The 113,184-nt window shown below is 70.5% G+C and carries 102 protein-coding genes, 1 tRNA gene and 1 pseudogene (1 of these 104 cut by a window edge); 43 read left to right on the top strand and 61 right to left on the bottom strand.

The window, feature by feature from the left end; all coding sequences use genetic code 11:
* Positions 1-716 precede the first annotated feature (716 nt).
* From AB0K18_RS34335 to AB0K18_RS34325, 3 genes are read left to right on the top strand one after another with little or no spacing between them, the layout of a single operon-like run.
* Complete coding sequence (locus tag AB0K18_RS34335; protein ID WP_364922821.1) at positions 717-1,400, top strand: DUF998 domain-containing protein; 684 nt, start codon at positions 717-719, stop codon at positions 1,398-1,400.
* A gap of 56 nt (positions 1,401-1,456) precedes the next feature.
* Positions 1,457-3,709 (top strand): nitrate- and nitrite sensing domain-containing protein, encoded by a 2,253-nt coding sequence (locus tag AB0K18_RS34330; protein WP_364922820.1) that lies wholly within the window; start codon positions 1,457-1,459, stop codon positions 3,707-3,709.
* Positions 3,706-4,080, top strand: a complete 375-nt coding sequence (locus AB0K18_RS34325; RefSeq protein WP_364922818.1) for a DUF742 domain-containing protein — start codon at positions 3,706-3,708, stop codon at positions 4,078-4,080. The genes AB0K18_RS34330 and AB0K18_RS34325 overlap by 4 nt, the downstream gene beginning before the upstream one ends.
* 10 nt (positions 4,081-4,090) lie before the next feature.
* Here AB0K18_RS34325 and AB0K18_RS34320 read toward each other — a convergent pair whose 3' ends face one another.
* The 6 genes from AB0K18_RS34320 to AB0K18_RS34295 form a co-directional block, all read right to left on the bottom strand.
* Positions 4,091-4,663, bottom strand: coding sequence for an ATP/GTP-binding protein (locus tag AB0K18_RS34320; protein ID WP_355416247.1), 573 nt, complete (start codon positions 4,661-4,663; stop codon positions 4,091-4,093).
* Positions 4,644-5,018, bottom strand: a complete 375-nt coding sequence (locus AB0K18_RS34315; RefSeq protein WP_364922814.1) for a DUF742 domain-containing protein — start codon at positions 5,016-5,018, stop codon at positions 4,644-4,646. The genes AB0K18_RS34320 and AB0K18_RS34315 overlap by 20 nt, the downstream gene beginning before the upstream one ends.
* Positions 5,015-5,422, bottom strand: a complete 408-nt coding sequence (locus tag AB0K18_RS34310; RefSeq protein WP_364566460.1) for a roadblock/LC7 domain-containing protein — start codon at positions 5,420-5,422, stop codon at positions 5,015-5,017. Before AB0K18_RS34310 ends, AB0K18_RS34315 begins: the two co-directional genes overlap by 4 nt.
* A complete protein-coding gene (locus tag AB0K18_RS34305) occupies positions 5,419-7,530 on the bottom strand; it encodes a nitrate- and nitrite sensing domain-containing protein (RefSeq protein WP_364922813.1) in 2,112 nt (703 codons plus the stop codon). Before AB0K18_RS34305 ends, AB0K18_RS34310 begins: the two co-directional genes overlap by 4 nt.
* 163 nt (positions 7,531-7,693) lie before the next feature.
* Positions 7,694-8,554 carry a PrsW family glutamic-type intramembrane protease gene (locus AB0K18_RS34300; RefSeq protein ID WP_364922810.1) on the bottom strand — a complete coding sequence of 287 codons (861 nt, stop codon included), beginning with the start codon at positions 8,552-8,554 and terminating at the stop codon, positions 7,694-7,696.
* Positions 8,551-10,119, bottom strand: coding sequence for a hypothetical protein (locus tag AB0K18_RS34295; protein ID WP_364922806.1), 1,569 nt, complete (start codon positions 10,117-10,119; stop codon positions 8,551-8,553). Before AB0K18_RS34295 ends, AB0K18_RS34300 begins: the two co-directional genes overlap by 4 nt.
* Before the next feature lie 247 nt (positions 10,120-10,366).
* On the opposite strand from AB0K18_RS34295, the gene AB0K18_RS34290 reads away from it, so the two are divergent.
* The gene (locus AB0K18_RS34290; protein WP_364566471.1) at positions 10,367-11,044 is read left to right on the top strand and encodes a hypothetical protein; all 678 of its coding nucleotides are present in this window, start codon (positions 10,367-10,369) and stop codon (positions 11,042-11,044) included.
* 40 nt (positions 11,045-11,084) lie between these two features.
* Here the strand turns inward: AB0K18_RS34290 and AB0K18_RS34285 are convergent, their stop codons facing one another.
* Together AB0K18_RS34285 and wecB are read right to left on the bottom strand one after the other, a co-directional pair.
* Positions 11,085-13,121 carry a glycosyltransferase gene (locus AB0K18_RS34285; RefSeq protein WP_364922804.1) on the bottom strand — a complete coding sequence of 679 codons (2,037 nt, stop codon included), beginning with the start codon at positions 13,119-13,121 and terminating at the stop codon, positions 11,085-11,087.
* A gap of 54 nt (positions 13,122-13,175) precedes the next feature.
* A complete protein-coding gene (wecB, locus tag AB0K18_RS34280) occupies positions 13,176-14,306 on the bottom strand; it encodes a UDP-N-acetylglucosamine 2-epimerase (non-hydrolyzing) (protein ID WP_364922802.1) in 1,131 nt (376 codons plus the stop codon).
* Between the two features lie 56 nt (positions 14,307-14,362).
* Here wecB and AB0K18_RS34275 point away from each other — a divergent pair, with 56 nt between their 5' ends.
* From AB0K18_RS34275 to hisC, 6 genes are all read left to right on the top strand, one after another.
* Positions 14,363-16,048 (top strand): glycosyltransferase family 4 protein, encoded by a 1,686-nt coding sequence (locus AB0K18_RS34275; RefSeq protein WP_364922799.1) that lies wholly within the window; start codon positions 14,363-14,365, stop codon positions 16,046-16,048.
* Between the two features lie 124 nt (positions 16,049-16,172).
* Positions 16,173-17,426, top strand: coding sequence for a nucleotide sugar dehydrogenase (locus tag AB0K18_RS34270; protein ID WP_364922898.1), 1,254 nt, complete (start codon positions 16,173-16,175; stop codon positions 17,424-17,426).
* A gap of 19 nt (positions 17,427-17,445) precedes the next feature.
* Positions 17,446-18,534, top strand: a complete 1,089-nt coding sequence (locus AB0K18_RS34265) for a glycosyltransferase (protein WP_364922796.1) — start codon at positions 17,446-17,448, stop codon at positions 18,532-18,534.
* Positions 18,535-18,574: 40 nt separating this feature from the next.
* Entirely contained in the window at positions 18,575-20,368 is a 1,794-nt protein-coding gene (locus AB0K18_RS34260) for a DUF4434 domain-containing protein (protein ID WP_364922794.1), read from the top strand.
* A 59-nt stretch (positions 20,369-20,427) separates the two neighbouring features.
* Positions 20,428-21,093, top strand: a complete 666-nt coding sequence (locus AB0K18_RS34255) for an NUDIX domain-containing protein (protein WP_364922791.1) — start codon at positions 20,428-20,430, stop codon at positions 21,091-21,093.
* A gap of 48 nt (positions 21,094-21,141) precedes the next feature.
* Positions 21,142-22,200 carry a histidinol-phosphate transaminase gene (gene hisC, locus AB0K18_RS34250; RefSeq protein ID WP_364922788.1) on the top strand — a complete coding sequence of 353 codons (1,059 nt, stop codon included), beginning with the start codon at positions 21,142-21,144 and terminating at the stop codon, positions 22,198-22,200.
* Here hisC and AB0K18_RS34245 read toward each other — a convergent pair whose 3' ends face one another.
* The 5 genes from AB0K18_RS34245 to purD all read right to left on the bottom strand — a co-directional run bounded on the left by AB0K18_RS34245 (position 22,201) and on the right by purD (position 28,634).
* Positions 22,201-23,157: an EamA family transporter gene (locus tag AB0K18_RS34245; RefSeq protein ID WP_364922786.1), complete on the bottom strand. Its 957-nt coding sequence runs from the start codon at positions 23,155-23,157 to the stop codon at positions 22,201-22,203. It lies immediately after the preceding gene.
* Between the two features lie 464 nt (positions 23,158-23,621).
* Positions 23,622-24,911 carry a GTP cyclohydrolase IIa gene (locus AB0K18_RS34240; protein ID WP_345393805.1) on the bottom strand — a complete coding sequence of 430 codons (1,290 nt, stop codon included), beginning with the start codon at positions 24,909-24,911 and terminating at the stop codon, positions 23,622-23,624.
* Positions 24,912-25,112: 201 nt separating this feature from the next.
* The gene (murA, locus tag AB0K18_RS34235) at positions 25,113-26,378 is read right to left on the bottom strand and encodes a UDP-N-acetylglucosamine 1-carboxyvinyltransferase (protein ID WP_364922782.1); all 1,266 of its coding nucleotides are present in this window, start codon (positions 26,376-26,378) and stop codon (positions 25,113-25,115) included.
* A gap of 78 nt (positions 26,379-26,456) precedes the next feature.
* Entirely contained in the window at positions 26,457-27,293 is an 837-nt protein-coding gene (locus tag AB0K18_RS34230) for a phosphoribosylaminoimidazolesuccinocarboxamide synthase (RefSeq protein WP_364922779.1), read from the bottom strand.
* A gap of 120 nt (positions 27,294-27,413) precedes the next feature.
* Positions 27,414-28,634: a phosphoribosylamine--glycine ligase gene (purD, locus tag AB0K18_RS34225; RefSeq protein WP_364922777.1), complete on the bottom strand. Its 1,221-nt coding sequence runs from the start codon at positions 28,632-28,634 to the stop codon at positions 27,414-27,416.
* Positions 28,635-29,027: 393 nt separating this feature from the next.
* On the opposite strand from purD, the gene corA reads away from it, so the two are divergent.
* Positions 29,028-30,143 (top strand): magnesium/cobalt transporter CorA, encoded by a 1,116-nt coding sequence (gene corA, locus AB0K18_RS34220; protein WP_364922774.1) that lies wholly within the window; start codon positions 29,028-29,030, stop codon positions 30,141-30,143.
* Here the strand turns inward: corA and AB0K18_RS34215 are convergent, their stop codons facing one another.
* Positions 30,144-31,049 (bottom strand): glycerophosphodiester phosphodiesterase family protein, encoded by a 906-nt coding sequence (locus tag AB0K18_RS34215; RefSeq protein ID WP_364922772.1) that lies wholly within the window; start codon positions 31,047-31,049, stop codon positions 30,144-30,146. It lies immediately after the preceding gene.
* A 109-nt stretch (positions 31,050-31,158) separates the two neighbouring features.
* On the opposite strand from AB0K18_RS34215, the gene AB0K18_RS34210 reads away from it, so the two are divergent.
* Positions 31,159-31,806, top strand: a complete 648-nt coding sequence (locus AB0K18_RS34210; RefSeq protein ID WP_364922769.1) for a GNAT family N-acetyltransferase — start codon at positions 31,159-31,161, stop codon at positions 31,804-31,806.
* A 7-nt stretch (positions 31,807-31,813) separates the two neighbouring features.
* Here AB0K18_RS34210 and AB0K18_RS34205 read toward each other — a convergent pair whose 3' ends face one another.
* From AB0K18_RS34205 to fbaA, 3 genes are all read right to left on the bottom strand, one after another.
* Positions 31,814-33,097, bottom strand: coding sequence for an adenylosuccinate synthase (locus AB0K18_RS34205; RefSeq protein WP_355415233.1), 1,284 nt, complete (start codon positions 33,095-33,097; stop codon positions 31,814-31,816).
* Between the two features lie 99 nt (positions 33,098-33,196).
* On the bottom strand, positions 33,197-33,607 hold the full coding sequence (locus AB0K18_RS34200) for a DUF3151 domain-containing protein (RefSeq protein WP_345393820.1): 411 nt from the start codon (positions 33,605-33,607) through the stop codon (positions 33,197-33,199).
* Between the two features lie 34 nt (positions 33,608-33,641).
* Positions 33,642-34,664 carry a class II fructose-bisphosphate aldolase gene (gene fbaA / locus AB0K18_RS34195; RefSeq protein WP_364922767.1) on the bottom strand — a complete coding sequence of 341 codons (1,023 nt, stop codon included), beginning with the start codon at positions 34,662-34,664 and terminating at the stop codon, positions 33,642-33,644.
* A gap of 130 nt (positions 34,665-34,794) precedes the next feature.
* Between fbaA and AB0K18_RS34190 the strand changes: the two genes are divergently transcribed.
* Together AB0K18_RS34190 and AB0K18_RS34185 are read left to right on the top strand one after the other, a co-directional pair.
* Positions 34,795-35,508, top strand: coding sequence for a VTT domain-containing protein (locus AB0K18_RS34190; RefSeq protein ID WP_364922764.1), 714 nt, complete (start codon positions 34,795-34,797; stop codon positions 35,506-35,508).
* 89 nt (positions 35,509-35,597) lie between these two features.
* Positions 35,598-36,047, top strand: a complete 450-nt coding sequence (locus AB0K18_RS34185; RefSeq protein WP_364922761.1) for a hypothetical protein — start codon at positions 35,598-35,600, stop codon at positions 36,045-36,047.
* A gap of 73 nt (positions 36,048-36,120) precedes the next feature.
* Here the strand turns inward: AB0K18_RS34185 and pyrE are convergent, their stop codons facing one another.
* Positions 36,121-36,654, bottom strand: a complete 534-nt coding sequence (pyrE, locus tag AB0K18_RS34180; RefSeq protein ID WP_364922758.1) for an orotate phosphoribosyltransferase — start codon at positions 36,652-36,654, stop codon at positions 36,121-36,123.
* A gap of 180 nt (positions 36,655-36,834) precedes the next feature.
* On the opposite strand from pyrE, the gene AB0K18_RS34175 reads away from it, so the two are divergent.
* Entirely contained in the window at positions 36,835-39,210 is a 2,376-nt protein-coding gene (locus tag AB0K18_RS34175; RefSeq protein ID WP_364922756.1) for a sigma-70 family RNA polymerase sigma factor, read from the top strand.
* A gap of 186 nt (positions 39,211-39,396) precedes the next feature.
* On the top strand, positions 39,397-40,758 hold the full coding sequence (locus AB0K18_RS34170; protein WP_364922753.1) for an NYN domain-containing protein: 1,362 nt from the start codon (positions 39,397-39,399) through the stop codon (positions 40,756-40,758).
* A 43-nt stretch (positions 40,759-40,801) separates the two neighbouring features.
* On the opposite strand, the gene AB0K18_RS34165 is transcribed toward AB0K18_RS34170, so the two are convergent.
* The gene (locus AB0K18_RS34165; protein WP_364922751.1) at positions 40,802-41,431 is read right to left on the bottom strand and encodes a response regulator; all 630 of its coding nucleotides are present in this window, start codon (positions 41,429-41,431) and stop codon (positions 40,802-40,804) included.
* A gap of 3 nt (positions 41,432-41,434) precedes the next feature.
* Complete coding sequence (locus tag AB0K18_RS34160) at positions 41,435-45,628, bottom strand: HAMP domain-containing protein (RefSeq protein ID WP_364922748.1); 4,194 nt, start codon at positions 45,626-45,628, stop codon at positions 41,435-41,437.
* A gap of 471 nt (positions 45,629-46,099) precedes the next feature.
* Here AB0K18_RS34160 and AB0K18_RS34155 point away from each other — a divergent pair, with 471 nt between their 5' ends.
* On the top strand, positions 46,100-47,293 hold the full coding sequence (locus AB0K18_RS34155; RefSeq protein WP_364922745.1) for a GAF domain-containing SpoIIE family protein phosphatase: 1,194 nt from the start codon (positions 46,100-46,102) through the stop codon (positions 47,291-47,293).
* 114 nt (positions 47,294-47,407) lie between these two features.
* On the opposite strand, the gene AB0K18_RS34150 is transcribed toward AB0K18_RS34155, so the two are convergent.
* The 3 genes from AB0K18_RS34150 to rho form a co-directional block, all read right to left on the bottom strand.
* Positions 47,408-49,174, bottom strand: coding sequence for a prolyl oligopeptidase family serine peptidase (locus AB0K18_RS34150; protein WP_364922742.1), 1,767 nt, complete (start codon positions 49,172-49,174; stop codon positions 47,408-47,410).
* A gap of 144 nt (positions 49,175-49,318) precedes the next feature.
* Positions 49,319-50,347, bottom strand: a complete 1,029-nt coding sequence (locus AB0K18_RS34145; protein WP_364922739.1) for a putative RNA methyltransferase — start codon at positions 50,345-50,347, stop codon at positions 49,319-49,321.
* Positions 50,348-50,367: 20 nt separating this feature from the next.
* Complete coding sequence (rho, locus tag AB0K18_RS34140) at positions 50,368-51,468, bottom strand: transcription termination factor Rho (protein ID WP_364922895.1); 1,101 nt, start codon at positions 51,466-51,468, stop codon at positions 50,368-50,370.
* 429 nt (positions 51,469-51,897) lie between these two features.
* Between rho and AB0K18_RS34135 the strand changes: the two genes are divergently transcribed.
* Together AB0K18_RS34135 and AB0K18_RS34130 are read left to right on the top strand one after the other, a co-directional pair.
* Positions 51,898-52,041 carry a hypothetical protein gene (locus AB0K18_RS34135; RefSeq protein ID WP_355415261.1) on the top strand — a complete coding sequence of 48 codons (144 nt, stop codon included), beginning with the start codon at positions 51,898-51,900 and terminating at the stop codon, positions 52,039-52,041.
* A gap of 9 nt (positions 52,042-52,050) precedes the next feature.
* Positions 52,051-52,794 (top strand): MBL fold metallo-hydrolase, encoded by a 744-nt coding sequence (locus AB0K18_RS34130; RefSeq protein WP_364922736.1) that lies wholly within the window; start codon positions 52,051-52,053, stop codon positions 52,792-52,794.
* 140 nt (positions 52,795-52,934) lie between these two features.
* Here AB0K18_RS34130 and AB0K18_RS34125 read toward each other — a convergent pair whose 3' ends face one another.
* Complete coding sequence (locus tag AB0K18_RS34125) at positions 52,935-54,836, bottom strand: nitrate- and nitrite sensing domain-containing protein (RefSeq protein ID WP_364922734.1); 1,902 nt, start codon at positions 54,834-54,836, stop codon at positions 52,935-52,937.
* Positions 54,837-54,898: 62 nt separating this feature from the next.
* Here AB0K18_RS34125 and AB0K18_RS34120 point away from each other — a divergent pair, with 62 nt between their 5' ends.
* On the top strand, positions 54,899-55,336 hold the full coding sequence (locus AB0K18_RS34120) for a hypothetical protein (protein WP_364922732.1): 438 nt from the start codon (positions 54,899-54,901) through the stop codon (positions 55,334-55,336).
* On the opposite strand, the gene AB0K18_RS34115 is transcribed toward AB0K18_RS34120, so the two are convergent.
* Positions 55,337-55,696 (bottom strand): hypothetical protein, encoded by a 360-nt coding sequence (locus AB0K18_RS34115; RefSeq protein ID WP_364922729.1) that lies wholly within the window; start codon positions 55,694-55,696, stop codon positions 55,337-55,339. It lies immediately after the preceding gene.
* A gap of 75 nt (positions 55,697-55,771) precedes the next feature.
* Between AB0K18_RS34115 and AB0K18_RS34110 the strand changes: the two genes are divergently transcribed.
* The gene (locus tag AB0K18_RS34110; protein ID WP_355415269.1) at positions 55,772-56,299 is read left to right on the top strand and encodes a DUF6886 family protein; all 528 of its coding nucleotides are present in this window, start codon (positions 55,772-55,774) and stop codon (positions 56,297-56,299) included.
* On the opposite strand, the gene AB0K18_RS34105 is transcribed toward AB0K18_RS34110, so the two are convergent.
* The 9 genes from AB0K18_RS34105 to xylA form a co-directional block, all read right to left on the bottom strand.
* The gene (locus AB0K18_RS34105; protein WP_364922725.1) at positions 56,274-57,236 is read right to left on the bottom strand and encodes a 2-dehydropantoate 2-reductase N-terminal domain-containing protein; all 963 of its coding nucleotides are present in this window, start codon (positions 57,234-57,236) and stop codon (positions 56,274-56,276) included. The two genes, AB0K18_RS34110 and AB0K18_RS34105, sit on opposite strands and share 26 nt — an antisense overlap.
* A 19-nt stretch (positions 57,237-57,255) precedes the next feature.
* On the bottom strand, positions 57,256-57,984 hold the full coding sequence (locus AB0K18_RS34100) for a glycosyltransferase family 2 protein (protein WP_364922722.1): 729 nt from the start codon (positions 57,982-57,984) through the stop codon (positions 57,256-57,258).
* 60 nt (positions 57,985-58,044) lie between these two features.
* Complete coding sequence (locus AB0K18_RS34095) at positions 58,045-58,587, bottom strand: AAA family ATPase (protein ID WP_364922719.1); 543 nt, start codon at positions 58,585-58,587, stop codon at positions 58,045-58,047.
* Positions 58,584-60,200, bottom strand: a complete 1,617-nt coding sequence (gene lysS / locus AB0K18_RS34090; RefSeq protein WP_364922717.1) for a lysine--tRNA ligase — start codon at positions 60,198-60,200, stop codon at positions 58,584-58,586. Before lysS ends, AB0K18_RS34095 begins: the two co-directional genes overlap by 4 nt.
* 48 nt (positions 60,201-60,248) lie before the next feature.
* Positions 60,249-60,470, bottom strand: coding sequence for a hypothetical protein (locus tag AB0K18_RS34085; RefSeq protein WP_364566576.1), 222 nt, complete (start codon positions 60,468-60,470; stop codon positions 60,249-60,251).
* A 1-nt stretch (position 60,471) separates the two neighbouring features.
* Positions 60,472-61,809, bottom strand: coding sequence for a S8 family serine peptidase (locus AB0K18_RS34080; protein WP_364922714.1), 1,338 nt, complete (start codon positions 61,807-61,809; stop codon positions 60,472-60,474).
* Positions 61,810-61,884: 75 nt separating this feature from the next.
* On the bottom strand, positions 61,885-62,985 hold the full coding sequence (locus AB0K18_RS34075) for a Gfo/Idh/MocA family oxidoreductase (protein ID WP_364922711.1): 1,101 nt from the start codon (positions 62,983-62,985) through the stop codon (positions 61,885-61,887).
* The gene (locus AB0K18_RS34070) at positions 62,982-63,725 is read right to left on the bottom strand and encodes a sugar phosphate isomerase/epimerase (RefSeq protein WP_364922708.1); all 744 of its coding nucleotides are present in this window, start codon (positions 63,723-63,725) and stop codon (positions 62,982-62,984) included. Before AB0K18_RS34070 ends, AB0K18_RS34075 begins: the two co-directional genes overlap by 4 nt.
* Entirely contained in the window at positions 63,722-64,876 is a 1,155-nt protein-coding gene (gene xylA, locus AB0K18_RS34065; protein WP_364922705.1) for a xylose isomerase, read from the bottom strand. Before xylA ends, AB0K18_RS34070 begins: the two co-directional genes overlap by 4 nt.
* Positions 64,877-64,965: 89 nt before the next feature.
* Here xylA and AB0K18_RS34060 point away from each other — a divergent pair, with 89 nt between their 5' ends.
* A complete protein-coding gene (locus tag AB0K18_RS34060) occupies positions 64,966-66,078 on the top strand; it encodes an ROK family transcriptional regulator (RefSeq protein WP_364922702.1) in 1,113 nt (370 codons plus the stop codon).
* A 218-nt stretch (positions 66,079-66,296) separates the two neighbouring features.
* On the opposite strand, the gene AB0K18_RS34055 is transcribed toward AB0K18_RS34060, so the two are convergent.
* Positions 66,297-67,355: an AraC family transcriptional regulator gene (locus tag AB0K18_RS34055; RefSeq protein WP_364922699.1), complete on the bottom strand. Its 1,059-nt coding sequence runs from the start codon at positions 67,353-67,355 to the stop codon at positions 66,297-66,299.
* An 86-nt stretch (positions 67,356-67,441) separates the two neighbouring features.
* Here AB0K18_RS34055 and AB0K18_RS34050 point away from each other — a divergent pair, with 86 nt between their 5' ends.
* Positions 67,442-68,485 (top strand): acyl-CoA dehydrogenase family protein, encoded by a 1,044-nt coding sequence (locus AB0K18_RS34050; protein ID WP_364922696.1) that lies wholly within the window; start codon positions 67,442-67,444, stop codon positions 68,483-68,485.
* On the opposite strand, the gene AB0K18_RS34045 is transcribed toward AB0K18_RS34050, so the two are convergent.
* Together AB0K18_RS34045 and AB0K18_RS34040 are read right to left on the bottom strand one after the other, a co-directional pair.
* Positions 68,482-70,434, bottom strand: coding sequence for a protein kinase (locus AB0K18_RS34045; RefSeq protein ID WP_364922693.1), 1,953 nt, complete (start codon positions 70,432-70,434; stop codon positions 68,482-68,484). The genes AB0K18_RS34050 and AB0K18_RS34045 overlap by 4 nt on opposite strands.
* Before the next feature lie 108 nt (positions 70,435-70,542).
* Positions 70,543-70,917, bottom strand: coding sequence for a metalloregulator ArsR/SmtB family transcription factor (locus AB0K18_RS34040; protein WP_364922690.1), 375 nt, complete (start codon positions 70,915-70,917; stop codon positions 70,543-70,545).
* Positions 70,918-71,160: 243 nt separating this feature from the next.
* On the opposite strand from AB0K18_RS34040, the gene AB0K18_RS34035 reads away from it, so the two are divergent.
* Together AB0K18_RS34035 and AB0K18_RS34030 are read left to right on the top strand one after the other, a co-directional pair.
* Complete coding sequence (locus tag AB0K18_RS34035; protein WP_364922688.1) at positions 71,161-72,399, top strand: histidine kinase; 1,239 nt, start codon at positions 71,161-71,163, stop codon at positions 72,397-72,399.
* A gap of 8 nt (positions 72,400-72,407) precedes the next feature.
* Positions 72,408-73,061 (top strand): annotated as a pseudogene (locus tag AB0K18_RS34030) (response regulator transcription factor); the annotation flags it as partial.
* A 110-nt stretch (positions 73,062-73,171) separates the two neighbouring features.
* On the opposite strand, the gene AB0K18_RS34025 reads toward AB0K18_RS34030, so the two are convergent.
* From AB0K18_RS34025 to lanKC, 8 genes are all read right to left on the bottom strand, one after another.
* Entirely contained in the window at positions 73,172-74,857 is a 1,686-nt protein-coding gene (locus tag AB0K18_RS34025; RefSeq protein WP_364922685.1) for an ABC transporter ATP-binding protein, read from the bottom strand.
* Positions 74,850-76,562 carry an ABC transporter ATP-binding protein gene (locus AB0K18_RS34020; protein WP_364922683.1) on the bottom strand — a complete coding sequence of 571 codons (1,713 nt, stop codon included), beginning with the start codon at positions 76,560-76,562 and terminating at the stop codon, positions 74,850-74,852. The genes AB0K18_RS34025 and AB0K18_RS34020 overlap by 8 nt, the downstream gene beginning before the upstream one ends.
* Positions 76,563-76,636: 74 nt before the next feature.
* On the bottom strand, positions 76,637-76,804 hold the full coding sequence (locus AB0K18_RS34015; RefSeq protein WP_364922680.1) for a hypothetical protein: 168 nt from the start codon (positions 76,802-76,804) through the stop codon (positions 76,637-76,639).
* Positions 76,805-76,840: 36 nt separating this feature from the next.
* Positions 76,841-76,972, bottom strand: a complete 132-nt coding sequence (locus AB0K18_RS34010; protein ID WP_345393909.1) for a hypothetical protein — start codon at positions 76,970-76,972, stop codon at positions 76,841-76,843.
* Between the two features lie 37 nt (positions 76,973-77,009).
* Positions 77,010-77,147, bottom strand: coding sequence for a hypothetical protein (locus tag AB0K18_RS34005; RefSeq protein WP_345393912.1), 138 nt, complete (start codon positions 77,145-77,147; stop codon positions 77,010-77,012).
* A 31-nt stretch (positions 77,148-77,178) separates the two neighbouring features.
* Positions 77,179-77,301 carry a SapB/AmfS family lanthipeptide gene (locus AB0K18_RS34000; RefSeq protein WP_345393915.1) on the bottom strand — a complete coding sequence of 41 codons (123 nt, stop codon included), beginning with the start codon at positions 77,299-77,301 and terminating at the stop codon, positions 77,179-77,181.
* A 27-nt stretch (positions 77,302-77,328) separates the two neighbouring features.
* Positions 77,329-77,460, bottom strand: coding sequence for a hypothetical protein (locus AB0K18_RS33995; protein ID WP_345393918.1), 132 nt, complete (start codon positions 77,458-77,460; stop codon positions 77,329-77,331).
* Between the two features lie 82 nt (positions 77,461-77,542).
* A complete protein-coding gene (gene lanKC, locus AB0K18_RS33990; protein ID WP_364922675.1) occupies positions 77,543-80,155 on the bottom strand; it encodes a class III lanthionine synthetase LanKC in 2,613 nt (870 codons plus the stop codon).
* A gap of 470 nt (positions 80,156-80,625) precedes the next feature.
* Here lanKC and AB0K18_RS33985 point away from each other — a divergent pair, with 470 nt between their 5' ends.
* A complete protein-coding gene (locus AB0K18_RS33985) occupies positions 80,626-81,333 on the top strand; it encodes a hypothetical protein (protein WP_364922673.1) in 708 nt (235 codons plus the stop codon).
* Between the two features lie 178 nt (positions 81,334-81,511).
* On the opposite strand, the gene AB0K18_RS33980 is transcribed toward AB0K18_RS33985, so the two are convergent.
* From AB0K18_RS33980 to AB0K18_RS33965, 4 genes are all read right to left on the bottom strand, one after another.
* Positions 81,512-82,603: a hypothetical protein gene (locus tag AB0K18_RS33980; protein ID WP_364922670.1), complete on the bottom strand. Its 1,092-nt coding sequence runs from the start codon at positions 82,601-82,603 to the stop codon at positions 81,512-81,514.
* Between the two features lie 364 nt (positions 82,604-82,967).
* Positions 82,968-83,438 carry a lamin tail domain-containing protein gene (locus AB0K18_RS33975; protein WP_364922667.1) on the bottom strand — a complete coding sequence of 157 codons (471 nt, stop codon included), beginning with the start codon at positions 83,436-83,438 and terminating at the stop codon, positions 82,968-82,970.
* Between the two features lie 205 nt (positions 83,439-83,643).
* Positions 83,644-83,717, bottom strand: a tRNA-Pro gene (locus tag AB0K18_RS33970).
* 66 nt (positions 83,718-83,783) lie between these two features.
* The gene (locus tag AB0K18_RS33965) at positions 83,784-84,677 is read right to left on the bottom strand and encodes a metallophosphoesterase (protein ID WP_355415335.1); all 894 of its coding nucleotides are present in this window, start codon (positions 84,675-84,677) and stop codon (positions 83,784-83,786) included.
* Positions 84,678-84,756: 79 nt separating this feature from the next.
* Here AB0K18_RS33965 and AB0K18_RS33960 point away from each other — a divergent pair, with 79 nt between their 5' ends.
* Entirely contained in the window at positions 84,757-85,215 is a 459-nt protein-coding gene (locus AB0K18_RS33960; protein WP_364922664.1) for a GatB/YqeY domain-containing protein, read from the top strand.
* A 178-nt stretch (positions 85,216-85,393) separates the two neighbouring features.
* Here AB0K18_RS33960 and AB0K18_RS33955 read toward each other — a convergent pair whose 3' ends face one another.
* Positions 85,394-87,688 carry a transglycosylase domain-containing protein gene (locus AB0K18_RS33955; RefSeq protein WP_364922662.1) on the bottom strand — a complete coding sequence of 765 codons (2,295 nt, stop codon included), beginning with the start codon at positions 87,686-87,688 and terminating at the stop codon, positions 85,394-85,396.
* A 242-nt stretch (positions 87,689-87,930) separates the two neighbouring features.
* On the opposite strand from AB0K18_RS33955, the gene AB0K18_RS33950 reads away from it, so the two are divergent.
* Complete coding sequence (locus AB0K18_RS33950; RefSeq protein WP_020542548.1) at positions 87,931-88,227, top strand: WhiB family transcriptional regulator; 297 nt, start codon at positions 87,931-87,933, stop codon at positions 88,225-88,227.
* Between the two features lie 48 nt (positions 88,228-88,275).
* On the opposite strand, the gene AB0K18_RS33945 is transcribed toward AB0K18_RS33950, so the two are convergent.
* Both AB0K18_RS33945 and AB0K18_RS33940 read right to left on the bottom strand, forming a co-directional pair.
* Entirely contained in the window at positions 88,276-89,403 is a 1,128-nt protein-coding gene (locus AB0K18_RS33945; protein WP_364922659.1) for an ArsA family ATPase, read from the bottom strand.
* The gene (locus AB0K18_RS33940) at positions 89,400-90,401 is read right to left on the bottom strand and encodes an ArsA-related P-loop ATPase (protein WP_364922656.1); all 1,002 of its coding nucleotides are present in this window, start codon (positions 90,399-90,401) and stop codon (positions 89,400-89,402) included. Before AB0K18_RS33940 ends, AB0K18_RS33945 begins: the two co-directional genes overlap by 4 nt.
* A 76-nt stretch (positions 90,402-90,477) precedes the next feature.
* On the opposite strand from AB0K18_RS33940, the gene AB0K18_RS33935 reads away from it, so the two are divergent.
* The 4 genes from AB0K18_RS33935 to AB0K18_RS33920 are packed head-to-tail and all read left to right on the top strand — an operon-like array spanning position 90,478 to position 92,726.
* On the top strand, positions 90,478-90,633 hold the full coding sequence (locus tag AB0K18_RS33935; RefSeq protein WP_345393967.1) for a hypothetical protein: 156 nt from the start codon (positions 90,478-90,480) through the stop codon (positions 90,631-90,633).
* Positions 90,630-91,088 carry a RidA family protein gene (locus AB0K18_RS33930; protein ID WP_364922654.1) on the top strand — a complete coding sequence of 153 codons (459 nt, stop codon included), beginning with the start codon at positions 90,630-90,632 and terminating at the stop codon, positions 91,086-91,088. Before AB0K18_RS33935 ends, AB0K18_RS33930 begins: the two co-directional genes overlap by 4 nt.
* 55 nt (positions 91,089-91,143) lie before the next feature.
* Positions 91,144-91,938, top strand: a complete 795-nt coding sequence (locus AB0K18_RS33925) for an NUDIX hydrolase (protein ID WP_364922892.1) — start codon at positions 91,144-91,146, stop codon at positions 91,936-91,938.
* On the top strand, positions 91,935-92,726 hold the full coding sequence (locus AB0K18_RS33920) for an MBL fold metallo-hydrolase (RefSeq protein ID WP_364922652.1): 792 nt from the start codon (positions 91,935-91,937) through the stop codon (positions 92,724-92,726). Before AB0K18_RS33925 ends, AB0K18_RS33920 begins: the two co-directional genes overlap by 4 nt.
* On the opposite strand, the gene AB0K18_RS33915 is transcribed toward AB0K18_RS33920, so the two are convergent.
* Positions 92,708-93,388: a Crp/Fnr family transcriptional regulator gene (locus tag AB0K18_RS33915; RefSeq protein ID WP_364368145.1), complete on the bottom strand. Its 681-nt coding sequence runs from the start codon at positions 93,386-93,388 to the stop codon at positions 92,708-92,710. The genes AB0K18_RS33920 and AB0K18_RS33915 overlap by 19 nt on opposite strands.
* Before the next feature lie 171 nt (positions 93,389-93,559).
* Positions 93,560-94,003, bottom strand: coding sequence for a hypothetical protein (locus AB0K18_RS33910; protein ID WP_345393976.1), 444 nt, complete (start codon positions 94,001-94,003; stop codon positions 93,560-93,562).
* Positions 94,004-94,090: 87 nt separating this feature from the next.
* Here AB0K18_RS33910 and nth point away from each other — a divergent pair, with 87 nt between their 5' ends.
* Both nth and AB0K18_RS33900 read left to right on the top strand, forming a co-directional pair.
* A complete protein-coding gene (gene nth, locus AB0K18_RS33905; protein ID WP_364922649.1) occupies positions 94,091-94,810 on the top strand; it encodes an endonuclease III in 720 nt (239 codons plus the stop codon).
* A gap of 39 nt (positions 94,811-94,849) precedes the next feature.
* Entirely contained in the window at positions 94,850-95,497 is a 648-nt protein-coding gene (locus AB0K18_RS33900) for a CoA pyrophosphatase (protein WP_364922647.1), read from the top strand.
* A 72-nt stretch (positions 95,498-95,569) separates the two neighbouring features.
* Here AB0K18_RS33900 and AB0K18_RS33895 read toward each other — a convergent pair whose 3' ends face one another.
* A complete protein-coding gene (locus AB0K18_RS33895; RefSeq protein WP_355415355.1) occupies positions 95,570-96,082 on the bottom strand; it encodes a HEAT repeat domain-containing protein in 513 nt (170 codons plus the stop codon).
* 82 nt (positions 96,083-96,164) lie between these two features.
* On the opposite strand from AB0K18_RS33895, the gene AB0K18_RS33890 reads away from it, so the two are divergent.
* Entirely contained in the window at positions 96,165-97,355 is a 1,191-nt protein-coding gene (locus AB0K18_RS33890; RefSeq protein ID WP_355415357.1) for a MarP family serine protease, read from the top strand.
* On the opposite strand, the gene AB0K18_RS33885 is transcribed toward AB0K18_RS33890, so the two are convergent.
* The 4 genes from AB0K18_RS33885 to acs form a co-directional block, all read right to left on the bottom strand.
* Positions 97,352-97,795, bottom strand: coding sequence for a DUF309 domain-containing protein (locus AB0K18_RS33885; protein ID WP_364922643.1), 444 nt, complete (start codon positions 97,793-97,795; stop codon positions 97,352-97,354). The genes AB0K18_RS33890 and AB0K18_RS33885 overlap by 4 nt on opposite strands.
* The gene (locus AB0K18_RS33880; protein ID WP_364922640.1) at positions 97,792-98,712 is read right to left on the bottom strand and encodes an alpha/beta hydrolase; all 921 of its coding nucleotides are present in this window, start codon (positions 98,710-98,712) and stop codon (positions 97,792-97,794) included. Before AB0K18_RS33880 ends, AB0K18_RS33885 begins: the two co-directional genes overlap by 4 nt.
* The gene (locus tag AB0K18_RS33875; RefSeq protein WP_345393991.1) at positions 98,702-99,145 is read right to left on the bottom strand and encodes a phage holin family protein; all 444 of its coding nucleotides are present in this window, start codon (positions 99,143-99,145) and stop codon (positions 98,702-98,704) included. The genes AB0K18_RS33880 and AB0K18_RS33875 overlap by 11 nt, the downstream gene beginning before the upstream one ends.
* A 264-nt stretch (positions 99,146-99,409) precedes the next feature.
* Positions 99,410-101,383: an acetate--CoA ligase gene (gene acs / locus AB0K18_RS33870; protein WP_364922637.1), complete on the bottom strand. Its 1,974-nt coding sequence runs from the start codon at positions 101,381-101,383 to the stop codon at positions 99,410-99,412.
* A 417-nt stretch (positions 101,384-101,800) separates the two neighbouring features.
* On the opposite strand from acs, the gene AB0K18_RS33865 reads away from it, so the two are divergent.
* From AB0K18_RS33865 to AB0K18_RS33845, 5 genes are all read left to right on the top strand, one after another.
* Entirely contained in the window at positions 101,801-102,580 is a 780-nt protein-coding gene (locus tag AB0K18_RS33865; protein WP_364922634.1) for an oxidoreductase, read from the top strand.
* Between the two features lie 775 nt (positions 102,581-103,355).
* Positions 103,356-104,399, top strand: a complete 1,044-nt coding sequence (gene ssd, locus AB0K18_RS33860; RefSeq protein WP_364922631.1) for a septum site-determining protein Ssd — start codon at positions 103,356-103,358, stop codon at positions 104,397-104,399.
* Positions 104,396-105,625 carry a TadA family conjugal transfer-associated ATPase gene (locus AB0K18_RS33855; RefSeq protein ID WP_364922628.1) on the top strand — a complete coding sequence of 410 codons (1,230 nt, stop codon included), beginning with the start codon at positions 104,396-104,398 and terminating at the stop codon, positions 105,623-105,625. The genes ssd and AB0K18_RS33855 overlap by 4 nt, the downstream gene beginning before the upstream one ends.
* Positions 105,622-106,335, top strand: coding sequence for a type II secretion system F family protein (locus AB0K18_RS33850; protein ID WP_364922625.1), 714 nt, complete (start codon positions 105,622-105,624; stop codon positions 106,333-106,335). Before AB0K18_RS33855 ends, AB0K18_RS33850 begins: the two co-directional genes overlap by 4 nt.
* 24 nt (positions 106,336-106,359) lie before the next feature.
* Positions 106,360-107,118: a type II secretion system F family protein gene (locus tag AB0K18_RS33845; protein WP_364922623.1), complete on the top strand. Its 759-nt coding sequence runs from the start codon at positions 106,360-106,362 to the stop codon at positions 107,116-107,118.
* A 96-nt stretch (positions 107,119-107,214) separates the two neighbouring features.
* Here the strand turns inward: AB0K18_RS33845 and AB0K18_RS33840 are convergent, their stop codons facing one another.
* Together AB0K18_RS33840 and AB0K18_RS33835 are read right to left on the bottom strand one after the other, a co-directional pair.
* Positions 107,215-107,946, bottom strand: coding sequence for a tyrosine-protein phosphatase (locus AB0K18_RS33840; protein WP_364922621.1), 732 nt, complete (start codon positions 107,944-107,946; stop codon positions 107,215-107,217).
* Positions 107,947-108,024: 78 nt separating this feature from the next.
* A complete protein-coding gene (locus AB0K18_RS33835; protein ID WP_364922619.1) occupies positions 108,025-108,396 on the bottom strand; it encodes a VOC family protein in 372 nt (123 codons plus the stop codon).
* A gap of 644 nt (positions 108,397-109,040) precedes the next feature.
* Between AB0K18_RS33835 and AB0K18_RS33830 the strand changes: the two genes are divergently transcribed.
* The 3 genes in view from AB0K18_RS33830 to AB0K18_RS33820 are tightly spaced (at most 50 nt apart) and all read left to right on the top strand, a layout consistent with a single transcriptional unit that may run on beyond the window.
* Positions 109,041-110,168, top strand: coding sequence for a tyrosine-type recombinase/integrase (locus AB0K18_RS33830; RefSeq protein WP_364922617.1), 1,128 nt, complete (start codon positions 109,041-109,043; stop codon positions 110,166-110,168).
* Positions 110,165-112,699: a site-specific integrase gene (locus AB0K18_RS33825; protein WP_364922614.1), complete on the top strand. Its 2,535-nt coding sequence runs from the start codon at positions 110,165-110,167 to the stop codon at positions 112,697-112,699. The genes AB0K18_RS33830 and AB0K18_RS33825 overlap by 4 nt, the downstream gene beginning before the upstream one ends.
* A 50-nt stretch (positions 112,700-112,749) precedes the next feature.
* On the top strand, positions 112,750-113,184 hold the 5' portion of the coding sequence (locus AB0K18_RS33820) for a DUF6262 family protein (RefSeq protein WP_364922612.1). 108 nt of this gene lie beyond the right edge of the window; 435 of the gene's 543 nt are visible here — the first part of the coding sequence; its start codon is at positions 112,750-112,752; the stop codon falls past the right edge of the window.

Below are 113,184 nucleotides of genomic sequence, written 5' to 3'. Positions count from 1 at the left end.
GCCCTTCCCCACCGCCGGGGGTGCTGTCCTCTTTCGGGGAGAGAGACCCTTCTCCGGCGTCGCCTCTCCCGCCGCCGGAGGTGCTGTCCTTCGGGGAGGAGCGGAGAGGTTCTTCTTCGGCATCGTGTTGCCCGCCGCCCGGAGTGCTGTCCTTTAGGAGGACGGGCTCGGCTGCGGCCCAAGGCCCCCGCCCCCAGTACCCCTCACAAGAACAGCACCCCGGGCGGCGGGCAGGGTCGCCGAAGACGAGCCCTCTGCCCTTCCCCTCAAGGGACAGCACTCTCAACGATGGGCAAGAGGGCCAAGAACGAACCTCCTGCCCTTTCCCTCTAAGGACGGCACTCGGGCGGCGGGCAAGGGTGGCGGGGACGGGGCCCCTGCCCTTCCCTCAAAGGACGGCGCCCCCAACGGCGGGGAAGGGTGGTGGAGACGGGGCCCCTGCTCTTCCCCTCCGAAGGACAGCACCACTAACGGCGGGAAGTTTTGGATGGGTGGGGTTGGGTCCCCTAGGGGGATTGTGGGATGGAGTGACCTGGTTGCCTTACCGGGCGAGGTCGGGTGTTCCTGCCCTCTGAAAGTGTCTTCGCAGGGTGGAGGGTCGGGGTCCTACGGGGGTCGGCCGAAGGTGGCAGGGGCGGGGTCTCGGGGTCGGGTCAGGGGTGGGTCGGGGGTGTAGCCGGATGTGGGTCCGTACCCCTTCGCGGGAGAGTTCTGGCATGACCGCAGCAGTGAAGAGGCTGGCGCCCTGGATCGCGTGTGCATCGATCCTGTTCTCGGTGGTGGCCGTGGTGGTGGGGCAGCTCGTCCCCGATCCGCAGCTCGACCCCTTGAACGTCACCATCAGCGAGTACGCCGTGTCCGACCGCGGGGGCGTCACGGAGATCGCGATGGCGGTGCTGGGCATCGGGTCGCTGGCGCTGCTGCTGGGCCTGCGGGCGTCGGGGGCGCCCGTGCGGGGGTGGCCCGAGCGGTTGCTGATGGTGTGGTCGGGAGCCCTGATGGTGGCCGCGGTCATCCCGACCACACCCATCGGCCAGGACCTCGACCTGGCGGCGCAGATCCACCGCTACGTGTCCGTGGCGGCCTTCGTGAGCCTCCCGGCGGCGGGCGCGCTGCTGGTGCCCAGGCTGGCCCAGGACACTGCCTGGAAGCCCGTGGCGCGGGCCGTGGAGTGGGTGTCGCTGGCCGGGGGATTCGGGCTGCTGGCGATCACGTACGTGGCGCTGCCCGGCGAGCGGGTGATGATCGGTCTGGTGGAGCGGCTGCTGCTGGGCGCGGAGGTGGCGTTGCTCGCGGTGCTGGCGGGCTGGCTGGTGCGGCTGGCGTGGCAGCGCGGCCTCAGCGACGGCAAGGCCATAAATTTCCCGACATATCACAGATTTATCGCTAGTCGATCTTAAAACCATCTGTTTCGATGCTATTCTCTCCCGCGATCTTCTATCCGGGAGCAGGTGTCATGGCATCGGGCAGATCCATCAGATTCAAGATCTCGACGCTGCTCGTCATCCCTTTGATCTCCCTGGTCGCGCTCTGGGGCTTCGCCGCGAGCACCACGTCGGGAGAGGCGCTCAACCTGCTCAAGGTCGAGACGATCTGGACGGGCGTGATCAACAACGCCGACCGCCTGGTCTCCGAGCTCCAGACGGAACGACTCGCCTCGGCCGAGCGCCTCGCCGGCACGGGCGGCGACGAGGACACCATCGCCGAGGCCCGCGCCAAGGTGGACGAGGCCGGCAAGCTGCTGCGCCAGGCGGCCATGTCGGAGGACACGCAGTCGGCGCTGACGCAGGACATGAAGACCCAGCTCGGCACCGTCTTCGAGACGATCGACCGGCTGCCGGACATCCGCCGCAAGCTGGATGAGCGCCGGCTCACCTCGAGCACCCTGGTCACCGAGTACGCCAGGATCTCCGACGAGATCCACCTGCTGTACTCCCGCCTCACCGTCAGCACCGACCTGCAGCTCGCCCTGCAGGCCCAGGGCCTGATCGCCGCCGACCAGGCCCGCGAGCTGCTGTCCAGGGAGAACGCCCTGGTCATCGCCTCGAAGGGCAAGGCGAGCATGATGGACGTGCACATCCTGGCGGGCATCGACGGCGCCAGGACGTACGAGTTCCCGAAGGCCCTGGCCAACCTCGACACCGAGCTGCGCGCCCCGTTCGAGAAGCTGTACTACAGCTCCCGCTACGTCACCATGGAGAACCTCCTGGAGGCGTACATCAACGGCCAGCCCATGGACCTCGACCTGTGGCGGGGCATCTCCGAGCAGGTGCAGAGGGAATACCGCGAGGCGATCTCGCGCACCGGCGACAAGCTGCTGGCCAGGATGGAGCCGGCCGGCGTCGCGGTCGTGACCAGGGCCGCGGTCGCGGGCGCGCTGGGCCTGATCGCGGTGGTGTTCTCGATCGTCATCTCGGTGAAGGTCGGCCGCCGGCTCACCCGGGAGCTGGGCGCGCTGCGGCGTACGGCGCTGGACCTGGCGGAGATCAGGCTGCCTGACGTGGTCACCAAGCTCCGCAAGGGCGACCAGGTGGACATCGCGACAGAGGCGCCGCCCATCACGGTCAGCGAGAAGGCGACCAGCGAGGTCAGGGACCTCGCGGCGGCGTTCGACAGCGTGCAGAGCACCGCCGTGGACGCCGCGGTCGAGCAGGCCAGGATGCGCGAGGGCGTCGCCGAGGCGCTGCGCAACCTGGCCCGCCGCAGCCAGTCGCTGCTGCAGCGCCAGCTCAGGCTGCTGGACGACATGCAGCGCCAGACGGAGGAGCCGGAGGCGCTGGAGCGGCTGTTCAGGCTCGACCACCTCACCACCCGCATGCGCCGCCACGCAGAGGGCCTGGTGCTGCTGTCGGGCGGCGCGGCGGGCCGCAGGTGGCGCGGCGTCATCCCGATGGAGGACGTGCTCAGCGGCGCCGCCGCCCAGGTCGAGGAGTACACGCGGGTCCGCGTCTACCCGATGCCCGAGTGCGGCCTGTCGGGCGCGGCCGTGGCGGACCTGATGCACCTGTTCGCCGAGCTGATCGAGAACGCCACCACGTTCTCCTCGCCGAACAACGAGGTCTCGGTGCACGGCGAGATGGTCGGCAGGGGCTTCGCCGTCGAGATCGAGGACCGCGGGCTCGGCATGGACGAGGCCACCCGCAGGGCCATCAACGCCCGCCTGGCCAGCCCGCCGGAGTTCGACCCCTCGCAGACCGAGCGGCTCGGCTTCGCCGTGGTCGGCATGCTGGCCGCCAGGCACGGGGTGAAGGTGACGCTCAAGCAGTCACCGTACGGGGGCACCACGGCCATCGTGCTCGTGCCGGCCACGCTGGTCGAGCCGATGACGCAGCCGCAGCAGCCCGAGTTCGAGCCGATCCCGGTGTCGGTGGTCAGGACGGACACCACGGGGCCTGGCGAGCTGCCGCGCAGGGTCCGTACGAGCAAGCGCAACGGCGGCGCGATGCTGCCGAAGCAGGCGCCGCCTCAGGACGACCCGCCGCCGCGGCAGTTGCCGCGCCGTGAGCGGGCCACGGCGCGGCCGCAGCGGCTGCGCCAGGCTCCTGAGCCCGGCACCACCCAGGGACAGGCGCAGGGACCGGCTCAGGGCCCGGCGCCGGCCGTCGAGGAGCGCTCGCCGGAGGAGGCGAGGGCGCTGCTCTCCTCGCTCCAGTCGGGCTGGCAGCGCGGCCGGCAGGAAAGCGAGCAGGATGGGGGATCTCGATCGTGAGCCGCGAGCACGAGTGGGTTGACGAGGAGGCGGGGCCCGTCGTGCGGCCGTACGCGGTCGCGCGCGGACGCACCAGGCCCGCCTCCGCCGAGGTCGACTTGCTGGCGACCGTCGTGCTGACGGGGATGCCCGCCCCGGCCAAGGCCGAGCTGAGCGTTCAGCACCGCCGGCTGCTGAACGTCGTGTCAGGGCACAGCAAGCCGGTCGCCGAGGTCGCGTCGGATCTCGGGCTGCCCGTCGGCGTCGTCCGGGTGCTGCTCGGCGACCTGCTGGAGCACAACCTGGTGACCGTGCGCCCGCCGCGCGACAAGGCCGCCACCCCGTCGGAGAGCCTGCTCCGCGAGGTGATCAACGGCTTGCGGGCCCTCTGAGGGGCCCGGGCTAGTTGGCCGAGGTGAGCGTCCGCAGGGAGTGCTCGACCAGCGTGATCATGACCTCCTTGGCCGAGGTCCGCCGCCGCACGTCGCAGAGCATGACGGGGACGTCGTCGTCGAGGTCGAGCGCGATGCGCACGTCGTCCACGCTGTGCTGCTCGGCGCCGTCGAAGCAGTTGACGGCCACCACGAAGGGCGTGCCGCGCTGCTCGAAGTAGTCGACGGACGGGAAGCAGTCGGTCAGCCGCCTGGTGTCGGCGATCACGACCGCGCCCAGCGCGCCGTAGGACAGCTCGTCCCACATGAACCAGAACCGCTCCTGCCCCGGCGTGCCGAACAGGTAGACGACCAGCCCTTCGCGGATCGTGATGCGGCCGAAGTCCATCGCCACGGTGGTGGTGTTCTTGCCCTCGACGCCGTCGAGGTCGTCGATGCCGATCCCGCGGTCGGAGAGCACCTCTTCCGTGCGCAGCGGCTTGATCTCGCTGATCGACCCGACCAGGGTGGTCTTGCCGACGCCGAACCCGCCCGCGATCAGGATCTTGAGCGCGACGGGGTCCTCAGAGAGCACGGAGTCCATTGATCACTTCCTTGAGAATGCGCTCATTCGACCGCGACCCTCCTGCGGAGGGCGACGTCACCGAGATGAGGCCGTGGTCACGCATGTCACCCAGCAGGACCCGGATGACACCGACGGGCAGGTCGAGCTCGACGGCCAGGTCGGCCACCGAGATCGGGTCGTGCGCCGCCCGCAGGATCTGCTGCTGTTCGGGGCCGAGGTCGTCGCCGGGCTCCCCTTCGGGGTCGGCGACGGCGCGCACGGTGGCCACGAGGTCGAACGCGTCGCCCGACGACCGCGTCCTGCCGCGAATCAGAGCATAGGGGCGGACGACAGGGCCCGCCTCCTCATCGAACCACTGCGGGCTGTCGCTCATGACGCTCCAGCGCGCGGGTTGGTGGTGATGTGCTGGCCCACCCGCTTGACCAGCATCGCCATCTCGTAGGCGATCTGGCCGACGTCCACGTTCGCCTCGGCGATGACGGCCAGGCAGGTGCCCTGGCCGGCCGCGGTGACGAACAGGAACGCCGATTCCATCTCCACGATGGTCTGGCGCACGTCGCCGCCGCCGAAGTGCCGGCCGGTGCCCCTGGCCAGGCTCTGGAACCCGGCGGCCACGGCCGACAGGTGCTCGGCGTCCTCGCGCGTCAGGCCCTTGGAATAGCCCACGGCCAGGCCGTCGGTCGACAGGATCACCGCCTGGCGTACCGCGGCGACCCTGGTGGCCAGGTCGTCGAGCAGCCAGTTGAGCTCACCGGTGTTGGTGGTCGGCGCAGTCATGCATCCCCCTTGGTCATGGGCCCCTCCTCAGGAGCTTCTTCTCGGGCGCGTTGGGTCCCCCGCTGGAAGGCGGAGAACAGGTCGCGTACCTCGTCGGGAGAGCGTTCTTCCTGCCGCTCCTGCTCCGGCGGTGGTTCCTTCAGTTGCGGGGCCAGGTTGGCCTGGCGCACCCGTCGTGGCAGTCCGGCGTGGGTGCCGGAGGTCACGACGGCCAGCGCCTTCTTCCTCGTACGGCTGGGCAGCTCGGCCTTGCCGTCACCGCCCGCCGCCTCCTGCGCGGTCTGCTCGGTGACGACCGATCGCGGCACCAGCACGATCGCGGTGGTGCCGCCGAAGGGCGAGCGGCGCAGCAGTACGTTGATCCCGTGCCGCTCGGCCAGCCTGGCGACCACGAACAGGCCGAGCCTGTCGCTGTCGGCCAGGTCGAACTCGGGCGGCCTGGACAGCAGCGCGTTGATCCGCTCGTACTCGGGGGCCGTCAGGCCCAGGCCGCGGTCCTCGACCTCGATGGCGTAGCCGTTGCTGACGAGGTCGCCGCGCACCTGGACGGTGGTGTCGGGCGGCGAGTAGATGGTGGCGTTCTCGACCAGCTCGGCGACGAGGTGGGTGAGGTCGGCGGCGACGGTGCCCTCGACGGCGCCCGCGGGCATGGTCTCGACGGAGACGCGGGTGTAGTCCTCGACCTCGGCGACCGCGGCCCTGACGATGTCGATGACCGGCACCGGCTTGCGCCAGGCCCGTCCCGGCGCGGCGCCGGAGAGCACGATGAGGCTCTCGGCGTGCCGGCGCATGCGGGTGGTCAGGTGGTCGAGCCGGAACAGCTCTTCGAGCTTGTCGGGGTCGTGCGTACGCCGCTGCATGCCGTCGAGCAGCGCGAGCTGGCGGTGCAGCAGGCCCTGCTTGCGGCGGGCGAGGTTGAGGAAGACCTGGCCGACCCCGCGCCGCAGCGCGGCCTGGCCGACCGCCGCCGTGACGGCGGTGCGCTGCACGGAACCGAAGGCCCTGGCCACGTCGGTGATCTCAGCGGAACCGCTCACCTTGATCGCCTTGGCCTCCTTCCGCACGTCGACGTCCTCACCTTTGCGCAGCCGTGCCACGATGGCGGGCAGCCGCTGCTGTGCCAGCTCGACCGCGGCGGCGCGCAGCCCGGCCAGCTCTTGCGCGAGGCGACGACCGAAGCGTACAGAGATGATGATCGACGCGAGCACGGCGATCAACCCGAGGCCGCCGGCGAGGGAGATCCTGACGATCGTGGAGGTGGCCGCGTCGGAGGCGCGGGTGGAGAGGGTGGCGGTGGAGGCGGTGTTGAGGTCGTCGAGGCGGGAGGCCAGCTTGTCGACGGTCTCGTGCCAGGAGGAGGCGTCGGTGGGTGGCGCGCCGGTCTTGATCACGCGGTCCTCGAGCGTGGCGAAGCTGAGGTAGGGCTCGGTGGCGAAGACCTGCTCGTACGGCCGGCGCAGCGCCACGTCGAGCCCGGCGAGGCCGCGGGCGTGCAGGAACTTCCTGGAGGCGGCGTACTCGGTGAAGGCGGTGGCCTCGTCCTCGGTGAGCCGCTGCCCGCCGAGTGCGCCGATGATGAGCGCGTGCTCCCTGGAGATGTACTCCCTGGCCATGCCCATGGCCTGCAGCGACGCCGCCTGCTGGTAGAGCGGCAGGTCGGGGACGGTGATCAGGCGGTCGTAGACGGCGAAGAGCGCGTCGAGCATGCGGTTGTAGGCGTTGAGCCCGGACAGCCGCGAGGCGCTGCCGTCGTCGATGTTCGCCCTGATGGCGCCGAGGTTGCCGAGCGATCTGTCGAGGGTGTCGAGCGGCCGGCGGAGCGCGCCGTCGGCCGCGCCGCCCGCGTCGGCGACGGCCTGCCTGAACTCGGCGACGGACCGGTCGGTGCGGGCGCGCTGGGCGCCGAGCACCTCGCTGAGCTGACGCGTTGTAACCGTCTCGGCGGAGCGCACGCGCTCGGCCTGCAGCTGTGTTCCCAGGTCGGTGGATGCGACGCCGATGGTGTCGTAAAGGGTGTTCGCGCGGAGCAGTGACTGGGCGTCGCCCATGGTGAGGTTGAGGACGAAACCCCAGAGCGCGCTCAGAGACAGGAGGGGTAGCAGCAGCAATAAGAAGATCTTGAACCGAATTGACCGGTTTCGCGAGCCCATGTCCCAACCTCGAGTCGGGGGCATTTCCACACCTTGTGTAAATACACCTCCGGAAGATCGCACAGGAGACTAGCACCGATTATGCTTCCGGCGCAGTGGGGGAAGACGTTCATTACCGTGATTATTGGGACAAGATCTCCCTCTCGCGGCGTCCTGCGGACATCACGCCCCACAGCCACCCGAGCGCCACCAGCGAGATCACGATGAGTCCCACCCAGTTGAGCAGCGTGTACACGTGCACCTGCCACGCCGACACGTGCGGCACCCGGCCGATGCGCAGCAGCTCGAACTGCCACGGACGGCCCGTCAGCACGAGCGTGATCGCGATGGCGATCGCGCTCATCGAGTCCCACAGCGCGTGCAGCAGCGAGACCCCGAGGTAGGTCAGCACGACGGGCACCGACAGGCGGCCCCGCGCGGCGAACAGCACGCCGCCCGCGATCGCCGTCCACAGCCCGTGGCCGACCGGGGTGAGGATGCCGCGCAGCACCTCGGTCTCGACGAGCTGGCTCAGCGAGAGGCCCTCGGAGGTGAACAGCGCGTTGAAGGCGTAGCCTGCGCTCTCGAACGCGGCGAAGCCGAAGCCCACGGTCGCGCCCAGCACCACGCCGTCCTTGATCGAGCGCCTGGCGACGCGCCGGGTGACGAACACCAGCGCCGCCAGCTTGACGCCCTCCTCGATGAGGCCGACCAGGACGTACATGAGCAGCGAAGGCCGGATCAGCCAGCTTTCCAGCAGCGAGGCGCCGAGCACGCCCAGCACGCCGCCGATCACGAACGCCTGGAACAGCAGCTCCACGGTGACGACCGGCGAGCGCCCCCGCCCGTACGCCCACACCACGAACGTCACCGGCACCAGGAAGCTGCCGAACAGCACCACCGTCGGCACCAGGTTCGAGTTGCCCGTCCAGCCGGTGACGATCACGGTCGCCAGCCACAGGACGAGCCCGGTCAGGAAGATCCGCAGCCACAAGCTCTTCATGACAGCTCCTCGACGGCGCGCACGGCGGCGCCGTCGCCCGCGTCCGATCCCGCGATGGCGATCCGGCCGAAGCGCCCGCGCGCCGCGTCGGCGGGTGACGGGCCGTCCGGATGGAACGGGTGCCAGGGCCGGCAGTACTGCGGCGCCAGCGCGTGCCCCCAGCGGTGCACGGTGATCGCCGCGACGCCGCGTCCCGGGTCGAAGCCGGCGGGGCCGAGCAGCCGGGCGAGCTGGTCGCGTACGGTGTGCTCCAGCACCTCGTACGGCGTCCTGAACAGCTCCCGCCGCCCGGCCGCCGAGCCCGCGTCGGGCCCCAGCTCCGACCGGCACGGCGTGGCCAGCAGCCGCACCAGGTCGGGCGCCGCGAACTCGGCGGCGCACCAGTACGCGCCGGTCCACCGCACCCGGCGCACGCCGAGCCGCCGCCACGCCGCCGGGTCGCTCAGCCGCACCTCGGCCCGCAGCAGCGGCACGCGTACGGCCCGGCTCAGCGCCCGCCGCCGCTCCTCGGGCAGGTCGGGCAGGAGGTAGGGCACGGCCGCGCTCCAGCAGGCCAGGACGACGGCCCCGGCCTCGACCGTGCGCACCCGGTGCCCGTCGAAGTAGCCGACGGTCGCCGCGCCTGCCCCGTCGCGCACGGACACGACCGGGCTCGACCACCGCACATGCCGCGCCGCGGGCTCTGGGGCGGGCTCTGGGGCGGGCTCGGGGGCGGGCTCGGGGGCGGGCCCGTGCCACTCCGCGCGTACGGTCGCCGAGTTGTACCGGGACGGCCGCGACCGGTCCAGCCCCAGCCCGGCGAAGCCCGGGTAGCCGGTCCCCCAGGCGTCGATCGCGCCGAACGCCCGGGTGTCGTAGCCCCACTCGGGCGCGGACATGGTCCGCAGGAAGCGTTCGGCGTCAGGGTGCGCCCCGCACACCTCGCGCAGGAACGCCGAGTACGTCAGCCCCGCCAGCCGCTCCTCCTTGGCCTCGCCGGACAGCCCCGGCAGCCAGTCGGGCGGGGAGCCGTACAGGGTGCGCAGGTCCGCGCGCGCCTCCTCGGCGACGGGCAGCCGGTCGATCCAGCCGGAGGAGCCGAGCGTGACGAGCGTGTCGGCGCCGAAGCTCTCCTTGTCGCACATCACGGCGTCGAACGCGGCGCCCCTGCGCAGCCGCTCCCGCCCCGCCCCGCCCTCGGGGTGGTTGTCGAGGACGAGCACGCGGTCGTGCGGGCGCCGCCGCGACCACTCGGCGGCGGCGCTCAGCCCGCTGCGGCCCGCCCCGACGACGACCAGCCCGTAGCGCTCCCCCGTCGGCGCCGGGGCGCCCGCGTGCTCCCAGAACCGCCCGTCCCGCAGCGCGTGCGGCACGCTGAGCGCCTCACCGGTGTCCCCGAGCACAGTGAGGGCGGCGGGCGCTCTCGCGGGCTCTGAGGCGGTTCTGGTGGACCCGGCAATGGGCACGGTGGTGGAGGTGGTGGAGGCGGCGGAGGCGCCGGCCACGCAGGAGACGGCGATCCCGTCGAAGAAGTCGCGGCGGGAAATGGGCACATCCATACCGAGATCGCGCGGGGTCAGGCTCATGCCGCGATCATCAGCAGGCCGGAGAAAAGCCGCACAGAGACGCGCAGCACATCGGCGAACATTTTGCCCAGACCAATACGGCTGATGTCGTTTTGCGGTACATAAGCCGAGGTAGAGCCCGCTGGGCCGGGCGAACGGTAAATCGCTCCCGAAGCCGCCATAACCGCGAATAGCGACGTTGTACGGCCCCTCAGCCGTCGCTTCCTCTAGCGTTTCCACAATGCCGCTGGAGTGAAATGGAGAACCCATGCGTCAAGCAGTTTCCGGCATATTTCTGGGCACTCTCGTCCTGGCCGGATGTTCCGCCACCGAGGACAAGCCGGCGGCCCCGGCCGCCTCGGCGCCGTCCGCGCCGTCGGCGGCCGAGACCGACAGGTTGCGCGCTGCGCTGCTGCCCGTACCCAAGGGCATGAGCGTCGCGTACGGCCCTGAGACCGGCGCTTTCGGCTCGCTCAAGTCCACCCAGCAGGGCCTGGAGGCGGTCCGCCAGGCCAAGCTGCAGCACCCGGAGTGCGCGGGCGCGGCCCAGCTCGACGCGGCCAAGACCGACGTCGCCAAGTCGCCCGCCGCGGTGATCGCCTTCTCCGCCGAGCGCGGCTCGATCAGCCAGGCCGTGGTGTCGCTGCCGAAGCCCGACTTCCCCGCCGCGCTGCCCGAGAAGTGCGCCTCCTACACGGCCGACGTCGGGGGCACGCCGGTGACGTACAAGACGCGCACGCTCGACATGCCCGCCAAGGGCGACCAGTCGCGGGCCTACCTGACGACGGCGGCGGGCGGCAAGCAGAACGCGCAGATCGGCTCGGTGATGATCAGGCGCGGCACCACGATCATGTCGATGCTCGTGGTCGGCCAGCAGGTCAAGCCCAAGGGCCTGTACGAGCTCGCCAACCTCGCCGACCAGAACCTCGCGAGGGCGAGCCGCTAGAAACGCACATGCGGATCTCCCGGCGGAGCGCCGGGAGATCTCAGATGAGCACGTGGTCGTCGGGGCGGCCGACGAAGGAGAACTGCGCGTTCCTTGTCAGTTTGATGTGGTCGGCCTGCCAGGTGTGCATCTTCGTGTCGGCGCTGCGCCAGTAGACGAAGTTGAACCGGTCGGCCGAATAGATCTTGACGCCGTCCTCCTTGAGGCGGCGTACGAGATGGGTGTCCTCGCCCCTGGTGATGTCCGCGAACGGATACGAGCGGAACAGGTCGGCCTTGCCGAGGAACGAGCCGCCCTGCACCAGCCACGAATAGCGGTGCTCAAGGCCGGGCAGCCGCAGCATGGTCGTGTTGGAGCCCTCGAAGTACGCGTAGTGCGCGCCCTTGCCCGCCAGCTCGGCGTCGGAGTAGTCGAAGGCCCTGACCAGGTCCGACAGGTAGTGCTCACCGTACAGGTTGTCGTCGTCCATCTTGGCGATCAGCTCGCCCTCGGCGGCGGCGATGCCCATGTTGAGGCAGGCGCCGAGGGTCAGCGAGGCGTCGGCGGGCAGCACGACGACGTCGGTGACGCCGGCCATCCGCGCCTTGTCGGCCACCACGACGGGGTCGATGTCCAGGCCGTGCAGCACCATGACGAGCTGGAGCGGCCGGTGCCGCTGCTTGGCCACCGAGGAGATCGCGTGCTCGATCTGCGCGGCGCGGTTGGTGGGCAGCACGACGGTGATCGAGCGCGAGCGCGGCGTCACCTGGTGGCCGAGGTTCTGCAGGATCTGGTCCACGCGGTGGGAGAACAGGTGCTTGTCGAACACCTCGCGCATCGCGAGGTGCCCCATCCTGGCCCGCAGCTCGGGGCTGTTGATCAGGTGCAGCACCTGGTTGTACGACTCCACCGGCTCCCGCGCGATGGGGATCAGGTCGCCGAACGTCTCCTCGATGGCCCGTGACCACCCGGAGACGACGGGCGTGGCGCAGGCCGACAGCTCGAAGACCCGCCGCGCGCACATGGTGGGCGAGTCGAGCACGGAGTTGACGTTGAGGAAGACCTTGTACATCCGGTACGCGGCCAGCATCTGGTCGTAGGGCAGCTCGCCCACGATGTGCGGCCGGTACTTCTCCGGCCAGGCGTACTTCTCGTCCACCTCGCCGTTGCGGGCGAAGATGTGCAGGCCGAGCTCCCTGACCGGGTCGAGCACGGTCTCCATCTGCTCGCGGCGCTCGGGGTGCTTGTCGCGGAAGTACATCCCGGCGAAGACCACGTCGTGCAGGCGGCCCCTGTTCTGCTGGATCGGGTTGTGCACGCGCGGCTGGGCGGCGAACTGCAGCACGTCGACCCGGTCGTGGCCCAGCACTTCCCGGTATTTCGGCAGCATGTCGCCGTCGCACGTGAACACGTAGTCGAACAGCTTGGCCGTGTCGATGAAGAAGTCGAAGTTCGGCGGGTCCTCCTTGTTCCAGAAGACCGTCGGGATGCCCTCCTGATTGCACCAGGCGACGAGGTCGCGCAGCGGCTCCTTGGGGGCGTTCGTGCCGGTCATCTGGTAGCGCCAGCGGCCCTGGTTGCCGTGCCAGGCCGACTCGCAGAACAGCAGGTCGGGCCGCTTCTCGGCGAAGATCTCCGGCCAGTCCTTGAGCCCGAACTCGATCTGGTCCCACTCGTAGCGGAAGGCCATCCTGGAGAAGTCGTCGAGGATCACCGCGACCTTCAGGTCAGGCCGGTTGACCGGGCCCTTCGGCCACTTCGCCGGCGGCACCTCGACCGCGGGCGGCCGGTTGTTCGCCAGCTCGACGGCCTCGGTCACCGGCATCGGCGGCTTGGGCGCGCGCTCCTTCGACCGCACGGCCTCGACGATCTTCGCCGGCTTCTTCGACCCCAGGGCCTCACCCAGCTTGAACGTGCGCTTGGCCTGGGTCGCCTCCAGCTTCCACGACGCGTACGCGGCCTTCGCCTCGGCGATCTCCAGCCGCCTGCGCAGCTCCTTGACCTCTGCCTCGTAGCGCTCGATGAGCTTGCGCTCCTCGGGCAGCCAGTTGACGGGCCCGAGCCGTTGGAAAGCGGGCTGTTCGGGGGTTTCGGCCATGGTGGTACGCCTATCGCTCAGCGGAGGTGATTCATACTACGGGGGGTATGGCCGCTATTCGTGGCGTTTGCCGTGAGACGCGGGAGCCAGGTTGTCCCCCTTCAGCCACGCCGCGATCACCGTCGCGATGCGCGGCCCCGCCTTGCCGTCCCACAGCACCGGCAGCTCACCGGCCGGCGTGGCCGCGCCGTCGGCCAGCGCCTTCTCCGCCGCGACCGGCAGCAGCGCGGGCGTGACCAGGCGGTTCGTGCCGTGCGTGACCGTGATCGGCCGCTCGGTGTTGGGCCTGACCGTCAGGCACGGGACGCCCAGCATGGTCGTCTCCTCCTGCACGCCGCCCGAGTCGGTGACGACGAGCGCGGCGCCGCGGACGAGTGAGAGGAAGTCCACATACCCAAGAGGGTCGATGACCTTGACGGACTCGCCGTCCACGAGGCCCGCGTCGGCCAGCCGCGCCCTGCCGCGCGGGTGCACCGGCACCACGACCGGGACCTGCCGCGACACCTCCAGCACCGCGTCCACCAGCTCCTTGGCGGCCTCGGCGGTGTCCACGTTGGCCGGGCGGTGCAGGGTGGCCACCGCGTAGCGCTCGGGCAGGCCGAGCCTGGCCACGATCGGCGCCGGGTCGAGCGACGGCAGCGCGGAGAACAAGCTGTCGATCATCGGGTTGCCGACCAGGTGCACCTTGCCGGCCGGGATCCCCTCGGACGCGAGGTACGCCAGCGCCTCGGGCGAGGTCGCGAACAGCAGGTCGGCCAGCGCGTCGGTGACGACCCTGTTGACCTCTTCAGGCATGCCCCTGTCGTACGAGCGCAGCCCCGCCTCGACGTGCGCGGTCGGTACGCCCAGCTTGGCGCAGACCAGGATGGCGGCCAGCGTCGAGTTCACGTCGCCGTAGACCACGACCAGGTCGGGATCGTGCTCCTGCACGACCTCCTCCAGGCCCACGAGCAGCGCGGCCGTCTGCTTGGCGTGGCTGCCTGAGCCGACGCCGAGATTGGCCACCGGCTCGGGCAGCCCGAGGTCGGCGAAGAAGACGTCGGACATCAGCGCGTCGTAGTGCTGACCGGTGTGGATGATGCCCTGCCGCACGCCGAGCTCGCCGAGTGCCCGCACCACCGGGGCCGCTTTCACGAAATTGGGACGAGCACCCAATACGTGCAGGACCAGGGGGTTCTCCCTCATTGACCTCGCCTTTCATAGCGGAAGGGAAAAAACGCTGCCTATGGTACGGTCCCACCGTGGCATCCGACGCCAGTCGTCAAGACTCCTCCCGTACCTCCGACCGGGTCTCCGCGAAGTCCGCCCGTGCCGGCGTCGGTGGGCTTCTCAAGGGTTTCGTCAACCACCCGGTCATCGTTTCCCGCGTGGTGTGGACGAAGGTCAAGTCCGACCCGGTCCGCGTGGCCCAGGCCGCCGCCGACACGCTCCCGCCCCGGCTGCGCCCCGTCGTGGGCAGCGTCGCCTGGCCGGCCGCCCGCCGGGCCCGCCGCATGGTGCGCAAGTTCGGCATGCGCGTGGTCAAGGGCCCGTGGAACGAGGCCAAGACCCACTGGGACGCGGGGCGGGTCAGCGAGGCCGCCGCCGTCCTGGAGGCCCACACCAAATACCCGTTCGTCAAGCGCAGGGCCGCCTATTACCGGGGCGAGCTGGCCGCGATCAGCCCCGACCCCATCCCGCCCGCGCCCAAGGTGGCCATCCTGGAGCGGGTCCAGAACCGGGTCCTGCACGTCGTCACGAACGCGCTGCCGTACACGCAGGCCGGCTACACGGTGCGCACCCACCGCATCGTCAGCGCCCAGAAGGCGGCGGGCATCGACCCGCACGTGGTCACGAGCTGGGGCTGGCCGATGCTGCAGGGCCACGCCGACGCGGCGCCGTACGACGAGATCGACGGCATCCCCTACCACCGGCTGCTGCCCGAGCCCCACGGCGAGATGCCGTTCGAGACGCAGGGTCGCATCATCAGGGGCGCCGACCGCGTCACCAAGCTCGTCACCGAGCTGCGCCCGCAGCTCCTGCACGCCGCCACCGACCACCGCAACGGCTCGATCGCCCACGCCGTGCGCGACCGCACGGGCACGCCGTTCGTCTACGAGGTCCGCGGCTTCCTGGAGGAGACGTGGGCCTCCCGCGACCCGATCAGGATCGGCAGCCAGCGTCACGTGCTCCAGCGCGAGCGTGAGGCGTTCCTCATGCGCGCGGCCGACGCGGTCGTCACGCTGGCCGAGACGATGGCGGCGGAGATCGTCGAGCGTGGCGTGCCGAGGGACAAGATCCACCTCGCGCCCAACGCCGTGGACGACTCGCTGCTGACCGCCCACTACGACGGGGCCGCGTTCCGTCGCGCGTACGGCATCGAGGAAGGCGAGATCGTCGTCGGCTCGGTGTCGAGCATCGTGGCTTATGAGGGATTTGCCACACTCCTCAGGGCGGCGGCGCTGCTGCGCGACGGCGGCTCGCCCGTCCGCGTGCTCATCGTCGGCGACGGCACCGAGCGCGAGAACCTGCTCGCGCTGGTCGAGGAGCTGGGACTCAAGGACGCGATCCTGCCCGGCCGGGTGGGCCCCGACGAGGCCCTGCAGGCCCAGGACGCGATCGACATCTTCGCCTGCCCGCGTGAGGACCTGCGGGTGTGCCGACTTGTTACGCCATTGAAACCCGTCGAGGCGATGGCGCTCGGCAAGCCGGTCGTGCTGAGCGACCTTCCCGCGCTGTCGGAGCTGGTGGGCTCCGACGGGGCCGGGATGCTCGTGCCCGCAGGCGATCCGGAAGCGCTGGCCAAGGCGATCGGCGGGCTCAGGGACGATCCCGCCAAGCGCGCCGAGATGGGCGAGGCGGGCCGGGCGGAGGTCGCGGCGAAGCGGACGTGGAGCCGCGTTGCCGAGACTTATCAAGCTCTATACCGTTCGCTTGCCGAGCGATGACCGTCCCTTTGGCTGTCTCTTGTGACTGGTTCGCTCGCATTAGGCGTGAGCTAGGTGGACTTGAGATAACCTTTGCCACCATGAAGTGTTGTTTCCGGCTCTCTAAGGCACAGCTGTGACAGAAATAGACTTGGCTGTCATCGGCCTGGGCTACGTCGGCATGCCGCTCGCCAAGGAGGCGGTGGCCGCCGGTCTGCGAGTCGTCGGCCTGGACGTCGACCCCGCCAAGGTCGACGCGCTCAACGCCGGGCGCTCCTACATCGACGACCTGACCGACGCCGACCTCGAGCACATGCTGTCCCAAGGGTTCAGCGCCACGCTCGACGAGAGCGTGCTGGCCAGAAGCAACACGATCGTCATCTGCGTGCCCACCCCGCTCGACGAGGACCACCGGCCCGACCTGTCGGCCGTGGAGGGCGCCACCAAGGCGGTCGCCCGCAACCTCACCAAGGGCACGCTCGTCGTGCTGGAGTCCACCACCTGGCCCGGCACCACCGACGAGGTGGCCAGGCCGCTGCTCGAAGCCTCGGGGCTGATCGCGGGTGAGGACTTCCACCTCGCCTTCTCGCCCGAGCGCATCGACCCGGGCAACTCCAAGTTCGGCCTGCGCAACACACCCAAGGTCGTCGGCGGCTTCACACCGACCTGCCGCGACCGGGCCACCGCGTTCTACGGCCGGTTCATCGAGCGGATCGTGCCGGTCAGCGGCACCCGCGAGGCCGAGATGGCCAAGCTGCTCGAGAACACCTACCGGCACGTCAACATCGCCCTCGTCAACGAGATGGCGATCTTCTGCGACGAGCTGGGCATCGACCTGTGGGAGGCCATCGAGGCCGCCGGCACCAAGCCGTTCGGCTTCCACAAGTTCCTGCCGGGGCCCGGCGTGGGCGGCCACTGCATCCCGGTCGACCCGTCCTACCTGTCGTACACCGTGCGCAAGCTGGGCTACCCCTTCAGGTTCGTCGAGCTCGCGCAGGAGATCAACGAGCGGATGCCCTCGTACGTGGTCGCCCGCGTACAGCGGCTGCTGAACCGGCACAAGAAGGCCGTGAACGGCGCCAAGGTCGTCCTGCTCGGCGTCACCTACAAACCGGACATCGCCGACGAACGCGAGACCCCGGCCCTCCCCGTGGCGCGTGCGCTGCTGGAACTGGGCGCCGACCTCTCGTTCGCGGACCCCTACGTCAAGGAGTGGTCGGTAGACGGCACCGCGGTGCCGCGCGAGGAGGATCTGGCGGAGGCCGTGACCAACGCGGACGTGACGCTGCTGCTGCAGCAGCACGCCGCGTTCGACCTCGACATGGTCGAGGCGAAGGCCAAGCTCGTGCTGGACACCCGAGGCGTGCTCGCCGAGGGTGAACGCGTCGAGCGGCTGTAGCGACGGAGGGCTGCGCGCAGTGCACGTGCTCGTCATGACGGTGGTGCATAACCCCGAGGACGCGAGAATTCTGCATCGGCAGATCCGTGCCCTTGTGGATGCCGGTCATGAGGTCACGTACGCCGCCTCGTACACCGCGCACGGAGTCGTCCCGCGACCCTGGGTGAACGGCGTCGACCTGCCGAGGGCCGCCCAGCGCAAGCGGGTGGCGGCCGTGCTGGCCGCGCGCCGGCTGTTCAAGAAGATGCGCGACAAGGTCGACCTCGTCCTCATCCACGACCCCGAGCTGCTGTTCGCCGTCTGGGGCATCCGCAACAGGCCGCCGATCGTCTGGGACGTCCACGAGGACACCCCGGCCACGCTCTCGCTGAAGCCGTGGCTGCCCGCGCCGCTGCGCCCGCCCGTGCGCTTCCTCGCCCGCATGCTGGAGGGCACCGCCGAGCGGCACATGCACCTGCTGCTGGCCGAGACCGCGTACGCGGGCCGCTTCAAGCACGCCCACCTCATCGTGCCCAACGAGACCTGGGTGCCCGACTCGGTGACGCCGCCAGGCGACGACCGGGTGGTCTACCTCGGGTGGCTGTCGCGGGCCCGCGGCGTGCTGGAGGCGATCGAGGTCGCCAAGCTGCTGCAGCCGTACCGGGTGGTGGTGGAGCTCATCGGCTACGCGGACCCGCAGAGCCGCCCGCTGCTCAACCAGGCCGTCACCGACGGCCTGCTGGAATGGCGCGACTTCATGCCCAACGACGAGGCGCTCAAGCGGCTCGACGGCGCGCTGGCCGGCCTGTCGCTGCTGCACGACGAGCCCAACTACCGGCACTCGATGCCGACGAAGATCATCGAGTACATGGCGCACGGCATCCCCGTCATCACCACGCCGTCGCCGCGCGCGGTCGAGCTGGTCCTGCGGTACGACAGCGGCGTCGTGGTGCCGTGGGAGGACCCGAAGGCGGTCGCGCAGGCCGTGATCACGCTGCGGGACGACGTACGCGAGCGGCGGGCGCAGGGAGCGCGCGGCTACGCGGCGGCCCGCGCCAACCACCACTGGCCCAACTCCGCCAAGCGGTTCGTGTCACAGCTTGAGTCCTGGGCCGGGGTCAAGCCGTAACTCAAAGCTGTCATCGACAAGGGCGGGTAGGTTCCTGAACGTGCGCTGGCTCTTACTGGTCGTGGGCGCAGCCGTCCTGGCCGTGATCGCCGCCGTCGTCCTCGTGCTGCGTCCGGGCGGCTCCGAGCCGACGGCCGCCACGTCACCGGCGCCCAAGCCGTCGGCCACGCTGCCGACGCCGAAGGTGAGCGAGTTCACCGACCCGTGTGGAACGTTCGACACCGGCGAGATCGCCCCCTACGCGGTGACCGGCTACTGGATCACCCCCAAGTCGAACCCGTGCACCTGGCGCAAGCAGCTCCAGGAGATCCACCGCGTCGGCGGCGACACGATCATCAGGATCGGCTACGGCCTGCAGTTCCGCACGGTCACCGCCTCAGGCCAGGTGCGCGCCAAGGACGGCACGATCGACTCGCTCTACAAGCCCTGCGTCGAGGACGGCCTGAGCTGCCACGACGCCGCCGAGCGCGACCTGAAGCAGGCCAACCCCGGCAACCGCATCGGCCGCATGTACGTCTACCGCACCGACGAGGCGTTCGGCTCGGGCCTCTACCGCTGCCCCGAGATGGAGCACGCCATCGAGGTCGGCAAGCGGGTCTACTACCGGCTCATCACCCAGGCCGACGGCTCGGACGACGCGACCTGCGACTTCAGCAGCAAGGCGCAGTCGTACGACATGATCCTGGTGGCCGGCTCGCCCAGCGACAGCCTGAAGGAGCTGCTCGACCTGGGCGACCAGTTCGGCATGCGGATCTTCCCCGCGCTGCCGCTGGCCCCGCGCGACCACAAGACACCGACCAGGGCGGAGAAGCGGCACCTCGGCACGCTCACCACGCTGACCAGGCGCATCGTGCAGGACTACGGCGCCCGCTTCGCCGACAGGGAGTCGCTCGGCGGCGTCTACCAGCCGTTCGAGGTGCAGATGTCGGCCACGCTGGCCGATAACCCGACGCTGGAGGTCTACTCCGACCAGCACCGCATCGTGCAGCAGGAGCTGGCGGGCAAGCCGATCCTCATCAGCCCCTACCTCGACGCGCGCAAGCGGGTCGCGTTCGGGCAGACGCCGCAGCAGGTGGCCGAGGGCTTCAAGGCGCTGGTGCGCACGGGGGTCGGCATCATCGCGCCGCAGGACAGCAGGGGCACCGGCAAGGTCGGCCTGTTCTGGCCCGACGAGCGCGACGACGAGGTGGACGAGCGGCTGCGGCCGGTGGTGGGCGAGTCGACGTACGAGACGGCCTACCACGGCTCCACCCGCGACTACTACCGTGCGATGGCCGAGGCCCGCGAGGAGATGATGGACTCCGGCTACCACGTGCAGCTCTGGGCCAACGTGGAGGTCTTCGAGCCGTCGGGCGACAAGCCCTGCGCCCCCACGGGCACCCGCGGCAAGACCGACAAGGAGCGCCTCGACCAGGCGGTCACGATGGCCGGCCGGTACGTCCAGAAGATCGTCTCCTACATGTGGAGCGACTTCATGACGTGCGGCAGCCCGTCGGTCGAGGAGGAGATCGTCAAGGACTGGCAGCGCCCGATCGCCGTGGACGCCATCAGGCGGCCCCGCGACGCCCAGGACGGCGTGGAGGTCCGCGGCTACCACCTCGACCTCGGCACCGTCACCGTCCAGTGGTCGGGCGGCACCGAGGAGATGGACATCGCGAGCGTCGGCTGGCTCGACACCGACCCGATCGAGGAGGAGCTGCCCGAGGGCATGCAGGCGGCATGGGTGCCGTTCGACTGGACCAAGGTGCCCGCCGGCGAATGGGTGCGCATCGGGGTGAAGCTCCCCTCGGGGCAGAGCACGACCGAGCCGCTGCACGTCCGCGTCGTCACCTAGCATCGTCAGCAGGGCCGCACGGTTCGCCGCCTCCACAGGACGCGTGTAACGTGCCGGGCATGGTCCCGAGCATCCCGGTCAGCGTCGACCTGGTCGTGCTCACCGTGCGCAACCAGGCTCTCAGCGCGCTCGTCTGGCGCCGCGACAACCCGCCGTTCCTGCGCCGCTGGTCGCTGCCCGGCGGCTTCATCCAGCTCGACGAGGACCTGCCGGCCGCCGCCGCCCGCATCCTCGCCGAGCGGGCCGGTCTGCCGGGCGCGCCCGTCCACCTGGAGCAGCTCCAGACCTACGGCTACCCCGACCGCGACCCGCGCCAGCGCGTGCTCAGCGTCGCCTACCTCGGCCTCGCCCCCGACCTGCCCGCCTCGGAGAAGGCCCACATGAGCTGGCAGCCGGTCGGCTCGCTCGCCGTGATGGCCTTCGACCACCGGCGCATCATGCTCGACGGCGTCGAGCGGGCGCGCGGCAAGCTGGAGTACACCTCGCTCGGCGCGGCGTTCTGCCCGCCCGAGTTCACGGTCGCCGACCTGCGGCGGGTCTACGAGATCGTCTGGGGCCGCAGCCTCGACCCGCGCAACTTCCACCGCAAGGTCACCAAGGCCGAGGGCTTCCTGGTCGAGACCGGCGCCACCACGACCCGCGACGGCGGGCGGCCCGCCAAGCTCTACCGGCGCGGGCCCGCCGAGCTGCTCCACCCGCCCATGCTGCGCAGCCTCAAGGAATAGGTTACGGCCGGTGCTGTCCCATCCGGCCGCTGCTCTTAAGGTGATGCCATGCCTCGTTTCCGCCAGATTCTCGACACCATGGCCCCCTACACGCCGGGCAAGGCGGTCGCCGCGCCCGACGGGCGGTCGTACAAGCTGTCGTCCAACGAGTCCCCGTACGACCCGCTGCCCTCCGTGGTCGAGGCCATCGCCGAGGGGGCCAGGAACATCCATCGCTACCCCGACGCGGGCGCGGTCAAGCTGACCGAGGCCGTCGCGGAGCGCTTCGGCGTGCCGGAGGCCCACGTCGCGCTGGGGCCCGGGTCCGTGACCGTGGCGCAGCAGCTGTTCGAGACGGTGAGCGAGCCGGGCGCCGAGGTGGTCTACGCGTGGCGGTCGTTCGAGGCGTACCCGCTGCTCGCCGACCTCGCCGGGGCGACGTCCGTACGCGTGCCGCTGGCGGGCGAGGACCACGACCTCGACGCCATGGCCGAGGCGATCACCGACCGCACCCGCATGGTGTTCGTGTGCAACCCGAACAACCCGACGGGCACCGCCGTCCGCAGGGCCGCGCTTGAGTCGTTCCTCGACCGGGTGCCCGAGGACGTGCTGGTCGTGCTCGACGAGGCCTACCGCGAGTACGTCCGCGACGAGGACGTGCCCGACGGCCTGACCCTCTACCGCGACCGGCCGAACGTGGCCGTGCTGCGCACGTTCTCCAAGGCGTACGGGCTGGCCGGGCTGCGCGTCGGCTACATGATCGCGCAGGAGCCCGTGGCCACGGCCGTGCGCAAGACGATCATCCCGTTCGCCGTCAACAGCCTCGCCCAGGTGGCCGCGATCGCCTCGCTGGCCGCCGAGGACGAGCTGCTCGACCGGGTCGAGCGGGTGGTCAAGGAGCGTACCCGCGTCCGCGAGACGCTCATCGGGCAGGGCTGGACGGTGCCGCATTCCGAGGCCAACTTCGTCTGGCTGCGGCTCGGCGAGCGCACGCTCGACTTCGCCGCCGAGTGCGCGAAGGACGGGGTGGCGGTGCGGCCGTTCCAGCCCGAGGGCGTGCGGGTGTCGATCGGCTCGCCCGAGGCGAACGACGCCTTCCTCGCCGCCGCCGCGCGCTTCCGCGGCTGATCAGGCGTTCTGCGGCGTCGTGACCTCGCCGGCCGGGGCCGGTGCCGGTCTCCTCTTCGCGCGTCGCTCTGTCGAGACCACCAGGGCGACGCCGATGAGGATCACCACGCCGCCGAGCACGATCTGCACCGTCACGTGCTCGTTGACCACCAGCACGCCCAGGATGACCGCGACGACCGGGTTGACGTAGGCGTACGTCGAGACGAGCGAGATGGGCGCGTTGCCGAGCAGCCACGTGTACGCGGTGAACCCGACGAGCGAGCCCACCAGCACCAGGTAGGCCAGCGCCGCCCACGACCGCCCGGAGATCGCGGCGAGGTCGACGTGCTCGCCGATCGAGGTGCTGACGATCGCCAGCCCGGCGCCGCCGGCCAGCATCTCGACCGCGCTGGCCGTCCACACGTTGGGCGGCATGGGGATGCGGGCGGACAGGAACGAGCCGATCGACCACGACAGCGAGGCCAGCAGGATCACCACGATGCCGGTGGTGCCGGCCGACTCGCCGCCGCCGTTGAGCGACAGCGCGGCCACGCCCCCGAACCCGACGAGCACGCCCCCGACCGTCAGCAGCGCGGGCCGGTCGCGGGCCAGGATCCGGAACACGACCAGCCACAGCGGCACCGAGGCCACCAGCAGCGCGGCCAGGCCGCTGGAGATGTGCTGCTCGGCGACGGCCACCATGCCGTTGCCGCCGGTCAGCAGCAGCAGCCCGACCAGCGCGGCGCCGCCGAACTGGCGCGGCGTCATCCTGAACGCGGACCTGCCCTTCTTGATCAGCAGGAACGCGGCCAGCAGGAGCGAGGCGGTGACGAACCGGGAGGCGCCGTGGAGCAGCGGCGGCATCGTCTCGATGGCGATCCTGATGCCGAGGTACGTCGAGCCCCACACGACGTAGACGATCGCCAGAGCGCCCCAGATGAGGAGAGGGGAGCGGGTGTCAGGAGCGTTGGCACTCATGGCTCATGACTGTACAGCGCAGGACCGACAGAACACCCGCGAATATCAGTCCTTGGACTCGGCGCGCGGACGCACTGACAGGGCCGGTGCCGCAAGGCATGGGGAAGGAGGCCGACCTGCGGGAGAAAGGCGCTCACAGCGCCGCACAGCCCCGCCTGGCACCGTTCGTGCGGGCGGACACACCAGCCCATTCCCTAACCAAGTCCGAAAAGAAGCACGAGCCCCGTCGAACCTCACGCTGTGCAGGGGGATCGTCACCACGGACGGCCGGTGCCGAAAGGATTTGGTGCCCCCGTCCGAATCCCGTCGATCGGGGGCGACGGAGAACATACCCGCATCTACACGGGTCAACCAATGAGTTCACAAGAGTGCGCCCGCAATGTTCCCGAAGCGGACACGCTTCGGTCAACGAGCGAGCCCGGCCCGCCGCGAAACCTGCGGCGGGCCGGCCCTGCCACCCCAGCTCAGCGGGGCCCGAGCTTCTCCACGATCAGCCGGTAGAGCTGGCGCGGACGCCCCGGCTGCGGCGTGCGGTTGGGCGGAAGCGGCCACGCGAGTCCCTCGTCAACCAACGTGCGCAGCAACCGCCGTGCCGTACGCGGCGTGACCCCGAGCATCTTGCCCGCTCCTTCGGCGTCGACCACCGTGTCGCCGCCTTCGAGCTTGGCCGCCAGCCGGGCCAGTACTTCCACTCCTTTCGGTTTCAGTGCGGTGGCCCCGGTCGGTGGCATCCGCGGAGCCGGGATCAGCGCCCGCCCCTCGCGGTCCACCGCGAAGCCCTGTGCCTGCTTGCCCGCCTGCGTCCGCGCCAACGCGGCGCGTGCATGCGACTCGGCGTCGTGCGTCGTGCGACCCATGCCCACACCGACCTCGACCGCCAGCCCCAGCTCCTCCCTGATCCTGGCGGCGAAGGGCAACACCCTGAACCCGTCCGTCGCCGCCGCGATCGAGCCCCTGGTGGCGGTCACCAGGTAGCTGTGATCGTCGATGGGCCAGACGGTGGCGTTGATCCTGTTCGCCTCCTGGACCAGCAGCCGGTGCAGCGACAGCCGCAGTTCGTCGCGCCAGTAGCGGGGGGCCGCGCGCCGCACGGGCTCGCGCAGCGTCGGCACCTCCACCAGCACGACGGTCAGCTGTGACTCCTCCAGCCGGTGGTGCGCCCCGAGCAGCGCCGCGGTGTGCAGCGCCGTACGGACCGCCGCCGACGTCGGCCTGATCCTGATGACCGGTACGCCTGCCGTGTGCAGCCGTTCGGCCACCGCGGGCAGGCATGTGAGCGCTCCCGTGGTAGCGCCCTGCCGGGCCAGGCGTTCGTGATAGGCCGCGATCGTGCCGGTGGCTCCCGGCTCGTCGCGGCTGTGCACGTCCGCCGCGGGGATGCCGAGGTCGGTGTACGCCTCCTCGACATCGGCCCTGCTGACCACGTCGATGCTGACCCTTTTCGGGTCGACGCGGGTGTCCAGCGCGGCCTTGGCCAGCGCCGCCACCAGTGCCGCTCCGCCGAGTTGCACGTACGTCGCGGGCATCGTCAGCACGCCTGAACGCCTGGCCAGGTCATAGGGGACCGGGCTGGCGAACAGGCACGCGTCGACACCGGGACCGAGCCGCGTCACCTTGTCGGGCGCCTCCTGCTCGTCGCGGTAGGCCGCGGCGACCAGGCGACACGGCAGCGGCGCCGCGGCGTGACCCATCAGCATGACTCGCTCGACCAGGTCGTGGGGTCCGACCACGCCGATGGTGAGGTCCGGTGTCATAGCGCCCGGGCGTGACACTCGGGGAGTTTCTTCGGCCCTCTCGACCAATGTTCGTCCCATCCTGCCGTCCGTTGCAGTGCTCTCTTTTGGAACGATCGCTCGCGGGGGCCGTAATGTCACGCCCGACTTTTCCGGAAAGCCGTTCTGGTTGACCGCCCGACTACGTGTTTATGCAGCTCGTCGCCACTTTTCTGGCGATTTTTAGCGTTCAGAAATCTCTCGTGTAATGTCCGCTCCGAGAGCCCGCATTCGCGCCGCGAGATGCGCGTGGCCACGGTCGATGAGGTAACCCGAGTCGATCACCGTCTCGCCTTCGGCGGCCAGGCCGGCGAGCACGAGCGCGATGCCCGAGCGCAGATCGTGAGCGGTCACCTGCGTGCCGGTGAGCGGCGTGCGGCCACGGACGACGGCCCTGCTGCCCTCCACCTCGACGTTGGCACCCATCTTGTTCAGCTCGCCGGCCAGCGCGAACCGGCCGTCGAAGATCCGCTCGTGGATGTAGCTGGTGCCGTCGGCGAGGGCCGCGACGGTCATCATCGGCGACTGCAGGTCGGTGGCGAAGCCCGGGTAGGTGTCGGTGATGATGTTGATCGGCCGCAGGGGGCCGTCGCAGCTCACGTGGAGCACGGCGCCCTGCCGGTGGAACTCGACGCCCATCTGCTCCAGCTTGTAGCGCACGACGCCGAGGTCGAGGCCGGTGCCGACGAGGCTGACCTCGCCCTGGGTGAGCGCCGCCGCCATGGCGAAGACGCCGGCGTCGAGCCGGTCGGGCATCACGGTGTGCTCGACGGCGTGCAGCTCCTCGACGCCCTCGACGGTGATGAACCCGGTGCCGCCGCCGCTGATGCGGGCGCCCATCTTGCTCAGCATGTCGATGACGTCGAGCACTTCGGGCTCAAGGGCGGCGTTCTCGATGACCGTGGTGCCCTTGGCCAGGCACGCGGCCATGATGAGGTTCTCGGTGCCGGTGTGGGAGGGCGTGTCGAGATAGAGGGTGGCGCCGGTCAGCCCGGCCGCCTTGACGTGGATGACGGTCTCGCCCTCGTCGACGATCGCGCCCAGGCGCTTGTAGCCGAGGTAGTGGAAGTCGAGGTTGCGGCTGCCGAGGTTGCAGCCGCCCACGCCCTCGACCACGGCCTCGCCGAGGCGGTGCAGCAGGGCGGGGGTGAACAGCACCGACCCGCGAAAGCGCCGGGCGATCTCGGCGGGCAGGACGGGGCTGCTGACCTTGGAGGCGTCGATGACCAGCGTGCGCTCCGACTCGTGCAGCTCGACGTACGCGCCGATCGCCTCGGCCAGCTCGACCGCGCGGCGGACGTCCTCGATGATCGGCACGTTGCGCAGGACGGTGCGGCCCTTGGCGGCCAGCAGAGCCGCACCGATCATGGGGAGCACGGCGTTCTTCGCGCCCTGGATGAACGCGGTTCCACGCAGTGCGTTGCCACCGCGCACGCGGTAACGGACCATTCGTGCGGCTCCTTGAATTCTGGCGGTGAGGCTCGATCGGGCCAACAGTAGTCGCTCACACCACATGACCCAGCCGAATCATCCGCTAAAGGAAGCCCCCGTGATGCGCTCATACGCTTCTAGGTATCGCTGCCGGGTGCGCTCGACGATGTGGTCGGGAAGACGCGGTGGGGGGTTTCCGGTGGATTTGTCCCATCCGGATTCGGGCGATAGCAGCCAATCCCGTACGAATTGCTTATCAAAAGACGGCTGGCTACGGCCCGGCTGCCACTCGTCGGCCGGCCAGAAGCGCGAGGAGTCGGGCGTCAGCACCTCGTCGCCCAGCGTCAGCACGCCGTCGGAGTCCCAGCCCAGCTCGATCTTCGTGTCGGCGACGATGATGCCCCGCTCGGCCGCGATCTCCGCGCCGCGCGCGTAGACGGCCATCGTGATGCGGCGCAGCTCCTCCGCGGTCTCCGCGCCGACCTCCGCCACGACCTGCTCGTACGAGATCGGCTCGTCGTGCCGGCCCTGCGGCGCCTTGGTGGACGGCGTGAAGATCGGCTCGGGCAGCCGCGAGCCGTCCTGCAGCCCGGCGGGCAGCGCCACCCCGGACACCGTGCCGCTCGCGCGGTATTCGGCCAGGCCGCCGCCCGTCAGATAGCCCCTGGCCACGCACTCGACCTGCACCATGCGCAGCGGCCTGCACACCACGCTGCGCGCGTCGTCGCCGCGCTTGACGACGTGGTTGGGCACGACGTCCTTGAGCTGGTCGAACCACCACAGCGACATCTGCGTGAGTATGGCCCCCTTGTCGGGGATGTCGGGCTCAAGGACGTGGTCGAAGGCCGAGATCCGGTCGGAGGCGACCATCACCAGCAGGCCGTCGGTGGTCTCGTAGAGATCGCGGACCTTGCCAGAGTGCACGTGTTTCACGGGGTCAAGTGTGCCACCGGGCGGCCGGCCACCGGGTGAGGGGTGGCGTGCGCCTTCCGGCGGGGGCGGAGTGCCCCCGCCCACCCGCCGGAGCGGCCGCCTCGTGTCGTCGTCCTGCGGTCAGCGGACGGGCGCGATGTCCGTGCGGTAGTGGGAGCCGCGCAGCTCGATGCGCCCGGCCAGCTCGTACGCCGCCCGCCGCGCGCTGTCCTGGTCGGGCCCGTGACCGACGACGCCGAGCACCCGCCCACCGGCCGACACGACGGCGCCGTCCTTCCGCGCGGTGCCGGCGTGCAGCACGTAGGCGCGGTCGGTGGACTGGAGCCCGGTGATCGGATCGCCCTTGACCGGCGACTCGGGGTAGCCCTCGGAGGCGATCACCACGCACACGGCCGAGCCGTCCTTGAAGACCGGGTCGAGCCCCAGCTCACCGGTGGCCGCCGCCATGAGCAGCCCGCCGAGCGGCGTCTCCAGCCGGTCGAGCAGCACCTGCGTCTCGGGGTCGCCGAACCGGGCGTTGAACTCGACCACCTTCGGACCCTTCGCGGTGAGCGCGAGACCGACGTAGAGCACGCCCTGGTAGGGCAGCCCGCGCCGGGTCAGCTCGGCGATCGTCGGGTGCACGACCTCGCGCATGACCTGCTCGGTCAGCCCGTCGGGGGCCCACGGCAGCGGCGTGTAGGCGCCCATGCCGCCGGTGTTGGGGCCCTCGTCGCCGTCGTAGGCGCGCTTGAAGTCCTGGGCGAGCTGCAACGGCACCGCCGTGCTGCCGTCGCACAGCGCGAACAGCGACACCTCGGGCCCGTCGAGGTATTCCTCGATGACGACCCGCTCGCAGGCCAGCGCGTGGGCGAGCGCCGCGGCGCGGTCGTCGGTGACGACGACGCCCTTGCCCGCCGCGAGCCCGTCGTCCTTGACGACGTAGGGGGCGCCGAACTCGTCGAGCGCCGCCGCCGCCTCCGCCTCGGTCGTGCAGGTGCGCGAGCGCGCGGTCGGGACGTCGGCGGCGGTCATGATCTCCTTGGCGAACGCCTTGGAGCCCTCGATCATGGCCGCGTCGCGCGAGGGGCCGAAGCAGGCGAAGCCCGCCTCGCGTACGGCGTCGCTCACCCCGGCCACGAGCGGCGCCTCCGGCCCGATCACCACGAGATCGACCCGCAGCCGCCTGGCCAGCTCGGCCACCTGCTCGGGGTCGAGCGGATCGACGGGATGGACGGTGGCGACCTCCTCGATGCCAGGGTTGCCTGGCGCACAGTGAAGCTCGCTGACCTGCGGATCGAGCTTGAGTGAACGGCACAGGGCGTGCTCACGCCCTCCGGATCCAATGACTAGAACGCGCACGGGCTCCATTGTCGCAGGCCCAACGCCTGACGCGGGTCGCCGGTCGCGATGACAGCGGTGATGAGAGCGGCGGTGACAGCGCGATGACACGGAATGCCGGAATAGGCAAGAAACTTTGTGGAGTTCTCCCTAGGCGGGGGCCTGGGGACGAGTATCGTCGAAGAGGTTCTTCCCGCCTGTGGTAGGTTAAGGCGGCTTTGCGGCGTCTCGCGTGATTGGAGGTGGTCCGGGATGAATCCTGGTGATCCCAGCAGTACGTGCTCGCACACGTACGCCGTGCATACCCCCGACCACTCCAATTCGGCAGCCTGATCGTGCCTCCACGCATCTGTGTTTGATTGAGGTGACTTCGTCGCGCGTGGAGCGTGCCTGGTCGGGCGGAAAGGGACTGCCATGCGCTCGTCCACCCTTTTCCGTCGCATCAACCGCCACTCCTCCGTACCGTCGCGTGCTCCCCACCAGCACGTGAAGCCCGCCTCCCACGTACGCGTGCCGCCCGGCGACTCCGTCGTCGAGTTCGGCGCCTACGTCCAGGGCGAGAAGGTGCCGGCCACCGGCATCAACGAGGCGCTCGACCTCGTACGCGGGCACAACACCGCCTCTGAGGGCGGCGCCAACGCCTTCGTCTGGGTCGGCCTGCACGAGCCCGCCGCCCCCGAGGTCGAGTGGCTGGCCGGCGTCTTCGGCCTGCACCCCCTCGCCGCCGAGGACGCCGTCAAGGCCCACCAGCGTCCCAAGGTCGAGCGCTACGGCGACTCGTTGTTCATGGTGCTCAAGACCATCGCCTACCTCGACCACGACGAGCTGACCGGCAACAGCGAGATCATCGCCACCGGCGAGATCATGGTGTTCCTCGGCGCTGACTTCGTGGTCACCGTGCGCCACGGCCGGCACTGCCCGCTCAGCGGCGTCCGCGAGCGCCTGGAGGACCGGCCCGAGCTGATGAACCGCGGCCCGGCCGGCGTCCTGCACGCCATCGCCGACCACGTGGTCGACCAGTACCTGCAGGTGGCCGACCTGATGCAGCTGGAGCTCGAGGAGGTCGAGGCCACCGTCTTCGCCGACGTCAGCTCCCGCGACATCAACCGGATCTACCAGCTCAAGCGCGAGATGCTGGAGATGAAGCGGGCGGTGACGCCGCTGCAGGCGCCGCTGTCGGCGCTGCCGCAGCGCCGCGTCGTCCCGTCGGAGATGCGCGAATACTTTCGCGACGTCGGCGACCACCTGTCGCGGGTGTGCGAGCAGGTGGAGTCGTCGAACGAGCTGTGCAGCTCGATCCTGCAGGCCGCGCTGGCACGCTCTAACGCCCTCGCCAACGAGGACATGCGCAAGATCTCGTCCTGGGTGGCCATCCTGGCCGTGCCCACGATGATCGCCGGCATCTACGGCATGAACTTCGACTTCATGCCCGAGACGAGCACGGTGTGGGGCTATCCGGCGGTGCTGGCCGTCATGGCGACGGCCTGCGTGCTGCTGCACCGGGGCTTCCGCCGCAACGGCTGGCTCTAGCTAGACGCCCACCGGCTTGAGCGGGCCGACCGGATCGGGCAGCTCAAGGCCCCGCTCCCGCCACAGGTCCCGCATCCGGTCGGGGTAGTCGGTCACGATGCCGGCCGCGCCCAGGTCGAGCATCCTGGCCGCCAGGGCCGGGTCGTTGACGGTCCACACCGCGACGTCGAGCCCGGCGGCCCGCGCCTGGGCCATCAGTGTCTCGTCGACCATGATGTGCTCGGGCGAGAGCGTGGTGGCGCCCGCGTCGCGCGCCGCCGCCGGCACGTCGTCGCCCACGCCCTCGTTCCAGTGGAGGGTGTCGAGCTCGATGAGCGCGAAGCGCCGAGTGCCCGGCGCCAGCTCGGCGGCGTGCCTGATGATGCGCCAGTCGAAGCTGAGCACGGCCGCGTTGTCGAGCCTGCGATGCCTGTCGAGCTCTTCGAGCACCATCTCGGTGAACAGCTGCGGGTCGGACGTCAGGTGCGGCCGCGTCGGGTCGGACTTCAGCTCGACGTGCACCCGGACGCCGTCGGCCTCGTAGGCGTTGATCAGCCCCAGCACCGCGCCGAGCGTCGGCATGCGGGTCTCGGGCATGGGGACCTGCGTGAGGGCGAACGGGTCGTTGGGGTGGCGCGGCAGGCGTACGCCCACGTCGAGCGTGCGCAGCTGCGCCAGCGTCAGGGAGTTGATGGGCTTGCCGACGTAGGGGTAGAGGGGATCGCCGGGGTGGGCCGGACGCCGGTCGGCGCTGGTGACGGCCGAGACCGTGAGGTCGTGCGTGAGCACGAGCCGGCGGTCGGCGGTGAGCGCGACGTCGAGCTCCAGCGCGTGGACGCCCAGCTCCATCGTGCGGCTCATCCCGGGCAGGGTGTTCTCGGGCCAGAGGCCGCGAGCCCCCCGGTGACCATGTATCTCAACGCGCACAACCGGGACCCTACCTGGCCGGGGGCCCTCTCAGGCAGTGCCACGCCGTGTCCTTTTCATCCTGATACGCCCGGTCGGGCGGATCGGGTCAGACAATAGGCTGTTCTTCATGACGGAGGTTCTCAAAGCAGCCCATTTCCCGACAGTCCGGGCATGGGTTGATGGGTGGGTCATCTCCCGCAAAGCTCCCAGGCCCGTACGCGAGCCCTGGGGCCTGCGCGTGGACGTCGGACTGCCCGGTCACGTGGCCCGCCACATCGTGGCCGCGCCGACCCCCGAGATCCTCCGCCGGCTGACGGCCACCATCCGCACGCCCGGCACCTGGCTCAAGCTCTGCGCACCCGCCGAGGCCGTCGAACCGCTGCTCCCGGCCCCCTGGGCCGTCCAGGACCGGGAGTTCATGATGACCGTCCGCCTCACCCGCGACCCCGTGCCCGCGCCACCCGGCTACACGCTGGCCGTCACCACGCGGGCCGGCGTCACCGTCGCCCGGCTGCTCACCGCCGCAGGCGAGGTCGCGGCGCGCGGCCAGTTCGCCATCGCCGGCCGCACGGCCGTCGTGGACCAGGTGGAGACCGCCGCAGGACACCGCCGCCGCGGCCTCGGCACCGTCGTCATGAAGACGGTCGCGACCACGGCGGCCTCGATGGGCGCCACCACGGGCGTCCTGGTGGCCACCGCCCAGGGGCAGGCGCTCTACTCCACGCTCGGGTGGAGCCTGCACACCCCCGTGACGGCGGCCGTCCTCACCGCGTAGCGCGGGGTCACACCAGCGGGCGCACCACGATCGTCTGGTCGCGGCCGGGGCCCACGCCGATCGCCGAGATCGGGGCGCCGCTCATCTCCTCCAGCGTGCGCACGTACGCCTGCGCGTTCGGCGGCAGGTCCTCGAACGACTTGGCGCTGGAGATGTCCTCCTGCCAGCCGGGGAACTCCTCGTAGATCGGCTTCGCGTGGTGGAAGTCGGTCTGCGTCATCGGGATCTCGTCGTGCCGCACGCCGTCCACCTCGTACGCCACGCACACCGGGATCCGCTCCAGGCCCGACAGCACGTCGAGCTTGGTGAGGAAGTAGTCGGTGATGCCGTTGATCCGGGTGGCGTAGCGGGCGATCACCGCGTCGAACCAGCCGCAGCGGCGGTTGCGGCCGGTGGTGACGCCGTACTCGCCGCCGGTCTTGCGCAGCCACTCGCCGACCTCGTCGGTCAGCTCGGTCGGGAAGGGACCGGAGCCGACGCGGGTGGTGTACGCCTTGAGGATGCCGATGATCTTCGTGAGCCGGTTCGGCGGGATGCCCGCCCCCGCGCACGCACCGCCCGAGGTCGGCGAGGAGGAGGTGACGAACGGGTACGTGCCGTGGTCGATGTCCAGCAGCGTGCCCTGGCCACCCTCAAGCAGCACGAACTTGTCCTCGTCCAGCGCCTTCGACAGCACCAGCGAGGTGTCGGCGATGTGCGGCTTGAGCCGCTCGGCGTAGGCGAGGTACTCGTCGAGCACCGCCGCAGGGTCGATGCCGCGGCGATTGTAGACCTTGGTCAGCACCTGGTTCTTCTCGGTCAGCGCGACCTCGATCTTCTTCGCCAGGATGCCCGGGTCGAGCAGGTCCTGGACGCGCACGCCCATTCGGGCGATCTTGTCTCCGTACGCGGGCCCGATGCCGCGTCCGGTGGTGCCGATCCTGGCCTTGCCCAGGTAGCGTTCGGTCACCTTGTCGAGGGCCTTGTGGTGCGGCATGATCAGGTGCGCGCTCGCCGAGATCAGCAGCCGCTCGGCGGAGATGCCCCGCTCGGCCAGCCCGTCGATCTCGCTGAGCAGCACTCCCGGGTCGATCACCACGCCGTTGCCGATCACCGGCACCACCTCCGGCGACAGGATCCCCGTGGGGAGCAGGTGCAGCGCGTACTTCTGATCACCGATGACCACGGTGTGACCCGCGTTGTTGCCCCCCTGATAGCGGACGACGTAGTCGACGTCGCCACCGAGCAGGTCGGTGGCCTTGCCCTTGCCCTCATCGCCCCACTGGGCACCCACGAGAACGGCAGCCGGCATGGTTCAGTCTCCCGAGCACAAAACGAAAACCCCTGACGCAAGCGCGACAGGGGCTCTTGCGTAGAGAGACTACCCGAACGTGCCTATTCGTCCCAAGAGTCAGCCCTTGGTCAGCGCGTCGTAGCCGGTCGCCGTGCTGTCCTTGAGGAACTGCAGGCACCGCTCGGCCTCGTCCTTCTCACCGATCGCCTGCGCGGCGCGGGACAACGCGTAGAGGCAGCGCAGGAAACCGCGGTTGGGCTCATGCTCCCAGGGGATGGGCCCATGTCCCTTCCAGCCGCTGCGGCGCAGCGCGTCGAGCCCGCGGTGGTAGCCCGTACGGGCGAAAGCGTAGGAGGTCACGGCGTGGCCCTGGGCGAAGTATTCCTCCGCGAGAGCAGCCCAGGCCGCCGGATAGGCGGGGAAACGCGCGGCCACGTCGGCGGCCTTGGCACCGGATTCCAGTGCCTGCCTGGCCTCGGGGAGGTCCGGCAGCTGAGTCGGGGGCGGCCCGGCGAGAAGGTTATCCATAGGACAAGTCATACCCGCCGCGCCGCCCAAATGACTAGGAGATCTTCGTCCCAGCGCTCTTCAGGCTCTGGCACGCCTCGACCACGCGGGCGGCCATGCCGGCCTCGGCGGCCTTGCCGTACGAGCGGGGGTCGTAGGTCTTCTTGTTGCCGACGTCACCGTCGACCTTGAGCACGCCGTCGTAGTTGCGGAACATGTGGTCGGCGATCGGGCGGGTGAAGGCGTACTGGGTGTCGGTGTCGACGTTCATCTTCACCACGCCGTACGAGATGGCCTCCTGGATCTCCTCGAGCAGCGAGCCGGAGCCGCCGTGGAAGACCAGGTCGAACGGCTTGTCCTTGCCGTACTTCGCGCCCACCGCGTCCTGGATCTCCTTGAGCACGCTCGGCCGCAGCTTGACGTGGCCCGGCTTGTAGACGCCGTGCACGTTGCCGAACGTGGCGGCCAGCATGTAGCGGCCCTTGTCGCCGACGCCCACGGCCTCGGCGGTGGCCAGCGCGTCCTCGGCCGTCGTGTAGAGCTTCTCGTTGATCTCGCCGACGACGCCGTCCTCCTCGCCGCCGACGACGCCGATCTCCATCTCCATGATGATCCGCGCCCTGGCGCACTTCTCCAGGAGCTCCTTGGCGATCTCCAGGTTCTCCTCCAGCGGAACGGCGGAGCCGTCCCACATGTGCGACTGGAAGAGCGGGTCGAGGCCCTTGGAGACCCGCTCCAGCGAGATGTCGATCAGCGGCCGCATGTAGCCGTCGAGCTTGTCCTTCGGGCAGTGGTCGGTGTGCAGCGCCACCGTGACGGGGTATTTCGCGGCCACCACCCGCGCGTACTCGGCGAGCGCCGTCGCGCCCGTGACCATGTCCTTGACCGTGGCGCCCGAGAGGAACTCCGCACCGCCTGTGGAGACCTGCACGATGCCGTCGCTCTCGGCCTCGGCGAAGCCGCGCAGTGCGGCGTTCAGCGTCTGGGAGGAGGTCACGTTGATCGCCGGGTAGGCGAATCCGCCGGCCTTGGCCCGGTCGAGCATCTCAGCGTAGACCTCTGGAGTCGCAATAGGCATGATTCATCTCCCTGAGAAGTTGCGGCTTCGCGCCAGGGCCCAGTATCCCGGCTCACTACCCGCTGTGGTAGAGACAACGCGCGCTTGATGGTCATCTCACGCATCCCGGCTACAGGTAGGCTCTCCCCCCGTGGACTCGCTCTTGAATCTCCTTGACCCGACATGGTGGCTGACCCTGTTGGGGGCTTTTGCCACTATCGGAGTGCTCGCCATCATCTTCGCCGAAACGGGGCTCCTGCTCGGGTTCTTCCTGCCCGGCGACTCGCTGCTGGTGGCGGCGGGGATTTTCAGTGCGGCCGAGGTCGCGAAAGGGATGGGCATCGAGCCGCTCTCTTTCCCTCTCCTCGTGATCGGCACACCCCTCTGCGCCATCGCCGGCGCTCAGCTCGGGCATTTCCTCGGTGCGCGATTCGGCCGCAGGATGTTCGACAAACCTGATTCGCGGCTGTTCAAGCGCGATCATGTGGTCAGGGCGGAGGAGTTCTTCGAGAAGTTCGGTCCCGCCAAGGCGGTCATTCTGGCGAGGTTCGTGCCGATCGTCCGCACGTTCATGAATCCCGTCGCCGGCGTGCTCGGCATGAGCCCCAAGCGTTTCTTCCTCTGGAACGTCATCGGCGGCCTCGTCTGGGTCGAGGGCCTGCTCTTCCTCGGCTACTTCCTCGGTGGCCAGGTCGACCCCAAGCAGATCGACAAGTACATCCTGCCGGGCGTCTTCCTCATCGTGCTCATCTCGCTGATCCCGATCTTCGTCGAGGCCATCAAGCACCGCAGGGCCGGCAAGCAGCTCCCCGAGCCCAGCGGCAAGCACCACCGCGTGCCGACGGGCTTCGACGGCCAATTCTGACCGCCCGCCGCCCGGCCGCTCATGAGCCCGGGCGGGGCGGATCATCTCCAGGTACGCTGCCCCCTGTGGGACGCCACAGGTCTGAACCGATGGGCCTCGCCCGATCAGCGCTCCTCGTCCTGGGCGCGACAGCGGTGGTGGCACTCCTGTTCGTCGGCGGGCGGGCACTGCTCGGCTCGGTCGGCTCGATCGGCGAGGCCGCCCCCGAACGCTCGCGCGAGCGTGCCCCCGCCACCGGCACCGCTCCGGCCACGCCTGACGCGACCTCTGACGCCACCCCGGCGAGCACCGCGCGGGTGCCCACCGTACGCATCGAATGCCTCGCCGAGACCTGCCCCCTGGTCACGGTCCGCGTACCGGGCGGCGACGTCCTCCACTACCGCGACATGAGCCGCGGCGAGGAGGTCAGCTACTTCGAGCCGGAACTGGACGTGGTCCTGACCGACGCCGGCACCGTCCGCGTAACGGCGAACGGCAAGCCCCGCGAGCAGGGCACGCAGGGCAAACGCGAAGCCTTCACGGTCACATCCCCCGACTGACGGGCCGCCCGGCGGGGACGTGAGCCGGGCCGGAACCCCGGCACCGACCGGCGCCCAGGACGTGTAAGCCGAGCTAGAGGCCGAGGTCGGCCAGTGTGTAACCCGTGCGGTATTCGAGCCCTTCCGCCGTGATGCGCTCGGTGGCGCCACGGTCGACGATCGTCGCGACGGCCACCACCTCGGCGCCCGCCTCACGCAACGCCTCCACAGCGGTCAGCGGGGACGACCCCGTGGTGGAGGTGTCCTCGACGACCAGCACCCGCCGCCCCTTGACCTCAGGTCCCTCGATCCGCCGCTGCATGCCATGGGCCTTCTGTGCCTTTCGCACCACGAACGCATCAAGCGTCCGCCCCCGAGCCGCCGCCGCGTGCAGCATCGCGACCGCCACCGGGTCGGCCCCCATGGTGAGCCCGCCGACGGCGTCATAGTCGAGGTCGGCGGTCAGGTCGAGCATCACCCGCCCGACGAGCGGCGCCGCCACCCCGTCGAGCGTGATGCGCCGCAGGTCGAGATAGAAGTCGGCCTCCTTGCCCGAGGACAGGATGACCTTGCCGTGCACGATGGCCTTCTTCGTGATCTCGGCCAGGAGGGTGTCGCGATCCGTCATGCGCCCAAGCTTAGGCTCCACCCCACCCCCGCCACGGCCCAGCCCCGCCCGCCCTTCGCCCGTGCGGGCGCGAGCTGGGGTCCCGGGACGGGTGCTGGAGTAAAGGCGCATACCCGGTTTAGTCATTGGGGGGAGTGCGGAATGATTGCGCGGGCAACCCCGCGTAATCGTGAGGTCACTATGGGTACTGAATCGCCGCAGAGCGACGCAGAGCTGCTTCAGGCGGTCAGAGAGGGCAACGCCGCTGCTTACGGGCAGCTCTACGAGCGTCACGTGACGGCGGCACGCGCCCTGGCCCGGCAGCTCGTCAGGAGCGCCGAGGCCGAGGACGTCGTGGCGGAGGCGTTCACGAAGATCCTCGACCTGGTCGGCAGGGGCGGCGGGCCCGACTCGGGTTTCCGCACCTACCTGCTCACCGTCGTGCGCCGCACGGTCCACGACCGGTCGCGCGTCGAGAGCCGCCAGGTGAGTACGGGCGAGATCGAGCAGTACGACCCGGGTGTGCCTTTCGTCGACCCCGCCCTGGTGGGGCTGGAGAAGTCGCTGATCGCCAGGGCGTACCTGTCGCTGCCCGAGCGGTGGCGGGCCGTGCTGTGGCACACCGAGGTCGAGCGGGCCAGGCCGGTGGAGGTGGCGCCGCTGCTGGGGTTGTCGGCCAACGGCGTGGCGGCGCTGGCGTACCGGGCGAGGGAGGGGCTGCGGCAGGCGTACCTGCAGATGCATCTGGGCGCCCCGCCGCAGCGCGAGTGCCGTCCTGTGCTGGGCAAGATGGGCGCCTACGTACGCGGCGGGCTGGCGCGGCGCGACTCCAGGACGGTGGACGACCACGTCAAGGCGTGCGAGGAGTGCCATGGGGTGCTGCTCGAGCTGACCGACGTCAACAGGGGCCTGCGCGTCATGGTGGGCCCGCTGATCGCCGGGCCGATGTTCGGCGGCTACGCTGCGGCGCTGGCCAAGGTGATGGCGGGCGGCGGCGCCGGGGGCCTGCTGGGCGTGGTGCGGCGGCTGCGGCGGGCGCCCAGGCAGCAGCAGGCCATGCTGGCGGGCGGCACGGCGGTGCTGGTGGCCACGGCGGCCGGGCTGCTGCTGGTGTCCGACGAGCGCCCGCTGCGGGCCGAGCCGCCCGCGTTCACGCCGGTCGCGCAGTCGCCCGCCACCCCTGATCCGGTGCAGGTCGAGGCGCCACCTGAGACCCCGGTCCCGGTACGCGCCCCGACACCCAGCGAGGCCCCCGCCCGGGTGCCGCCGCCGGCCGCCCCCGAGCCGAAACCGGGCCCCGCCCGGCTGCGTGCCTCGATCGAGCCGCTGGGCGCCCTCGTCCGCGCCGAGCCCGGCCTGATCGCCCTCCGCCTCCGCAACCACGGCGGCTCCCCGAGCGCCACCCTGACGGCCGACGTCCGCCTGCCGGCCGGCGTGACCCTCATCCCCGCCGCGAAGGGCGGCCCGGGCTTCGCCGTCGCGGGGCCGGCGCGGATGGTGGACGGGTGGAGTTGCCGGCCGGCCGCAGGCGGGGCCAGGTGCGTCAGGAAGGCGCTGGCGGCCGGCCAGGGCACGGCGGTGTTCCTGCGCGTGGCGGTGGCAGGGGAGGCGCCTCAGAGCAAAGGGCCTTCTGTGCTCGTCGCGGCCGGAGGACTTCGGGTGCGGGCCAGAGCCGAGCATGGCGTACGGGCGACGGGAGCGCCGGCCAGGTTCGCCACCGACGGGCGGGTGAGTGTCAGGGCGATCGGCAACACGCTGCTGAGCTGCCCGCGTAACGCCATGAGCTGCGCCGAGGCCCGCAGGAGGGCCGGCACCCAGCGTGACAACGACCTGTGGCCGATGAGCGCGCTCGACCTGGACGACCGGCCGGAGACCGAGTCGTCGAGCGGCGCGGCGCTGACGCTGCCGAAGGGCGGCGAGATCGTGTGGGCGGGGCTCTACTGGTCGGCGGCCGGTGAGGAGGCGGGGCCGATCAAGCTGCGCCCGCCGGGCCGGCGGCACTACGTGACGGTCAGGCCCGCCGACGTGGCGGTCCGCGAGCTGCCCCCTGGCCCGGTCTACCAGGCGTTCGCCGACGTCAGCGACCTCGTGGCGGGCGCTCGCAGGAGCGGCACGTGGTGGGCCGCCGACGCCCCCATGCGGGAAGGCGCCGCCCGCCACGCCGGTTGGAGCCTGGTGTTCATCGTGACCGACCCGGACGAGCCGTACAGCCAGGCCATGGTGCTCGACACGGCCACCGTGGTCGGCGGCGCGGCCCGCCGCGTACGCCTCCCGCTGGGCGGTCTCACGCCCGCCGCCGCGCCCGCGCGGGCGGAGCTGGTCGCCTGGGAGGGCGACGCCGACCTCCAGGGCGACAAGGTCTCGCTCGGCTCAGGCCCGCTGACCCCTGTGGGCGGCGGCCGCGACCGCGCGAACGTCTTCGACGGCTCCTCCGGCGGCGTGGCGGAGCTGACCTTCGGGGTGGACGTCGACACGGTCAGCGCCGAGCTCGGCGTCGATCCCGGGCTGACGATCGTCACGGACAAGGACGTGGTCCTGTTCGGGGTGGCCGCGCTGAGTGTAAGGGCACGGCCGTGACCACGAACGGGACAAACTGGTACGGTTCGCCTGATTGGTCTGGCACGACGGCGAGCGCTAGTCGAATCGTCGGGATTAAGCCTCGCGCGATCACCTGCTTTCATTACCCTGAGAGAGGGCCGCCGAGTCCGGTCTCTGACGGTGCAGAGCCAGCAAGGTCGGACCACCAGGAAAGGGGCGGGGTCAGTGGATCGCTGCGCGCTGTTCGTGGACGCTGGCTATCTGCTGGCTGATGGCGCGATGGCCGTGCACGGCACGCGTCATCGCGAAGCGGTCGCCTGGGACTACCCGGGGCTGCTCCAGCTGATGACCAGCCTGTCACGCGAGCGCACCGGCCTGCCGCTGCTGCGCTGCTACTGGTACGAAGCGACGGTCGAGGGCCGCCGCACCCCCGAGCACGACGTGCTGGCCGACATCCCCGGCCTCAAGCTGCGGCTCTCGCGCATCAGGCCGGGCCGCCGCGAGGGCGTCGACGCCCAGGTGCACCGCGACCTCATGACGCTCGCCCGCAACACCGCCATCTGCGACGCGGTCGTGGTCAGCGGCGACGAGGACCTGGCGCAGGTGGTGTGCGACGCGCAGGACCTCGGCATCAGAGTCAGCGTCATCCACATCGCGGCCGAGGGCGGCTGGGCCGTCTCGCGGTCGCTGCGCCAGGAGTGCGACGACCTGGTCGAGCTGGGGGCGGTCCACCTGCGCCCCTACGTCACGCTGGTCACCGGCGTCACCGAGGCGTCCAACGGTCACCACCAGCCGCTCAGCAACGGCCAGGCCACCCACTCGCTGCCGCCCGCCCAGCCCTCGCCGCCGTCGCTGCCGGCGTCCTCGCTGCCGCCCATGCCGACCGCGCAGACGCCCCAGGCGCCGCAGTCCACCGGCAGCCACGCGGCCGGGTCCTCGTCGAGCGGCCAGGCCGCCTCCTCCGGCGGGTCCTCGTCAGGGCGCGGGCAGCAGCAGTCGCCTCCGGTGCTGCCGACGTACGCGAGCTACCAGTCCGAGCAGCCGCCCGCGCCCGCCACCGGGCCCATCCAGGCGCAGCCGCAGTCGGGCGGCAACGGCACCGGCCAGTTCCCCGCCCAGCCGAGCACGAGCTATCAGCCGCAGAGCCAGGCGAGCACCAGCTACCAGCAGCCGAGTCAGTCGAGCACGTCGTACCAGCAGCCCAGCCAGGCCGGCCAGTCGAGCACGAGCTACCAGCAGCAGGCCGGGCAGTCGAGCGGCTCCTACCAGCCCGCGCAGCTCGGCCCCTACACCGGCCCCCAGCCCGCGCCGGTCGCCCCGCCCGCCGCCACGGCGGGCGCGACCACGCTGGCCGACGCCGTCAAGGCCGCCCACAGGGAGGGCCACGACTTCGGCGAGTCCGTCGCCCGCGACGCGCCCGCCCTCTGGCTTGAGGCGGTGCTCGCCCGCAAGCCCCGCATGCCGTCCGACCTTGAGGCCCGCCTGCTCCAGGGCTCGTCGCTGCCGATCGACTTCCTGCTGCACGACGAGGTACGCCACGCGCTGCGGCGCGGCTTCTGGGACGCTTTGGAACGCGCCCGCCAGTGATCCTCACCGCCGCGGCGGTGAGAGATCAGGACAGGGCGAGAGATCAGGACAGGGCGTCGAAGCCGGCGCGCAGGCGGGTCACCCGCTCGGCGAGATCGGACAGCGGCACGGCCAGCGCGGGGTCCTGCGACTTGCGGGCCAGCTCGCGCACCCTCGCCAGCTCGTCCTCGACGGCCGTCAGCCGCCGCGACAACTCGGGCAGCACCGACGCCTGATCGCCGGCGCCCGGAGGCAGCTCGCCGCTGAGGCGGTCGCGCAGCAGCGTGGCCTGCTCGGCGAGCCGCTTGTTCATGTTGTACAGCTCGGTGAACACCGACACCTTCGCCCGCAGCACCCACGGGTCGAACGGCTTGGTGAGGTAGTCGACGGCGCCCGCCGCGTAGCCGCGGAAGGCGTAGTCGGGGGCGCTGTCGACGACGGTGAGGAAGATGATCGGGATGTTCCGGGTACGCTCACGCCGCTTGATGTGGGCGGCCGTCTCGAAACCGTCCATGCCGGGCATCCGTACGTCCAGCAGGATCAGCGCGAACTCGGTGTTGAGCAGCGCTTTCAGCGCCTCCTCGCCCGATCTGGCGCGCACCGGCACCAGATCGAGCGAGCTGAGGATGGCTTCGAGGGCGATCAGGTTCTCCTCGCGGTCATCGACGAGGAGGATCTTGGCACGCTCCGGCATCGATCACGACCCTTCGGATGGTGCTGCGGACGCGTCTGAGGTGCTGCCACGCCCTCGGCTGAGCCAGCCGCGCAGGCGTTCGAGCAGACGGTCGACGTCGACGGGCTTGGGCACGTAGTCGGACGCGCCGGACGCGATGGACTTCTCCCGGTCGCCGCGCATGACCTTGGCGGTCAGCGCGATGATCGGCAGGTCGGCGAACTGCGGCATGCGCCGGATGGCGGAGGTCGTGGCCCAGCCGTCCATCTCCGGCATCATGATGTCCATCAGCACGAGCGCGACGTCCTCGTTCCGTTCGAGCTGTTCGATGCCTTCCCGTCCGTTTTCAGCGTAGACCACCGTGGAGCCGTGTCGTTCCAGCACGCTGGTCAGCGCGAAGACGTTGCGGATGTCGTCGTCGACGATGAGGATCTTCGCACCGTTGAGCGGGTCGTCGCCCTGCCACTGGCTGGGCGTCTCGACGGGCGGCTCGACCAGCTCGGGCATCGGCAGGTCGAGCGGCAGCGGCGGCTCGGGCGTGGCGGCGGCGGTGGGCACCTCCTCCGACGGCGGCGTCATGAGCTGGCGCCGCGAGGCGGAGCCGCCGTCGGTGGCGGCCAGCGGGCCGGTGTAGGAGGCGGGCAGGTAGAGCGTGAACGTGCTGCCCTTGCCGAGCTCGCTGTCGACGTGGATCTCGCCGCCGAGCAGCCGCGCGATGTCACGGCAGATGGCGAGGCCGAGGCCGGTGCCGCCGTATTTGCGGCTGGTGGTGCCGTCGGCCTGCCGGAACGCCTCGAAGATGACGTCGCGCTTGTCGGGCGCGATGCCGATGCCGGTGTCGATCACCTGGAACGCGAGCAGGTCGTCGGCGTCGTGCAGCGTGTCGTCGTCGAACTGCACGCCCGGCGGCGGCGTGGAGACGCGCAGCTTGACATCGCCGCGCGGGGTGAACTTGACCGCGTTGGACAGCAGGTTGCGCAGCACCTGCTGCAGCCGCTGCTCGTCGGCGCGCAGTTCCTGCGGCACGTCGGGCTCGACCTCCACGTGGAAGGCCAGCCCCTTGTCCTGGGCCAGCGGCGCGAACGCGGCCTCCAGCAGGTCGACCATCTTCGGCAGCGAGACCTGGATCGGGTGGATGTCCATCCGGCCTGCCTCGACCTTCGACAGGTCGAGCATGTCGTTGATGAGCTGCAGCAGCGCCGAGCCCGCGCTGTGGATCGTGCGGGCGAACTCGACCTGCTGGGAGGTCAGGTTGCCCTCGGCGTTCTCGGTGAGCAGCTTGGCCAGCACCAGCAGGCTGTTGAGCGGCGTGCGCAGCTCGTGCGACATGTTCGCGAGGAACTCGGACTTGTAGCGCGAGGAGACCGCGAGCTGCTCGGCGCGCTCCTCCAGCGTGCGGCGGGCCTGCTCGATCTGGAAGTTCTGGATCTCGATGGCGCGGTTCTGCTTGGCCAGCAGCGCCGCCTTGTCCTCCAGCTCGGCGTTGGACCTGCGCAGCTCCTCCTGCTGGCGCTGCAGCTCGTCGGAGCGTTCCTGCAGCTCGCGGGTGAGCCGCTGCGACTCGGTGAGCAGGTCTTCGGTGCGGGAGTTGGCGATGATCGTGTTCATCGTGACGCCGATGGTCTCGACGAGCTGCGTCAGGAAGTCGAGGTGCACCTCGCCGAACGGCGTGAACGAGGCCAGCTCCAGCACACCGAGCACGCGGTTCTCGAACAGGATCGGCAGCACCACGATCTGCGCGGGCGTGGAGCGACTGAGCCCGCTGTCGATGGTGATGAACTCCGGCGGCACGTCGTCGAGCACGATGTGCCGGCCCTCGGCCGCGGCTTGCCCGACGATGCCCTCGCCGATGGCGAAGCGCCGGCGCGGCCCCCGGTCGGGGCGTACGCCGTAGCCGCCGATGAGGATCAGCTCGTGGTCGCCCTCGGGGTCGATGCTGTAGAAGGCGCCGTAGCGGGCCGAGACCAGCGGGGTCAGCTCGCTCATCGTCAGCTTGGCCACTTCGAGCAGGTCGCGGTGGCCCTGCATGAGCCGGGAGATGCGGGCCAGGTTCGACTTGAGCCAGTCCTGCTCCTGGTTGGCCTGCGTGGTCTCGCGCAGGCTGCCCACCATGGAGTTGATGTTGTCCTTGAGCTCGGCCAGCTCGCCCTGCGCCTCGATGGCGATCGAGCGGGTCAGGTCGCCGCGGGCCACGGCGCTGGTCACGGTGGCGATGGCGCGGATCTGGGTGGTGAGGCTGCCCGCCAGCTCGTTGACGCTCTCGGTGAGCCGCTTCCAGGTGCCCTCGACGCCCTCGACGCGGGCCTGGCCGCCCAGCTGGCCTTCCGTACCGACCTCGCGGGCGACTCGGGTGACCTCGGAGGCGAACGACGAGAGCTGGTCGACCATGCGGTTGACGGTGGTCTTGAGGGCGAGGATCTCGCCCTGCGCGTTGACGTCGATGCGGCGGGTCAGGTCGCCGTTGGCGACCGCGGTGGTCACCTCGGCGATGTTGCGCACCTGGTACGTCAGGTTGTTGGCCATCGAGTTGACGTTGTCGGTGAGGTCCTTCCAGACGCCCGACACGCCCTTCACCCGCGCCTGGCCGCCGAGCTGGCCTTCGGTGCCCACTTCACGGGCGACACGGGTCACCTCGTCGGCGAAGGACGACAGCTGGTCCACCATCGTGTTGAGGGTGTCCTTGAGCTGGAGCATCTCGCCCTGGGCGTCGACGGTGATCTTCTTCGACAGGTTGCCCTGGGCCACCGCCGAGGACACCGCGGCGATCTGGCGTACTTGGGAGGTGAGGTTGTTGGCCATCGAGTTGACGTTGTCGGTGAGGTCCTTCCAGACCCCCGACACACCTCTTACCTGTGCCTGCCCGCCCAGCTGGCCTTCCGTGCCGACCTCGCGGGCGACTCGGGTCACCTCGGACGCGAACGACGACAGCTGCTCGACCATCGTGTTCATGGTGGACTTGAGCTCGAGGATCTCGCCCTGCGCGTCGACGTCGATCTTGCGGGTGAGGTCGCCGTTGGCGACCGCGGTGGTGACCTGCGCGATGTTGCGCACCTGGTACGTCAGGTTGGCCGCCATGGAGTTGACGTTGTCGGTGAGGTCCTTCCAGACGCCCGACACGCCCTTGACCTCGGCCCGGCCGCCCAGTTTGCCCTCGGTGCCCACTTCACGGGCGACTCGGGTGACCTCGTCGGCGAAGGACGACAGCTGGTCCACCATCGTGTTGAGGGTGTCCTTCAGCTGCAGGATCTCGCCCTGGGCGTCGACGGTGATCTTCTTCGACAGGTTGCCCTGGGCGACGGCCGTCGCCACCGTCGCGATGCTGCGCACCTGCGAGGTGAGGTTGTTGGCCATGAAGTTGACGTTGTCGGTGAGGTCCTTCCAGACGCCGGACACGCCGGTCACCTGCGCCTGGCCGCCCAGCTGGCCCTCGGTGCCGACCTCGCGGGCGACGCGGGTGACCTCTTCCGCGAAGCCCGAGAGCTGGTCGACCATCGTGTTGACGGTGTTCTTCAGCTCGAACATCTCGCCCACGGCGTCGACCGTCACCTTGCGGCTCAGGTCGCCCTTGGCCACGGCGGTGGTCACCACGGCGATGTCGCGCACCTGCGCCGCCACGCGCGAGGACATCGTGTTGACCGCTTCCGTCAGGTCGCGCCAGCTGCCCGACATGCCGCGCAGGTTGGCGCTGCCGCCCAGGCGGCCCTCGGTGCCGGCCTCGCGCGCCACGCGGGTGACCTCGGAGTTGAACAGCGCGAGCTGGTCGACCATGCCGTTGATCGCCTTGCCCAGCCGGCGCACCTCGCCGCGCGCCGACCTGTCGAGGTCGATGCGGCGCGACAGGTCACCCTTGGCGACCGCGTCGATGACGTCGGCCGCGCCGCTCACCGGGCTCACCAGGGCGTCGATGAGCTGGTTGACCGACTCGACGCTCTCCGCCCATGCGCCGACCCCTGGCCCGGGCGACAGCCGCTCGCCGAAGCGGCCTTCCTTGACCACTTCTTTACGTACGCGGGTCAGCTCGTTGGCCAGGTGTTCGCGACGGTCGGCCACTTCGTTGAGCAGCAGCCGCACCTCGCTCAGGATGCCGGGAGGGGCATGAGGAACCCGACGCCGGAAGTCGCCGTCACGCCAGGAGAAGAGAGTCTCCAGGATGGGCACGAGATCCGACTCGGTGTACGTCCTCTCCTCCGGGCTTGGCTCGGCCTTGGCCGTGGTCATGGGGCCTCCTTCACTCGCGGCTGGCTCCGGCGAGTGATTCAAGTCTGTCACGATGAGTAGCTCGTAGTCCTGTCCTTGGATTTACCCCAAGTCAGCGGGAAGTGTGGTAGGCACGTGAGGATGACTGCTTCTCCCCATGCGGTGCTCGCTGCGACGTTCGCGCCCGGCGAGGCCGCAGTGACGGCTGCGATGAGGTTCACGCGCGAGGTGATGACCGCGTGGGCCACTGGCGGCATGCTCCACACCGCCGAGCAGGTCGCCGGAGATCTTACCGCGCAGGCCGCTGACGAGCCGTTTGAGGTGATTTGGAAGCATTTCGGGGACGCAGTCCAGGTCGAGCTGCGGCAGCGAAACCTCTCCCAAGCTGATCCGAAGGCTCCTTCCGTGCACGTCGAGGAGTGGGGAGTCACCTTTGCGGGCGATTCCCGTGTCCACTGGGCAAGGCTCACGCTACCCGGCTCCACGGACAGCATGGCAGCCGAATGGATGGAGGAGAGCAGCAGAGGGCCCCACTGGCTGGGCTTCCTCGCCGACGCCAGCGACCTGCTCGCCGGCACGCTCGACCCCGACATGGTGCCGGCCATCATCGCCCAGGTCGTGGTGCCCCGGCTGGCCAACTGGTGCGCCGTCTACACCTCCGACAACAACGCGCCGCCGCGCCTGGTCTATCTGTGGCACGCCGACGAGGCGCGCATCGACGGCCTGCGCGAGCAGCTCACGGAGATGGACGTCGCCGCCGCCGACACCAGGGTCACCTCCGCCATCCACCTCGCCGAGTGGCAGGTGCTGGCGGTGCCGCTGATGGCCCGCGGCCGCAGCCTCGGCATGATGTGCCTCGGCCGCCCCGACCGCTTCCCCGACGAGGTCATCCAGTTCGCCGACGACATCGGCAGGCGCGCGGCGCTGGCCATGGACAACGCCCGCCTCTACGCCCAGCAGGCCGCCGCCAACCGGGCGCTGCAGCGCAGCCTGCTGCCGCCCAACGAGCCCGAGGTGCCCGGCCTCGACTACGGCGTCATCTACGAGCCCGCCGGCGAGGCCAACGAGGTCGGCGGCGACTTCTACGACCTGTTCAAGGCCGGCGACGACTCCTGGCGCTTCGCGATCGGCGACGTGTGCGGCACGGGCCCGGAGGCCGCCGCCGTCACCGGCCTGGCCCGCCACACGCTGCGGCTGCTGGCGAGAGAGGGTTACGGCGTGGCCGCCGTGCTCGGCCGGCTCAACCAGGCGATCCTGGAGGAGGGCGAGCGGGCGCGGTTCCTCACACTGCTCCACGGCGACATCACGCCGGTGGCCGACGGCGGCATGGAGGTGCGCCTGGTCTCGGCCGGCCATCCCGAGGCGCTGCGGCTCAAGCCGAGTGGCAAGGTCGAGGCGGTCACCACCCCGCAGTCGCTGCTCGGGGTCTTCCACGAGGTCATGTTCGAGGCCGACACCATCCGGCTCGACCCCGGTGACGTGTTGCTGGCCGTGACCGACGGGGTGACCGAGCGCCGCTCCGGCGGGCGGCTGCTCGACGACGACGGCGGCCTGGCCAAGATGCTGGCCGAGTGCGCGGGCCTGTCGGCCAGGGCGGTGGCCGAGCGCATCCGCAGGGGCGCGGCCGAGTTCGCCTCCGAGCCGAGCGCCGACGACCTCGCGATCGTGGTGCTGCGCGCCCGCTAGCGCCTGCCCGATCATGGCGGGCCCGGGTTCTTGCTGCTCACGTACGTTCTTCCAGCCGGGGAACAGGGTGCCGTGATGCTGACACGTTCCCTGACCAGAGGTCAAGCCCTCTCGTCAGGGGCACCCGACGTGCCTGCGCGCGAAGTCGAGCTGCAGGGCCGTCTGCGCGATGCGCTCGGAGACGACCAGCGAGCCGCGGATGGCGTCGTAGGTGTAGACCTCGTGCTCGCGGCCGTGCTCGGCCAGCCTCGCCACGTACTTCTCGATCTGCCGCAGCGGGCAGCGCGTGTCGTTCTCGCCGGCCAGGATCAGCAGCGGGGCCTTGATCTGGTCGACGTACGTGATCGGGGAGCTGGCCGCGTACCGCTCGGGCTGTTCGTCGGGCGAGCCGCCCAGCAGCGCGCGGTGGTAGGCGCGCAGGCTCTCGGCCTCGTCCTCGTACGACGTCTGGTGGCAGGCGATCGGCACCGCGGCGATGCCGCACGCCCACAGGCCGGGCTGGGTGCCGAGGCCGAGCAGCGCGAGGTAGCCGCCCCAGGACGTGCCGGCCAGCACCGTACGCGTGCCGTCCACGATGCCGTGATCGACGACCCACTCGCGCACGGCCGCCACGTCGGCCAGCTCGATGTGGCCGACGTCGCCGTGCAGCGCGTCGCGCCAGTCGGAGCCGTAGCCGGTGGAGCCGCGGTAGTTGACCCGCACCACCGCGAACCCGGCGTCCACCCAGGCCGCGACCTCGGGCGAGAACTCGTCGCGGTCGTGCGAGGTCGGCCCGCTGTGCAGCAGGAACACCGCGGGGTAGGGGGCCGTGCCGGTCTCGGGCCTGGACACCAGGGCGTGGATGCGCCCGCCCTCGCCCTCGACGTCGATGTCCTCGACGGGCACGCTCGGCGGCGCGGGCGGCCCGCCGGCGTTGAGCACGACCTGGCCGCTGGTCGAGCGGATGACCGGCGGGCGAGAGGCGCTGGACCAGGAGTATTCGACGTGGCCGCCGGGCCTCGGCGCGGCCTCCTCGATCACGCCGTGCGGCGTCTCGATGAGAGTCAGCCCGCCGCCTCTGAGGTCGTAGCGGTGCAGGTAGGTGCGGGCGCGGTCGTCGCGCAGGATGAGCAGGCCGCGGCCGTCGTCGTACCACTCGGCCGACAGCTCGCCCGAGTCGCGCAGCCAGATCTCGCGCTGCTCGCCGGTCGCCGGGTCCCAGACGAGGGGCTCGTTGCGGCGGCGGCGCTCGTGCAGGGCCAGCAGGCGGCGGTCGCCGGCGACGGGGGCGAAGCTCAGGCCGACCACGCCCTTGCCTGGACCGTCGTGCAGCTCGCCGACCACGCGGCCGTCCTGGCGGATGACGCGCAGCGCGGGGTGACGGAAGTCGCCGTACTCGCCGTGGTTGATGGCGATGAGGGAGCCGTCGAGCGACATGGCGGCCACCCAGGCGGCCTCGGTGTGCTCGTAGAGGGTCTCGGCGGGCGCGCCCGGGCGTACGAGGTGCACGCGGAACCTGTCGCCGCTGGCCAGGCTGATGGCGGCGGCGCCGGTGGTGGACAGCGCGATGCCGCTGGGCTGGCCCGGCTCCAGGTCGGTCGCGACCGGCTCGCCCTGGCCGCCGGTGAACGGCTGGCGCCACCATCCGCCGAGCTCGTCACCGTCGGTGTCGGCGAACCAGTAGATCCACTGGCCGGTCGGGTCGATGGCCGCGTACGCGGTGCCCTTGGGCTGGTCGGTGACCTGGCGGGTGGTGCCGGCGACGCGGTCCCAGGCGTAGACCTCCCACTTGCCGGTGGCGTTGGAGCGGTAGATGGAGCGGTTCGGGGCCTGGCGCGCCCAGAACGGCAGCGTCATGCGCGACGCCCGGAACCTGGCCTGCCAGCGTTCCTCCGCCTTCATCCGGTGCGCCCCCTCCCATTGATGTCCCGCGCCCCGGGGCGTGGGATGTCGTCCAGTATTGCGCCTGTGCCGGGGAAATTCTCCGAGAATGTGGGGGAATTTCGGACTAAATGCCCCATCAGTAACACCAGTCGCACAGGCCCGTCAAGAAACAGATCTTGATCGGGGCGCCGGTTCGAAGATAGACAGCTGAAACGCCGCACGGGTTACTACACCCTGCTTTCCCGCGGCGACATTCTCGGCCACAAATGCGGCAATTCGCGTATCAAGCGTGTCCGGCTCGCTATGCCACGCGTTCGGGCCCATGCCGACGACCTGGGCGATGTCACCATGCCCCAGCTCCATCTCGAACTCGATCGAGCGCCGGTCGATCTCCACGAAACCCTCGAGGCTGCGTGCCACCCTGCGCTCCTTCTCCTCGTCCACCGAGAGCAGCCCCAGCTGCTCGACCAGCGGACTCAGGTGATGCGGCGCCGGAGTGACGACCACCGCCGCGCCGCCAGGACGCAGGATGCGCCGGAATTCGGGCCCGTTCCTGGGCGCGAACACGTCGATCACCACATCGGCCACCCCGCTCCTGATCGGAAGCGGGCGCCACACGTCGGCCACGAACGCCCCTGCCCTGGGATGCACCCGCGCCGCCCGGCGTACAGCGTGCTTCGACACATCGAACGCCATCCCGATGCCATCGTTCATCGCATTGAGCACGGCCGCCAGATAGTGCCCGGTGCCCGTGCCTGCGTCGACCACCACCGGCGAGATCCTGCCCACCACGCCACGGTCGTCGACGATGCCCGGCTCCTGCCCGGAACCTCCTGGTCCCGTGCCGTCACCGGCCTCCACTCCCGCCCCACGGTACGCCCTCAACTCCGCGCCGTCATTCGTTTCGGTGGAGGACTCATGTTCTGCTGGAACGATTCGGCTGCGGACGGCCTCGGCGAGCGCGTCGGCGAGCGGTGCGTAATGTCCTTTGTCGAGGAATTCGGCCCTGGCCGCCACCATCGCGGCGCTGTCGGCGGTGCCCGGCGGCCGCGATCCGACCAGCAGGCTGACGTATCCCTGCCGCGCCACGTCGAAGGAGTGCCCGGCCGCGCAGCGCAGGGCGGCGCCGTCCAGCCGGAGATCGGCTCGGCAGACGGGGCAGATGAGGTGTTCGACGATGTCGGCGAGCATGCGGCCATTCTGGTGCACGCTCAGGCGGCGGCGGCTTCCAGGAGGAAGGCGGCGTTGGAGGGCGTCGAGCGCAGCCGCTCCACCAGCACCTCCATCTTGCGGGTCCGCTCCATCGCCGACAGCGAGCGGCGCAGCCGCCAGACGATCTGCCGCTCCTGGTCGTGCAGGAGGATCTCCTCGCGGCGGGTGCCCGAGGCGTCGAGGTCCACGGCGGGGAACAGCCGCCGCTCGGCCAGCTCGCGGGTCAGGTGCAGCTCCATGTTGCCGGTGCCCTTGAACTCCTCGTACAGGCTGTTGTCCATGCGGGAGCCGGTGTCCACGAGCGCGGTGGCGATGATGGTGAGCGAGCCGCCGCCCTCGACGTTGCGCGCGGCGCCGAAGAAGCGCTTCGGCGGGTAGAGCGCGCGGGCGTCGATGCCGCCCGTCAGCACGCGGCCGCCGTTGGGCGCCACGTTGTTGTACGCCCGCCCGAGCCTGGTCAGTGAGTCGAGCAGCACCACCACGTCCTGCCCCGCCTCGACGAGCCGCTTGGCCCGCTCGATGACCAGCTCGGCGAGCGCCGTGTGGTCGCGGTCGGGGTGGTCGAAGGTGGAGGCGTAGACCTCGCCGTCGATGCGGGCGCGCATGTCGGTGACCTCCTCGGGCCGCTCGCCCACCAGCAGCACCATCAGGTGCACCTCGGGATGGTTGCGGGCGATCCCGGCGGCCAGGGCCTGCATGACCATCGTCTTGCCGGCCTTGGGCGGAGCCACGATGAGGCCGCGCTGTCCCTTGCCGATGGGGGCGAACAGGTCGATGACGCGGGTGCTGAGCGACTCGGTCTCGATGCTCAGCCGTTCGGTGGGGTGGATGGGGGTGAGGGCGCCGAAGGCGGGCCTGTCGTGCCAGCCGGACAGGCCGTTGACCGACTCGACGCCGACCAGCTTGTTGCCGGCGAAGCGCGCGGTGACGTGGTCGCCGGGGCGCAGGTCGTACTGGCGGAGTTTCTCGGGCGGGACGCGGACGTCGCCGGGTCCCGGCAGGTGAGCCGCCCTGATGAAAGCGGATTTGTCGTGTACGTCCAGCAGGCCGCTCACAAGGCGGACCTGAGCGGACGAACGCTGCTCGGGAATGGTGTGCACAGACATGGTGGGCCCCTTTGAGGGAGATGCGCCAGATCGTGCGTCACGATCGGCGGGTGGTGAAAGAGCGGGCCGCCGCCGTCCAGTGGAAACCGGAAGAGAACGGGCGAAGCCCGAGTCGAGAGAGATCGAAGCGGAGCAGAAGCTCAACGCTTGGTGGGAACATACCACACGATCTGGCTCATACAACGCCTAGCCCTGTTGGGCTATTCCGGGGTCGTTCTCGTGTCTTCGCCCACGCGGAAGTCTCCGGCGAGTGACAATGTTCTTCGTAGCACCGGCCCGTGAGGAAAATTACCGCAGCCGGTGTATCGAACGGCACAGAGCCCCCATCGGCGCAGCGTCATCGTGTCAAGTGGCATGCAGGATCCCTGCAACTCGATGAGGGTTCCATAGGCACATACGAAGAAGACTCCTTGGGGGAGCACCATGAAGACCGTCAGCCGCTGCCCGCGGTGCCACCACGAGCTCGACGAGGGCCCGATCATCTACCGCTGCGCCAACTGCCGCCGCGCCGTCTACGCCGCCGACATCGAGAACGAGTACGTTCCCCGGCAGCCCGTCGCCGCCTAGTCTGGGCGGATGCCGCACCAACCGATCATCACCGGCTCCGGCGTCGAGGTCACACCCCTCTGCGACGCCGTCGGGCCCATGGGGCCGTCGATCCGCCGCCCGCCGGCCGAGCTGTTCCCCGGCTCCGGGCTTCCCGACGAGCCCTGGGTCCTGCACTTCCACTGCTACCTGCTCCGCGACGCCGCCGACCGGCTGACCCTGGTCGACACCGGCATCGGCGCCGCGGACTCCCCGGCCTCCGGCTGGGCGCCGGTCCCCGGCACGCTGAGCGGCGAGCTGGCCGCCGCGGGCGTCACGCCCGCCGAGATCGGCACGGTCATCCTCACCCACCTGCACAGCGACCACGCCTCCGGCACGGTCGCCGAGGGCAGGCCGGTGTTCGAGAACGCGCGCCACGTGCTCCAGCGGGCCGAGCTGGACGCCGCCGCGGGCCGCATGCTCGACGAGGTCGTCACCCCGCTCAAGGACCAGCTCCACGTCGTCGAGGGCGACGTGGAGGTCGCACCTGGCGTCCACGTGCACGCCACGCCTGGCCACACCCCCGGGCACCAGATCGCCCGCGCGGGAGAGCTGGCCATGACCGGCGACCTGGTCCTGCATCCGGTGCAGCTCGCCGATCCCGCGATCCGCTACCTCTACGACGATGATCAGGAGACGGCCGCGCGCACCCGCGCCGACGTGCTCGCCGGGCTCAGTGCCGAGCGGGCGATCCTCGCGACGGCCCATTTCAGCGAGCCGTTCCACCGCCTCTGACGCCGCTTGGAACGCCGGGCCGATCCCTCGGCAAGGCCCGATCCCTCGGAAAGGCCCGATCCCTCGGAAAGCCCGATCCCTCGGAAAGCCCGATCCCTCGGAAAGCCCGATCCCTCGGAAAGGGCCGCTCCCTCGGAAGGTCAGCGGCCGGCCATGGCCGGCTGGTCCGCGAGGAGCGACGACGGCAGCGCCACCGTGGCGGTCAGGCCGCCGTACGGCGAGGACACCAGCCGGACCTTGATGCCGTGCCTGGCCGCCAGCCGGGACACCACGAACAGGCCGAGCCGGTCGCTCTGCGCGAGGTCGAACTCGGGGGTGTTGGTCAGCCGGTCGTTGAGCTCGTCGAGCTCGACCCTGGGCAGCCCGAGCCCCCGGTCCTCCACCTCCACCACCATGCCGTGCGGGCTGAGCGCGCTGCGCACGTCCACGCGGGTGCTGGGCGGTGAGAAGAGGGTGGCGTTCTCGATCAGCTCGGCCATCAGGTGGGCCACGTCGGTGACCACGGAGCCGATGAGCGCGACGGGCGGCGGCTGCAGCACCTCGACCCGCTCGTACTCCTCGACCTCGGCGACGGCGGCGCGCAGCACGTCGTGCACGGACACCGGGTTGCGCCAGCCGCGGCCTGGCGTCTGGTCGGACAGGATGATCAGGCTCTCGGCGTGGCGCCGCATGCGGGTGGTGAGGTGGTCGAGTTTGAACAGGTCGGACAGCGTCTCCGGCGCCTCCTCGGCCCGCTCCATGCTGTCGAGCTGCAGGAGCTGGCGGTGCAGCAGCGACTGGTTGCGGCGGGCCAGGTTCACGAAGACCTGGCTGACGCCGTGGCGCAGCCTGGCCTGGTCCACGGCGGCCTCCACGGCGGTGGCCTGCACGTCGTTGAACGCCTGCACGATGTCGCGGACCTCCGTGGTGTCCGCCTCCACCTGGAGGGGCGCGACCTCCTCGGCCGTGGGCGGCTCGGTGTTCGTCCGCAGCCGCTTGACCAGCCCGGCCAGGCGTACCTCGGCCAGCTCGGTGGCGGCGTCGCGCAACGCGGCCAGCTCGCGGACCAGCCGCTTGCGGAAGCGCAGCGAGAGCAGGATCGAGGCGACGACCGCGAGGAGGCCGGCGCCGGCCGCCACGCCGATCTTGATGAACATGGCGACCGCGTCGGGCGTCACCCGATCAGCCAGCGTCTTGGTGGACGTGGTCTGGTTGTGCTGGACCGCGGCCCACAGGTTCTCGCCGTCGATGGGCCAGGTGGCCGCCGCCGCGGACAGGCCGTCCTTCGGCGACTGGTCCTTGACGGCGTCCTCGGCCTCCAGCCACTCCTTGTAGACCGGCGAGGCCGCCAGCCGCTCGTACGACGCCCGCAACCCCCCGTCCAGGTACGACATCGCCTGCGCGTAGAGCAGCCGCCTGGTGGCCACCATGCCGGTGAACGCCTCCCGCTCGCGCCCGTCCACCCGGCCCCTGGCCAGCACGGCCGCGATCACCGCCCGCTCGCGGGAGAGCACCTCGGTGGCCTCGCCCATCGTGATCAGCGCCTTGGCCTGCTGGTACAGCGTCATGTCGGGGACCAGGATCATGCTGTCGTACAGGCGGAAGGAGGCGTCGGCGATCTCGCTGTAGCCGTCGATGACGTCGATGGGCTCGACGACGGAGGCGTCCACCTGACGGCGGATGTCGATGATCTGGGCGAGCCTGACGTTGAGCGCGCTGAGCTGGTTGAGCATCTCGGGCGGCAGGTCGCGGACGCGGGCGGCCGACGTCTGGAAATGCGTGATCGCCTGGTCGGTGGCGCGGCGCTGCTCGACCAGCTCGTCGGAGCCGCGCCCGTTCATCATGAGCCCGACGGACAGCAGCCGCTCGTTCTGCAGCGCGATGTTGACCTGCACGGACGGGCCGGTGAGGTTGTCCGACATGTCCTTGGCGGCCAGCAGGCGCAGGCCGTCGCCGCCGGTCAGGCCGGCCGCGAACGCCCACAGGCCCACCAGGGACAGCAGGGGGACGAGCAGGAGGACGAGCAGCTTGACGGTGATGGGGCGGCCACGCGTGGGGGGCATGCGACCTCCGGGTGCATGATGAGACCGCCTCGCAGATTACACCCCCCTTTGAGAGGATTTCCGTGCGTCTTCCGCGATCTTTCTCCGGCTGGACCATCGGCGTCTTCGGCGTTCTGGCCTTCGCGCTGGGTCTGCTCGGGCTGCTCTCGCCCGGCACGATGCTCACGATGCTCGGTTTCGAGGTGCCGGAGGCGCGGGCGGCCGGCGACTACACGCTGGTCTATCTGGCCGCCTCGTCGATGGCGGCGGTCAACATGGGCGCCTACTACGTCTTCGCCGCCTGCGCGGACTACGTGCCGTTCTTCCGGTGGACGGTGCCGTTCCGGCTGGTCACGTTCACGGTGTTCACCACCCTCGTGGTGACGGGGGCCGCGCCGTCCGAGTTCATCGGCGTCGGGGTGTGGGAGGGGCTGGGGGCCGTGATCACCGGGGTCGCGCTGTGGCGCGAGGGCAGGCTGCTGCCCTCGCGCCACCACGCAGATGCCAGACCAGGCGCCTGACTAGCGGCGTTCCTCGGCACGACCGGCGACCAGGTGGTCGCCCTTGGTCGTCGTGTGCTCGCGCTCGAGCCGCCGTTCCAGGTCGCGCTTCTCGTCCTCCAGCCGGGCCACCCGGTCGGAGGCCTCGGCCCTGGCGCTGCGCAGCCGGCGCCGCTGCCGGGCCGTCCTGCGCGAACCCGAGCCCATCAGCCACAGACCCACCAGCAGGAGCGCCGCGGCGGCGGCCCCCGTGAGGAACATCTCGACGTGGCCGAGCTCGAAGGTGTAGCCGAACAGGATGTACCTGGAGCTCTGCTCGAAGAGCACCAGGGCGAAGGCGGCACCGGCGAGCAGGATCAGGAGCAGTCCCAACACGATCATCCAACTCACCCCTTGTCGGAAAGAGAGGCTCTCCACTGCCCGGAGATCGGCGGGATATGCGCGAAGATGACGTTCATGAGACCAGCGCCAGGGGAGGTCCTGCACTTCTCGGAAGACCCGGCGATCGACAGGTTCGAGCCGCATGTCGCGCCGACCAGCCGGCAGAGCGAGCCCTACGTGTGGGCGGTCGGCCACGACCGCTGCCCCGACTACTGGTTCCCGCGCGCCTGCCCCCGGGCGATGGCGTGGACGGGACCGCGCACCACCGAGCACGACGCGCTGCGCATCCTCGGCGCCGGCTGCGGGCCGCGCGTGCACGCCGTCGAGTACGCCTGGCTCAAGGCGATCATGGACGTCCGCCTCTACGCCTACCGGCTGCCCGCCGGCACCTTCGAGCCCATCGGCGACCCGCCGCACGCCATGGTCTCGACGGTCCCCGTGACGCCGCTCGGCCCGCCCGAGCAGGTGGGCGACCTGTTCGAGCTGCACGAGGAGGCGGGCATCCAGCTCAGGGTGCTCGACAACCTCTGGCCGTTCTGGAACGAGGTGACGGCCAGCACCCTGGAGTTCAGCGGGATCAGGATGCGGAACGCGCGTCGATGAGGGCGCGCACCTGCTCCGGCGTCATCGAGCCGGGGGCCAGCCGCTCGCGCGCGACCCGGTTGGCCTCCCGCCGCAGCGTCTCGTTGACCGGTGCGGGCACGCCGTGCTCGCGGCCGATCAGCACGATCTCGCCGTTGAGGTAGTCGGCCTCGATCGAGCCGCTGCCCCTGGCCAGGCTCTGCCAGGACGACCCGCCGCCGCGCTCGACGCCCTCGATGGGCCGGGCGTCCACCTTGTGGCCGCGGACCGCGGCCTCCTCCGTGGGCGTGTGGTAGGCGATGCCGGCCCGGTCGAGCACCGTACGTGCCTCGTCTCGCGCCAGCTCGGCCAGCTCCGCCATGCCGGGCGCGTGGCCGACCAGCGCCTCGACGGCGTTGCCCAGGTTGCCGAGCAGCTTGAGGTATTTCCAGCGCATGACGTCGTCGGACGCGTGTGCCACCAGGCCGTGCTTGCCGAGGCCGGTGACGATCTGCTCGCCGAGCTCGTCCACTCCCTGGGGATAGCGCCCGACGTGCAGCATCCCCGAGTACGGGTACGCGTGCGCCGCGATGGTCCCCGGCGCGGGGATCTGGGCCGGCAGCCACACGCACATGCCGTAGACCCGCTCGAAGCGCCGCAGCGCCATGCGTTCGTTGGCGACGCCGTTCTGGGCGCAGACCACGGGCAGGTCGGACGACCACGGGGCCAGCGCCGCGACGGTGTCCTGCGACTTCGTCGCCACGATGAGCACGTCGCCGTCGCGGGTCGGCACGGGACCATCGGCGGCGGGCACGGGCAGGGTCTCGGTGCTGTCGGGGGTGAGCAGGCGCAGGCCGTCACGCTTGAGAGCCTCGTAGTGGGCTCCGCGCGCGATGAGGACGACCTCGTGCCCGCCTTGGAACAGGCGGGCGCCGATGGTGCCCCCGACCGCTCCTGCTCCGATGACTATGTAGCGCATTGTCCGAGGATGTCACTCCTCATTTGGCCAGCGCCACCTGGGTGTGCGCGGTGACGGCGGAGCCGCGCGAGCGCTCGCGCCAGATGGTCCGCAGCACCCGCCAGCCGTCGCGGACGGCGTGCAGGTTGCTGGCGCCGTGGATGCGGGAGCGCTCGCGGCTCGGGACCTCGCGGATGACCAGGCCGGCCTGGGCGGCGCGGACGTTCATCAGGGTCTCGATCTCGAATCCGTCGCAGTCCAGGTCGAGCACCTCCAGGTGGCGCCGCCAGAAGGCGTTGTAGCCGTAGCAGAGGTCGGTGTAGCGGGTGCCGTAGAGCAGGTTGGTGATGCCGGTGAGGAACCTGTTGCCGAGCGACCGGATCGGGCTGAGGTCGTCCGAGCCGCCACCAGGGGCGTACCTGGAGCCCTTGGCGAAGTCGGCGCCGTTGATGAGGGTGGCGACGAAGGAGCGGATCTCCCTGCCGTCGGTGGAGCCGTCGGCGTCGATCATGACGATGATGTCGCCGCGGGCGGCCTGGAAGCCCTCGATGAGCGCGTTGCCCTTGCCGCGCCGGGTCTGGACGACGACCCGGAGACCGGGGCGCAGCCTGCGCGCGACGGCGACGGTGTCGTCGGTCGAGTTGCCGTCGACCAGGATCACCTCGTCGATCCAGTCGGGCAGCGTGGCGAAGACGTGAGGAAGGTTCTCGGCCTCGTTCATCGCGGGGACGATGACACTGACGCTCGCGGCGAAAGGCGGCTTGTTCATGGACCCAAGGTTGACCCGAACACATGCAAGTCACTTGCCAATGCCTTGCATAGATCGCGGTTATTCCGGCGGGCCGGCTATTTGTCCTTCTTCGGCCCGGAAAATGATCTCATCGACGGTCTCCTCGGCCGTCTGATGGGAGGTGTCCAGCCAGAGGCCGATGCGCGGGGTCTCGTCCCGGAGGGCCGCATCCAGCTGGGAGATCGTCCAGCCGCCGCCGTATCCGGATTTGGCGCGGGCGGCCTCGCGGCGCGCGACGGCGGCCGGATCGGGCGCCAATACGATCACATAGAGCGGCCGCGAACGAATCATTTCCGTGAATCGCTGCAAATCCCCGCCGATAATCACATCCTGAACAATTGCCGTGAATCCGGCGTCAAAATACATATCGGCTGTGGTGGCCGCCAGACGATAACGCAGCCGGAGCTGGCGCACCGCTTCGTCGCCGGCCTCCGGCGTCATCTCGGCGCGCCCGCCGACCACCATCCGGCGGAACACGTCACCGCGTACGTGCGCGGCGCGCGGCAGCCGCTCGGCCAGGGCCTGGGCCACGGTGGACTTGCCCGCGGCCGAGACCCCGGTGATCACGACGACGCCCTTCAAGCGCCCACCAGCTTGCGCACCCGGTCGGCGCCCACGGCCATCAGCAGCGTGGGCAGCCTGGGACCGGTGTCGCGGCCCACCAGCAGCTTGTAGAGCAGCGCGAAGAAGGCCCGCTGGGCCGCCTTGAGCTCGGGCGTCGCCTTCGCGTCGGCCGGCAGGCCCGCCTGGAGCTTCGGCACGCCGTAGACCAGGTCGGTCAGGCCGTCGAGCGTCCAGTCGTCGAGGCCGTCGGCCAGCAGCCGCAGCGCCTCGCGGTCGTCGGCGCCGAGCGAGTCGAGCAGCTCCTGGTCGGGCGATTCGCGCACGCGCGTGCGCGAGTCGGCGGGCAGGTGCTCGTCCACCCAGTGCTGCGCCCGGTCGAGCCTGGGCCGCGCCTCATCGAGCGTCTCGGCGCCGTCGAGGTCGCGCAGGATGCGCAGGGTCTGCTCGGCGTGGCCGGTGGTGATGTCGAGCACCGAGGCCAGCGTGCGGTAGGCGACCGGGTGGGGCGTGGCGGGCAGCGGGCCCGCCGCGGTGGACACGGCCCTGGTGTACGCCGCCAGCTCAGCGGGCTGCGCCTGCCCGCCCGCGACCTTGCGGCCCAGCGCGTCCCACTCGTCGTAGAGCCGCTGGATCTCGTGGTCGAAGGCGATCTTGAAGGACTGGGCGGGCTTGCGGCGGGCGTACAGCCAGCGCAGCACCGGCGCCTCCATGATGCGCAGCGCGTCGGACGGCGTCGGCACGTCACCCTTCGAGCTGCTCATCTTGGCCATGCCGGAGATGCCGACGAAGGCGTACATGGGGCCGATGGGCTGCTGCCCGCTGAACACCTCGCGGACGAGCTGCCCGCCCACGACCCACGCCGACCCCGGCGAGTGGTGGTCCACTCCTGAGGGCTCGAAGACGACCCCCTCGTACGCCCACCGCATCGGCCAGTCGACCTTCCACACCAGCTTGCCCCGGTCGTGCTCGGCCAGTCGCACGGTCTCGCCGAAGCCGCACTCGCAGGTGTAGGCCAGCTCGGTGGTCTCGTCGTCGTAGTTGGTGACCGTGGTGAGGTCGCGCCCGCACAGGTCGCAGTAGGGCTTGTACGGGAAGTAGTCGCCGCCGCGCGGCGGCTCGCCCTCCTTGGTGCGGTAGCGGGAGAGCACGCCGTCGATCCTGGCCCGCTCGCGCACGGCCAGCAGGATCTGCTCGCGGTAGGCCCCCGACGTGTACTGCTCGGTCTGGCTGATGGCGTGCACCTCGACGCCCAGCTCGGCCAGCGCCTCGGCCAGCGGAGCCTTGAAGTGCTCGGCCCAGGAGGCGTGGGGGCTGCCGGGCGGCGCGGGCACCGAGGTCAGCGGTTTGCCGATGTGCTCGGCCCACGACGGGTCGATGCCCGCGGGCACCCTGCGGAAGCGGTCGTAGTCGTCCCACGACAGCAGGTGGACGCACGCGTGGCCGCGCCGCCTGATCTCGTCGGCGACCAGGTGGGGCGTCATGATCTCGCGCAGGTTGCCCAGGTGGATCGGGCCGGACGGGCTCAGCCCCGAGGCGCAGACGATGGGCCGGCCCGGGGCGCGCCGCTCCGCCTCGGAGATCACCTCGTCCGCGAACCTGGAGACCCAGTCGGTCTCCTTACTGTCAGCCATCGCAGCATTGTCGCGGGTCGGCACGGGTGAAGCCAACGCGTTACGCGATCAGCCGGGGTCGTGCGGCTCGATGCGGGGGTCGGAGAAGACCTCGGCCAGCTCGTGACTGACCCGCCTGGCCGCCTCCTCGGTGACCCGCAGCACGTGGCGGCCGGGGGCGACCGCCACGAGACCGAAGCCGGCGTCGGCGTCGTCGTCGGACAGGCCGAGCAGGCGCAGCGCGTCGTCGAGGGTGGCGTCGGGCGGCAGGCGGATCTGGATGATGGCCATGTCAGGCCGCCCGGGTGCGGTTGTGGCGGGCGAGTGCGGCGAGCACGGCGGGCGGGTCGATGACGCCGAAGCCGTAGTCGTGGTCGAAGCCGACCGTGCTGCGGTCGTCGGCGGTGCGGTGCAGCAGCGTACGGAGCTGGGCGGGCGTCAGCTCGGCCGCCGGGCGCCCGGTCCTGACGGCGGCCACCACGCCGGCCGCGACGGGGCAGGCCGCCGAGGTGCCGGTGTCGGCCGGGCCGACCGCCTCCGACCCGGCGAAGTGCGTGTAGGCGCACAGGTCGGGCTTGCGCTCCGACAACCGGCCAGGGCCCTGGGAGGAGTAGCCGACCCGCTCGCCCCGCGTGTCCACGCCGCCGACCGACAGCACCGACGGATGCGAGTTGGCGCCGGTGATGGGCCGGTCGGCGTAGCCGCAGCGCCCGTCGGGGCACTCGCGCCCGCAGTTGCCCGCCGAGAACAGGATGTCGGCCCCCGCCGCCTCCAGGCTGCCCACGATCAGGTTGAACGGGTGCGCCGGGTTGTCGGAGTAGTTGCCGGGGTGTCCCGGCGGGAAGTCCATGTCGGGCGAGAACAGCCCCCAGCTGTTGCTGACCACCAGCGACCTGGACTCGGCCGGCATGGCCCGCAGCACGCGGTCGAGGTGGGCGTAGGCGGCCACGGCGTCCGACAGCAGCCCGTCGGCGAGCGTGCCGCCCTCGCGCCTGCTGAGCAGGACGGGGATGTCGATCAGGGTCGCCTTGGGCGCGGCGAGCAGCACGTCGAACGCGCACATCGAGCCGTGGCCCACCGGGTGGCGGCCCGGCCGCGCGGGCACGCCGGGCGGGCTCCAGCTGCGCTGCGCGTCGAGCGTCACGTCGTGGCCGATGCGGGCCGCGACGTGGCCGGTGTTGACGCCGCCGTCCACGACCGCGACCGTCACGCCGGCACCGTCGTGGCCCGCCGACCACAGGTCCTCGACGTGCAGCAGCCGCCTGACCTCCGCCCAGTCGCCGACCGGGCCGTCGCCGCCGCAGGTCGGGCTGGGCTGGATGTAGGGGTCGGCGAAGACACCGGTGACCTCGCGTACGGAGGAGGACAGCAGCGCCGAGCGGGTGGCCAGCTCGCCGTCGGAGATCTCGCCCCTGACCAGCACAGAGGCGTCCTCGGGCGCGAGCGAGAACTGCATGCGCTGGTGGGGCGAGAGCGAGAGCGGGCGGGGGACGGCGACCGGCTCGTACGCCGGGTCGATGAGGACTCCTGGCAGGTCGCCGGCGACGTCGGCCGCCACGCTGCGGACACCGGAGTCCATCACCGAGGCGACGATGTCGGGGGCGGGCCGGAGCTGGATCAGGACACGCATGGGATCCCCTTGAGGTTGCTGTGACCGAACGATTACACATCGTAATCGTGCCCGGTCTCCTCAAGGGGATTCCTCTTACAAGGTCGCGGCGTGCGGGTCCCAGCCGTCCGGCAGCGGCTCGGGGGCGTCCGGAGCGGAGCCGATGTCGCGGAACTCCGCCCGCTCGCCCGACTCCGTGATGGCCGCCATGAGTTCGAGCACGTGGTAGGTCAGCTCGCCCGACGCGCGGTGCGGCGTGCCGGCGCGCAGCGACCTCGCCATGTCGAGCACGCCGATGCCGCGCCCCGCGGTCGTGCCGGTGATCGGCAGCTCCCGCCAGTCGGCGTCGCGGAGCCCGCGGACCAGCAGCGGGCCCTCGAACGTGTTGGGATCGGGCAGCGAGAGCGCGCCCTCGGAGCCGATCACCTCGATCATCCGCCGGTTGATCGCCGAGTCGAAGCTGAACGTGGCCGACGCCGTCGCCGTGCCGGGGAAGTCCAGCAGGGCGTTGACGTGAGTGGGCACGTCCACCGGGAACAGCTTGCCCGCCTTGGGCCCCGAGCCCACCTCGCGCTGGTCACGGGCCCTGCGCGTGCCCGCCGCCACCCGGACGACGGGACCGAGCAGCGAGACCAGCGCGGTCAGGTAGTAGGGCCCGAGGTCGAACAGCGGTCCGCCGCCCGGCTGGTAGAAGAACTCCGGGCTGGGGTGCCAGGACTCCGGCCCGAGGCTCTGCGTGGCCGCGGTGACCGCGACGGGCTTGCCGATCAGTCCCGAGGAGATCGCGTGCAGGGCCGACTGCAGGCCCGCTCCCAGGAACGTGTCGGGGGCGCCGCCGACCCGCAGCCCCCGGTCGGCCGCCTCGGCCATGACCTTGGCGGCCTCGTCGGTGGTCATCGCCATCGGCTTCTCGCCGTACACGTGCTTGCCGGCGCGCAGGCTCTCCAGCGCGACGGCCGCGTGCGCGGACGGGACGGTGAGGTTGACGACGATCTCCACTTCGGGGACCGCCAGGGCGTCTGCGAGGGTGCCGGACACCTCGACGCCGTGCTCGCGGGCCACCTCGGCGGCCCTGCCGGTGTCGATGTCCGCGACGGCGAGCACGCGCACGTCGGGGAAGGAGGTGAGGTTGCGTAGGTACTGGCCGCTGATCACACCGGCGCCGACGAGCGCGACGCCGACCGGGCCGTTGCTCAATGCCCCTCCAATGAGGTGAGGTACGTGTGGCTCTCCGCCAGGGCGGCGAAGACGTCGGTCGCGCACTCGTCGAGCTCGACCACGCGCCGGGCGTCGGGGGCGGCGGCGAGGATCTCGGGCACCGGCATGGCGCCCGCGCCCACCGCGGTGTGCGGCTCGCCCTTGACGACCGGGCCGTCCTTGACGTGCAGCGCGATCACGCGGTCCGACAGGCGGCCGAGCAGCGCGGGCACGTCGGCGCCGCCCACGGCCGCCCAGTAGGTGTCGATCTCCAGGAACACCTCGGGCGCCAGCAGGTCGGCCAGCACCTCGATGGCGTGCCGGCCGTCCACCTTGGGCTCCAGCTCCCACCAGTGGTTGTGGTAGCCGATCCGCATGCCGTGCCGCGCGGCCTGCACGGCCAGATCGTTGAGCAGGTCGGCGGCCCTGGCGATGCCGTCGCGGGTGGTGAACTCCTCGGGCGCGATGCCGGCCGGCACGATCACCTTGTCGGTGCCGATGGTGGCGACCGCGTCGAACACCTCGGCGGGCTCGTGCCTGAGCACCGCGCCCGCGTGCGTGCCCGACACGCTCAGCCCCAGGTCGTCGGCCACCGCCCGGAAGCCCTTCGGGTCGTTGAGCGGGTCGTACGGCTCGACGGCCCGGTAGCCGGCCTCGGCGACCCGGCGCAGCGTGCCGTCGCGGTCGGCGGCCAGCGCCTCCCTGACCGTGTAGAGCTGGACGCTGATGGGTCCACTCATCCGCGTACCCCCAGGAGGTGCTCGAGCGCGAGCTGGTTGAGCCGGGTGAAGTGGAAGCCGCGGGCGGCCGCCTCCTCCACGTCGAAGTCGTCCTTGGCGAGGTCCTGCCAGGTCTCGCCCTCGGCGAGCGTGGGCTTGGCCAGCTCGTCGACGCGCGACGCCTTGATCGCCTCCTGGACCTCGGGGTCGGCGCGGAAGGCGCGCGACTTCTCCTTGAGGATCAGGTACGTGCGCATGTTCGCCGCCGCCGAGTCCCACACGTCCTGCGGGTCCTCGGTGCGCAGCGGCTTGTAGTCGAAGTGGCGGGGGCCGTCGTAGCCGCCGTTCTCCAGCAGGTCGACCAGGAAGAACGCGCTCTTCAGGTCACCGTGGCCGAAGATCAGGTCCTGGTCGTACTTGGGGCCGTGCTGGCCGTTGAGGTCGATGTGGAAGAGCTTGCCGTGCCACAGCGCCTGGCTGATGCCGTGCACGAAGTTGAGCCCGGCCATCTGCTCGTGGCCGACCTCCGGGTTGAGGCCCACCATCTCGGGGTGCTCCAGCTCGTTGATCAGCGCCAGCGCGTGGCCGATCGTGGGCAGAAGGATGTCGCCGCGCGGCTCGTTCGGCTTCGGCTCCAGGGCGAAGCGGATGTCGTAGCCCTTGTCGATGACGTACTGGCAGAGGAGGTCCAGGCCCTCCTTGTAGCGATCCATGGCGGCCTTGACGTCCTTGGCGGCGTCGGACTCCGCGCCCTCGCGCCCGCCCCAGCACACGTACGTCTTCGCGCCCAGCGAGGCGGCGAGGTCGAGGTTGCGCATGACCTTGCGCAGCGCGTAGCGGCGGACGTCGCGGTCGTTGCTGGTGAAGGCGCCGTCCTTGAAGACCGGGTGGGTGAAGAGGTTCGTGGTCGCCATCGGGACCTTCATGCCGGTCTCGTCGATGGCCTTCCTGAAGGCGGCGACGGCCTTGTCGCGGTCGGACTCGACGGCGAGCAGGTCGTCGTCGTGGAACGTGACGCCGTACGCGCCGAGCTCGTGGAGGCGGTGGACGCTCTCCACCGGGTCGAGCGCGGGCCGGGAGGCGTCGCCGAACGGGTCGCGGGCCTGCCAGCCCACGGTCCACAGGCCGAAGGTGAAGCGGTCGTCGGGAGTCGGCGTGAAGGATGCGGTCATTTTCGGGCCCCTGTAACTTTTAGTCCATAATCTGTACTTATCCTGAGGAGGTGGATGCCATGTCGTCAAGAGGGGTCAGGCATGATTCCATGCGCGCCCGTAACCTGGCCGTAGTGCTGGCGACCATTCACCGATCAGGACCTCACACCCGGGCATCGCTCGCTGAGCGGACCGGGCTCACGAAGACCACCGTATCCAGCCTGGTCGCCGACCTCCTTGAGGCGGGCGCGGTGACCGAGAGCGGCGCCGTGCGGGCGGGCGAGCGGGGGCGTCCCGGCGTGGCGGTCAGCCTCAGCGGGCACCGGGTGGCCGCGCTCGGGCTGGAGATCAACATCGACTACCTCGCCGCCTGCGTGGTCGACCTCACCCGTACGGTCCGGCTGCGGCGCATCATCCCCGCCGACAACCGCAACTCCGACCCCGCCGCCATCCTGGAGAGCCTGCGCGCCCTGGCCAAGGAGACCACCGCCGAGGCCGCCGCCGCAGGGCTGCGCGTCATCGGCGCCGCGCTCGCCGTCCCCGGCCTGGTCGAGGGCGGTACGCTGCGCAGCGCCCCGCACCTCGGCTGGCGCGACGTCCGCGTGTCGGACCTCGTGGACATGCCGTTCGAGATCGACAACGAGGCCAACCTGGCGGCGCTCGGCGAGCTGTGGTTCGGGCCCCGGGAGAGCGACTTCCTCTACGTCTCCGGCGAGATCGGCATCGGCGCCGGTCTCGTGGTGCAGGGCGGCGTGTTCAAGGGCACGTACGGGCTGGCCGGCGAGCTGGGCCACGTCGTGGTCGTGCCCGACGGGCCCGGCTGCCGCTGCGGCGGGCGGGGCTGCCTGGAGGTGTACGCCGGCCAGGACGCCCTCCTCGGCGACCTCGGCTCGATCCGCGAGCTGGTGAGCCGCCTGGAGTCCGGCGACCAGGCGGCCCTGGAGGCGTGCCGGCGGGCAGGGCACGCGCTCGGCGTCGCGCTCACCTCGGCCGTGCACCTGCTCGACCCCGGCACGATCGTGCTCGGCGGCATCTTCGCGCCGCTGTTCCCCTGGCTGGCGGTGCCGGTCTCCGACGGCCTCGGCACGCGGCTCGCGCAGATGCGCGGGGCACCGCCCGACCTCGTGGTCTCGGCCACCGGCTCCGACGCCGCCGTGCTCGGCGCGGCCGGGCTGGTCATCCAGCAGATCATCGCCGAGCCCGCCCAGTTGCTCGGCCTCTAGCGCCCGGCCCGAGACCCTGAACGGGCTGGTAAGGCCGGAGAGATCTTCCCCCGCGGACGCTTAGATCCGCATTACGCGCCGCCTTTTATGGTGACGGCCGAGACCGTACCTCGGGAGCAGCCCATGTCAGAGCGAAAGGCGAAGCGCAGGCGGGCCGCCATGCGACGTGAGGAAACCCTTCTGCGGGAGCAGCGCCGGCGACTCGGACGCCGGATCGGCTACGGCGCCGCCGCCGTGCTGTCGGTGGTGTTCGTGGCGATCGGCGTGCTGGCGTACCTGTCGGTGGGGAACGACCAGCCGCCCTCCGCCGGCACCGCACCTCCTACCGCCACGGCGTCCACAGCGTCCACAGCGTCCACAGCGTCCGCGTCGGCCTCCCCGACGCCGTCCGCCACCAAGTGAGGGGTGCGGCGGAAGTGGCTCGGCGAGATGCCGTACTCGCGGCGGAAGGCCCCGGAGAAGGCGAACTCGGTGGCGTAGCCGACCTGCCTGGCGATCGCCGCCAGCGGCGCGTCCGTCTCGCGCAGCAGCCGCGCGCCCCGGTCGAGCCGCAGGCCGATCAGGTACTTCATCGGCGGCTGTCCCATGACGGCGGCGAAGCGCCGGGCGAAGGCCGTCCGCGACAGGCCCGCCGCCGCGCTGAGGCGATCGACCGTCCACGGATGCTCGGGGTGGTCGTGCATCGCGCGCAGCGCGGCGGCGATGCCCGGGTCCTCGGTGCCCGGCCAGCCGGTGCCGTGCCGCTCGTGCCATTGGCGCAGCACGTGGACCAGGATCAGGTCGAGCAGCGCGGGCAGCGTCGCGCCGGTGCCCATCTGCGCGCCCGACACGTCCGTGCCGAGGAGGTCGACGAGCACCCGCAGCTCGGGGTGCGCGTCGTAGTCGGGCGTGATCGCGATGAGGTCGGGCAGCGCGCGCAGGTAGCGCGGCGCGGCGCCGTGCGCGAGCCGGTAGGAGCTGCACAGGAACTCGAAGTCGAACGGCCCGGGCGCGGGCGGGATCGGGCCCGTCTCGGCGGGCGGCAGGTCGCGCAGCGCGCGTGGCGACCTGCTGAGGCCGTGTTCGGCGCCGGAGGAGGTGAGGACGACGTCACCCGGCTTGAGCGGGACCGGCTCGGCGTCCTCGGTGATGAGCCAGCAGGCGCCGCGCAGCACGATGTGGATGCCGCTGCCGGAGAAGGCGGGGAACCGCATACCGGGGGAGCCCGACGACCTGATCACGCGGCCGGCCGCGCTGCCGACGCGTACGGTGCGGATCACCTCGCTGAGCAGGTCCATGGTTTCGATGGTATGAGCGGAACACGTATGTGCTGGTACGTCCCGCGTATGGTGCTCAGGCCGGTCCAAAGGGTGTCATCGACTACGTGTCCGATGAAACCACCGAGATCCTGCGGCTCCATGCCGAGAAGACCGAGCAGGGCGACCGGCCCACCAGGGAGAGCCTCGACGCGCTGCGCGCGGACGGCGCGTTCGCGCTGCGCACGCCCCGCGCGTACGGCGGCGCCTGGGCGGGCACGGAGGCCATCGCCCTGCGCCTGAGCGAGCTGGGCCGCGCCTGCCCGTCGAGCGCCTGGATCGCGGGAACCTGCGTCACCTCCAAGAACCTCACCACGCGGTGCCTGCCCGACGAGGCGCTGCGCGCGTGCTTCGCCGACCCGGACGCGCTCTTCTGCGGCTCCGGGGTGCCGCGCGCCCGTGGCGAGCGCACGGCCGACGGCGTGCGGATCGACGGCCGCTGGTCGTACGTCTCCGGCTGCGAGGACGCCACCTGGGCCGGGCTCGGCCTCATGGTGGACGGCCGGTTCTCCTACGCCGTCGTGCCGACGGCCGACCTCGTCGTGGAGCGGACCTGGAACATGGCGGGCATGCGCGGGACGGGCAGCCAGACGCTCGTCGCCTCGGGCGTCGTGGTGCCGGACGCCCACGTGCGGGCGGCGGAGCCGTTCGGGGGCCGTGACCTGCTGCTGTACGGGACGACGGTGCTCGCGCCCGTGGTCGGCGGCACGTGGGGGGCGCTCGACCTGACCGAGGCCATGTTCGCCTCCGACCGCAAGCCGTTCATGACCGGGTACGCCCGGATGGGCGACTCGCCCGGGGCAAGGCACTGGCTGGCGGAGGCGGCCCACCTCGCCCGGCGCGCGCGGCGCACCATGCTCGCCGTGGCCCGCGCGGCGGACGACGACGACCTGCCCGAGGCCGGGATCCCGCGCCTGCGCATGGAGCTGGCGGACGCCGGCAGGGACTGCAGGGCGGCGGTCGAGCGGGTGATGGACCTGCACGGCACCGGCGGCTTCGCCGCGAGGAACCCGCTGCAGCGGTTCTGGCGTGACGTGTCCGTGGGCAGCCGGCATCCCCACCTGAACCCGTACCTGGGGATCGAGAACTACGGGACGGCCCTGGCCGGCTAGCTCGCGAGCACGTCGTCGGGCCGCCACAGACGGGTGACGCCGTCCTGGCCGCCGGCCGCGAACGTCGTGCCGTCAGGGGAGAACGCGACCGCGCGCGTGGACTCGCCGGGGACCTCCTTGAGGAGTCTGCCCGAGCGGGGGTTCCACAGGCGGACGGCGTCGGCCGCGGTGACGAGCACCGAGCCGTCGGGGCTGTAGGCGACGTCGTCGACCGTGGTCCGGTGGCCGCGCAGGGCGTGGCGGAGCCGGTTCGTCCTGGCGTCCCAGACGAAGACGTTGCCCGACGCGTCGCCCGAGGCGAACGTGCTGCCGTCGGGGGCGAAGGCGAGCGCGTGCAGGGTGGTGTTGCGCTCAGGAATCAGCTCGGCCAGTCGTTCGCCCGTCGTCACGTCCCACCTGCGGATCGTCTCGCCCGCCGCGGTCGCCAGACTCTGCCCGTCGAGGGCGAAGGCCACGGCGCTCACGCCGCCCAGGTGGCCGGTCAGCGTCCTGAGGTGCTCGCCCGTCCCGGCGGCCCACAGGCGGGCGGTGCCGTCGCGGCTCGCGCTCGCCAGCAGCCGGCCGTCGCGGCTGAACGCCAGGTCGCGGAGGGCGTCGGTGTGTCCTGTCATGGCCTTGACGGATCGGCCGGTGCGCGGGTCGAAGAGGCAGGCGTCCCGGTCGCACGAGGTGGCGACGCGGTCGCCGGCCGGGGCGAAGGCGACCGTCCTGGGGTCGGGCCAGGGGTTGTCCAGGGTGCGGAGCTGCCGTCCCGTCCGCGTGTCCCACAGGCGGACGCGGTCGCCCGCCGCGGTGGCGAGCAGGTCGCCCCCGGGGCCGAACGCCACGTCGTCCACGGCGTCCTCCTGCCCGGCGAGCACGAGGGCGGGGCCTGGCGTGGAGGTCAGCGCGATCAACGTGCCGCCGAGCAGGACGGCGACCCCGATGACGGCGGCTGAGACGCCGTGGCGGGCGCGGCCCGGAGGAGGAGGTGGCGGCTCCTCGACGAGGGTCGGCGGGACCGGCGGCCGGTATCCGGTGACCACGGTCCCCGCGTCGGGGTGGGCTTCCGAGTCGGGGTGGGCCTCCGAGTCGGGGTGGGCCTCCGCGTCGGGGTGGGCCTGCGCGTCGGGGCCGGTCTCCGGCTCGACGCGGGTCTCCGGCTCCTGGGTGAGGGACGCGCAGACGGTCATGACGTGGGCGAGCCTCGGGCGGTCGGCGGGGTCCTTCGCCAGGCAGGCGCCGATCAGCTCCGCGAGCGGCTCGGGCAGGCCGGACAAATCAGGCTCGTCGTACACGATGCGGTGGGTGATCGCGTGCGCCGGCCCCTCACCGTACGGGCTGCGTCCTGAAGCGGCGAAGGCCAGCACGCAGCCCAGCGCGAACACGTCGGCGGCCGGCCCCACCGGATGGCCGGTCACCTGCTCGGGCGCCATGAACGCGGCGGTGCCGAGGACGGCGGCGGTCCTGGTGTAGGAGGTGGCGTCGAGGGCGCGGGCGATGCCGAAGTCGATCAGGCGCGGCCCGTCGGCGGCCAGGATGACGTTGCCCGGCTTGAGGTCGCGGTGCACGATCTGGCAGGCGTGCACCGCGCCGAGCCCCTCCGCCAGCCCCGCGCCGAGCGCGGCCACCTCGGGCAGAGGGAGCGGGCCGTGGTCGCGTACCGCGTCGTGCAGGGAAGGGCCGCGCACGTAGGCGGTGGCCAGCCAGGGCGGGTCGCCGTCGGGGTCGGCGGCGACGACCTCGGCGGTGTGGAAGCCGCCGACGCGGCGCGCCGCGGTGATCTCGGTGGCGAAGCGCCGCCGGAAGTCGGGATCATCGGCCAGCTCGGGACGTACGACCTTGACCGCGACCTCCCGCCCGCCCGGCGACCTCCCGAGGAACACCTCTCCCATGCCGCCGCCGCCCAGCCGGGCCACCACCCGGTAAGGACCGATCCGGCGCGGCTGCCGCGTGTTCGCTGCGCGCACGATCCTCCCGGGACTGCTCGTGATCGACGTCTGACGAAACAGTAACCAATCGATCGCGATCGGTCATGTCCCATCGAGTGATCACGTCTGCCTTGGAGACCGGCCTTACTAGGACTTCGACGGTGACGCCGCGTAGATGCGCGACGGAGACGCCGCGTAGACGGCCGCCGAGGGCGACGCCGCGAAGACGGAGGACAGCTGGCCGTCCTCGATGGGCTGCCGGCTCAGGAGTGACAGGGCCAGCCCGAGCGCCTCCTCCATCACGGTCAGGTTGAGCCGGTACCAGATGGTGGTGCCCTCCCTTTCCCCGATGATGAGGTCGGCGCCTTTCAAGATGTTGAGATGGCCGGACAATGTCGGCCTGGGTATCGCCAGGCGTTCGGCGATCTCGCCGGCCGAAAGGCGATCATGTTTCCGAAGAATGCGTAACACTTCGCGTCGTCGTACGTGGGCCAATGCTTCGAATGTGTGATTTACCGGCACCCTCGACCACCTGTTTCACCGCTGGTCTTCGGCGAGCTCCCCGCTGCCCAAGGCGTACATCGTAGATCTGGGCGGTCAGGGCTCAATATCCTGCCCGGGGCACATACGGGTCATGGCCGGGAGTCAGATGACCATGACTCGAGTCATGGCCGGGCGGTGGCAAAGCATGACCATCACCACGCTGTGCTGCGGCAAGTGGACGGTTATGCTCGCGGTGTGCCGGGCGCGGGGTCCATTCGAGACATGAGTCGTTGGGTGGGGTTCACCGACGACCGTCCTCCTCTCGTGTTCGGTGTCTTCTTCTGGGGATCCGCGCTCATCAGCGCTCTGGTGTTCCTGGCCGGATTAGCGGAGTTAGGCCGGCTCGGGCCGGCCGACTGGCCTTTGACGCAGGTGTTCGTGCTGATCAGCGCCGGTGCGCTGGCGCCGAGCTGCGTGCTCTGGCCGTTCCTGCCGTGGCGGACGCAGCCGCCGCCGCTGCGCAAGGCGGCGACCGTGGCGTTCCTCGCCACGAGCCTGCTGCTCATGCTGGCCGGCGGCATCGCGGCGCTGCTGATCGTCAGCGTGGCGGTGGGCAACGCGCTGGTGGTGTTCGGGCTGCGGGGCAGCATCGCGTACGCGACGACGGCGGGCCTGTTCCACTTCGGGGTCGGCGCCGTCAATCCCGGGCAGGCGACGCTGGCGGCCGTGCTCAACGGGGCGAGCGTGCTGCTCCTGTGCCTGGTCATCATGGTCGTGGTGATCGCGATGATCGAGTCGCAGCGGCGCGCCGAGGTCACCAGGCAGCTCCTGGCCGACCTCGAAGAGGCCCATTCCGAGCTGCGCCGCTACGCCGCCCAGACCCGCGACCTGGCCATCGCCCAGGAGCGCGCCAGGATGGCCAGGGACATGCACGACTCCGTCGGCCACTACCTCACGGTCATCAACGTGGGCCTGGCCAACGCCCAGCGCTACCGCACCGCGCGCCCCGAGGCCGCCTGGGAGGAGGTGCGGCAGGCCAAGGAGCTGACCCTGGAGGCCCTGACCGACACCCGCCGCTGGGTGCGCGCGCTCAAACCGCTGCGCATGGAGGGCCGTACGGGCATCGCCGCCCTGCGCGCGCTCGCGCAGTCGTACGGCTCCGCCGACACCGACGTGACCTTCACCGCCACGGGCGCCTGGCCCGACGTGGACGAGAACGGCGAGCTCGTCTGCTACCGGATCGTCCAGGAAGGTCTGACCAACGCCCTGCGCCACTCCAAGGCCCGCCACATCACGGTCACCGTGGACGCCACCCCCGAGCGGGTGCGGGTGACGGTCTCCGACGACGGCGCGGGCGCCGAGGGGGAGGCGATCGCGAACGGGTTCGGGCTGCGCGGCCTGCGCGAACGCCTGGAGTCGATCGACGGATCTTTGGACGTGCGCAGCGGTCAGGGGGAGGGCTTCACCCTTGAGGCCACGGTGCCGGCGCGAGCCACGGATATGGGGAGAACGACGACGTGATCCGGGTCATGCTGGTCGACGACCAGATCTTGATGCGTGAGGGCCTGCGCAAGCTGCTGGAGATCGAGCCGGGCATCGAGATCGCCGGCTCCACCGGCAACGGCGCCGACACCCTCGCCCTGCTGGCGAACACCCCGCCGGCCGAGCATCCCCATGTGGCGCTCGTGGACGCCCGCATGCCCGTGATGGACGGTGTCGAGCTGGTCGAGCGGTTGCGTACGGACTTTCCGCGGATCGCCTCGGTGATCCTGACGACGTTCGACGACGACGACTACATCTTCGGCGGGCTGCGCGCGGGCGCCAAGGGTTACCTGCTGAAGGACATCCCGCCCGACGAGCTGGTGACGGCCATCAGGCGGGTGGCGGGAGGCGAGACCGTGCTCGGCGGCACCGCGACGGAACGCCTGGTGGCGGCCTTCCGCGACGGCGCGCACCAGCCGGACCCCCAGCCCGAGCCCGAGCCGGAGCCGCCGGCCGAGCCGCCCTGCGGCCTGTCCGACCGCGAGTACGAGATCGCCATGCTGGTCGGCTCGGGCGCCTCCAACAGGGAGATCGCGCGCCGCCTCTACATCACCGAGGGCACCACCAAGAACCACATCTCCAACTGCCTGCGCAAGCTGGGGCTGCGCGACCGCACCCAGCTCGCGGTCTGGGTGTCACAGAACCCACCCCAGCAGAACGCACCGCAGCAGAACCCGCCCCAGCAGAACGCGCCGCAGCAGAACCCGCCCCAGCAGAACGCGCCGCAGCAGAACCCGCCCCAGCAGGCCGGTCAGCCGCCGACCAGCTCGGCGTAGAGGTGTGAGGAGCCCAGTAACTCGCGGTGGTCGCCGAAGCAGGCGCGGGTGCCGTCGAGCAGCAGGATCCGGTCGGCGCGCAGCGCCGATGACGCCCGGTGCGCGATCACGATGAGCGTGCCGGGCCGGGCGCGGAAGGCCAGCTCGGCGCGGGCCTCGGCGACCGGGTCGAGGTGGCAGCTCGCCTCGTCGAGTATGACGACGCGGGCCCGGCTCACGTAGGCCCTGGCCAGGCCGATCAGCTGCTTCTCCCCTGCCGACAGGCGGGCCGGGTCCACCGGCGCCGCCGGCCCGCCGAGCCCCGTCACCAGGTCGTGCGCGCCGACCTCGCGTACGGCGTGGTCGAGCTCCTCCTCGCTCGCGTCGGGGGCCAGGTAGCGCAGGTTCTCCCCGACAGTCCCGGAGAAGACGTACGACTCCTGCGGCACCAGCACGATGTGCTCCCTGCGCCGGTCGGAGGGCAGCCGGTCGGGCGCCGTCCCGCCGACCCTGATCCGGCCGCCGTCCGGCACGGCGAGGCCGGCCAGCAGCATGGCCAGCGTCGACTTGCCGATCCCGCTGGGGCCGACGATGGCCAGGTGGCCGTGCTCTTCGACGGTGAAGGACAGGTCCCGCAGGACCGGCTCGACCTGCGTGCCGTAGGAGAAGGTCAGGTTCTCGACCGTGATGTCCGTGCCGTGCAGCACCGCCGCCGGGTCGCCCGAGAGCTCCCTGCGGGCTGCGCCGGCCTCGGCGAGCCTGCGGACCGTGACCGCCAGCTGCAGGCCCGCGCCGCCGATGACCTCGGTGAGCATCCGCATGGCGGGCTCCAGGTGCGTGCTCAGGTAGGTCGCCGCGCCGACCAGCACGCCCACGGTCGTCCCGTTGCTCACCAGCCACGGCGCGGCGAACAGCAGGCACAGCAGCGGCAGCTGCCCGCCGAGCGTGGTGATCACGCTGCGGGTCGCGGTGGCGCGCGCCAGGCGCTGCTGCGCGCTCCGCTCGCCGGCCATCGCGGTGGTGACGGCGCCGACGACGGCGTCCTGGCGGCCGAACGCCGCGATGTCGCGGTGCCCGGCCAGCGCGCCGCCCACCTCACCTGCGACGCGCTCGTTCGCGGCGATCGCCGCGCGCTGGCGGTTGACGAGCTGCCGCAGCAGCCCGGCGAACAGCAGCGCCGCCACGAGCACCGGTGGCAGGGTCAGCCAGACGATCTCGGGGGCGAGCGCGCTCAGCCCCGCGACGGCCGCGACGACGGTGAACACGAACCGCCGCAACCCGTTGAGCAGCGACGAGACGGCCTTGCGTACGGACTCGACCTGGCTCGTGGCCCGCGAGACCGCCGCGTCGTCCACGCCGTCCCCGCGCACGACGCCGGTGACCACGGCCCGCAGCAGGTCGTCGCGGAGCGGCTCGACGATCGCCCCGACGACTGGGGAGGTGAAGCGCGAGGCCACGGCGCCGATCGCGTACGCGAGGAGCATGCCGCTCAGCCACCACAGCCCCGTGGCCACCGAGCCGCGCAGGAACCCCTCGTCGATGGCCTTGGCCATCAGCACGCCGGTGGTCATGGCCGGCACGGCCTCCAGCACCGACCAGCCGGCCAGGACGATCAGTGACCGGCGGCGGCGCAGCAGCGAGCGGCGGATCAGCCGCCAGCTCACGACGTTCTCGTCAGGCACGGCTCAGCTCCCGTTCCTCGCGACGGTGGTCTTCAGGGCCGGGCTGGAACAGCCGGCGGTAGTCGGCGACGCGCCACAGCTCCTCGTGGGGCGCGAGTGCGCGGATCCTCCCCTGGTCGAGCCAGGCCACCAGGTCGGCGCGCGCGGCCACCGAGAGCTTGTGGGTGACGAGGAGCCTGGTGAGGTCCGTACGCGCGGCGACGGCCTGGCAGATACGCAGCTCGGTGACGCTGTCCACGCTGGACAGGGCGTCGTCCATGATGAGCAGCCGGCCCTGGTGCGCCAGGCCGCGGGCCAGGCCGAGCCGCTGCTGCTCGCCGCCCGACAGCGGGGTGCTCGCGCACGGCGTCAGGTAGCCGTCGGGCAGGCGGCCGATGAACAGGTCCGCCTGCGCGGCCATGGCGGCCTCGCGGGTCCTGTCGGGGGCGGCGCCGAAGCGGATGGCCTCGGCGAACGTACCGGCCAGGTAGGAAGGCCGCTCGAAGGCCCAGCCGACGGCGGAGGCGAGCGCGCCGGCGGACAGCTCGCGCAGCGGCACGCCGTCCAGGAGCACGCGGCCCTCGTCCGGGTCGATGAGCCGGCCCGCGACGGACGCGAGCGTGGACTTGCCGGAGCCGGACGCGCCCACCACCGCGATCGTGCCGCCGCCCGGCACCCGCAGGTCGATCCCGTCGAGCACCGGCCCGTCCGGGCCCACGACCGTGACGTTCTCGAAGACCAGCTCGCCTGGCCCGGCGGGCAGCGTACGGTCGCCGTGCCTTGTCACCGGGACGGACAGCACCTCCTGCACCCGGCGGGCGCCCGCCCGCGCCTGGGCCAGCGCCATGAACATGTTGGCCTGGCTCAGCAGGCCGAGCGCCATCCCCGCGTACCCGGCCGCGGCCGTGAGCCGGCCCGGCGTGATGTCGCCGCCCACCAGCGCGTACCCCGCGGTGCCGAGCACCGCGACCTGGATCAGCGGCATGAGCAGGGCGGCGCGCAGGTTGAGCCGGCCCTGGAGGTTCCAGGAGTCGCGCCCGGTCTCGTGCAGGCCGGGCAGCTCGGCCAGGACGCGGTCGATCTCCTGGCTTTCCGTGCCGGCCGCGCGCACGGTGCGGATGCCGGTCAGCACCTCGACCAGCCGTCCCGAGATCCGGCCCTGGATGGCCAGGTACGTGGTCAGCAGCGGCGAGATCCGGCCGACGAACGCGCGGATCATGAGCGTCGCCAGGGGAGCGCCGACGAGGAAGGCGACCGCCAGCCGCAGGTCGATCAGGCACAGCGCGACCAGCGCACCCCCCGACACCAGCAGCGAGGACGCCCACACGGTGAACAGCGGCACGACGGACGCCGCCTCCGTGACGTTCGTCAGCAACCGGCTGGTCAGGTCACCGCCGGCGAACCTGCCGCGGTCCCTGACCCCGAGCAGCAGCACGTGCTGGAGGAACCGGCGGCGAAGGTCGAGGACGAGCGAGTTCACGCACCAGGTGGCGATGAGCTGGTTCGCCACCTCCGTCAGGAGCAGCAGGCCCACCAGGGCCGTCAGCCGCAGGAGCGCGGTGTCACCTGAGCCGGTGAGCCGTTCGTCGATGGCCGCGGCGACCAGGGCGGGCAGGGCGATGGCCGCGGCGGAGCGGCAGAGGTTCAGGGTGAGGAGCGCGGCGTTCCAGGCCCAGCCGGACCGCACCGTACGCGCGAGAAGGCGGTCCGCGTCTGTCCAGGTCATGCGTGGTGCCTCCGTGGTCGGGAAAGGGGACGGCCGGGGTGCGGTGCGGGCACCCCGGCCGGGTCATGCGGACGTCACATGCAGATGGCCGCGCTGAAGGTGCTCAGGGTGGCGCAGATCGAGTAGCTCAGCGTGCTGCCGGCGCACGCGACGGTGGCGCTGGCGGTGCTGATGATCGAGTCCGGCCCTTCGCCCGCGGCGGCGGCACCGCTGCGGCCCTGGAGGTTGAGGACGTAGCCCATGGTCGTTTCCTTTCGATCGTTCTTCGGGGAGGGGGACTAGCAGAGGACAACGCTGGTGGTGCTGAAGCAGGTGACGGGGCTGAAGAAGCTGAGGCTCTGCGGCTCGGGGCCGTCCGCGGCCCTGCCCTCGCTGACGCTCTTCACCTGGAGGTCGAGAACGAAGCTCATGATGGTTTTCTCCGCTTCTGTGAGTGGTCTGCCGGGATCAGGTGGTGATGCAGAAGATCTGGCTGGCGCTGCTCTGGCAGGCGAACCAGCTGTTGGTGCTGATCGAGAGCGCGGCCTCGTCGTCGGCGGGGGCGCCGTTCCGCGTCATCTCCTGGAGGTTGAGCACGTAACCCATGGCGATGTCTCCTTAGGTGATCGGCCCGGGCTCAGCAGAAGGCCCAGCTGGCGTTGCTGAAGCAGAGGGACAGGCTCGCCGAGCTCGGCTGGGCCATGCCGCGCTCGGCGTTCTGCTCGGCGCGGATGCCCTGGAGGTTCAGGATGTACGACATGTCGGCTTTCTCCTTTCGGGGTGAGGTTCAGCAGCCGACGAGGGTCCAGCCACTGACGCACAGCGACGGGCTGAGGGAGCTGGGACCCAGCGGCTCGTAGTCGCCGTTGGCCCGGTCGGCCGCGACGGTGCGGCTCTGCAGGTCGAGGATGAACGACATGGTGGGGTTTCCTTTCTGGTGATATGCGGGACCGATCAGAAGGCCGCACGGCCTTCCGCCGGTTGGGGCCGGTCTTCGTCTCTCAGCCGGTCTCGCGGCTGGAGAAGGGGTGGAGGAAGGGAAGCAGGGGCAGGCCCGGGTCGCGCAGGGTGGCCAGGGCGTGCAGGACGCCGGCGCTTCCGGTGGCGAAGTCCATGGACAGCCGCATGAGCTGGTCGCCGGGGAAGGCGATCTCGCCCTTGAGCCCCACCATGTGCAGGCGCAGGCGGTCGCGCTTGGTCGCGATCAGCTCGTCGATGCGGTCGGTGTCCTGGTAGAGGCGGCGGATGTGGCGGAGGAAGCCCATCTGACCGGCCGTGCCGTAGAACATCATCGGGCAGATGTGGAACTCCGCGTGCGCGGCGCGGCGCAGCCGGTCCATGGCCGTCGACAGCTCGTCGGTACGCCGGTGCCGCAGCAACTCGCTCAGCGCCAGTCCGATGCCGGTCGAGCCCACGCCGATGTAGGGCATGGTCCGCCAGCCCTCGTTGACGTACAGCACGTCGTTGTCCTCGAAGAGCGTGCAGCAGTCCAGCTCGTAGCCGATGGCGCGCTCGGCGAGGTCGAGGAAGGCCGAGTCGCCGGTGTCCTCGAAGAGCCGGACGAACAGCAGGGCCTGGCCCGAGGCTCCGTGCATCAGTCCCGCCCTGCGGTGCCTGCCGTCCTCGCCCTGGGCCATGGGCGGCTGGTTCGTCAGCCGGTCCGCGATCTCCTGAGCGTTCTTCAGCGCCGCGTCCCGCAGGCCCTGATCGTCCAGCTTGGCGGCGAAGTAGAGCTGGTTGAGCGCCACCCCGCTGAGCCCGCTGAGCAGCTCGTCGGCGAGCGTCACCCGGCCGGCCTTGTCGATCAGGTCGAGGACCTCCAGCGCGGCGTCCCTGTGGCCGATCTCCTCGAACGTGTACGCGATGCCGTGCAGGCCGTCGTAGAAGCCCAGGCGGTGCAGGCCCTTGTGGTTGCGCAGCCGGTCGAGCAGCCACTGCTCGTGCTCCTCGTTCCGGCCGTGGCCGGACTTCGCCATCGCGTACAGGACGCCTGCGGCGCCGTAGGCGAAGCCGTAGCCGTCGAGCTTGAACTGCTCGACGTCGCCGGGGAAGAGCCGGTCCTCGCGGTCGGGGGTGGCGCTGGCCCACAGGGCACGGGCGATCGACGCCTCGATGGCCGGCCAGTCGCGCTCCGCGCCGTCGTGCCCGCCGATGAGGGCGCTGCTGCGCGCCATCTGCTCCTCGGTCCCCGCCCAGTCCGACGGGCCGAGGTCGAGCAGTTCGAGCACGCGCTCGCCCCAGCCGGCCGGCATGGGGAACCGGCTCTCGACGAACTCGACCAGCGCGGCGGCCCGTGTGGTGTCGAGGGTGAACAGGACGGTGAGCGGGACGAAGGGCGCGATCTTGAGGCAGCCGAGCGCGTACCGGTCCGCCGCGAGTGCCTCGCGTGTGTCCGGCGGCACGAAGCCCGGCGCGCCCATGCCGATCCGCTGCTCCTGATCCACGTAGGTGGCCAGCTCGAAGTCGACCAGCCGCACCCGGCCGTCCTCGGTGATCATGATGTTGTTCGGGTGCAGGTCGCCGAAGGCGATGCCGCGCTCGTGCAGCGTCGCCACCACCTCTTCGAGCTGGTCCGCCATGTCCACGGCCCACTCGGTGAACTCGCGCATGTCCTCGTCGGTGACGCCCGCCTTGATCAGCGGGGTCCGCGCCACCATGCGCTTGTTGAGCGTGACGCCGTCGACCAGCTCCTGCACCAGGAAGTGGTGCTCCCAGAGCTCGAAGTAGTCGTAGCAGTCGACGACCGCCTCCACGTCGGCGAGCTGCTTGAGGAACTCGTACTCCCGCTTGAGCCGGCTCACCGCGTCGCGGCCCACCTGGTCGAGGCCGGCGCCGGGGCGGGCCTCTTTGAGCACCACCTGCCTGCCGGTGGCCTTCTCGACCGCGACGTAGATCCCGCCGCCGTTCGAGAAATGCAGGGCGGACTCGATCTCGTACGGGAAGTCGGACGGCGGCTCGCCATTCTTGCGGTCCTCGAGGAACGCGTGCAGGAATGGCGGGGGCTCCACCCAGTCGGGCACGTAGAAGACCGGGTCGCGCTTGTCGACCACCAGCTCGCCGTCGGGCGTCTCGATGGCCATGGCGGGCTCGCCGAGGTCGTTACGGGTGAACCGCTCGACGAACCCTCCGTAGCGCAGGTAGAGCGGCCCGTCCTTCCAGCGCAGGTCACTCAGGATGTACGGCCCGCCGAGCCCCTGCAGCTTCGGGTCCAGGTCGTCCAGAATCTTCTCCAGCTGGACGTCGTCGGCCGGGTAGATGGTGATGAACTTCCCGCTGCCGCCGCGGTCGGCGTACTTCAGGTTGCGGCCGATGAACGCCGCCTCGCTGGTCAGAAACTTGAACGAGATCTTCTGCTCGATACAGTAATCGGCGGTGATGTCGAGCACCTGCTGCGCAGTTTCGCGATTTGCCGAAATATGAATTTTCCAGCCCTGCGCGGGAAACTTCGACGATTCGCACATGTAGTTGTACCAGGGGCCTTTGCGGGCGGTGATCCAGCCGTCGGGGGCCGGGCTCTCCGCCTGCCGGTAACCTGCCTGCGCGGTCTCCCACTTGGCCGGCTCCTCATAGAAGAGCCGGTCGGCGAAACAGTATTCGAAGTACTGCAGTTTCATCCCAGCGCCTCCCGCACCGATGTTCCTGGGTACAGGTCAAAACGATAAGCAAGCCGGAAGGCTTGTCCAATCACCCAGCGTGAGGAATGGCGGTCGTACGGACCTGCCGGGCGCTTGTCGGCTGGGCTGGAGCGCGACGCGGTGAGAATATGGAAAGTCACGCTCCGTGAAAGTTCTCTGGCATTTTCTACTGGCGTCTGGCCATACGCCTCGGTGGACGTTATGGTCGATGGTTTAAACGGGCATGAACACGGAGCGTGTCAGCGCCCCGGAGAAAAAGTCGAGAAAAAAGGCTATTTTGATGCGTCGCGAAAGAATGAAAAAGTAATAACGGCGACAAATGGCCGCCCATGACTTCGGTCATGCCCGCCCGGCCGGTCAACATGACCTCTCCGTGCCGCACGACGGATACCGCGGCCGGGTGCAGTGGATCTACGTTCTGAAATGTCACGTCGAGCGGAGGAGGCCGCATGGACCGGACCCGCGTCCAGAACCAAGAGCCCGCGGACCCCACTGCGGCACGACTGCCGTGGGCGGGCATCGTGGTCTCCGCCGTCGGCTTCCTCGTCATGATCGCCATCGCCTGGACGCTGTGGGACTCCCTCCCGGAGACCATCGTGACCCGCGAGGCCACCGAGACCCGCTCCGGCGTCACCGTGCCGCGCGTCGTCATGGCCTTCGCCCTGCCCGGCGTGCTGGTCGTGGTCGGTGCGATCATGACCATCTCGACGGTCATCGGCGGCCGCATGCGCCACTACGTCGACCCCCGGCTCGTCGCCTCGCCGGGCTCCCAGACGCGATCGATGAACGTGCTCTTCGTCGTCCTGCCCCTGCTGCTGGTGACCCTCCAGGCCGGCCTGCTGTCCAGGGCGGCCGGCCACGAGTTCCCGCTGGAGCGCGCGGTGGGGGTGGCGATCGGGATCATGCTGATCGGCATGGGCAACGTCCTGCCGAAGATCAGCCCGTCCCGCATGCCGGACGGCCCCGACGGCGCCCTGGCCCTGGCCTGGCAGCGCTCACAGCGCGCGGGCGGCCTGGGCCTGATGCTGCTGGGCGCGATCTGCGCCGTGGGCTCCTTCTTCTTCCCGCCGATCCTCCTGGTGATGGGCTCGGCCCTGCTCGTGGTGGCGGTCTACGTCCTGATGATCCTCCTCACGGTCTTCCGCACACGCCGGTAGCGAGCCTTCTCGGCGTGGCTGAAGGGCGGTCTCGGTGGAGTGCAGGACGAGGATGGCCTGCACGGTCGCGGTCGTGTGACGAGGGCGGCAGCGCTGCTTGGTCAACATCTTCCCGGCCTTGAGGGGTGGCGACGGCGCGGTCGCCGAGTGCCAGGGCCTTGGCGTGGAGCCCATTGACTCATTCCGGGTGCGGCAGGTTCCACAGGTGGAGAACGGTCTGGTCCTTGGAGACCGTGTACCAGGCGGCCTGCCCCGCTGACCGGGGAGCGCCCGAAACAGGGAAGGGGTAGGCGACCTGGCCGCGCAGGGCCATCGTGCGTGGGTCGACAAGCCAGTGGCGGGGGTCCTCCGCGTAGTCCTCGGTGCCGACCACGGCGGTGTCGTCATAGGGGAACGCCGCCGCCTCGTAGTCCCACCGAACGCGGTCGTCGGCCGAACTTGGGGGAAGGGGCACGGCTTCGTCGGACTCCAGATGCCGTAGTTCGATGCCGTCCTTCGCCCGGCGCAGATAGAGGGTCCACTGCCCCAGGTCCGTGGTCAGGAAGTGCTCCCCGGACGGGCTCACGGCGAGGAGGACCTCCTCGCCGAACCGCTGGACGGTGAGGTTCGCGCCGTCCCAGTGGCCCCACAGCACGGGCGAGTTCTCCTCGCCTTCGCCGACCGTCAGCCCCATGTACGCCGGGTTCGGATGGGGGAAGTGGATGGAGCCCGATCCCACGGTCATCGTCTCGGCGCGGGTCAGCACCGTGCCGTCGGCGGGGTCGAGGATCAGCCATTCCTCGTTGACGCCGCGTACCGCGTGGTTGCGGATGTGGGCCCAGAGGAGCTTGCCGTCTGACGAGAAGGCCGCCGAGCCGCTGTCGGCGTGGCCGTGGTGGTAGTCGTCGGCGTACTCGGAGAACGAGGCATGGGCCTTGGTGCACACGGCGGCGGACCAACAACCGTGCCGGATCTCCCACCGCACCGTGCCGGTCGAATCCACGGCTCGCAGCGCGTGCACGCCGGCGAACACGGCGAGATCACCGGTGGGAGAGACCGCCAACGAGCCGTACCGGCGGGGCCAGGGCGCGGGGAAGCGGACCTCCATCCCCTCCCCGTCCAGGTCGCGGACGGCCAGCTCGGTGTCCCCACGCTGCACCAGCAGCCTGCGCCCAGGCCAGTGCAGCACGTGTGGACCGTCCGCCGACGCGGGGTCAAGCGGAGCGGCGGCGGTGGCCACGAGATGAGCGGCGAACTGGTTGGAACCCCCGTGGATGGGATCGTTTGGCACAGTCGCATGGTTTCACACGCCTCGATGGTGCGGGTGGCCTGAAGTCGCTACCGTGCCGCCCTGCCGTTGTCACATCGCACCCTGAATCACGTGGCCCAGGCGCCCGCTCGTGGCGTACCAGGACCTCGACAGGGCCCGCGTCATCATGGCCACCTGCACAGGAACCCGCTGCGCACGGACACCCGTCACCACGATCAGAACGACGGCAGCGGCCTCGCGGTGAGTCTGGACACCTGATCCCGCCCCGCGATCATCTGGTCGGACACCAGAGGCGAACTTGACAGGAACTGCTCATCACATCCCCTTGATCCTTTCCCGACCAGCGGGAACGTGGGCCGGACCTGGGCCTGTGCCCCTTACGGACTCAGCAGATCTTGTAGTCCTGCCGTGAGGAGTTGTACGAGCAGGAGTCAATCAGCTTCCCCGCCGCGTTCCGCAGGTAGGCGGTGTCCGTGGCCTGGTTCCAGATATAGGCCAGCGTCCCCCCGCTCCTGCCCCAGTAACGGGTGGTGCCGGTGTCCCTGCCCTTCCCGGTGCGCAGAGTGACCGTCTTACCGGGCTTCAGGGTGAACGTCCCGAACGTGTAGATGTGATCCTGCCGCCGCGTCGCATCGCGCACGGTCCAGCCCCGCAGGTTGACGGCCTTCTTCGTCATGTTCCTGACCTGCACGTACTCGCCGTTGAGGCTGCCGTTCCCGCCGTTGTCCGGCGACCCGGGCGAGTCATAGTAGATCTTGGTGATCTGTACGGCGGGCGCGGCGGCGTACGCGGGCTGCGCGACGGCGACGACGGACGCGGCTAACAGGGCAGCGGTCAGCAGAGATCGGCTACGCACGGGGACGCCTCCTGAGTGGTGAGACTTATCGCGAAAGATCCTATGGAGGATCATGAGCCGATCTTGGACCGTTCCGTATCGGTTTGGTGTCCCACGCACAGCCTGACGCGGAGTCAACGAGCACGAGGGATCGTAGCCACGCGGTTCGTCACCCGGAGAACGAGAAAGGCCGCTTCCGATGATCGAAAGCGGCCTTCTAACTGGGTCGGGGTGGCGGGATTTGAACCCACGACCTCTTCGTCCCGAACGAAGCGCGCTGCCAAGCTGCGCTACACCCCGGTCGCACGCCCGTCTTGCGCGTGCTTCTGAAAGTCTAGCGGACTTCCAAGGTGCTTGTGACCGCCTTTATCTGCGGGGCACCAGCGTCAGCAGGGTCGCCTCGGGGAAGCAGGCGAAGCGGGCCGGGGCGTACGGCGAGGTGCCGAGGCCGGCCGACACGTGGAGCCAGGCCGAGTCGTGGCGGCTGAGGCCCTTGACGCGGGCGCGGTCGATGCCGCAGTTGGTGACCAGAGCGCCGTAGAACGGGACGCAGAGCTGGCCGCCGTGGGTGTGGCCGGCCAGCAGGAGCTGGTAGCCGTCGGCGGCGAAGCGGGTCATGTTGCGCGGCTCGGGCGAGTGCATGACGCCGAGGCGGAGGTCGGCGTCGGCGGGCGCGGGGCCGGCCACGACGTCGTAGCGGTCGCGGTTGATGTGGCTGTCGTGGATGCCGGCCACGGCCACGTCGAGGTCGCCCACCTTGATGCGGGCGGTGGTGTTGTTCATGTCGAGCCAGCCCTCGGCCGCCATGCCGGCCCCGAGCTCCTCCCAGGGCAGGTTGGGGGTGTGCTGGCGGCGGTCGTTCTTGGAGGTGCGCCAGAGGTAGCGGGCCGGGTTCTTCGGCTGGGGGGCGTAGAGGTCGTTGGAGCCGTACACGAACAGGCCGGGACGCGACAGCAGCGGCTCGAGCGCGTGCAGGAGCGCGGGGACGGCCTCGGGGTGGGCGATGGAGTCGCCGGTGTTGACCACGAGGTCGGGCTCCAGGGCCCCGAGCGAGCGCACCCAGTTGATGAGCATGGTGCGGCGCGGCGTCAGGTGCAGGTCGGACAGGTGGAGCACGCGTACGGGACGCCGCCCCCGCTCCAGCACCGGCACGTCGAAGCGGCGCAGCCGGAACCAGTTGCGCTCGACGACGGACGCGTAGCCCAGCCCGGCAAGGCCGAGACCGAGCAGGGACAGGGGCACTGCGGCGGCTTTCCTCACCTCTTCATGATGCCCGAGATCCGGCACGGGAAGTCCGGATGGCGTCGGGGTGGTCCGCGCAGGCGGCAAGATAAAGCGCATGAGCGCTTTGAAGGACAAGCTGAAGGCCGATCTGACGGCCTCGCTGAAGAGCAAGGACGAGGTACGCCTCCGTACGGTCCGCATGGCCCTGGCCGCGATCAACGTCGAGGAGGTCGCGGGCAAGGAGGCCAGAGAGCTGACCGACGACGAGGTCATCAAGGTCCTGACCCGGGAGGCGAAGAAGCGGCGCGAGGCCGCCGAGGCGTTCGGCAACGCCGGGCGCAAGGAGCAGGCCGAGGCCGAGCTGGCAGAGCAGGCGGTGCTGGAGGATTACCTTCCCGCGCAGCTGTCCGACGAGGAGCTCGGCGCGCTGGTCGACGAGGCCATCGCCGAGACGGGCGCCTCGGGGCCGCAGGCCATGGGGCAGGTCATGAAGGCGGTCAACCCGAAGGTGGCCGGCCGCGCCGAGGGCGGCAGGGTGGCCGCCCAGGTACGCGCCCGCCTCGCCGCCAAGTAGGCAGCCGGGTAAGCCCGCTCGCCGCCGCGGAAGCAGGTCGCGGCGTCGGGGCCGCTTCACGCAGCGCGGGCCCCAGCGCCTCCCTGCGTCGCGATGGGCCGCCGAGTGGCATCCGAGGGCATCTGAGGCCTCCTCCCTCCTGGGCGGAGGCCTCAGGACGTCTCAGAGGCCCTGGACGTCAGCGGCCGGGCGTGATGAGCGGGCCGATGTCGCCGCCGCGCCCGAAGGGGCCGCCCCGCCGGTCGTCGCCACCGCCGCGCCCGCGGTCGGGCCCGTCGCCGAGCTGGTCACCGAACCGATCGCCGAAGCGGTCGCCGCCGTCGCGGTCGAAGATGTCGAACGGGTTCCCCCCGTCGCCCTTCTTCTTTTTCTTCGGCTTGGGCGCGCAGTTGTCGGTGCACCCGCCGAACCGCGACCGGTCGACCGACTTGAACTTGGTCGGCTCGACCCCCTTGAGCGCCTCCAGCATGGAGTCCTTCCAGATGCGCCCGGAGATCGACGAGCCGTACACGTAGGGGTAGTAGCGGCCGCCGATGGTGATGCCGATCAGCTTGTGCGCGGAGGTGCCGCGCGGGTCGCCCAGGCTGACGGCGGAGGCGAGGTTGGGGGTGTAGCCGGAGAACCAGGCCGACATGTAGTTGTCGGTGGTGCCGGTCTTGCCCGCCGCGTCGCGCCCGATGCCGCCGACGTCGGTCATCGTGCCCTTGGTGAACACCCCGGACAGGATGCCGCTGACCGCGTCGGCGACCTCCTCCTCAAGGACCTGGGAGCACTTCGGCTTGTACTGCTTGGCCTTGCCGTTCCTGTCCTTGATCTCGGTGATGGCGAGCGGCTTGCAGTATTTGCCGCGGGCGGCGAAGACGGCGTAGGAGTTGGCGATGGTGACGGGGTCGACCTCGTTGACGCCGAGCGTGAACGTCTCGACCTCCGACAGCTTCTGCCCGTCGGCCCGCGCGACGCCGAGCTTCTTCGCCATCTTGACGACGTCGCAGAGCCCGACCTTCTCCTGCAGCTTGATGAAGAACGTGTTGACCGAGCCCCAGGTGCCGGACTCGAGCGTCTTGAAGCCGCCGCCGCCCTCGCTGGAGTTGCGCACGGTGTGGGACGGGTCGCCGACGTTCTGGCCCTTGCAGTTCTTGAACGAGCTGTAGCCGCTGGCCTTGTAGCCGGCCGGCGAGGGGAAGCCGTCGCCGTACTTGAGTCCCTCCTCCAGGGCGGCGGCCAGGGTGTAGACCTTGGCCGTCGAGCCCTGCTGGAACCCGCGGCCGCCGCCGTGGGCGGCGTCGGCCACGATGTTGTAGCTCATCTCGTTCTTCTTCTTGCTGCGGCCGAACTTGCGCGAGGCGGCCATGGCCTTGATCTCGCCGGTGCCGGGGACGACCATCGCCTGCGAGGCGACGGGCTTGTCCTTGGAGCTGACGTACCTCTTGATCGCCTTCTCGGCGGCCGCCTGCATCTTGGTGTCGAGCGTGGTCTTGATCCGCAGGCCGCCGCGCTGGAGCAGCTTCCTGCGCTCCTCCTGGTTCTTGCCGAAGTCCTCGTTGTTGAGGATCTCGTACTGGACGTAGAGGCAGAAGTACGGATATCTGCTGGCCTCGCAGCCTCCGGGCGCCTTGATGTCCTTGAAGCCCAGCTTCTTCGCCTTGGCCGCCGCCGCCTCCTGCGGGGTGATCTTCTTGAGCTGGGCCATGCGGTCGAGCACGGTGTTGCGCCGCTCCAGCAGGCGCTGCCGCGACTCGGGGCCGACGTTGGGGTCGGTGCGCGCGGGGTTCTGGACGGCGCCGGCGAGCGTGGCGGCCTCGACCAGGTTGAGCTTGGAGGCCGGCTTGTCGAAGAAGCGCTTGGCGGCGGCCTGGACGCCGTGGGCGCCCGCGCCGAAGTAGGCGATGTTGAGGTATTTCTCCAGGATCTGGTCCTTGGAGTACTTCTCCTCGACCGCCATGGCGTAGCGCAGCTCCGACAGCTTGCGCGAGATCGTGGGCGCGATGGCCGCCGCCTGCTCCTCCGGCGTCTCGGCCGCGTTGACCAGCACCTGCTTGACGTACTGCTGGGTGATGGACGAACCACCCTGCGTGACGCCGCCGCTGGTCACATTCTTCAGCAGCGCTCTTGCCGTTCCTTCCACATCGATCGGCCCGTGCTGGTAGAAACGGAAGTCCTCGATCGCGATCAGAGCGGTCCGCATGATCGGGGCGACCTCGTCGAGGCTGACGGACTGCCGGTTCTCGAAGTAGAACTGCGCGATCTTCTTGCCGTCCGCGTCGAAGAGTTCGGTGCGTTCAGGCAGGGGAGGCTCGTCGAGGTCCTCGGGCTTGAGGTTGAGCCCCTCGACGGCGGTCTTGGTCGACATGCCCGCTCCACCCACCGCCGGCAAAGCCACGGCGGCGGCGAGCACCCCGGCGGCCGAGCCCGCGATGAGGAGTCGCAGGACACTGAGGATGGGGTTGGAACGACGTTTGCCCTGGGCTTGCACGCCTACAAGGGTACGTCGAAAGACAGACCGAATCGGTAGACCGACACCATTTCGCCTTGACTGACGGGGGTGACTAGTCATTCCCGGTCAAGATGGCCGCGAGAAATTGGTCCTCTGGGGTCTGTCGGCCCGAACGTCTGGTTGCGTACGTTCTCCCTGCGGCAACTGAATACGGAGGCTCGGCGCCCGCGCCCGTCGGCCCCAAATGACGACTGACCACCTAAGGGGAGTGGGGTCGAAAAATGTGGATCACGGATTGGACCTCCCGTGCCGCCTGTAAGGGTGCGGATCCGGATGCCCTGTTCGTGCAGGGCGCCGCGCAGAACAGGGCGAAGCTGATCTGCCGGGGTTGCCCGGTCCGCACCGAGTGCCTCGCCGATGCGCTGGACAACCGCATCGAGTTCGGGGTCTGGGGCGGTATGACCGAACGGGAACGTCGCGCGCTGCTTCGACGGCGGCCCGACGTGGACTCGTGGCGAGAGCTGCTCGAGTCCGCCAAGGAAGAGTACGAACGCACCAATGAGCTGATCGCCGGCTGACCCCAGCCAGGCGACCGCGTACGGCCGGCGCCGCCGCCGGCCGTACTTCTATGCGGTGGCCAGCAGGGTCCCGATCTGACGCAGACCCGTCAGGTCGTGGACGTCCTCGGACATGGCGCGGACCTGCACCACGGGCACCGTGGGGTGGGCCGAGACGAAATGCTCCTGCTCGCGGTTCTCGCGGGCGGCGAGTTGCATTCGCCCGGCGTGCAGCCGCAGCACGGCCGCGGTGAGCTCGTGCTCGCCCCTCGACTCCAAGTCCTCCGCGGCGGCGGCGCTGCGGGCGGCGGAGAGCCCGGACGCGGGCGAGACATGCACCCGGTTGACCACCAGGCCGGCCAGGGGCATGCGCTCCTCGGCGAGGCGCTCCACGAAGTAGGAGGCCTCGCGCATCGCGTCCCGCTCGGGCGCGGCCACCACGAGGAAGGCCGTGCCGGGCGCCTGCAGCAGCCGGTACGTCGTCTCGGCCCGCTGCCTGAACCCGCCGAAGACGGCGTCGAGCGCGGACACGAACGTCTGCAGGTCCTTGATCACCTGCGCGCCCAGGAGCTTGGTCATCGCTCCGGCCATCAACCCGAACCCGGCGTTGAGCAGTCGGAACGCGCTGCGTCCTCCGGCCTTGGCAGGCGCGGTCAGCAGCCGGATGAACCGGCCGTCGAGGAAGCGGCCGAGCCGTTCAGGCGCGTCGAGGAAGTCGAGCGCCGAGCGGGACGGCGGCGTGTCGACGATGATCAGGTCCCACTCGTCGGAGCGGCGCAGCTGCCCGAGCTTCTCCATCGCCATGTACTCCTGCGTGCCGGAGAAGCTGGAGGACAGCGACTGGTAGAAGGGGTTCGACAGGATCTGGCGGGCCCGCTCCGGATCGGCGTGCGCCTCGATGATCTCGTCGAACGTACGCTTCATGTCGAGCATCATCGCGTAGAGCTGGCCGCCGCCCTCGGGCGAGCTGACCAGGCGCGGGGTGTTGTCCAGCTCGGTCAAGCCCATCGACTGCGCGAGCCGCCTGGCCGGGTCGACGGTCAGCACGACCACGCACCGGCCGCGCTCGGCGGCCCGCAGGCCGAGCGCCGCCGCGGTCGTGGTCTTGCCCACGCCGCCGGCGCCGCAGCAGACGATGATCCTGGTGCCCCGGTCGTCGAGGATCGCGTCGACGTCGAGTGCCGGCGGCTTCTTCACGCTGCTCCCTGGGTGCGCATGCTCTCTGCCAGCTCGTACAGGCCGGCCAGATCGACGCCGTCGGCGAGCAGCGGCAGTTCGTAGCCGGTCAGCCCGGCGCCGGCCAGCGTCTCGCGTTCTGCGCGCTCCAGCTCGGTGCGGTGGGCGTGCTCGACGACCTCGTCGGCGAGCGCCTTGGCCAGCTCGGCGGCCTGGGCGCCGTCGGCGACCCCCGCGGCCTTGAGGCCGAGCGTCAGCTCGTCGGGGTCGAAGCGGCCCTTGACAGCCGTGTCAAGGGCGGCCTGGGGCAGCTGGGACTCGCGCACCATGTTGACGAAGACGCCGCCCGCGGGCAGCCCGGCGGCGCGCAGCTCGGAGATGCCGTCGAGGGTCTCCTGGACCGGCATCTCCTCCAGCAGCGTGACGAAGTGCACGGCCGTCTCGGGGGACTTCACGACGCCGCTGACGAGGTCGGAGTGGTTCTTGATGGGGCCGACCTTGGCCAGGCCGGCGACCTCCTGGGTGACGTTCAGGAAGCGCGTGATGCGGCCGGTGGGCGGCGCGTCCATGACGACGGCGTCGTAGATGCGGCGGCCGTTCTTGCCGCGCCTGCGTACGGCCTCGCTGGTCTTGCCCGTGACGAGCACGTCGCGGAAGCCGGGTGCCACGGTGGTGGCGAAGTCGACTATGCCCATCTTGGTCAGCGCCCGGCCGGCCCTGCGCATGCCGTAGAACATCTCCATGTACTCGAGCATGGCCTCTTCGGGGTCGATGGCCAGCGCGTAGACGTCGCCGCCCGAGGGGGCGACGGCGATCTTGCGCTCCTCGTACGGCAGCGGCGGCAGGTCGAAGACCTGGGCGATGCCCTGCCTGCCCTCGACCTCCACGAGCAGCACCTTGCGGCCGCCGGCGGCCAGCGCGAGCGCGAGGGCGGCGGCGACGGTCGTCTTGCCGGTGCCGCCCTTGCCGGTGACGACATGGAGACGTACGTCGGCCCAATCCGTGTCCGGAGAGTCCACGATTCGAGGCTACCGAACGGTCACTTGTCGAAAGCCGACGACCACCGTTTGAGATTGCTCACAATAAGCTGCCGTCATGAAGAAGTGGGAGTACCTGACAGCACCCGTGCTGATCCACAACACCAAGATGATTCTCGACAACTTCGGCGCCGACGGCTGGGAACTCGTCCAGATCGTGCAGGGCCAGACGCCCGAGCAGCTCGTCGCCTACTTCAAGCGGGAGAAGCAGTGACGCCTGAGCAGAAGATCGAGGAGCTCGGTTACACGCTGCCGCCGCCCGTCACGCCGGTCGGCTCCTACGTCCCCACCACGCGCACCGGCGATCTGGTCTACACCTCGGGCCAGGTGCCGATGCTGGAGGGCAAGCTGCACCAGACCGGCAAGCTCGGCGTCGACCTCGGCGTGGACGAGGGCAAGGCGCAGGCCCGCGTCTGCGTGCTCAACGCGCTGGCCGCGATCAAGGCCGAGCTGGGCGAGCTGTCGCGGGTGCGGCGGATCGTGAAGGTCGTGGTGTTCGTGGCGAGCGCGCCCGACTTCGTGCAGCAGCCGCAGGTGGCCAACGGCGCCAGCGACCTGCTCGCGGAGGTGTTCGGCGAGGCCGGCAGGCACGCGCGCAGCGCGGTGGGCGTGGCGGCGCTGCCGCTGGACGCGCCGGTGGAGGTGGAGCTGATCGCCGAAGTCGGCTGAATGGGCATATGTCACCATGACCGAGTGAAGTTCTAGAGGAGGTCATGTGACCGGATTGCTGCTTCCAGCCGAACTCGCCGCCCGGGCCCGGGACGTCCTGGCCGGGCGGGTCAAGCCGGTCCAGGCGCGGGACGCCGCCACGGTGGTGCTCCTGCGCCCGGGGCCCGAGGTCTACCTGCTGCGGCGCAAGGCCACCATGGCCTTCGCCGCCGGCGCGTACGTCTTCCCCGGCGGCTCCGTCGACGTCCGCGACACCGACCACGACGTCGCCTGGGCCGGTCCTTCGCCCGCCGAGTGGGCCGCGGTCCTGCACGCCGACGAGGCGGTGGCGCGCGGGCTGGTGTGCGCGGCGGTACGCGAGACGTTCGAGGAGTCGGGCGTGCTGCTGGCCGGTCAAGGACCTCACGACGTGGTGGCCGACACGACGGGCGACGACTGGGAGGCCGACCGGCTCGCGCTGATCGACCACGCACTCGGCTTCGCCGAGTTCCTGGCCAGGCGAGGACTGGTGCTGCGGACCGACCTGCTCAAGGCGTGGGCGCACTGGATCACGCCGGAGGTCGAGACCAGGCGGTTCGACACGCGGTTCTTCGTCGCGGTGCTGCCCGAGGGGCAGCGCACCCGCGACGTGGGCGGCGAGGCCGACCAGGTCGTCTGGCGGCAGCCGGCCGAGGCGCTCGACCTCGCGCACCGGGGGGAGATCTTCCTGATGCCGCCGACGTACCGGACGCTGAGCGAGCTGGCCGGCTGCGCGGACGTGGCGGAGGTGCTGGCCACGCCGCGCGACATCGTGACCGTCATGCCGAAGGCGGTCGAGATCGACGGCGAGATGCGGCTGGTGGTGTCGTGAGCGGCCTGCACATCCCGCTCGGCACGCCTGACGGCTCCCGCACCGAGCACGCCGAGAACCTGCTCGCGCCCAACCCGTCGGCGATGACGCTCGACGGCACCAACACGTGGGTGATCGGCGCGGGCGAGGACGTGGTCGTGGTCGATCCTGGGCCGGACGACGAGGGACATCTGAGCCGCGTACGCGACCATTTGGGCGAGCGGCGGATCACCGCGATCCTGCTCTCGCACGGCCACTTCGACCACAGCGGCGGCGCGAAGAGGTTCGCCGGGATGGTGAACGCGCCCGTCCGCGCCCTCGACCCCCGCCACCGGCTCGGCGACGAGGGGCTCGCCGACGGCGACGTGGTGACCGTCGGAGACCTGGAGATCCGCGTCTACGGCACCCCTGGCCACTCGTTCGACTCGCTGTGCTTCTGGCTGCCCGCCGACCGCGCGATGCTGACCGGCGACACCGTGCTCGGCAGGGGCACCACGATCATCGCCCGCGACGGCGGGCTGGCCGACTATCTGCGCAGCCTCGACAAGCTGAGGGCCGCCGCCGAGAGCATGGAGGCGCGGGCGCTGCTGCCGGGCCACGGCCCCGTGCTGCCCGACCCGATCGCCGCGCTCGACGGCTACATCGCCCACCGCAGACAGCGCCTCGACCAGATCAGGGCGGCCCGCGAGCAGGGCGCGCGCACGCCGCGCCAGATCGTCAAGATCGTGTACGCCGACGTCGACCGTTCGCTCTGGCCGGCCGCCGAGATGTCGGTGGCCGCCCAGCTCGACTACCTCGACCGGTTGTAGAGGCGGTCCATGTCGAGGATGACCACGGCCTTGGCCTCGATGCGCAGCCAGCCGCGCCCGGCGAAGTCGGCGAGTGCCTTGTTGACCGTCTCGCGGGAGGCGCCGACGAGCTGCGCCAGCTCCTCCTGGGTGAGGTCGTGGTGCACCCGCAGGCCGTCGTCGGTCTTGGTGCCGAACCGCTCGGCGAGGTCGAGCAGCTGCTTGGCCACCCGCCCAGGCACGTCGGTGAACACCAGGTCGGCCAGCACGTCGTTGGTGCGGCGCAGCCGCTGCGCGAGCGCGCGCAGCAGGTGGAGCGCCACCTCGGGGCGGCCGGTCAGCCAGGGCCGCAGGTCGTCGTGGCCGAGCCCGGCCAGGCGGACCTCGGTCAGCGCCGTGGCCGTGGCCGTGCGGGGCCGCGGGTCGAACAGCGACAGCTCGCCGAACATCTCGCTCGGCCCGAGCACGCTGAGCAGGTTTTCCCGCCCGTCGGGCGAGGTGCGGGAGAGCTTGATCTTGCCTTCCAGCACGACGTAGAGCCGGTCGCCGGTCTCGTTCTCGTGGAAGAGCGTCTGTCCCTTGGACAGCTGGACTTCGGTGATGCTCGTGCGAAGCGCCGCGGCGCTCTCGCGGTCGAGCGCGGCGAACAGGGGGGCCTTGCCCAGCACATCTTCGGTGTTCACTCTGCCTCCTCTGCTGCCATTGTGACTCACCCCACTCCAGGCGTGCGTACACAGGTTAGGGGAACGCCGGAGTGGTCGGGTCTTGCCCGGACATGTCGAGTCCGGGAGGGACCAGGAGGGAAAGGTACATGACGTCCGTTCCCGTATCGTGACCGGCACCACCTTTGAAGCTCAACCCGCCTTGTGCAAGAGGTCGTCCACCGACGCCACCGCCGCCGCGACGGACCTGCTGAGCAGCACCCTGAGCACGTCTCCCGAGGTGGGACGGCTCGCGGGGTCGGGTCTGCGGCACTGCGCGACCGCGATCCGCAGGGCGGGCGGGAGCACGGTCGTGTCGCCGTCCTCCGAGCCGGTGGCGGCGAAGACGACCAGGTCGGCCCACGCGCGTACGTCGTCGGCGTGGGCGGGCGGCCCGGACGTACGCCAGCCGATGAGCACCTGACCGCCGGGGCCGAGCGCCACGCTCTCCTTGCCGAGCCGCAGCCCGGTCGCGCCCCGGGCGTGCAGCTTCGCCACCGCCGCCACCGTGCCGACCGCGAACCGGTGCAACGCCTGCCCGCGCAGCGGCCCGCCCTGCCCGACGAACTCCGCCAGCCTCGCTCCCTGCTCCCTCATCCCAGGACCCCCTTCTCGCGCCTGCTGGTTGTACGCGGAAAACCGGTCATGGGTTCAACCGTTCGCGGGAGCTTCTACAGTTGCGGCATGGCGACGAAAGCGGGGCGCAAACCGGAGACCCAGCTTGCCCTGGTCCGGCGGGCGCGCAAGATGAACCGCATCCTCGCGGAGACCTACCCCGACGCCCACTGCGAGCTCGACTTCACCAACCCCCTGGAGCTGCTGGTCGCGACCATCCTGTCCGCGCAGTGCACGGACAAGCGGGTCAACATGGTGACCCCCACCCTCTTCGCGAAATATCCGACGGTGGAGGACTACGCCGCCGCGGACCCGTCGGAGATGGAGGAGATCATCCGCTCCACGGGCTTCTTCCGCGCCAAGACCAACAGCATCATCGGCATGGCGCAGGCCGTCGGCGAGCGTTACGGCGGCGAGGTGCCCGGCAAGCTGAAAGACCTGGTCACGCTGCCCGGCGTGGGCCGCAAGACGGCCAACGTCGTGCTCGGCAACGCCTTCGACGTGCCCGGCCTGACCGTCGACACCCACTTCCAGCGCCTCGTACGCCGCTTCGGCTGGACCGAGGAGACCGACCCGGTCAAGATCGAGCACGTCGTGGGCCGGTTGCTGCCCAGGCGCGAGTGGACGATCTTCTCCCACCGGGTGATCTGGCACGGCCGCCGCATCTGCCACGCCCGCCGGCCGGCCTGCGGGGTGTGCCCGCTCGCCGCGCTCTGCCCCTCCTACGGCACCGGCCCCACCGACCCCGCCCAGGCGGACAAGCTCGTTAGGCCAGGCCCCTTCTCCTGAGAAGGGAAGTGAACGACGCCACCGCGTGTTGGAGGATGCGTGACCCGAGTGCCCGAATGGCTGGAGAAACTGGCGACACAAGCGCAGCTGATCAGCGTCCCCCTTCCCCTCCGGCCGGTCGACGGGCGTGGGCGGGCCGCCGCGGTGCTCATGCTGTTCGGCGAGGGGCCCAACGGTCCTGACGTGCTGCTCATCCAGCGCAGCACCCGCGGGCGCAGGCATGCGGGCCAGCCCGCCTTCCCGGGCGGCGGCGTCGATCCCGAGGACGCGGGGCCGATCGAGGCCGCGCTGCGCGAAGCCGAGGAGGAGACCGGCGCCGACCCGCGCGGGGTGCACGTCATCTGCACGATGCCCGAGCTCTACCTGACCTACAGCGACAACCGCGTCACGCCGGTCATCGCCTGGTGGCGCGAGCCGTCGGCGGTCCACGCGGCCTCACCCGACGAGGTCGACTCCGTCGAGCGGGTGCCGATCGCCGAGCTGGTCGATCCGGCCAACCGCGTCATGCTCCGCCATCCCCGTGGCGACACGGCGGGGCCCGCGTTCCGGGTGCGGGGGATGCTGGTGTGGGGGTTCACCGCGATGGTGCTCGACACCGTGCTGCGCGAGGGCGGGCTGGAGCTTTCGTGGGACGCGACGCGCGTGGAGGAGCTGCCGCCCGAGGTGGTCAGGCTCAGCGCGCGTTAGGCGCCCGGCCTGAGCGGGTCAGGTTCAGCGCGCGTCAGGCGTCCGGCCTGAGCGGGTCAGGTTCAGCGCGCGTCAGGCGCCCGATCTGAGCGCCACGCCGAGCGCTGCCCAGCCGGCCACGTCGGCGTCGTCGTCGGCCGCGAGCGCGCGCAGCGTCTCCAGCCCCGCCCGGTCGGGCGGGTCGCCGAGCACGTGCTGCAACGCGTACGCGGCGCCGTACCGCACCCTGGGGTCGTCGTGCGCTGCGAGATCGATCACCGACGGGAGCGAGCGCGGGTCGGCCAGGTGGCCGAAGGCGATGAGCACCGAGTAGAGCACCATCGCGTCGTCCTCGCTGGCCGCGAGATAGCGCAGCACCGGCAGCGTACGGTCGACGAAGGGCCGCAACATGCCCATGATGTCGACGCCCAGCAGCCGCTCGGTCACGCTGTCGGCGGCGCACAGCCGGCGTGCCTCGATGAACGACTCCAGGTCGCCCCGCTCGCGCAGCAACGAGATCACGTGCCAGCGCAGGGCCCCGTCAGGATCGCTGTCGCGCAGAGCTGCCTGGATGAGGTCGCGCACTGCTGTCTCGTCCGGCGGCATGAAGCTCAAGATAGTCAGCAGGGTGACGCCGTCCTGATCGAAGACGTGCACACTTGACCCTATCGCTGGTTACCTTTGAAGCGTGCGCGGTGATCTGCTTGACCTCATTCTGATCGGCCTCGTGATCGCCTTCGGCGTCTCGGGTTACCGGCAGGGCTTCATCATCGGTGCGATGAGTTTCGTGGGGTTCGTGGGCGGCGCCGTGCTGGGGGTGTTCATCGCCCCGCCGATCTCGAAGTCCCTCGTCGACGGTGACACGCCGCAGGCGCTGCTGGCCATCGTGATCGTGTTCCTGGCGGCGACGATCGGACAGTTCGCCTCATCGACCTTGGGCGCTGTCGTCCGCAGCCACGTCACGTGGGAGCCCGCCAAGGTGGCCGACGCGGTCGGCGGCACGTTCGCCAGCGCGCTGTCGGTGCTGGTCATCGCCTGGCTGATCGGCTCGCTGATCGTCTCCACGTCCTTCGCCCCGCTCGTCGACCAGGTCAAGAACTCCGCGCTGCTGACCACCGTCGACGAAGCCATCCCGCAGGCCGCGCGCAACTGGCAGCAGCCGTTCAAGAAGTTCATCGACCGCTCGGAGTTCCCGCCGGTCTTCGACGCGATCGGCGCCGGGCAGCTCATCGACGTGCAGCCGCCCGACCAGAGCGTGCTGCAGGGCGCCGAGCTGCGGCGGGCCCGCCGCGCGATCGTCAAGGTGCAGGGCAACGCCGAGAGCTGCAACAAGCACATCGAAGGCACCGGCTTCGTCTACGCGCCCGGCCGCATCATGACCAACGCCCACGTCGTGGCCGGTGTCACGCGCGGCCTGGAGGTCATCGACGCCGCCGACAACCGCCACGCCGCCACCGTCGTCCGCTACAACCCGCGCCGCGACATCGCCATCCTCCACGTGCCCGGGCTCGACCTGCCGCAGCTGGCCTTCGACGGCGACGGCTCGCGCGGCGACAGCGCCATCGTCGCCGGCTTCCCCAAGGGGAAAGGCTTCACCGCCGAGCCCGCCCGCATCGGCGGCCAGCTGGAGGCCGAGGGCCCCGACATCTACCGCGACACCACGGTCAGGCGGAAGGTCTACGTCATCCGCGGCCAGGTGCTGCCCGGCAACTCGGGCGGCCCGCTGCTCACTCCCGAGGGCAAGGTCTACGGCGTGATCTTCGCCGCCGCGATCAACGAGGAGCAGACCGGCTACGTGCTGACGGCCGAGGAGGTCGCCCCCGACGCGGCGGCCGGCCGTAACGACACCGCGCCCGCCAGCACCCGCAAGTGCGACTAGCGGGGCAGACCGGCCAGGATCAGCGCGATGGCCTCGGCGGGGTCGCTGTCCTGGGTCAGACCTGAGGCGGCCTTGCCGACCGCGTCATAAGCGCCGCCGTACGACTGCGCCTTGGCCGCGCCCCTGCTGAACAACGTCACCGCGCCGCGCCCGTTGCCCCGCTGCAGGTGCGTCAGCCCGACGCAGATCTGCGCCAGACCCTGCCACAGCTCGCGCTCGTCGTCGGGCGCGCACTTCCAGCGGCCCTCGAACACCTCGTGCGCGTTGAACGGCAGGCCCTCCTCAAGGAAGCGGCGGCCGTCGGCGAGCGCCTGCTCGGTGGTGGGGGCGTAGTCGTCGGGGACGCGCGGCATGCCGGGCGAGCCATAGGGGAGCGGCCGGCCGTACGCGTCTCGCGGCCTGGCGTTACGCGGCCTGCCTTCGGGATCGCGGTCTCTCATCGGTCGGGCTCCGGGTCGTTGAGCCAGCCGAGCACCTCGGTGTCGAACACGTCGGGGATCTCCTCGTGGGGGAAGTGGCCGGCGCCCTCCAGCAGCCGCCACCGGTAGGGGGCCGCCACGTAGCGGCTCGAACCCTGCGCCGTGCGCGGCAGCACGCTCGGGTCGAGCGCGCCGTGCAGCTGCAGCGTGGGGGCCTCGACCTCGGTGCGCATGGTGCGCGCGTAGCGCCGCCCGTCGGGGCGCAGCTGGGAGCGGCCGAACCAGCGGTGGTATTCCAGCGCGCAGTGCGCCACGGCGGGAATGCGGAACGCCTCCCGGTACGTACGCGACTCCGCGGGCTCCGGCCAGCCCGGCCGCGACCACGCGTCGAGCAGCCGCCCCACCAGCGCCGCGTCGTGCCGGGTGAGCTGGCGCTCGGGCAGCAGCGGAAGCTGGAAGCCGATGCGCCGCCCGCTGGCTTTGAGCTGCCCGAACGGGTCGGTGACCAGCGCGCTGCGCAGCCGCAGCGGATGGGGGGCCGAGACGACGACGAGGCGGCGTACGCACTTGGCGTCGAGCACGGCCATCGTCCAGGCCAGCAGCCCGCCCCAGTCGTGGCCCACCACGATCGCGCCGGTCTCGCCGAGCGCCCTGATCAGCCCCGTCGCGTCGGCCGCCAGCGTCGGCAGGTCGTAGCCGCGCGGCGGCTTGTCGCTGCCGCCATAGCCTCGCAGGTCGACCGCGACCGCGCGGTAGCCGGCGTTCGCCAGCGACACGAGCTGGTGCCGCCACGTCCACCAGAACTGCGGGAACCCGTGCAGCAGCAGCACCAGCGGGCCCTCGCCGGCCTCGACGACGTGGAAACGCGTGCCGCCCGCGTGCACCGCCCGGTGGGTCCACGGGCCCTCGATGTGGACGGCCGTCTCGTCAGGTGCCATCGCGGGTCACCGGCTCGCGATCGGGGGCGGGCGTCGGCAGCCGCTCCTGCTCGTCGGGCGTGGCGATCTCCTTCAGCCCTTTGATCGACCGTGCGGTCCGCTTCATCCCGGCCAGCCCCTTCAGCCTGCGCACCCCGAACAGCACCGCGAGGCCCGCCACCAGCAGGTAGAACACCGTCACGATGAGGAACGCCAGCCAGTTGGGCAGCACCTGGGCCAGCGCGTACGCGATCGTGAACGAGGCGAGGATCAGGCACAGGTGCGCCATGAACGCCGCGGCGGCGAACATCCCCACCGCCGTGCCCACCCGTTTGGCGTCGAACCTGAACTCGGCCTTGGCCAGCTCGATCTCCGAGCGGATCAAGGCCGAGATGTGACTGCTCGCCTGGGCGACCAGCGAGCCCAGGGATTCTTCCTCGGGAGTCTGCGGCATGAACGTCTCCTATCGAGGCCGGGTGGCCGTGTCAAACATCATCCAGCGCGACGCCGTACGGACCGCCAGGCGTCGCCGAACACGCCGGGGAACTTACCGAGCACGAGTCCACTCCCAGAACTACCTGATCGGACAAGATAGCGCTTCGGGTTACCGGCTCGCGGCCGCGGGGGTTCGTCCGCTTACCCGGCGAAACTCTGGCGAAACGGCGACGGCCGCCCCCTTCGATGCCGGGAGCGGCCGTCTGTGGTGGATCTCGGAAGGTCAGTCCTCCGACTTGGCGGAGGGGAGCTTCTCCGAGATGAGGTTCATCACCGTGCTGTCGGCCAGCGTGGTGACGTCGCCGATGCTGCGGTTCTCGGCCACGTCGCGAAGCAGGCGCCGCATGATCTTGCCGGACCTGGTCTTGGGCAGCTCGGGCACCACCAGGATCTGGCGCGGCTTGGCGATCGGGCCGAGCGTCTTGGCGACGTGGTTGCGCAGCTCGGCCGCGATGTCGTCGCCCTCCTCCGCCGTGCCGCGCAGGATCACGAACGCCACGATGGCCTGGCCGGTCACCGGGTCGGTCGCGCCGACCACCGCCGCCTCGGCCACCTTCGGGTGGCTGACCAGCGCGCTCTCCACCTCGGTGGTGGAGATGTTGTGGCCGGAGACGAGCATGACGTCGTCGACGCGGCCGAGCAGCCACAGATCGCCGTCGTCGTCCTTCTTGGCGCCGTCGCCGGGGAAGTACATGCCGTCGAAGCGGCTCCAGTACGTGTCGATGTAGCGCTGGTCGTCGCCCCAGATCGTGCGGAGCATCGACGGCCACGGGTCGCGCACCACGAGGAAGCCGCCGCCGCCGTTGGGCACGCTGTTGCCCTGGTCGTCCACCACGTCGGCGGTGATGCCCGGCAGCGGGCGCATCGCGGCGCCGGGCTTGGCGGCCGTGACGCCGGGGAGCGGGCTGATCATGATGGCGCCGGTCTCGGTCTGCCACCAGGTGTCCACGACGGGGCAGCGGTCCTGGCCGATGTGCTGCCGGTACCAGACGTACGCCTCGGGGTTGATCGGCTCGCCCACGGAGCCCAGGACGCGCAGGCTGGACATGTCGTACTTGGCGGGGATGTCGTCTCCCCACTTCATGAACGTCCTGATCGCCGTCGGCGCCGTGTAGAGAATCGTGATCTTGTACTTCTGCACGATCTCCCAGAACCGGCCCCGGTGCGGGGTGTCGGGCGTGCCCTCGTAGATGACGCTGGTGGCGCCGTTGGCGAGCGGGCCGTACACGATGTAGCTGTGGCCGGTCACCCAGCCGATGTCGGCCGTGCACCAGTAGATGTCGGTCTCCGGCTTGAGGTCGAAGACGGCGTGGTGGGTGTAGGCCGTCTGCGTGAGGTAGCCGCCGGTCGTGTGCAGGATGCCCTTGGGGCGGCCGGTGGTGCCGCTGGTGTAGAGGATGTAGAGGGGGTCCTCGGCGTCGAGCGGCCGCGCCTCGTGCTGGTCGCTCTGGCGGTCGACAAGGTCGTGCCACCAGATGTCCTTCTCGCCGGTGGCGACCTCCTGGCCGGTCCGGCGTACGACGACGACGTGCTCCACCTGCGGGCACTCCGCGACCGCCTCGTCCACCGTCGGCTTGAGCGCCGACGGCTTGCCCCTGCGGTAGCCGCCGTCGGCCGTGATGACCACCTTGGCGTCGGCGTCGTCGATGCGGCTCTTGAGCGCCGTGGCGGAGAACCCGCCGAACACCACCGAGTGGATCGCCCCGATGCGGGCGCAGGCCAGCATCGCGATCGGCAGCTCGGGGATCATCGGCATGTAGATGGCCACCCGGTCGCCCTTGCCGACGCCCAGCTCCTGCAGCGCGTTCGCGGCCTTGCTGACCTCGTTCTTCAGGTCGCTGTAGGTCAGCGTGCGGGTGTCGCCCTCGGGCTCGCCCTCCCAGTGGTAGGCGACCTTGTCGCCGCGGCCCTCCTCGACATGGCGGTCCACGCAGTTGTAGGCGACGTTCAGCTCACCGCCCACGAACCACTTCGCGAACGGGGGGTTCCACTCAAGCGTCTTGTCCCACCTCTTGGCCCAGGTGAGCCGATCGGCCGCGCCCTCCCAGAACGCGAGGCGATCCGCCGCGGCCTCGCCGTACGCGGCTTCGGTCACGTTCGCGGCCGCCGCCAGGTCAGCCGGCGGTTCGAACCGGCGGTTCTCCTGCAGCAGGTTGGACAGCGCCTGGGTCTCGTTACCAGCGGTCTCCGGGGCCACCTCGTGCTCCTTCTATGGCCAGAATGGATAGGTTCGTGTCCCACTTCACCAGCTCACGGCCTCCGTACACAAGAGGTCTAGACAGGTCTGTACCGACGTGCGCGGCGGGTGCCGGGGTTATCTGCGCGGATGACAACAGCAATTGAAACGTTGTCATCCTGAAATCTTCACAATGTGCGTACGGGGGAATGGGCATGCTTTATGGGCCCCCCTCGCGGGGGTTTATGGGGTGGCGGACAACGGTGCGGGCGCGGGGCCTGGAATGGGGGGAGCGCCGCTCGTGAGCGCCGTCGCGCGGCGCCGGCGGGCCTTTCCGCGGGCCGTCCGACCTTCCCATGGCCCTACCGTACGCAACCGGATCGCGCCGCGAACCACCGGGTGCCGTGCCGGTCCTTACTCGCGGGTAAGGTCGGGTGCGTGAGTGACCCCTTGGCCGTCATCGCGCAATTTCCCGGCGTTCCCGAGGCGGTGGACGAGGCCCGGCAGGCCGTGGACCGGCTCTACCGGCATCGCGTTCTGCGCCGTGCCAGCCCGGCGGTGTCCGCGGAGTCGTCCCTGCGCGGCGCCCGTGCGTCGGCCGCCATCGAGGGCACCGACGTGGCCCTCGACGCGCTGCGCCGCGACGAGGTGCACGACCCGCTGGTCCAGGGCGCGTTGCGGGCGTCGGCCGAGATGGGACGGCTCGGGCCGACGTGGCGCAAGGCGCCCAGGCAGGTGCTCGCGCGCCTGCACACCGTCGCCGCGGCCGGTCTGACCGCGCAGGCGAGCCTCGGACGTCCCCGGTCCTCCGACGAGGCTCCCGACCCGCTCTCGCTGGGTCCCGCGCCGGGTGCGGCCGACACCGCGACCCGGATGGAGAGCCTGCTCGCCCTGCTCGAACGCCCCACGAAGGCGCCCGCGATCGTCCTCGCCGCCGTCGTGCACGGGGAGCTGGCGGTGCTGCGCCCCTTCGGCTCGGCCGACGGGGTCGTCGCGCGGGCGGCAGGGCGGCTGACCCTGGTCGAGTACGGGCTGGACCCCAAGTCGCTGGTGGCGGTCGAAGTGGGGCATCTGGAGTCGGACTACGCCGAGGCACTCAGGGCGTACCTGACCGGTACCCCGGAGGGCGTGGCGACCTGGGTACAACACTGTGCCTCTGCGGTAACCCTGGGCGCCAGAGAGACGACTGCAATCTGTGAGGCCCTGCAGCGGGGCTGAGGGAGGCTCGCACATAGCTGACGGCGTCCCTGTCACGAGACGCCGTCTGCCGGTGCATCGCACCGGGTTACCAAGCGTGCACCTCAATCCGTCGGAGCGGGTCAAGCCCGTCACGACGCGCCTCCCGCGGCTGGTCGCACGTGGGTACCCGGTCGATGCACCCGGACAAGGTGGTCCGTAACACCGTTCTATGTCGAATCCGCGCTGATGGGAACCCCTGCGGGCAAGACCTTTACCCGATCATGAGCCTGTCCCCTCATATCGTCACTCTGCGTGACCGTCTTTATGTGATCGTTATGGTCGGAGGAAAAAACTTGGCGGAAATGCGAGATTGCTCCTCGACGAAACTCGAGTCGATCGGGCAGCATACGGAGGTATCGCCCGAAACTGGAGCGCTCTTGCTCGGGATGGCTTTGCGAGTCCCTTGCCAGGTTCCGGTCTGGTGATGAAAGCTTTCTTCTGAAACGGGACCGGCTCTACCCCCCCGGAGCCGGACCGATCAGGCGACCCCCGCTCTCCCCCCCGGCGGGGGTCGCCCCTTTTCCCCACCTCCCGCGCCTAGCCGCGCGCTCGATGGCGCCGTCTACGCCGAGCCGTCCCGCCCGCGATGGCGCTGCCGCGCCGAGCCGCTCGGTGCCCGACGTGAGTTGCGCGGTTGTCCACAGGGGTCAGGTCTCGTTCGTTGCTCATCCCCAGAACCGCGTTCGGGCCCTCGCCGCCCAGCCCCGCTCGGCCAAGCTCGGACCTCCACTCGCCAGCCGCAGGGAGGCCCACCATGCATCGCCCCTTGGTCATCACCGAAGACCACGCTCTGCTCGACGACCTCGTCCGCATAGCGGCCGCCGCCGGTGCCCAGCTCGACGTGGCCCACGCCCCCGCCCACGCCCGCCCGTTCTGGAACCTGGCACCGCTCATCGCCATCGGCGCCGACCAGGCGGAGGCCGTGGCCGCCACCTCACCCCCGTCCCGTGACCAGGTCCTCCTGGTCACCAGAGACCCGGACGACCCGGACACGTGGCGAAAATGCGTGGCCGTGGGCGCCCAGACCGTCCTCACGCTGCCCACCGACGAGCGCAGGCTGGTCGACCGCCTGGCCGACGCGATGGAGCCCGACCCGAGATCGGGTTCGACCATCTGCGTGATCGGCGGCAGAGGCGGCGCGGGAGCCAGCGTCCTGGCCGCCTGCCTGGCATTGAGGGCTTCGGCCGACCACCTCCGCACCCTCCTCGTGGACGCCGACCCACTCGGCGGCGGCATAGACGCCCTCCTGGGTCATGAGGAGGCGAAGGGCTCACGCTGGGGCGACCTGGTGGCGAGGGAGGGACGCATCAGCTCCAGCGCCCTGCAGGCAGCACTTCCCGCGTTCGGCGACCTGGCCGTGCTCTCCTTTCACAGGGGCGATGTCGCCCCGATCCCCGCACAGGCCATGCGCTCAGTCCTCGAAGCGGGCCGCCGCGGCTTCGACCTCGTGGTCGTCGACCTGCCAAGACATCTCGACCCCGCCGCGATAGAGGCCCTCACCAGGGCGAAGACGACTTTGGCGGTGGCGCCGGCCGACGTACGCGGCATCCTGTCCACCGTCCAGGTGCTCACCGAGGTGCGCAAGCACACTCTCGACGTCCGAGCGATCCTCCGTCCTGGAGTGCTGGACGACGACCTGGCCATGTCCTCCCTGGGCATTCCGTCCGCCGGCAACCTCCCCGACCAGCCCAGGCTCACCGCCACCCTCAACCGCGGCGAACTTCCCAGGCTGGGCCCCCGCACCGTACTCGGCGCCCTGTGCACGTCCCTCCTCCGCGACCTGCTCCCGGCGACATGACCGCCACCCCTGTCACGGCGGCCGTCTCTCCCGAGTTGGTGGAGGCCGTCCGCGTACGCCTGGCCAGAACCGGCGTCGAGCCGACCGCGGCCCAGGTGGCGGTGGCGCTGAGGGCGGAGAGGGCGGTCTACGGAGACGCCGAGATCCTGGCCGTGGCCCGAGCCCTGTGCGCGGATCTGATCGGCGCGGGCCCCCTGGAGCCGCTGCTGGCCCGCCCCGATGTGACGGACGTCCTGGTCAACGGCCCTAGGGAGGTCTGGGTGGACGACGGCACGGGCCTGCGCCGCACGTCGGTGACGTTCGCCGACGACGGAGCCGTACGCCGCCTGGCCCAGCGCCTCGCCACCGCGGCCGGCAGACGCCTCGACGACGCCTCCCCGTACGTCGACGCCCGCCTGCCGGCAGGAGTGCGCCTCCATGCCGTACTCCCACCGGTGGCCCCAGGAGGCACCTGCATCTCCCTCCGTCTCCCGCCCCGCCGCACCTTCGCCCTGACCGACCTCGTCCAAGCCGGCACCATCACCCCACCCGCCCTCCCGGTCCTGACCGCCATGGTCACCGCGAGACTCGCCTTCCTGATCTCGGGCGGCACAGGAACAGGCAAGACAACGTTGCTGTCCGCCCTGCTCTCCCTGGCCGACCAGCGCGAACGCCTCCTCCTGGTGGAGGACTCCGCCGAGCTGCGCCCCCTCCACCCCCACGTCGTACGCCTCGAAACCCGCCCACCCAACCTGGAAGGCGCCGGCGAGGTGAACCTCCGCGACCTCGTCAGGCAGGCACTGCGCATGCGCCCCGACCGCCTGGTCGTAGGCGAGGTGAGAGGCGCGGAAGTGGTGGACCTGCTGGCCGCGCTCAACACCGGCCACGAGGGCGGCTGCGGCACGCTGCACGCCAACACCGCGGCCGACGTCCCCCCACGCCTGGAGGCATTGGGCTGCGCAGCGGGCCTGACCAGGGAAGCCGTCCACAGCCAGCTGTCCGCCGCCCTGGACGCCGTCATCCACCTGATCCGAGACCGAAGAACCGGCAGCAGACGCATAGCCCAGGTCTGCCTCCTGACCAGAGCCTCAACCGGCCTGGTGGAGGCGATCCCAGCCCTGACCTTCACCCCCCAAGGCACCACCCACCCGGGCCCCGCCTACGAGGCCCTCGCCCACCGCATCACCTACAGCCCACCGCTCGATCCCTCGCCACCCAGCGCAGCCGCCCCGAGTAGCCACCCATGACCAGCGCCCTGATAGCCGCGTTGTCCACAGCCTGCGCCCTATGGCTGTGGACAACGCCTTCCACTCCCACAACCCGCCTCACGAAACTGGTGACCTCCAGCCACTCCCCAAGCCACCCTCGGCCCTCACTGTCAAGACTCTTCGCCCGCCCCAGCCCCACCCGCCAAGCCGAAGCCTGGCGCAAGGCATCGATCGAGCTCTGCCAATCCCTGTCAGCGGAACTCTCCGCCGGCCGAACCCCGGCCGAATCGATGGCCCGAGCCCTGACCGCAGTGGACTTCCCTGACCAAGCCCTCCTCCGCCCCGTCCTGGCAGCCGCACGAGACGGCGGCGACGTCTCCACAGCCCTGAGGACGGCCGCTCCACCCCAGGGCGGCGAGGGCCTGCACCAGTTGGCGGCCTGCTGGGAGGTGGGCACCACGGTGGGCGCGGGCATGGCCGCCCTGATCGACCGAGTCGCACAGACGCTGAGAGCCGCCCAAGCCCACCGCCAGGACGTCGCCGCCCAACTGGCAGGCCCCCGCACCACGGCCAGGATGCTCGCCGTCCTCCCAGCCCTCGGCCTCCTCATGGCCGCCGCCCTGAACATGCATCCTCTGAGCTTCTTGTTCGGCAGCATCCCCGGCCTCATGTGCCTGACAGCCGGCGTGGCCCTCGACGTCTGCGGCCTGTGGTGGACCAACCGCATGGCCACCCGAGCCCAATCCTGACCCGGCCCCCGATCGGACCCCGCGATGCTCCACCTGCTGTCAGCCCTGTGCGCCGGCATGGCCGCCTGGCTCTGGTTCTCCCCGAGAACCCCGGCGGACCGCCTCACCCGCCTGCGCCCACCGAAAGAACCACCCGAAGAGCGTCATCCGGCCCCCAGCCGGCTGGAACCGGTCACCCACCGACTCACGAGGCGAACGATCCTCACCGCAGCATGCACAGGCCTGCTCGCCGTACTCCTCATCGGCGGCACCCCAGGACTGATCACCGGCGTCCTCCTGACCCCCGCGACAGCGTTCTACCTCCACCGCCGAACCCCACCCGACTCCCAGGACGACCAGCGCAGAATCGCCGCCGACCTCCCCTTCGCCGCCGACCTCATGACCGCGTGCCTCCGGGCAGGACGCCCGGTGAGCACCGCCACCGAGACGGCCGCCACGGCCATAGGCGGCCCACTGGGCGAGCGCCTGACGTGGGCGAGCACCCGGCTACGCCTGGGCGCCGACCCAGAACCGACCTGGGCCTACCTGGCCAAGGACCCGTCCATGGGCCACCTGTCGAGAGCCATGAGCCGAGCGGCACAAACGGGCGCCCCCGTGGCCGACGTACTGACCCGCCTGGCCGACGACGCCAGAGAAGAATCAAGAGCAGCCGCAGTCGCCGCCGCGAGAAGCGTCGGCGTGAAAGCAGTGGCCCCGCTGGGCCTGTGCTTCCTACCGGCGTTCGTCTTGCTGGGAATCATCCCGGTAGTGGCGGGTCTGGCGTCGACCATCATCATCCCGTAGCCACTCACTACATAAGCCGAGCCATGGGCCCTGCACCATGCATCATCAGCGCTGTGTACTAGGGAGCCGAAGGACAAGAAGGCCAGCTCATCAGTCCTATGTAGCCGGCACCTGAAGCAGGCGTGCACGAAGCTCGGCTACATCTACATCTGTCAGCCCAGCCGCCCGCAATTGCTTCTCCAGCTCCAACCCGTCCAGCGCCCCAAGAAGGGCATCCTGAGCAGTCGTGCCCTTACGGGCGAGAATGCGGCGAATCTCATCGGTCTGATCCGCAACCCCTAGGGCTCGAAACAAGGGAGGCAACCGGCCCGCGCTCAACGCGTAGTCGTCGGCGATGTCATCGGGCGAGACCCCGGCCAGCGCCAACACCAGCATGACGACGAGTCCGGTCCGATCCCGCCCAAGCCCGCAGTGCACGAGCACCCCACCAGGCCGAGCCCGCGCCACGGCCGCGACGGCCTCCGCGCAGAACCGGGCCTTCTGCTCGATGAAGACCCGGTAGTAGAGCGGAGAACCATCGAGCTCGTTCTCCCAGATCTGGTTCCAGAACACGGTGTCGGCGGAGTCGTCCAACGGCACGTGGACGGTCGTCACCTCGTCAGGTCGAGGGCATGCGTCACCCCGGCGCTCATCGTCGTTCCGCAGATCGACCACGGTCCGAACCCCGTGCTCGACGAGCGCCCGCCATTCCGCCGCCGTAAGCCGCTCAGGATTATCCGACCGAACCAGGGCTCCCGTACGTACGGAGCCGCCCCCACTCACGGCGATTCCGCCGAGGTCCCGTACGTTGAAGCACCCTTCCCATTCGAGATGCCGCCGCTCGACCACATAACCTCCAGGGCATCGCGAACATTCGCGGCGAACCGGCCTTATCCGTCACCGCTACTCATTGAGACAGCGCCGGCCCTACCTTGGTTCGTCATTTTCGGGACGCCGATCATCCGCCATGCCGCCGAAGGCGATCTCGTTCCCTTCCAGGTCCTCGTAGATGACCTTGGTCACGCCGTTCTCGTACGTCTCCCGCTTGACGGGCTCGATGCCGCGCCGAGTGATCGCCGCGACCCGTTCCCGCAGGTCCTCGACGAACGACACCACCAGCGCGTTCCCGGCCCGTTCCGGGTCTTGGACGATGTAGACGTACCGATGCTCGGCAAGCTCCCACACGGCCTCGACGTCGTTCGGGATGAACGACGGCTTCTCCCCGAACAACTGCTCGTACCACCGCGACGCCGCCTGGTAGTCGCGGACGGGGATGCCGGCGAACAGATCAAGGGCCATGTCGTCCTCCACATGCAGTCGCGTGCCGCCACCGAAGTAGACCCGTGCCCCGCCGAAAACTCATCGCCACGAGCCCAGCGCAGGGATTGGACGAGCCGGGACCAGGGACGAGGCGGCCGGCAACCCACGGACAGAACCCGCTCATCCACAGACCACCACCTCTCCAACAGGCTCATCCACAGAACCGCGTTCGGGCCACCGCCCGCCACCCCGCCTCCGCCACCCTTTGAACCCCCGCCGGACAACCTCCGGCCCTCAACACCTGGAGGCACGATGCCAAGTCCCGTCACCACGCCAGACGACATCAAAGCCACCCCAGAGCAGTCCAAGCGCGCGTGTGACGCCCGACCCCAGCAACCAGCCACAACACCAGACCGAGCCCCTGAGTCTTCTCCGACCCGTCGGGCGAGAGGTCCCTGGCCGCGCGTCGACAAGTGGCTCCATTACGCGGCCGTCAACCGCGAACGAGGCATGTCCACAGCCGAATACGCAGTAGGCACGATCGTTATCTTTGGTGACTCTCAGTCGTACGGCAAGTACTTCAAGTAGTGTGGGCGGCTACTTGGCGCACAGTATCTGGGGGTCCGTACGGCATGTTGGGCAGGTCAGGTGCACCCGAGCGGCGCTACCGGGCTGAACGAGCGGTGGCCGCCGATGAGTCGGTGTCGTGGGTGGTGGTCGACGAGGACCTCGAGTTGCATGTCGAGGCGTGCGCGTACCTGGCGGGGCTGCGCGGAGCGGGCCGGGCGTTCAACACCGAGAAGACCTACGCGGGCCGGATCGCTTTGTACTTGTCGTACTGCACGGGGTACGGGATGGATTGGTCGAGGCCGAGCCTGCCGCAGCTGATGGCGATGATGCGGTGGCTGGTGGACGAGCCGATGCCGTCGCGATCACGCAAACCGGGTGCCGCGGTGCGGTATCGCAGCGAGGGCACCGCGAACGCGATCATGGGGACCGTTGGAGAGTTCCTGTCGTGGTGCAGCCTGCAGGGGTGGGTGCCGCCGACGGTGGTCAACACGCTTACTCAGCCGAAGTTCCTGCGCTACCTGCCGGCGGGATTTGATCCGGGTGAGGACGGTCAGCACCGCACGATCATGGCCCGCACGATCAAGTACAGGGTCGCAATCCCGGGCTATGAGTGGCTGACGGATGAGGAGATCGAGGTGCTGCTCGGCCTGGCCCGGCACGACCGCGACAGATTCCTCATCCAGCTCCTTTCGCAGAGCGGCATGCGGATTGGTGAAGCGCTCGGGCTGCGCCGCGAGGACATGCACCTGCTGCCCGATTCTCGGGTGCTGGGCTGCCGGCACGAGGGGCCGCACGTTCATGTTCGGCGGCGGGTCAACGCCAACGGCGCGTTCGCCAAGGCCCGGCAGCCCCGGGCGATCCCGGTGGACGAGGTCACGATCGAGCTCTATGCGCACTACCAGTTCGAGCGGGCCGAGGTCACCGGCGACATCGGGGACGACGGGGACATGGTGTTCGTGAACCTGTTCCACGTGCCGCTGGGCAAGGCCATGTCGTACGGGACAGCCTATGAGTTGTTTTGCCGCCTGGCCAAGCAGGCCGGATTCCGGGCCCGGCCGCACATGCTTCGCCACTCGGCAATTACCAGGCTCCGGCGGGCCGGGGTGGATCGCCGGGTCGTGCAGGAGATCGCCGGTCACGTCTCGGTGACTTCGCAGGACCCGTACTCCCATGTAACCGACTCCGACAAGCGCGAGGCCGTGGAGATGGTGGCGGCCAAGAGAAGGCAGTCCCGTTCGTGAGCGGCCCGGGCGATGTGCTCGCCTTCCCCTCGCCGGACGACGAGCCGGACGGGCGCGGGCCGGTTCGGGGAGCACTGGCACCGGCGCAGGCCGAAATTTGGACCGCGTGGTTGTCGGCGAATACGCCCTCCCCCTGGCGGGTTGGGGAGTGGAATGCGGCCACGTGGCTGTTCACCGGCGATGTCGAGAACCGTTCCACGGTCGCCTACCGCTGCACGGTGGCGGCCTGCGATCGGATCTCGCGCACTCAGGCCCTGTGTGACCTGTGTGAGAAGGCGTTCCGGAAGTCGGAGCTGGCGCTGGAGGAGTTCCGGGACGGCTTCGTCCCGGACCGCAACCGGGTGATCGATGGCGGGGCCAGGCCCTGCATCGTGGCGGGCTGCCCGCGGGACGGGGCGTTGTGGGGGTTGTGCACCGCGCATGGGTCACTGCGGCACAAGGACATGATGCGCAAGCGGCCCGGCGCCGAGGACCTTCAGGCGTGGGTCGCCGCCGCGGCCCCCTACGACCCGCTTCCGGCGTGTCTGGTCGGCGGCTGCGTGCGTGATGGGCGGCCGGGCTCGGGAATCTGCGACCTGCACACCCGGCGGCTGAAGGCGGACGGCCTGGAGGTGGCGGACGCGGCCTGGCTTGACCGGCAGGCGCCGTTCCTGATCGTAAACCAGTTCTCCCTGGCGCCGCTGGAGCCGGTGGTGCGCGCAGAGTTGCTGTTCGCGCTGGCCGCCCGGGATGAGCGGGGGCAGCGGCTGGACCCGACCGCAGTCCGCCAGTCGGTCGCGGTGCTGGTCCGGCATCAGGTCGCCGCGATCGCGGCGGTTCAGTTGGGCGCGCTGCCGGCCCGGGCCACGGCGAACGTCGACGCGCTGTTGCGGGAGACGTTCCGGGTGGTGGGTGCGGCGTTCGACCGGTTCCGCGGGGTGGATCCGGCCACGCGGCTGACCTTGGACTTGGTCGATCTCGGGGCCCGGGGCAGGCACGGCAGGCCTACCGCCCGGCCCGGCGATCTGGACATCTCGATGATCCGGCAGGTCTGGCTGCGGGACATCCTGGTGGCCTGGATCAGCGAGGCCAAGCCCACGACCAGCGAGGTCCGCCGGGCGCACAAGGCGGTGCAGACCGCAGCCCGGGCGCTGGACGTGCGCACCGGCGGCGGGCTGGACCCCGCGGCGCTGCGGTTCGCCGACATGACCGCGGTCGTAGCGGGCTTTGCGAACCTCCTGCGCGCCGATGGCCAGGAGATGAGCCAGAAGAACAAAGCCAGCCTGCTGTCGATGTGGTTCAAGGTGCTGGACTGGGGCCGGCTCACCGAGCGGCTGGACGGCATGGCCGCCTCCTTTGCCCGGCATTCCAGCCACGTCATCAAACAGGTCCAGGTTAACGAGGACGAGATCGGCAGGGCGATCCCGGAGTCGGTGATCGCCCAGCTGGACGCGCACACCGACCTGCTGGGCGCGGACATCGCCCACGGGCGGCTCTCGGCCGAGCAGGTCCACGCGATGGCGGTGGCGATCTATGAGCTGCTGCGCGACACCGGCCGCCGCCCCGCCGAGATCGCACAGCTGGAGGTCGACTGCCTGGAGCGGGACGGGGAGAACTGGCAGCTGCGCTGGGACAACAGCAAGGGACAGCGCAAGGGGCGGCGGTTGCCGATCCCTCTGGAGACGGCGACCACCATCCATACCTGGCTGGCCGTCCGGCAGGCGATCGCATTGCCGTCCGGTTGCGAGGGGTTCCTGTTCCCGCCGGCCGGAGAGTTCGGGGAGGTCCGGCATCTGACCTCCGAGCAGATCTCACCGATCATCCGGGCCTTCGCCGATGCGGTTCCACGGCTGCTAGCCGAGGAGTTCGGCCCCGACGGGCGGCCGCTGCCGTTCGACCGGTCGCTCATCTTCCCCTACGCGTTCCGCCATTCTTACGCCCAGCGACACGCTGACGCCGGGGTGCCGATCGACGTGCTGCGCGACCTTATGGATCATCGATCGACGCAGACCACGGCCGGGTACTACACCGTCTCCCTCAAACGGAAGCGGGAAGCGGTGGAAATCGCCGGCCGTCACGGCTTCGACCGCGCCGGTCGTGCTCGGCCGACCCGTTCGGGCACCGCCTATGAGGCGCAATCAGTGGCGGTGCCCTACGGACGCTGCACCGAGCCCGCCAACGTCAGAGCCGGAGGAGGCGCCTGCGCGATCCGTTTCCAGTGCGCCGCCTGCGCGTTCTTCCGCGCCGACGCGACCTATCTGCCGGAGATGGAGCAGCATGTCACGCGGTTGCGGGCCGATCGGGAGCGGGCGCTGGCGATGGACGTCGACGAGTACGTGATCGCAAACTTCGACGCCAACATCAAGGCGATGAGCAGGATCGTCGGCATCGCTCGGGACAAGCTGGAGGCGCTGCCCGAAGAGGAACGGGCCGAGCTGCTCGCGGCCGCCGATGCGTTGCGCATCGTCCGGGCCCAGCAGGCCGGCAGCGTCACCGAGCGCGGGGTCACCGATCTGGGCATGCCCGGACGGCGCGGGCGGGAAAGCGCGTGAGCCAGAGGTCACCGGGAAGGGCGCCGGGCGCCGGGCGCACCCCCGGCGACGTGCTGCGTGAGGTTCGCCGCAAGGACAGCCAGGTCAAACGCGGCAAGGTGCTGGCCACGCTGGAGGAGCTGAAGGCATGCGGGGAGCCGATCACGTTCCGGGCTGTCGCCGTGGCGGCCCGGGTGTCGATCTCGTTGGTCTACTCCCCGGGCGTTCGTGAGCACATCGAGACCGCGATCGCCGGGCAGGCCAAAGCGGCCCGGCGCGCCACCGCGACCGGGACCAGCGCCTCGGCCGCGTCCCTGGCCTGCGACCTGGAACTGGCCCGCGCGCAGATCAAGCAGCTGCGCGCGGAGCGAGACAAGCTCAAGGCCGCCGTCCAGCGCGGTCTGGGGACGGCACTGGCGAGTGCCGGCAGCCGGGAACTGACGGAGCGGATCAACGAGCTGCTGGCCCAGGTCGAACGCCTGTCCACCGAGCGCGACGCCGCGCTG

It is taken from the genome of Nonomuraea sp. NPDC049421 (assembly GCF_040677005.1).
Lineage (GTDB): Bacteria > Actinomycetota > Actinomycetes > Streptosporangiales > Streptosporangiaceae > Nonomuraea > Nonomuraea salmonea.
This window is presented reverse-complemented; position numbering and strand designations above follow the sequence as displayed.

What these genes read in the sequence shown, in the direction of transcription:
- AB0K18_RS34015 (WP_364922680.1), bottom strand. Translation starts at nt 76,804, where the DNA reads ATGGGCTACGTCCTCAACCTCCAGGGCCGCAGCGGTGCCGCCGCCGCG.
- AB0K18_RS34330 (WP_364922820.1), top strand. Translation starts at nt 1,457, where the DNA reads ATGGCATCGGGCAGATCCATCAGATTCAAGATCTCGACGCTGCTCGTC.
- AB0K18_RS34130 (WP_364922736.1), top strand. Translation starts at nt 52,051, where the DNA reads ATGCCGCACCAACCGATCATCACCGGCTCCGGCGTCGAGGTCACACCC.
- AB0K18_RS33880 (WP_364922640.1), bottom strand. Translation starts at nt 98,712, where the DNA reads ATGGCACCTGACGAGACGGCCGTCCACATCGAGGGCCCGTGGACCCAC.
- AB0K18_RS34320 (WP_355416247.1), bottom strand. Translation starts at nt 4,663, where the DNA reads ATGGACTCCGTGCTCTCTGAGGACCCCGTCGCGCTCAAGATCCTGATC.
- AB0K18_RS33960 (WP_364922664.1), top strand. Translation starts at nt 84,757, where the DNA reads ATGAGCGCTTTGAAGGACAAGCTGAAGGCCGATCTGACGGCCTCGCTG.
- AB0K18_RS33885 (WP_364922643.1), bottom strand. Translation starts at nt 97,795, where the DNA reads ATGAGAGACCGCGATCCCGAAGGCAGGCCGCGTAACGCCAGGCCGCGA.
- AB0K18_RS34290 (WP_364566471.1), top strand. Translation starts at nt 10,367, where the DNA reads ATGCGTCAAGCAGTTTCCGGCATATTTCTGGGCACTCTCGTCCTGGCC.
- AB0K18_RS34300 (WP_364922810.1), bottom strand. Translation starts at nt 8,554, where the DNA reads ATGAAGAGCTTGTGGCTGCGGATCTTCCTGACCGGGCTCGTCCTGTGG.
- AB0K18_RS34150 (WP_364922742.1), bottom strand. Translation starts at nt 49,174, where the DNA reads ATGAAGGCGGAGGAACGCTGGCAGGCCAGGTTCCGGGCGTCGCGCATG.
- AB0K18_RS34160 (WP_364922748.1), bottom strand. Translation starts at nt 45,628, where the DNA reads ATGACCACGGCCAAGGCCGAGCCAAGCCCGGAGGAGAGGACGTACACC.
- AB0K18_RS34085 (WP_364566576.1), bottom strand. Translation starts at nt 60,470, where the DNA reads ATGGCCATCATCCAGATCCGCCTGCCGCCCGACGCCACCCTCGACGAC.
- AB0K18_RS33895 (WP_355415355.1), bottom strand. Translation starts at nt 96,082, where the DNA reads ATGCCGCCGGACGAGACAGCAGTGCGCGACCTCATCCAGGCAGCTCTG.
- AB0K18_RS34010 (WP_345393909.1), bottom strand. Translation starts at nt 76,972, where the DNA reads ATGAGCTTCGTTCTCGACCTCCAGGTGAAGAGCGTCAGCGAGGGCAGG.
- murA (WP_364922782.1), bottom strand. Translation starts at nt 26,378, where the DNA reads ATGGTCCGTTACCGCGTGCGCGGTGGCAACGCACTGCGTGGAACCGCG.
- lysS (WP_364922717.1), bottom strand. Translation starts at nt 60,200, where the DNA reads ATGGCTGACAGTAAGGAGACCGACTGGGTCTCCAGGTTCGCGGACGAG.
- wecB (WP_364922802.1), bottom strand. Translation starts at nt 14,306, where the DNA reads ATGAGGGAGAACCCCCTGGTCCTGCACGTATTGGGTGCTCGTCCCAAT.
- AB0K18_RS34105 (WP_364922725.1), bottom strand. Translation starts at nt 57,236, where the DNA reads ATGCGCTACATAGTCATCGGAGCAGGAGCGGTCGGGGGCACCATCGGC.
- AB0K18_RS34060 (WP_364922702.1), top strand. Translation starts at nt 64,966, where the DNA reads ATGCGCGCCCGTAACCTGGCCGTAGTGCTGGCGACCATTCACCGATCA.
- AB0K18_RS34100 (WP_364922722.1), bottom strand. Translation starts at nt 57,984, where the DNA reads ATGAACAAGCCGCCTTTCGCCGCGAGCGTCAGTGTCATCGTCCCCGCG.
- AB0K18_RS34205 (WP_355415233.1), bottom strand. Translation starts at nt 33,097, where the DNA reads ATGCCGGCTGCCGTTCTCGTGGGTGCCCAGTGGGGCGATGAGGGCAAG.
- AB0K18_RS34285 (WP_364922804.1), bottom strand. Translation starts at nt 13,121, where the DNA reads ATGGCCGAAACCCCCGAACAGCCCGCTTTCCAACGGCTCGGGCCCGTC.
- AB0K18_RS33875 (WP_345393991.1), bottom strand. Translation starts at nt 99,145, where the DNA reads ATGCCGCAGACTCCCGAGGAAGAATCCCTGGGCTCGCTGGTCGCCCAG.
- AB0K18_RS34295 (WP_364922806.1), bottom strand. Translation starts at nt 10,119, where the DNA reads ATGAGCCTGACCCCGCGCGATCTCGGTATGGATGTGCCCATTTCCCGC.
- AB0K18_RS34070 (WP_364922708.1), bottom strand. Translation starts at nt 63,725, where the DNA reads ATGAGTGGACCCATCAGCGTCCAGCTCTACACGGTCAGGGAGGCGCTG.
- AB0K18_RS34135 (WP_355415261.1), top strand. Translation starts at nt 51,898, where the DNA reads ATGAAGACCGTCAGCCGCTGCCCGCGGTGCCACCACGAGCTCGACGAG.
- AB0K18_RS33935 (WP_345393967.1), top strand. Translation starts at nt 90,478, where the DNA reads ATGAAGAAGTGGGAGTACCTGACAGCACCCGTGCTGATCCACAACACC.
- AB0K18_RS34110 (WP_355415269.1), top strand. Translation starts at nt 55,772, where the DNA reads ATGAGACCAGCGCCAGGGGAGGTCCTGCACTTCTCGGAAGACCCGGCG.
- AB0K18_RS34240 (WP_345393805.1), bottom strand. Translation starts at nt 24,911, where the DNA reads ATGACACCGGACCTCACCATCGGCGTGGTCGGACCCCACGACCTGGTC.
- AB0K18_RS34055 (WP_364922699.1), bottom strand. Translation starts at nt 67,355, where the DNA reads ATGGACCTGCTCAGCGAGGTGATCCGCACCGTACGCGTCGGCAGCGCG.
- AB0K18_RS34125 (WP_364922734.1), bottom strand. Translation starts at nt 54,836, where the DNA reads ATGCCCCCCACGCGTGGCCGCCCCATCACCGTCAAGCTGCTCGTCCTC.
- AB0K18_RS33845 (WP_364922623.1), top strand. Translation starts at nt 106,360, where the DNA reads ATGCTCCACCTGCTGTCAGCCCTGTGCGCCGGCATGGCCGCCTGGCTC.
- pyrE (WP_364922758.1), bottom strand. Translation starts at nt 36,654, where the DNA reads ATGACGGATCGCGACACCCTCCTGGCCGAGATCACGAAGAAGGCCATC.
- AB0K18_RS34155 (WP_364922745.1), top strand. Translation starts at nt 46,100, where the DNA reads ATGGCAGCCGAATGGATGGAGGAGAGCAGCAGAGGGCCCCACTGGCTG.
- AB0K18_RS33995 (WP_345393918.1), bottom strand. Translation starts at nt 77,460, where the DNA reads ATGTCGTTCATCCTCGACCTGCAGAGCCGCACCGTCGCGGCCGACCGG.
- AB0K18_RS33855 (WP_364922628.1), top strand. Translation starts at nt 104,396, where the DNA reads ATGACCGCCACCCCTGTCACGGCGGCCGTCTCTCCCGAGTTGGTGGAG.
- AB0K18_RS34315 (WP_364922814.1), bottom strand. Translation starts at nt 5,018, where the DNA reads ATGAGCGACAGCCCGCAGTGGTTCGATGAGGAGGCGGGCCCTGTCGTC.
- AB0K18_RS34335 (WP_364922821.1), top strand. Translation starts at nt 717, where the DNA reads ATGACCGCAGCAGTGAAGAGGCTGGCGCCCTGGATCGCGTGTGCATCG.
- AB0K18_RS34115 (WP_364922729.1), bottom strand. Translation starts at nt 55,696, where the DNA reads ATGATCGTGTTGGGACTGCTCCTGATCCTGCTCGCCGGTGCCGCCTTC.
- AB0K18_RS34185 (WP_364922761.1), top strand. Translation starts at nt 35,598, where the DNA reads ATGGGCCTCGCCCGATCAGCGCTCCTCGTCCTGGGCGCGACAGCGGTG.
- AB0K18_RS34200 (WP_345393820.1), bottom strand. Translation starts at nt 33,607, where the DNA reads ATGGATAACCTTCTCGCCGGGCCGCCCCCGACTCAGCTGCCGGACCTC.
- AB0K18_RS33910 (WP_345393976.1), bottom strand. Translation starts at nt 94,003, where the DNA reads ATGAGGGAGCAGGGAGCGAGGCTGGCGGAGTTCGTCGGGCAGGGCGGG.
- AB0K18_RS34005 (WP_345393912.1), bottom strand. Translation starts at nt 77,147, where the DNA reads ATGGGTTACGTGCTCAACCTCCAGGAGATGACGCGGAACGGCGCCCCC.
- corA (WP_364922774.1), top strand. Translation starts at nt 29,028, where the DNA reads ATGCGCTCGTCCACCCTTTTCCGTCGCATCAACCGCCACTCCTCCGTA.
- hisC (WP_364922788.1), top strand. Translation starts at nt 21,142, where the DNA reads ATGCCTCGTTTCCGCCAGATTCTCGACACCATGGCCCCCTACACGCCG.
- AB0K18_RS34035 (WP_364922688.1), top strand. Translation starts at nt 71,161, where the DNA reads ATGAGTCGTTGGGTGGGGTTCACCGACGACCGTCCTCCTCTCGTGTTC.
- AB0K18_RS33835 (WP_364922619.1), bottom strand. Translation starts at nt 108,396, where the DNA reads ATGGCCCTTGATCTGTTCGCCGGCATCCCCGTCCGCGACTACCAGGCG.
- AB0K18_RS34245 (WP_364922786.1), bottom strand. Translation starts at nt 23,157, where the DNA reads ATGAGTGCCAACGCTCCTGACACCCGCTCCCCTCTCCTCATCTGGGGC.
- xylA (WP_364922705.1), bottom strand. Translation starts at nt 64,876, where the DNA reads ATGACCGCATCCTTCACGCCGACTCCCGACGACCGCTTCACCTTCGGC.
- AB0K18_RS33950 (WP_020542548.1), top strand. Translation starts at nt 87,931, where the DNA reads ATGTGGATCACGGATTGGACCTCCCGTGCCGCCTGTAAGGGTGCGGAT.
- AB0K18_RS34165 (WP_364922751.1), bottom strand. Translation starts at nt 41,431, where the DNA reads ATGCCGGAGCGTGCCAAGATCCTCCTCGTCGATGACCGCGAGGAGAAC.
- nth (WP_364922649.1), top strand. Translation starts at nt 94,091, where the DNA reads ATGGCGACGAAAGCGGGGCGCAAACCGGAGACCCAGCTTGCCCTGGTC.
- AB0K18_RS34210 (WP_364922769.1), top strand. Translation starts at nt 31,159, where the DNA reads ATGACGGAGGTTCTCAAAGCAGCCCATTTCCCGACAGTCCGGGCATGG.
- AB0K18_RS33985 (WP_364922673.1), top strand. Translation starts at nt 80,626, where the DNA reads ATGGACCGGACCCGCGTCCAGAACCAAGAGCCCGCGGACCCCACTGCG.
- AB0K18_RS34000 (WP_345393915.1), bottom strand. Translation starts at nt 77,301, where the DNA reads ATGTCGTACATCCTGAACCTCCAGGGCATCCGCGCCGAGCAGAACGCC.
- AB0K18_RS34255 (WP_364922791.1), top strand. Translation starts at nt 20,428, where the DNA reads ATGGTCCCGAGCATCCCGGTCAGCGTCGACCTGGTCGTGCTCACCGTG.
- ssd (WP_364922631.1), top strand. Translation starts at nt 103,356, where the DNA reads ATGCATCGCCCCTTGGTCATCACCGAAGACCACGCTCTGCTCGACGAC.
- AB0K18_RS33850 (WP_364922625.1), top strand. Translation starts at nt 105,622, where the DNA reads ATGACCAGCGCCCTGATAGCCGCGTTGTCCACAGCCTGCGCCCTATGG.
- AB0K18_RS34145 (WP_364922739.1), bottom strand. Translation starts at nt 50,347, where the DNA reads ATGCTCGCCGACATCGTCGAACACCTCATCTGCCCCGTCTGCCGAGCC.
- AB0K18_RS34020 (WP_364922683.1), bottom strand. Translation starts at nt 76,562, where the DNA reads ATGACCTGGACAGACGCGGACCGCCTTCTCGCGCGTACGGTGCGGTCC.
- AB0K18_RS34080 (WP_364922714.1), bottom strand. Translation starts at nt 61,809, where the DNA reads ATGCGTGTCCTGATCCAGCTCCGGCCCGCCCCCGACATCGTCGCCTCG.
- lanKC (WP_364922675.1), bottom strand. Translation starts at nt 80,155, where the DNA reads ATGAAACTGCAGTACTTCGAATACTGTTTCGCCGACCGGCTCTTCTAT.
- AB0K18_RS34175 (WP_364922756.1), top strand. Translation starts at nt 36,835, where the DNA reads ATGGGTACTGAATCGCCGCAGAGCGACGCAGAGCTGCTTCAGGCGGTC.
- AB0K18_RS34310 (WP_364566460.1), bottom strand. Translation starts at nt 5,422, where the DNA reads ATGACTGCGCCGACCACCAACACCGGTGAGCTCAACTGGCTGCTCGAC.
- fbaA (WP_364922767.1), bottom strand. Translation starts at nt 34,664, where the DNA reads ATGCCTATTGCGACTCCAGAGGTCTACGCTGAGATGCTCGACCGGGCC.